This window comes from Streptomyces sp. CG4 (assembly GCF_041080655.1).
Lineage (GTDB): Bacteria > Actinomycetota > Actinomycetes > Streptomycetales > Streptomycetaceae > Streptomyces.
The window spans coordinates 56,505-169,852 of the sequence record NZ_CP163525.1 but is presented as its reverse complement, the minus strand read 5'-3'; the positions used below and the strand labels follow the sequence as shown (position 1 = coordinate 169,852).

Genomic DNA, 113,348 nt, shown 5'->3' with positions numbered 1-113,348 from the left:
GCGCTGCGCACCGAGATCACTGTGGACCAGTTCTCTGACGTCTGCCTTCATCACACGCGCGACCGCGACGACACCCCGCCTTCGCGTTGCGACCTGCCGCCGCCAGATGAAGAGCGTGTTCGCCGAAGGGCCGGGTGGACGCGGCCGTCAAGGAGGCGTCAAGGTCATCGCTTACGACCGGCTCGCCGAGGGCGATGTCGCGGCCTATGCCTTCTACGGCAACGAGAAGATCGGCCAGCTCCAGGGCAGGGATCCTCGACGCCCTCGGCTCCCAGGCGGCCGCCTCCGATGCCGTGATGCTGAACGGCGCAAGTCGGCGCGGCGACCGGGCCGGCTTGCCCTGAGACGGGAAGAGGCCGGCGAACTGCTCATTGGTGAACAGCGCGCCGAACTCCTCCCGGGGCCGGGTCGCCAGGCTGCCCTTGGGGAACGCGGCGTTCGCCACCCAAGCCGTCCCCGCCGGCATCTCGCCCGGCTCCTTCGGCCGCATCGACATTGACGCCCTTCTCATGCGACAACGGCGGTCCTCAAGACCACAACCGGGTCTTGGAGACCGCCGTCACGCAGGCCCCCGAATTGACCAACAGCATCCTCACCGGGGGCACCGGCCGGTTCAGTGCTTGGTGGGCGTGTTGGCTTCCGTGACGTTCACGGCGGCCCATGACTTGTCCACTGTCTTGTACTCGGTGCTGCTGGCGCCGTAGAGGTCCGCGGCGGCTTTCAGGGTCGCGGTCCGAGCGTCGTGGAAGTCCGTCGTGGGGACCATGTACCGGGTCAGCGCCTGGTAGTAGATCTTTGCGGCCTTGTCCCGTCCAATGCCGGTCACCTCGGAGCCGTCATACGTGGGCGAGTCATACTCGATGCCGCCGATCGTCTTCTTCCCGCTGCCCTCGGCGAGGAGGTAGAAGGCGTGTGAGGAGACACCGGAGCCGGCGTGCACCTCGGCGTCCTTCGCGTTCTCCGACCAGTAGTCGATGGTGTGCTCAAGCTTGTCGAGGGAGGGCTTGTCCAGCCGCCGCAGGAACCCCTGCTTGAGGCCGACCTTCTCGCCTATCAGGTAGTTCGGCGGGTTCTGCGGGTTGTTCGCCGCGAACTCCACCGAGCAGCCGAAGATGTCCGCGAGCGACTCGTTCAGGGCGCCGGGCTCGCCGAACTGATGACCCTCCTCGTCCACACGGGTGGGCTCGAGGCGGGCGGTCTCCGCCACGACGCCGTGGGTGAGTTCATGGCCGGTGACGTCCAGGACGACCAGCGGCTTGGTGAATTCCTTGCCGTCACCGTCGCCGTAGAGCATGCAACCGCAGTTGGAGGACCAGAAGGCGTTGCCGACGTTCTTGCCGAAGTGGACCAGGGCGTGCGCGCCCTCGGCGTCCTTCTTGATGCCGTTACGCCCGAACGCCTTCTTGTAGAAGTCGAGGGTGCTGGTGATGCCGTACTGGGCGTCCACCGCGGCGGTGCTGCGGTCGCTGGTCGTGCCATTGCCCCAGTGGTTGTTCTCGCTGGTGAAGGCCTTGCCGTCGGTGAACTTCTGCAGGTTCTCGCCGCCCGCGTCCCGCGTTTCGGTGTTGCCGCGGGTGGAGTCCTTGAGGGTGAAGGAGTTCGTCGCGGTCTGGGTCGTGGAGAGCGGGACGGTGCCGGAGAAGAGGGACTGACCGGTGCCGTCGGCCGGGCCCGCGGCGGCCGGTGCGTTGGCGGTCGGCCCGGTCGCGGGGCTGAGCCGCTCGCCCCGCTCGCGAAGCGTGTTCTGGACGGCGGGCGACAGGAACGCGTCGTTGGCCGGGATGTTGCTGAGGACGGTGCCGGTGGCGGCGTCGACGACGACCGTGTAGACGCCGCCGGTCTCGTCGGTGCGGCTGCCGGTCACCTGCACCTGGTAGGCCAGCGCGGTCCGGCCGGCGCGGGCGTCGATGACCAGCTGGGCCTCACCGGCTTCGCCCTGCACCGCGGCCGCGGCCCTCTCCTGGGCCTGCCCGGCCGACAGCTTCGCGCTGAGGGACCGCACCTCGACCGGCTTGCCGGCGGCCCGGGTGACGTCCTGGTAGGCCGACTCGGCGTCCAGGTGGATGACGAGGTCGCCGCCGAGGACCGGCAGGTCATGGTGGGTCCGTATGAAGCGGACGTGCTGTTTGCCATCCGGGTCGACCAGGACGTCGGTGGCCTTGAGGGTGTCGTCCTTGCCGACGCCGGTGGCGGAGGAGTGAGTGTACGCGGCGGCGCGGGCCGCGTCCACGATCGAGGCGTCTGCGGGGGAGGAGCCGGGAGCTGAGGCGGGAGTAGCCGTAGGTGCTGCGGTGGCGGTGCCTGCCACGCCTGAGGTGAGGGTCGCGGCCGTGGTCGCCGCGACGGCTATCGCCAGGTTGCGTATGTGGGGTCGACGCATTTCGGTTCCTTTGAGCACATGGGCGGCCGGTTCACCAACCGCCCGTACGCGCGGTGCTGTTGCCCACCGCGAGGATCGGGCGATCCCGGGCAAACCCTGCGTAGTCTGGCATGGGCATGTAAAGAGCTAGGTCGTGATTTGTGCTCTTTTGAATCGAAATATGACAATTGATCGGTCTGGGGTAGTCGGAGGGTGACCAACTGTGTTCGACGGGGGGTGTTGTGCTCGTGGTGCTTTTGAGAGAAGAGGGCTGGTCGGGGTGACTGGTTGCTCGGCCACCGCGAGATATGCGTTGAGATGCCACCGGGCTGTGCATTGCGCGGTGCATGGGGATGTCCGTCGAGACGCACGTCGCGCCGAAGTGCGTCGACGGGGGCTACCTGGCGTCGGAGGCGGCATGTAGCTCCCGACGCGCACGATGCCGCAACGCGCCCGGCGCGCCATGAAGGGCCTGCGCTCCGTCGGAGCGGCGCAGAGATTCCTCGCCGCGTTCTCCCGGATCTCCTCGCACTTGCGATCCCGACGGCGTCTGACCACAGCGAGTGACTACCGCTTCGACATGGCCGAACGATTCCGCGTCTGGAAGACCATCACCGGCGCGGCCGCGACTGCCTGACAGGGATGCCTCCCGCCAGCCTTGCCGCACACCCCAATTCGCCATGCCCACCGGCAACTTGGTAACACACTCGAAGTCACTGCTGCGCCTGGGTGCCGCCGGCCGCTGCCCACCGCGCCATGTCGACCGCCAGAGACTCGGCTGTGGGAGTAGGTCTCCACCGGTCACCGTTGAATCCGTCGTCGCGCTGCCAGGCCGAGTCCATGGTGACCAACGAGTTCCAGGTCGCGTCGATGGCTTGCAGCCAGGTCAGCCGATCCCACCCTGTCCCTGGTTGCGACGGGAATCGCAGGTACGTGAGCAACCGGATCCTCGACTCACGGGCCGCCCTACGCAACGCCATGGCGGCCCGTCCCTCCAGGGAGCACGTTAAGTCTTGGCAGGTCAGGCCGCATGTGCGTACTCGTGGAGATTGCCGCTGAGTCGGTCACGTCGGTGGATGCCCAGCCGGTCGAGTCGGTCGGGTTCGGTAATTGGTTCAGGGACGGGCCTCAGGGATGCTGCACTCCGCAGGGTGGACTGGGGACGATGCTGTTTGTAGAACGCTTCGAACTCGGCGAGTGCGTGGAGCAGGTGGGCCCGGTTCTAGATCAACATACGGTGCCATGATCTCTTCTTCGCCCACCACGTTTCCGGCGACATCGATGCACTCCGTGAGGCCGCCGCACGCCTGCACCGCAGCAATGACTCGATCGGCGGCGGGGTCGAAATGGAGCCCGATACGGCGGAGCTCCTGCGCAACCTCCTGCCCCGGCCGATCCACACACGCTGAAGGAACCCGTGCCAACCACCTGGCCAGTCACCATCACGCACTACGTGCGTTCGGTGAGCAACTCGCCCAGCCGGTCGGCGAACTCGTCCAGCTAGCGTCGCACGGCAATCGGTACGGCACTCGGCCGCCGGTCGCTCCAAGCCACGGCGGTGGGCCATTTGCCCCGTGGCGTGGCACAGCCGGTCCGGCACGCTCCTGTTCATCGCCACCGCCCTTGCCTCGGTCCTGGAACTGGCCCGTCAGCCTGCCGATAGCCTGTCGATCGCGTTGCCCAGGGAGGCCGGGCGCCAGGGTTTCATGGCGTGGCTGCGTCAGGGGATGATGCTCATGCCCCAGCGGTGCGGGGCAGTGCCCTGGCGCCAGCGGCCCGCGCTGTGCCGACGGCGCTGTGCAGGGCCTCGGCGATGGTGCGTGCCTGTGCGGTCATTGCCTGTACCTCGGCCACGGCGATTTCGTCCGCGGCGGTGTCGGCCAGCAGGGCGAGCACGTCGTCGTCGCCTGCCGTGAGTTGTCGGGTCTGCTCCCACTCCGTGTAGCACCTGTCCGCCTCGGCGGCCTTGTCTGCGTACTCCTCCAGTGCGGCGACCCGACGGTCGATTCCCTGCCGGATCGTGTCGAGCTGGGCTCGGCGCGTGCTGGCGGCTTTCTGGAGCACGGGAGTGTCGGCCTGCTGGGGGAGATCGGCCGTGAGGCGGGTGTACTCGGTGAGGTTGCGGGCGATCGCCCAGACCTGTGTGGGAAGGGCCAGGTCGTTGTGCTGGCGGTCGATCAGGTCCTTCTCGTGTACGGCGGTCCCCAAGACGGTGGCGGAGGCTTTCTGGGCGCGGGCCAGCAGCTCTGCAGCATCAGCGTCCACCTCGCACGGCAGGATGAAGTGGTCCTGAACTCGACGCAGTTGACGATGATCCGCAGTCTGTCCCTGTGTGTCGAGCATGCGCGGGAGCACGGTCATCAGTCCGGGGGGGGGGAGGGTGGGAAGCCCGGTGCCCAGCATGCCCATTGCAGTGCCATGTAGATCAGGTACCACGTGTACTGGGTGTTGTCCGATCCCGAGTCGGACGGCACCGACAGGAATGCACCGGCGCCCAGCAGTATGGCGGCAACGCCGACGATGCCAGCCGCTAGGAATCCCACTTCAGCTACGAAGAGCGGACGATCAGCGGGGCGCTCAACGACGGAATACCTGACACGGACTGGCCCGACATGGTGTTCGGGTTCGGTATGCCATGAAGTGCCTGATCATGCCGTGAGTTGGTAGTTGTGCTGGTCGGGGGTGGGGTAGAGACGTTCGTGCTCCCGAGCGAGGTGGTAGCGCCAGTACTCGCCGAAGTCGTCGTTGTCGTTCAGGGCGCGGAGTTTGAGGACGGCTTCGGCGCCGTCCAGGCCCCAGCGGGCGCCGGTGATGTCGAGGCGGTCGCCGATCAGGTGGCGGCAGCCGCCCTCGATCGCGCCGGTGGAGATTGGCCAGCCGGGCGCCCGGGCGGTGTCATAACAGAGCTGGTCGAGGTGCCGGTGAGGTAGCCGACGCAGGCGCCGAGGCCACGCGTTTGGCTCCACGCAGGCGGGCTCGTGCGGCCTGCGCGGTGATCTCTTGCGCGGCGCGGGCGGCCTGGCCGTGCAGGATGGTGATCAGGTGGCCGGCGACCCAGGCTTCGGCGGTGCCGGGCGGGTGGAAGGCGTGCGCCGCGGCCGCGCCTGCTGGAACGTCCCGTCGGCGCGGTGGTCCGGCTGGCGGTCAATCTTGTCTGCATCGGCTGGGCGGTGGCGGTCGCACGGGCGGCCGCCTGAGCGACTCGGGCGGCGTTCCAATGTTCAACGCATGTTGGAGCCGCTCGGTCCACCAAGCTCTCAGCACAGACTCGATCAACGCCCAGCGGGCATTGGACAGTGAACTGCGGCAGTACTTGAGCCTCTCATCGCGCAGGGCACAACCATGCTCCCGAAGCAAGCACCCAGCCGTTCGCGAAACTCGGCGACATCACTCTCCCGCGGAACGCGGCGATCTCACCGCTGAGCAACAGACGTTCTTGAAACTCGCCTGCAAAGCCAACTCCTTCATCGGCGAGCCGCCTGTGTCTCTTGTGCTTCGCCTGCAAAGGCGTGGGGGAATTCCCGGAGGTAGATGTCGTCGAGTTCTTCGTCTGGTAGGTCGAGATATCGGGTGAGGACCGTGTCCCGGGCCGCGATGACCGAGCAGACGCAGATCGCCGCGCCGAGGAGGAAGAGGGCCCACATTCCGCCGGAGGCGTGTGAGATCAGGCTGCTTGTGACTGATCCGAGCGGCATGACGACGCCGGACAGGAAGGGCGCGGCAGCGATCACCGATTCCGGTACGCCGCCGGTGTCGCGAGCAGCCGCACGGTGCCGGTGTTGGTCGTGACCATGCACAGCCCGACACCCGAGAGCATCAGCAGGAGCGAGCCCGCAGCGGTGAAGGCCACGGCGCTGGCGATGTGCAGAGCGCCGACGGCCAGTCCGGTTCCGGCGAAGCCGGCGCCGAGGACCGCGAAGCCCGCGAGGACCGTACGCCGTCTGCCGAGCAGTTTGTCGCTCAGCCCCACCAGATAGGCGCTGTCGACAATGAGCCCAACCGCGAATGACGACTCCACGACGCTCAGCACCCAGGTCTGGTCGGGATAGCGCTGCGCAACCAGGACGGGCACGATGACGTTGAAGACGGGATACAACGCGAAGTTGACCACCATCGTCAGCATCGCCAGGCGCCATTCGGGGCTGACACGCCGGATGGCCTGGAACCCTGCTTTCGTTCCTGACGCCCATGCGGCGAAGCCTCCGGCTTTCGCAGCCATGGACTGGGTTTCGGTGTCCGGGACACGCAGCATGGCGACCAGCAGGGCTGAGACGGCCACGACGCAAAAGGCGGTGGTAAGGACTGCGGAATACCCCAGTGGGCCGATCAGAACACCGGCAACGATCGGTCCGGCGAAGTAGGACAGCGACATCACCGTGCTGCGAATTCGGACAGCGCCCGCGACCGAGGTGGCCTCCAGCAGCCGTCGGATCATGGACATGAGGAGTGGTTCTCGTACCCCAAGGCTGATGCCGAGCAGCATGATCCCGATTACGACAGCCCACAGCTGATACGCGCCGACGAGGGCAAGCCAGGTGAGCATTCCGCTTACCAGAGCGGAGCCGGCGAAGCAGCACAGGATGACCCGGCGGGCGGGGAACCGGTCCCCGAGCCAGCCCAGTGCACCCCGGGAGAGGACGTCCGATGCGATACCGAGCGCGATGAGCGCGCCGAGCAGTGTGTCGTTTCCGGTCTCTGCCAGGACCCACCATGCCAGGGCGATCTCCACGCACCGGGTTGCGATGGTGCCGCAGAAGGCGGCGATCTGGAGGAGAGCGAAGTCGCGGACATGGGCCTGCGGTTGAGCGGGGGAGTCGAGGGGGGAACCTCTTCCCATGCCAGATCCTCGACCTTCGACCGCGCGTGGCGGTCGAAGATGCGCTGGGCGTTCTCGGGGTCGAGATACGCGCCGAGTGAGGTGAACGCCTCGGGCTCGGCGCTGCGCCGTACCAGGGCGACGGCCGTCAGGAGTGCTTTGAGCCTGAAGCTGTCGTCGTCGATGAGCGGCACGCCGCCGATCTCGGTGATGAATTCTTGATGGTCCACCTCTGTGCCCCTCTAATCCGGGTCGACCCAGGGGCGCTCGGCGAGGAAGAATTCGAGATCGTGGGTCTTCCGCCTGAAGCGGTCGAATTCCTTCATGTCGTCTCGGGCTGCCTGGTGTCCCAGCTTTTCGAGGTGCCGAGCCAGTGACGGCAGGGTGCGTTCCCCGTACCAGCGGTTCTTGAAGCAAGTGAGCTTCTTCAGCCTGGCCACCGATCGGGGGACGGCTGTGGGGGCGTAACGAGCAGGGCTCCCCGGCTGTTGGGCGAGATGTCTGACGTCTCAACCACCCGACCAGGGAGCCCTGTTGGTCACCTGTCCTTGCGCACTGGACCTCCCGCATGCCCTTGTCGAGTGAGTCACGATGCTGATCGTCACCCGCGAGGGTGACCGGCGGTGCAAGCTCCGCCCCTCCCAGTGGGCTCTGGTGGCCTTGGTGTACCTGCGCGAGCACACCACCCTCGCCAAGATCGCCGCGGGCTTCCGCATCAGCGAAGCCACCGCCCACGCATACGTACACAGCGTGACCTCACTGTTGGCGGACAAGGCCCCGTCGCTCACCCGCGCCTTGCGGTGGGCCAAGCCGGAGCACGTCCTGCTGGACGGCACCATCGCCGAGTGTGACCGGGTCGGCGACGGTGAACGTGACTATTCCGGCAAGGCCAGACGGCACGGAGTGAACATCCAGGCCGTCACCGGCCCGGCCGGCGAAATCATCTGGTACTCGCCCGCCTTGCCGGGCCGCACGGTGGACATCACCGCTGCACGCACCCACCACATCATTACCGTGTGTGAACGCCTGAAGATTCCCGTCCTGGCGGACAAAGCCTACGAAGGAGCCGGCGGATCCGTCTGCACACCGTTCAAACGGCACTGCGGCCGCGAGCTGACCATGTACCAGAAGAACGTCAACCGAGCACATTCCCGTCTCCGCAGCCCAGTCGAGCGGGCCTTCGCCCGACTCAAGTCCTGGCGGATCTTCCGCCGCGCCCGCTGCAGCCCCAACCGACTGACGTCAATGACCAAGGCCGTCCTCACCCTGGAGAGTCACCGCTGAAGAAGCTCAGTAAGGGTTTCCTCGATCCGGGGTTCGGGCAGTGCTCCCGAGTCTCGCAGATGCTGGAGAGAGGCCCGGATGTGGACCAGCGGTTCCGAGACCGCGCGGAACGGGGACTCGAGGCCGTGGATGAGAGCCACTTCGTCGTCCGAACCCACCCCGACATGCCGACGAGGCGTTCTCGGGACTCGACAACATTCTGGACCCGCTTGATCAACATCTGTTGCCCGAACTCGGTATCAACCGTTCCCGCCTTACACCGACGGAGCCAATGGGCTTGCCGAGCATGACGGTTCTGGTCGCCGAAGAAGCAGTTCCCGCCTCCGGCGACGGAAGCGAGGCGTGCGGATCACGATAAGGTCCGCGCATGTCAGACGCGATAGCGACCGCGATCACCGCGGCGGCGGGACTCGGCGGCGCTCTACTCGGCGCGGTGCTCCCGCAACGCTTCAACGCCCGGGAACGCGCCACCGAGGCCGAACTCGCCGACCGTAGACGGTCGTTCGAGGAACGCCGAGAGGCGTACACGGCCATGAACCGAGCCTCCGAGCAGTTCCACACGCTCCTCAAGGACGCCCTGCACCGCATTCGCGACGGCGTCTACATCGAGGAGGACCGCACCCGTCTCGAGGATTCCCGCAGGGAGTATCGCGACCGCTACGCGGCAGCCCAGATGATCGTCCCGCTGCGGATCATGGAGGCGTCGCGGGAACTCAACAAGGTCCTCGCGGGGATAGACGCAGCGGCCAAGCGCATCGACCGCGGCCTCGCGCGTGACGGGGAGAGCGTCGAGCGCCTGCTCGTCGAGGTCAAGCAGGCCGAGCCCCGGCTGGTCGCGATGCGGACATTGATGCGGGAGGACCTGGGGATCCGGGACTAGCCCCCTGAGGGACCGTCAGCGCAGCGAACGAGGCCAATGTCAGCGTGCATGGGGGAGTTGGGACAGAGCCTCCCCGCCAGACGAGCAGGCGGTCAGACCAATCCGCTGTATCAGGCACCCGTCGGTGACGCGGGCAACCGCAGCCAAGTGGTGCTGCAATGGTCGGAGTTCACTGTCTCGCCCAGATACGCCCCCTGGGCCTGGGCATCAACCTCCAGCCCCACGCGGTGCGGGAAGTGATCGAGCTGAGCCTGGGCGAGGAGCTGGACGAGGTCGGTGTCCCCACCGCTGAACTGGTCTACGTGGACCAGCGAGGGAGGCAGCTCTACCAGGAACCATGCGAATGGGCCGCGCGGCTACCGCTGGCCTCAGTTCTCGGTGCACCGGGGCCGCTCGCTGACGGGGCCGGTTGGAAGCGTCCCGGCCGACTGTCCGACCCCCTCCCGCACATCCAGGGCTGGCGGGTCCGCGGGCTGGAACTCGCCCGGCTGGTCGCCCGAAGTCCGCAGATCCCGGAGCACCCCATGGCGGACCGTGATCCGCTCGACCGGTGGGGGGACTCCCGGGTGACACTGCTGGGGGACGCGGCCCATCCGATGTACACGGTCGGAGCGAACGGCGCTTCGCAGACGGTGGTCGGCGGCCGCGTGCTGGCCTGCGAGTTGGCCACCGGCGACCTGGGCGAGGCCCTGCGCCGATACGAGACGGCACGAGGTGACGCCGCCCGGGGTGCAGTCCTCGCGGCCCGCGAGATGGATTGCGCGGAATGCGAGGACTGGCAGTCCGTCCTGACCCGCTCCGACCCCTGCGGCGACGACTTCCGCCAGATCTACGGTGATATCGCCTCGGCGTACTGCAGCCGGACCGGCAACGACGTGGCGGCTCTCAACGCCCGTCCCTCGCTGACCCCACCGCAGCGGCGCTGCCCCCGCTGAAGGCCGCTGCGGGGCGCGAATTCGAACCCTGCACCCGCCACGGTGATGAGACCGCTCCTGATGTGGGGCAACGCAGGGCCGGGGCGGTCTTCTGGGACGCGAGAACGGCGAACCGCTGGACGCTCTGGTGATACTGGAGGTCGCCCGTCGCATCGCCGCCGAAGCGATTCGCCGAGGTCACCGGCAGGTCGCCCCGACGCCACCCGCGTACGGCGCTGGATCGACGGCGAACGCCCACGCCCGCCGGTCCCGTCCCGGCCCTGCTCGCCACGGTGCTCTCCGACGCGGTCGGCCAGCGGCTCGCCCCGGTGATCTCGGCCTGACGGCTGTCGGCCCACGCTGGATAGCGTCCGGCTCCCGCTGCTGACCGAGGCAGCCGCCCAGACTCTGGCTGGACGGACCCAGATGGACCTCTTCCTCGACCACCGCGACGCCCTCAAGCTCGCCCGCGGTGCCCCTTTGATCCTGGCCGCCGAGCGGACGCTGGGCGATACCGCCCGTCGGCTGGGCCGTGACACCAAGGGCTTCGACGCCGGCACCACGGCCGCGCTGGAAGACGTCACGGCGTTCTACGCGAAGTCCGACGCCGCCAAGGGCGGTGGGCTCTACAGAAAGGCGATCGTCGCCCAGCTCGCCGAGGGCGCTGACCGCATCAGGGACGGTGTCCCGCCCTCACTCAAGGCCCGGGTCACGGGCGGCCTGGGCGACGTACCGGAGTGGGCGTCCTACTTCGACGCCGCCGAGCACGCCAGCGCCCGCGCGGTCTCCGCCCGCGACCTGCACGGCAGCGGCCGGTCCCGCCGTGCCAGCGTCCACTTCACCGACGCACCCGCCCTGCGCAAGCCCGGCTGGGTATCTGACGTAACGCAGGCCTGGCCGGAGGCGGCCGGCGCGGGGTGCGCGCATGGGAGACTTGATCTCCGGTCGGAAAACCGTTGCCGAGGGGAGTGGCAGTGTCGGGGGCTTCCACGTCGTGGCTTGTAGCGAAGAAGTGCGAACGTGCCTGGGCTGATGCGGTGGGCCTTCTGAGGGCGGGGAGAGCCGACGCCGCCATGCAGCGGTTCGAAGAGGCGTTGCGGCGCGATCCGTTCGCCGCCGACGCGTGGCTGGGGCTGCATGCCGCGGGGTACCGCCAGGACGAGGCTATCGACCGTATGGTGTGCAACGCCGGGACCTTTGGAGCGCTGCGGACGAAGCTTGGCATCCCACTGCAGTCGCGCTTCGACCTCGGTGTCTACGTCTCGTTCCGGCTGGAGACTCAGCGTGACCTCTGGCTGGCTGGCATGACCCGGCTCCTGTCGGAGGGGCGGATCGACCAAGCCTGGCAGTCCCTGGAGACGGCGTATCTGGACTGCGATGAGACGCGGTTCGTCTGCACGAGGTACGCCTTCCTCAAGCGGGACTGGCCGCTCGTGCTTACCTTCGCCCGGGATATCACCGACCCCTTCTTGCGAGACGAGTCCGAGCTTTATGCAGGCCGGGCTCTGGTGGAACAGGGAGTCCACTACGAAGCGCTGAACGTGCTGGCACCGCTGCCCGGGCGGTTGAGGAAGGGCAGCAAATTCGACGCCGAGGTCGCTTACGTCAGAGGGCTGGCGAGGGAAGGTCTGGGACAGGACGAGGAGGCGCTGCGGCAGTTCCAGTACGCCTTCCGCTGTTTCCCCGGCTTGGCCGACGTCGCCGTACGGGCGGGTGCCTTGACGCCTCGGGCCGCGGTCCCGGCGGCAGGTGCGGATTCACGGGAGCGGGTGGCCGGCCCGTGCCGGCGCCCGTCGCGGCAGCCGAGCCCGCCGCAGCGGGCGACGCCGCGGGCTCCGGCGGCCAGGGGACCGGCGGTCAGGAGAGGGAGGCGGTGCTGGCGGAGGCGGTCGAGTTGCTGAACGGCATGGTGGGCCTCGAACCGGTCAAACGCCAACTGCGCACACTGATGGCCCAGTTGCGCATGTCTCTGATCCGCAGGGAGCAGGGACTACCGTCCGCCGCGTCCCCCAGCACTTCGTGTTCGCTGGCCCGCCCGGTACTGGCAAGACCACCGTCGCCCGCATCCTCGGGAAGGTCTTCGCTGGACTCGGCCTTCTGGAGAACGGACAGGTCATCGAGGCCCAGCGGCCCGATCTGGTAGGCCAACACTTGGGGGAGACCGCCATCAAGACGAACAAGATGATCGACTCCGCCATCGACGGCGTCCTGTTCATCGACGAGGCGTACGCGCTGTGCAACAGTGGTTATTCCGGCGGTGATGCCTTCGGCAACGAGGCGCTGCAGGTATTGCTGAAACGGGCCGAGGACGACCGGGACAGGCTCGTGGTGGTCCTGGCCGGCTATCCGAACGAGATCAACGAACTGCTGGCCACCAAACCCCGGTCTGGCTTCCCGGTTTACCACGCGCGTGGACTTCCCCTCCTACTCGGCCTCCGAGCTGGCGCGCATCGGGCGCGGGATCGTGGAGGCGCAGGGGGACTCTCTGGACGAGGAGGCTGCCGTCGCACTGGACCTCTTCTTTCAGGAGGCGGTCGCCGGTGGGCTGATCGACCGGCTGGGCAACGGGCGCTTCGTGCGTGAGCTGTGCCGGAAGGCCGCGGCGTTGCGAGACCTGCGCCTGCACGAGGCCTACGGAGGCACCGACGCCCCGTCGCTGGAGGACATCACCACGCTGCGGCTGGATGATGTCAGGCTCGCCTACCGGGAAATGCGCGAAGGCGTCGCGGAGGCCTGACCCACAGCGTCCACCGCGGCTTGATCCCCCCGGCTTTTGGAGAACCGTCTTCGCTTCCTAATCCTGTTGTCAAGCTGCCGTAGTCACCGGCGGTGTCACTTCGTAGCACCGCCGGTCACGGATCAGAGCCCAGATGACGTTGACGCGTCGGCGGGCGAGGGCGAGCACGGCCTGGACGTGCTTCTTGCCCTCGGCGCGTTTGCGGTCATAAAACTTCCGTGAGTTCGGGTCGTAGCGGACACTGACCAGTGCGGAGGTGTAGAAGACGCGCTGGAGTCTTCGGTGGTAGGCGATTGGCCGGTGGAGGTTGCCGCTGACCTTGCCGGAGTCACGAGGAGCTGGAGCGACGCCGGCGAAGGCCGCCAAGGCATCTGGGGAATCGAAATCGTCCAGGCTGCCGCCGACAGCGGCGATGAACTCGGCACCGAGAACGGTGCCGATGCCCGGGACGCTCAGGACGATGTCGGCGAGCTCGTGTTCGCGAAACCGGCCCTCGATGAGCCTGTCCATCCCGGAGATCTGCTCGTTGAGGGCCATCACCTCCTCGGCCAGGGTGTGGACCAGCTTCGCGATGGTCTTCTCCCCGGGGACGGCGGTGTGCTGCCGCTCGGCGGCCTCGACTGCGGTTTCGGCCAGGGCTCTGGCGCATCGGACCTTGCGGTTGGTCAGCCACTTCGTCAGCCGCGCGACCCCGGCCCGGCGGATCGCGTCCGGTGTCTGGTATCCCGTCAGCAGCCTGAGCGGACCGGTGTTGGTCACGTCCAGGGCCTTTTCCAGGGCCGGGAACATGCTCAGCAGGGTGCCGCGCAGGCGGTTGACGACGCGGGTGCGGTCCTCGACGAGGTCGGCCCGGCGTCCGGTCAGCAGCTTCAACTCGATGGCGGCTTCGTCGCCGGGTTGGATGGGCCGCAGGTCGCGACGCATCCTGGCCTGGTCGGCGATGACGTAGGCGTCGCGGGCGTCGGTCTTGCCCTCGCCGCGGTAGCCGTCGGAGGCCCGGTTGACCAGGCGGCCAGGCATGTAGAGGACCTCCTGGCCGTGGTTGACCAGCAGGGCCAACAACAGTGCGGGTTCCCCGCCGGTCATGTCGATGGCCCAGGTGACCTGGCGGCCGTCGGCCAAGTCGAGGGCGTCGCCGATCAGCTTCAACAGCTCGGGCTCGTCGTTGGCCACCCGCCGCGACAGCAGCGTCTTGCCGTCTGCGTCCAGGGCGAGGGCGTGATGGTGGCCCTTGCCGCTGTCGATCCCCGCCCATATCCGGCTCATCGCGCTCCTGACGTGCGTGTTCATTCTGTATGTGCCACGGACGACCTCGCCGGCATTGCTCTACACAGCGACTTGTTCGCACTTCCTAATCGGCGGCCGAGTCGTCGTGGGGTGCCGGGCGGCGAAGCGATGCAAGCCACGAGGCGGCAGCCAACTGATAGCCACACCCAGCACCCCTGGGCGACCCAACCCTACGAATGGCTCGATCAACCCGATCAAGAAGGTAGAGCCGACTGAGTGTCGGCGGGGGCTGGCCTGTTCGGCTGTAGTTGCCGCCTCTGGGCGTCATAGTGCCGAGCACGGTGACCGCGGGTTGGCCAGTTTGGCTGGTCGTGGGTCCCGCACGGGCCCAACGGCCCCCTGCCGGCACCTGACTGTCCCGGGCCCATCAGGGGCCCGCCCGCGGTCGCGCATGAAGCCCCTGACGGGTGCTATCTGCTCGGTACCTGCAGGCCCTGCTGGGGAGTCGACTGGCGCACGTACACCACCGCGTGACGGTCGAGATGCCGCGGCTGGATCTTGCCGTCAACCCGGTTCCATGGAGCCGACGATGCCATCATCGCCTTCACCCCCGCCCCTGCCCGCTGCGGTCACCATCTGTGCCACCATCTCGGACAGCAACCGCAGCACCAGTTCCCGGTGCAGTCCCGGCACTGTCTCCCACAGGCCGTTCTGGGGAGTCAACGGCCGTCGTTGCACACCGAGCCCCACCGCCCTCGTCGACATCGGTCCGCCTCTGCAGCAGCCGACATACAACGGCAGCAGCGTCAAGCATGCCCTCCACCCCGATGACCGGGACATTCCCGGCCCCAGCGCCCTCTATGTGTGCAGTTCGGCTTGCTCCTTGAAGGCTGCTCCCACTGCCTCAAGGAATTCCTCAGTGGTCCTCAGTCGCTTGAGCGTCTCGGTTGTGTGGCTGCCGTCAGATGCGTTCACCCCCGCCCTGAAGGGCGGAGCACTGCGCAAGATCGAAGGTAGATCTGGGACTCCTGTGATCGGGGTGTGGTTTCGCAAGTCGCGGGCGAGGCGGCGGGAGCATCCGAGTGAGCCCGACCAACCCAGAATCAGATGTTCTCTCAGCGTCTTCTTAGCGCTGGCGGTTCGTACTGGCGCAGGAGCCGGATCGTGAGCGCGTAGCAGCCCGCTGCTATACCGAACAGTATGCCTGTGTCGGTCAGCCAATGGCTGAGCGTGTGATGCCATAGGGGGTCGGTAGCCGAAGGGGCCGACTTGTCCATCGGTCCGAGGAGTTGTCCGAGATCAAGGGTCACACCTTCCGATGCGATAGCCCAGCGCGACGGCGCCAGCCAGGCCACTTGTTCGACGCCAGGATTGTTGAAGAGGCGGAAGGTGATGCCTGAGAACAGGTACTGGAAGACAGAGAACAAAACCAACAATGGCATGGTGCTTTCGGCGGTCCTCGCCAGCGACGAGATGACTAGACCGCACATCATCGAGGTGAATCCGAGCGCTGTGATGACGAAGGTCATCTCGAGGACGGGGGTTCCCTTCACCACTATCCCATCGTTCGGTAGTGGGCGTGGTAAGAGGCCGAGCAGGCAGAGAATGATTCCTTGGAGGCTGGAGACCAGCCCCAAAACAGTGATTTTCGATATGAGGTAGGCCGATCTGGAGAGACCTGCGGCCCGTTCCCGCTCGTAGATCAGCCGTTCCTTGACCAGTTCACGGACGGAGTTTGCAGCCCCCATGAAGCAGGTGCTGATGGCGACGGATCCAAGGATCGTGCCGGCGTCGAGGTTCGGCATGCCACCAGGTGCCCTGCGAAGGCCGAAGTCTGCAGGTATGACGGCGCAAGCCAAGCCCAGGACAATGGGCAGGAATGCCAGCAGGCCGACGAACCTTCGGTCAGAGGCCATCACCGCCAGTTGGCGACGGACCAGCCCGGACAGCTGGGCCATCCAACGAGGCGGTTTTGGCATAGGGACGGCCTCAGGGAGCATGGGTGGCTCCTGCTTCGAGGCGTCTGCAGAAACCGCCTGCTGCTGATGCCCACGCCACCTGCGGGACCAGTCGCGGTCGCGGTGCTTCTCGAAGGCAGAGAAGACGTCGGCCCACGTAGTCTGCCCGAAATATTCGAGTGCCTCGGCCGGGGGGCCAAAGTAGGCCAGGGACCCCCCAGGTCCCAAGACCAATACCTGGTCGCACAGCTCCAATTCCCCGACTGAGTGTGTGACCACCAGCACGATCCGGCCGTCGTCTGCGAGCCCCCTCAGCAAGTGCATGACATCGCGGTCCATGCCCGGATCCAGGCCGGAGGTCGGTTCGTCCAGGAACATGAGCGAGGGCTTGGTCAAGAGTTCCAGAGCGACCGAGACGCGCTTGCGCTGCCCTCCGGAGAGTGCGGAGATACGTTGGTCGGTGTGAAGGCCGAGTCCCAGCTCAGCCAGTACCTCTTCAACCCGACGGTCGCGCTCCGTCGGCCCTGTGTCACGGGGGAAACGCAGTCTGGCGGCATGACGGAGCGCGGACCGCACCGTGAGCTGCGGGTGGAGAACGTCATGTTGAGGAACGAGGCCGATATGCTGACGCAGTTCGGCGAATCGCTCATGTAGATTCCGGTTTTCGTAGAGCACTTCGCCTTGGACGTCCCGCTGGAGGCCCGTCAGGGCGCGCAGTAGGGTTGATTTTCCGGAGCCAGACGGACCGACCACCGCGACCAGGGCTTTCGAAGGCACCGTGAAGCTCACCTTGTTCAGCAGGGTTCGGTTGCCCTTGCCGTGCTTGACCCGGACGGTGAGCTGACGGACGGTCAACGACGGCTGTTCCAGGCTCCAGTCCCACATGGTGCCGTCGGCCGCTTTGGCATCGGTAGCCTCGGGTAGCGGGACGGCGATGGCCGAGCCGTTCACTCCGGCCTCGACGAGGAGCGCGGGAGCGTGGCTTGAGCGGCGATGACGACCGTTCCCCGAGAACATGCGAGGACCTTTCGTGGCGCGGTTCATGATGGGGCGGTGACGCCACTGCCTATGACCTCTCGGGCACAACAGCGGCTTGACAACAGCATCAGGAGGTCTGGTAGCTGTGCAGACCGGGCACCCGCAGGGTGCCGCCGAACTGAGCCGCCTGGGTCACCTTCACCTTGGTGAAGTAGATCACCGGGATGTTCAGCGGAGGTGGGCTGCTCGGGCTGAATGTCACCGGGATCAGGCCGAACAGGTTGCCGGAGATACTCTCGGTGTAGAGGGTCGTGGCGCCGTTGCGGATCGTGGACGTCGAACCGGCGGCCGCCTGTACGTGGTAGGTCTTGCCGGACAGGTGGTCCTTCACGATCTGGTGCAGGTTGCCGATGTCGATACCACCGGATACGACGAACTTGAGCGCCTTCTTGGTCGTCCCGCTGGCCGTCTTCACGTCGACGATGCCCTGGTAGTCCGCACCCTTCAGCAGCAGCGAGCTCGCTTGCAGGTACCAAGGGTCCTGTGCCACGGGCACCTTGTTGTCAACGCCGCCTGTCGCGCTCGTGGCCGTGGGGCAGTTGGCTGCGGACGGGCTCGGCGAGGACGTCGCTGCGTCGGCGGCGCTCTTGACGGCCTTTCTTGCATCCTGGGCGGACTTGGACACTGTGTCCGTAACGGCTTTGGAGGTGTCTTTGACGGTCTCGGTCGTGTCCTTGGCCTCGCCTGACACGCCGGAGGTCGTGGCGGACGGCGTCGTCGCGGAGAACGAGCCGGAGCTCGAACTGCCGCCGCCGAGGATCCTTCTGATCGCACCGCTGATGGTGTCCAGCAGGCCGCCGCCGTGGCTCGCGGACCTCGACGGGGCGGACGTCGAGCCGCTCCCGGACGACGAAGACGACGAAGACGACGACGTGGCCGACGGCTCGGGCGTGGCCTTGTCCGCGGACCGGGCGGCGCGATCCGATGGGGACGGCGAGGCCGAGACACCGGCTCGCTTCAGGGCCTCCACACAGTTCTTGTATTCGTCGGCCGTGAGGCCCTTCGACGACGAAGACGACGAGTTGCTGTCGGCGGAGGCCAGCGAGGGCATGAAGCTCATCCCCATGATGACCGCCGTCGGCATCGCCACCAGGGCTGTCGTCTTGTCGGCGGACATCTGGAACCTGTTGAACAGAGGCTTCCTGCGGGCCGCATGGCGTGGCCTGGCCTTCACACGGGACTCGTCCCTGTCCATGGGTGCAGCTTCGAGGGCACCGTCCTCGCCCGGTCCGTCCTCGCCCGGTCCGGCCTTGGCCGACGGTCCCGGCTGCGGTGGCGCGCCCGGCGCCCAGGCCACGGCCATCGCTCCGCCGATGAGGGCGAGCAGGAAGCCCATGACGAAGCCGCCGAAGTTGGACACGGGGAGGGACACCAGCGCCAGCAGGATCGCGGCGACGCCCGCGAAGGTCCGTACGTGCTGCTGGAACCACAGGCTGATACCTAGAACGACGAGCAGCACGCCGATGATCAGGGAGCCGGCCCCCGCCGTAGTCGCCATCGTCAGCGTCAGATGCCCGACCTGGAGGTGGAAGTACGGGAAGTACATGATCGGAACACCGCTGAGCAGGACGTACAGACCGGCCCAGAACGGACGGGTGCCCCGCCAAGCGCGGAATTGCAGCCTCCGGCGGGTGAACTGGCTGGATGCGGAAGGAGTCTCGGCGCTCATGGAAAGCAGCTCCCTGGTGCGGCGTTGCTGTGGTGGTGAGGGGCTCGGCGCATGAAGACGCGGCCGGAGTGCGGACGGGCGGGGCGCCACCGGCTCCTCCGCGCATCAGTGAGTGCTCAGTAGCACTCGTGCGAACCTGCCGGCAGCGACGTCTTCAGGCCGCTCAGCTTGAAGGTTTCGGCAGCGGTCGCCCACACCGGGGTCTGGCAGCGGGCCGCACGAGGTGCTGTTGGCCGAGCTGGGGTCGCGGACCAGCTGAGCATGTGCCGGGCGGCGATCGGCGCGTCCCACGTCTTGGCGTCAAGGGTTGCCCACAACCAGTCGGAGCCCGGTCGGCCGACGCCGGACGGGCTTGTTCCAAGTGCCACATCCGCGCCAGGCGACGCCGGGTCAAGCCGAGGCTCCGGCATCGTCGACGGCCGCGGCGAAGCAGAAAACTTCGCCAGCCGGGGCCGAGGCCCGGCTGATGATCGCCACGTGGATCGCGGACTTCTACGCGGACCATCACCGAAGCTCGGGTCTCACTTGTCTCAGGAGTCACAAACTGCATGAAGAGGTCCTTCACGGCCCAGAGGATTGACAGTCCCCCGTTGGTGCCAGCGGCCCTGGACCGCCTCGATCTCCACTTCGACCATGACGGTGTCGCCGATCAGCGCACGTCCTCCGGCCAGAGGCACATCGCCTGTCACTCTGAGCTGGGAGCGGCTGATGCAGGAGAAGGCCCGAAATCCCGCCCGAGTCCGGCCTGTTACGTCCGTATCCACACCGGGGAGGAACAAGTCGAAGTCGACCGAGCACATCTGGCCCCGGAGGGTCGGGTGCCCCTCGATGATGTGCCGACCGACCTTCGTGCGGATTCGCGAGGACTGGAACGATGCAGGGGGGCGGGTGTCGCTGTCGAGGACAGTCAGCGGCACGGATGTGCTTGTCCCGCTCGGCGTTGCGGGTGTCGACCAATGTGCAGTCGATCTCTGCCCGCACGCTGGACCGTGCGGGCTCGTTCCCAACGGTGATGGTTCCGGAGAACCTTGTGAAGCCGCCTCGCATCCGGATCATGAGGTGACGTACGGTGAAGTCGACTTGGGAGTGAACGAGGCCGATCTGCCACACGCCGGTGAGCTGATCAAAGTCGACGGGGGCGGCCAGCATGATGATCTCCATCGGTATGTGGGTCGAGGTGCGGTGCAACAGTCGTCGTTATGTACGTCGTTGATGACCGCGAATGTTCAGATCTCCGCGAGGCATCTGTGCGGAAGCGAAGTCGGTGCTCGGCGATGACGCCGCGCCGGTCGAGCCGATCGAGCGGTACCTGACCTACCTCACCGGAATCGAGCGGTCACCGAACACGGTCGGTCAAGGCGTACGCGCACGATCTGAAGGACTGGTTCTCCTGCCTCGCCGCGATGGCCGACCTCGAAGTGAGCGTGGACCTGTCGCCGGAGGAGTTCCTCAGCCGGCGTGCGTCAGGGGGTCCAGCGCGCCCACACCAGTCCTCGCCGGCGCATGCCGGTGGGGGCGGGAGCGAAGGAACGGCGGCCTTCGAGCCGCACCTGGTCAAGATGGACAGCGCCGGTGAATGGGCAGGCGGACACATCGATGTCGGTCGGTTTCGCCCATGTTCACGCTGAAGTTGAGGGTGCGGGATGGATGGAGTGGTCGGCGCGTACGCCCTGCGGTGAACCGCCCCGGTGCGAATGGAGCACGGCATCCACGACCCAGGTCATGGATGCCGTGACGCCGTCAGCCGTGCCGGGATCCTGAAGCTGCGGCCCGGCCGCCGGGTGGCAGTTGCGCGGCGATCCGGCGCTCCAGCCATGGGGTGACGTAGTCCATGCCTGCCGCGGTGAAGTGGACGCCGTCACCCGTCGGATAGAGCTGCTTGCCGTCGGGCGTGTACTGGATGCATTCCCTGCCGTGCGGGCACAGGAAGCCGCCCAGGTCGAGCAGCCGGACCTGCGGGCCCGCCGAGCGGATGAAGGAGGTGACCAGACTGTCATAGCACCGGCCCCAGGCGGCGGTTCCGGCACCCGTCTGGGTTCGTTCACTCGTCAGCAGAACGGGAGTGCGCGGTGCGGCCCTGGCCCAGATGACTGCTGCGCTGTGCAGTCGATCGAGGTAGCGGGTGCGGTACTGGCCGTCGCAGGGCGACAGCCAGTGGCCGTCGATGCGTTGCAGGACCGCGTCCCAGCCCAGGTGGACCACGATGGCGTCCGGTGCGTTGTCGTTGATGAGCCGCTGCCAGGTGCGCGGCCACTGGCGGCACGCGTCCCAGTTCCCGACAATCTTGCCTATCCGGTCCTTGGTCTCGTCCGGGCTCATGATGCCGCAGCCCGCCAGACCTCCGTCGGCCACGCTGAAACGGCCGCCGTGCCGGGCAAGCGCCGTGGCGAGATCGTTGGCGAGCGAGTCGCCGAGGGTGAGCACCATTGGTTCACCGTCGCGATGCATGCGGTGCTCCACGGTGATCGGCAGATAGTGGGCCGACATCACGATCGCGGTGCAGGTCAGTGCGGACACGGGAACGGCGCGCCTGGCAGGCCAGTTGCGTCGCCGTAGCCTCTCGGTGAACCCGTAGTGCAGGAACAGCGAGCAGAGCCAGGTCGTGCAGCCTCCCACGATCAGCAAGGCGTAAGGCTCGATCTGCGGCTCGGCGTTCTGGAGCAGCCAGTAGACCGGGAGATGCAGCAGGTACATGCTGTACGACATGCGGCCTATCTCGGCCAGCGGCTTGGCGGACAGTGCCTTGACGAGCATGCCCCGGTCCCGGCAGAGCGTAGCCGTCAGCGTGGCGATGAGCGCGGCGACCACCGCGAACCCACCTTGGTACAGCACCGGTTGGTGGTAGCTGGTGACCAGGGCGCTCGCCGTCAGGACAGCCGTCAGGCAGGCCAGGCCCACCGCGGTGGGCAGTGTGCGCATCACGCGTTCCGGGAGCAGTGTGCGGCGGTGGGGCGGGCGGCGCTGGTGTGCCAGATGTACCAGGCAGGCGGCAGTGGCACCGGCGAGGAAGCCCACGGCCCGGGTGTGGGTGCCCAGATAGAGGGCATCGGAGTTGGTCCCGTTGAAGAGGAGGGGCGCGACGGCGGCGGAGCCGGCGAAGAGCGCCAGCACGCTCACCGCCACCGGCCCCCTGCGCCGCCGGAAGACCCACCACAGCAGGGCCAGGATCAACGGCCACACGAGGTAGAACTGTTCAGTGATGCTGAGCGACCACATCGCTCCGAGCGGCTGGATCTGCCCGAACTGGTCCCAGTACCCCTGATTGCGCGCGATCTGCGCCCAGTTGGCGACCTGGAACAGCGCGGCAGCGGCCTGCGCACGGATGTCGCGCGCCTGTTGCAGCGAGTCCAGCAGATAGCCGAAGGTGATGACGATGGCCAGAACGGCCATCAGGCCGGGCATCAGCCGCTTGTAGCGGCGCAGGTAGAACCGGCCGATACGGATACGACCGGTCTGCTGTGCCTCGCGCATCAGCAGCAGCGTGACGAGGAAGCCGGAGAGGACGAAGAAGGCGTCGACGCCGAAGAGTCCGCGTGCGAACCAGTCGGAGTGGTACAGGAGCACGGAGAGGATCGCGATACCGCGCAGCCCGTCGACCGCGGGGAAATGATGGTTGCGCAGACCGGCGCGGTGCGGTTCCGGGGTCGGGTTCCCGGGCCGGGTTCGGTCAGGCGGCGTGTCGGTGCTGACGGTTAACGTCGTCTTGGACACGGTGATGTCCTTGTGTGTGGGGGGAAGTGAGATGTCGTGCGCAGGCGTGCGGGGGAGGCGGCCGGTCAGGCCGGTTTTGCGATGACCACGAACGCGTTGTCCTGACCGCGCAGGAACCGCAGCAGCCCGCGGAAGCCGCCCATGCCCTCCCAGAGCGAGAAGACCGGGATCAGCAGCACCACGGCGATGGATTCCCAGAGTCTGCGTCGGCCGTCCGACGACGCCGTGGCGTTGATCCGCAGGCCCTCCCAGTACATCCACACCACGTAGGCCATGTTCAGCGCCCACAGCGGGAGGACCCAGACGCTCGCCGGGGAGGTGTTGAGGTCGTCCATTAGTGCCCCGCCGAGCAGGACGACGGCGACATGCTGCAACGGGCCGAGCACCCAGGTGCTGACGCAGTAGCCGAGCAGGAGCCGATTGCGCAGCGGGATCTCACGGTTGAGTGCCAGTTGGATCAATCCCCAGGCCCAGCGCTCGCGTTGCCTGACGAAGTCGCGGACGGTGGCGGGCGAGGCCCCGTAGCAGCGGCCGGAGAACCAGGCGCTGCGCCCGCGATATCGGGTGCAGAAGTTCAGCGCGAGTTGGGCGTCCTCGACGATGGCCTGCGGCCCGAAGTCCCAGCCGATGCTGGCTTCGACGCTGGCCCGGATCAGCAGCAGTTCACCGTGGAGCCCGACGCGCGGGGTGCCGCCGCCGGTGAGGACCGCGAAGCGGGTGACGTCGTCGGCCGGCCGGACAGCGTCGGCCAGCCAGGTCAGCTTGTTGACGGCGTGGTCTCGCGGATAGGTGAGGATGCCCTGGGCCAGGTGCTTTGCCTCCGGGCCTGCATCGCGCTGCTCATGGATGAAGTGCGCGAGCTGTTCCGCCGTGTCGGGACCGACGCCGGTGTCGTCGTCCATGTGGAGAACCCAGACGTCGTCGGTGGCTTCGGCTTCGCCGATGCGTATTTCGTGGGCGTAGTGGTTGGCGCGCGCCTTGAATCGCGTGCCCCGCGGTGTTTCATAGGCGCGGGGCACGGCCACCACGCGCAGCAGAGGATTGCCGGCGGCCAGTGCGTCGATGGAATCTTGTGCCTCGCATCCTTCCTCGGTGACGATGTCCACCCGTAGTCGGGGGAAATACCGTGGAAGGAACTCGCCGTAGGTGAGAACGGAACGCCTCAAGGCCGGAAAGGTGTCGGTCCGGCCGATCGTGGGGACGACCACCACGAGCTTTTCGGTGCGCACTGGTTGGGCCGGTTCACGATGGTGCTGTTTTCTCAGTCGGCGCCGTGTCAGTACGACGCCGGTGATTCCGACCGCGGAACTCGCCGTGGGAAGCGTCCATAATACGGTCACCGTCCAGCCGGTGAGGCCTGCGCCGGGCCGGAAGAGCCAGAGGGAGAAGGCCAGCACACTACCGTACACCAGAAGGATCGGCACAATTCCGGGAAGCCATGCGGAGTGCCGACTGGCATGGGCTGTGCCGCCTCGCGATAACGGGACGGATTCCTTCTGAGGGAGAGTCACAGTACTCCTGCTTGCAGATGGTTTATAGTGATGGATGCAACTGGCATGAACATGACTCCATCTATCTATCAGGTTGCCCACGGGCGCCGCGAGCACCCGATGTTGCTGACGCGTAAATCCTTTGTGAAGGCCCTTCCTGTTCGTTGAGAATTTGACGTCATCGGATGGAATTGCGAACCGGCAACGAGGAGGTGAGGCTCTGCCATGAGGCGTCGCACTGCGATCATCGGTGGAGGTACCGCGGTGATCGGCGGTTTCGCACTGGCGGCCGAGGCCCTCAAGTCGCCTGCTTCCCCGGGGGGTTCGCCAGTCCAGGAGGACCGCCTTGCCCTCCGCGATCCCCGGTCCTCTCCCGCCGCCCGCTCGGTGTACCGAATGCTGGTCGCCCTGGAGAACGCGGCTCGCGACGGGAGGCCGGGGCGGACGGTCATCGGTCAGCATGTCGAGTTGCACAACGAGCTCTACAACCCCGACTACGGCGACCGCCATGGCACCAAACCGCCCGGCTACTACTATCGGAAAGCCCGCGACATCAGCGGAAGGCTCCCCGGATTCCTGGAAGTTGACCTCGGACCCGGCTATGAACAGCCGGGCTGGGCAGTCGGCCGTCCTCGAAGCTACTCACTGGCCACCTGGCCCAGTGGACGTACCGCCTGGTCGTACACCGACGACGCCGTGGACCTTGCCACCGGGGTATGGTTCGGGCTGCCGCGCGCGTCCGTCGGCACATACAGCCCCGACGGACGGGACGGAAGGCACCACGGCAGCGGGAGTGTCCTGCCGGACAACGGCGGCGGACCGGCGGGCCTGGTCGGCATGTCCTTCCACCAGCCGTGGCCGGGCAGTCCCGTCAAGGGCTACCGGGAAACCCTCCACGAGAACTCACCGGCCGTCACCGACCCCGGCTGGATCGAACGTGTGCTGACCCCCGGCACCACAGAACACCAAGCGCTCATCCTCGACTGGTCCTTCCTCGCCGACCACCTGGGCTATCTCGCCGAGCACGACGTCCCGGTACTGCTGCGCCCGTACCACGAGATGAACCCGGCGGGCGGCAGACCCGGTTTCTGGTGGTCCGGGCTGCCGCCTGAGCGTTACCAGGCGCTGTGGCGGACCCTGTACGCGTATCTGGTCGGCTCGCGCGGTCTGCACAATCTGATCTTCGTCTGGTCCCCGGCCGTCTGGGACGGCGTCCACGGCAGCGAGCCGGGGGCGTACTACCCGGGGACCGATTATGTCGACGTGGTCGGCGTCGACGACTACAGCGGAGGTCCGGACCGGCCCTTCGGCGGCGGTCCGTGGACGAAGAAGTGGTACGACGGGCTCGCCGGCTACGGCAAGCCCCGGGTCATGGCCGAATCCTTCCACGTACCGCTCAACGCCTACCAGCGGCGGACGCTGGACGTCACCCCGTGGGTGCTCTGGACGGTCTGGGGACAGGCTCTGACCCAGCACAACGTCTCGGGCCCGCAAGGGATGAACACCCCGCAGGACGTGCGGACCACCTACGGCTCCCCGCAGATCCTCACCGGCGGACACGGGCCTACGGGACCCGACGGTTGGTCGTGGGCCTCGCTGCATCCGTGATGAGCCGGTCGGGGACGGCGAAGCCCCGTCGGGCCAGCAGCGGCCGGACCTCGTGCTCCGCCCGGGTGATGGTGGTGCGGCTGAGCCCGTACAGGGCGGCGAGTGCCGCGTGCGGCGGTTGGAGGCGCAGTAGAGCCAGAGTGACCAGAACGCGGTCGGTGAAGACCAACTGGCGGTTGGGGCCGGCGCCGACGGCGGGGCGCCGGGGTCCGCCGCGCCGCTCCTGGAGGGCGGACTCGCATCGGGCGCTTCACGGATGGGTCAGCTCCTCGATCAAATCGTCGAGATGTGCACACGATAGGCCGCAGAAGGCAGGATGGGACAGGGCCGCGCGGGTCGGGTGTCGCGTTACAACCTCCCCAACCCGTACGGCCGTTGTCACGTCACGGCTGATGCTCCGCTACCGCGCACAGAGGATGTCGGCGTGGCCCGAGCCTCAACGTCCGTTGAGTGAGCGTCACTTCTGCTCGTGGTAGCTGATGTGGTGTTTGGCTGCGATGGGGTTGATCTTCGCGGGATCCAACTGTCCGTCGGTGAACACCGCGGGCCCCGCCTCGATCAGGTCCTCGACGTAGTGCTCCCAGCCTCCGGGCGAGGAGATCTGCAGGACCCGAGGGGGCGGGTCGGAGGCGCGGCGCAGGGAGTGAGGGACGCCGCGGGGCAGTAGAGCGAAGGTCCCCTTCGTGGCCGAGTACTTCCGGTCGCCGAACTCGATCTCGAGGACGCCGTCCAGCACGTAGATGCACTCGTCCGCCTGGTGGTGGGTGTGCCAAGGGATGTCCTTCGCCACGGTTACCTCCAGCAGCGAGAACCGGCCTTCCGTGTCGTCGGTCATCGCCTTGACGGCGAACGCGGGTGGCAGCGGGATTCGCCCCGGCCGGGCGGCACCTGGCTCCAGCAGGATGAAACGGCCTTCAGGCATGGGTGTAGCCCTCCTCGCATGGCATAATCGGAACCGGAATCCGATTCCGGATCAATTTAGAGGGAGGAGCGCACACCTTGTCAACGCCATCGACACCCGCCGGCCGGAAGCCGCGCGCCGACGCAGAGCGCAACCGCGCCCGAGTGCTGGCTGCAGCGCGTGCCCTGTTCGAGGAACGCGGCGACGACGTCCAGATGCCCGAGGTGGCACGGGCCGCCGGGGTCGGTATGGGCACCGTGTACCGGCACTTCCCGACCCGGCAGTCCCTCGTGGAGGCCGCAGCAGAACTCCGGTTCGCCGAGATCCTCCGGTTCGCGCGCACCGACTGCCTGCGTGACCCGGAGTCAGGCCAGGGACTGGCCCGGTATCTCCGCAATGTCGGTCAGATACTGGCCGAGGACCAGGGACTGTCCGCCGCCGCGGCGGCGGCTGTGGGATCGTCGGCTCCCAGGGGGGAAATGCTTGCTCAGCTCGAACTCGCGGTCGGAACACTCATCGACCAGGGACGGTCAGCCGGAACCCTTCGGAGCGACCTCACCGTTGCGGACGTCTACACGCTCGTCGGCGCCCTGTCCGCAGTCATCCGCACCGGCAGCGGCGACTGGCGCCGCTTCATCGACCTCGCCCTCGACGGCCTGCGCCCGCGCAGGGACAACTGATTCGATGTGCCCCACTGTCCGGCAGCCACGCCTCCAGGCGGCCGGAGAACACACCCTGGGCTCGGTCACCGACTGTGGCGCCGTGGACGCACACCGGCAGACTCATCGAGAAGGAGCGGACTCACCACATCCCGGGCTCCGGGCTGCACCGGCGGCCGGACGATCGCTCGGCCCCACGGCCAGGCGCTGTCGTTGGGGAGGTCCTGGCCACCGGTGCCGACCCACCGCATCTGACCGCGATCTTCGACCTCTCTCCGAGACCACGGCAGTGAAGTACGCGACCCTCACCCGCCAGCTCCTCCACGACCCAGCCAAACTGTCGGGCGACATCGGGTAGCCCTCTGCAGCGACATGAGAAGGACTCAGGGCCGCACCGCACGCGGACCCCCCACGGGGCAACCCCTCACCGCGCCCCCGCGGCCTCCCACTCCTGGTGCGTGATGTGGACACGGTGCCACAGCTCCGCCCGTGCGGGGGCGTCGACGTCGGTTCAGGTTGAGCCGGAATACGCTGGCCAGTACGTCGTACCAGTCGTCGGCCGAGTCGATGGTCCGCTCGCCCGTGCCTCCGGCGTCGATCCGGAGCAGCACACAGCCGCGCAGCACGTCCACGCCCTTGGCGTCGCGGAGCTGGGTGGTGAGGACCGGGATGAAGCCGGGCTCGGGGAAGGTGGGGTGACAACGGGGCGTGCTCCGCGGCGAAGGAGGACAGCTCCACGGGGTCCGGCGCGAAGTCCATCGCCAGGAACGCGCCGCGGGGGGCATGGGTGAACCGCCAGCCGCCGTGCTCACCGCTGAACCGGTGCCTTCGCATTGGCCAGTTCGGGGAGGCTTCCGCCCACGCGTCGCGGATGAAGCGGCTGATCAGGGTGCGCAGGATGGGCTACTGGCTGATCAGAAGGTCCCGGTTGAGAAAGACCTCCAGGTCCCGGCGCTGTCCTTCGGCCAGGGCGGTGTTGTACAGGCTGATCCTGGACTTGAGGCCGGTCAGATCGTAGGAGTGGCGCCCGGGCCAGACGACGTGCAGCGGCAGGTCGATGGTGCCTTGGGCGGGGCCGCTCAGGTTCTCCAGGCGGGCCGGCAGCCGGTGGCTGTACCGGGCCCCGCAGCACCTGGGCGGCGTCGGGGACGGGCGCCGGGGGGACATGACGACGATAGAGCCAGTATCGTCTGCCGGGCCGCGTCAATCGCCCCTTACGCCCCGGCCGTGCCACCGGTGCCGTCCGGTATCAGGCCTCGCCACCCGGAACGGCGGAGCTCGTCCGTCAACGCGGCGTACTCCTTGCTGGTCATCGTCTGCCAGGTCATCGCGCCGTCAAGCCAGCGAGGAATGATGACGAGAGCCGGCTCAGGACGCTGAAGGGCAGCGCCGACGCTTCGACGAACTCCATGTCGAAAAGGTCGGGCAGCGGCGGACCGGGGGGAGGAAGAGCTGCGGCCAGCGCGCAGGGGCACAGGCTCGTCCCGGCCGGCAAACTGAGCGGTGAGCGTGCGCAGACCGTCCTCGAACCAGACACTGCGGACATCCTCTGCGCGGATCAATTCCCTCCACGTGCCGCCGAGCTTGTAGACGTGAGAGCCGGTGGGACACTGCCTCTTTCTCCGGCTACTCGCCCGTGACGCCGTCGGCGATCTCCCGGACGATGTCAAGGTGCCCGACATGCCTCGCGTACTCCTGGAGCAAATGGAACAGAACCCAGATCAGCGTTGGCCGCTCCTCCTCCGGCGGGACCCGGCCGCCGAGAGTGGCCATCCGGTCCTCCAGCCGCGCGCCGGAGACGATCGCGCGGGATCGCTCGCACTGGGCGCGGAAGAACGCCGTCACATCCTCGACGGTTTCACCCGCCTCGACGCGCCATCTGCCGCCCCGGGCTTCCATATCGCCCCACGGCTGTTCGACCTGTTGGCCGGCGAAACCCCACTGCAGCCAGCGCAGCTCCACATAGGCCAGATGCTTCAACAGCTCCAGCGGCGCCCAGCCGGATGGCAGCAGGCTGCCCCGCAACTCCTCGTCGGTCAGGCCGTCCAGCTTGCGCAGCACGGCGTCACGGTAGAAATCCAGATAGCCCGCCAACAACTCGGCTGGGCTGGTGAGCGTGACATCGGGCTCCGGCGGGGGCTCGGCTTTAGCAGTCATGACAGGTGATGTTAGGCAGGGCTCCACAGGCACGCTACCCGATCGCAGCATCCCCGGGTTCTCTCCGAGTTATGGCCGTTGATCGCACGGCATGCCGGCGGGCAGACTGGTGCGGCTTTTCCCGGGGGAGGGATCTTGTGCTGGGGGACTGCACCGCCGAGGCTCCGCGGCAGTGGCCCGGGGCGCGGGTGGCGGTCGGCCGCGGAAGGTCTTCGTCAGCTACTCCCGGCGCGACTTCCACGCTGCGGAGGCGGTGACCGCGGCCCTGTGGGCGCACGAGCCGCTGGATCCTTGGTTCGATCTCGAGCGGCTGCGTCCTGGGATGGACTGGGAGCTGCCTGGGAAGACGCGCTGGCAGCCCACCTCGCTGAACTCCCCACGGTGTACGCCGTCCACCAGCGTGCCGTGCTCGATCTCCTTGGAGGCTGACGTACCAGGCTCGTCCCAGTCTTCTCCCAGATCCGCTCCCAGCAAGTCCCCATCTCCGTCTCTGGGACCAATTCGAGGGCTGAACTTGTCCTTTAACCTCTGTCCGCTTGGGTCTGCGGGCGCCTCTCCAGTAGGGCGGTCACGCCAGATGTTGGCGGGCAGCCGGAGTAGGCCAGAAACAGGAAACAGGCGTGATCCGGGGGAGCGTGGCCGCTTCGCCGGACGCGGTATGACCGGCGTCGCTACGTTGAGCAGATGACGGACGAACGAGGCTCCAGGCATGAGGGTAATTGACAGACGAGCAGGCAGCCCTGCTGGTGAAGTCTTTCACCGAGACCATTAACGAGGCCAGGCATATCTCCTCCAACGGCACATCGAGGCGATCCATACCGAGAGCGATGCCGCCTTCACCCAGTGCCGGCCATTGGTCAAGCGCCTAGAAGTGACTGGCCGGTTCTCATGGCAACTCGTCTGAGGTGGACGCAGTTTTTCAGGGAGGAATTCATGAGTGTCAGTGTTCCGGTCCTCGTTTCGCGTTTCCCCTCTCGGCTACATCCGGAGTATCCCGAGGTGCGGCGGGCTTGTGAGGAGTACTACGAGCGTCGGCTTCAGTGGCTGGCCGAGAAGACCGACGACGTCACCCACGGATTTTACGTTGACTGTGGTGCGTACTACTGCGCATACGTCTATCCGACAGGGGAGCTGTCTTCGGTGAAAGTGATGGCGCGATTCTACTCTTTCTGGGTCATGTTGGACGATGTCGTCGACAATTCGACGGATCCCCGGAAGGTGGCGCTCTTTCTGGATCGGTTGGAGTCGGCGTTCCTTGGAGAAAAGGTGGAGGGGTATGACGTCGTTGCGGATCTTCTTGCTGTGGCGGAACGCCATGGTGTGGAGAGTCGGAAGATGGCGCTGGGAAGGTTCCTGGAGTGGATCGAGGTGACGCGGCGACTGCGGGAGATCGAGATCAAGCAGGAGGCGGTGACGCTGGAGGGGTACATGGCCTTGCGGCAGACGAATGCAGCGATGTGAACCGCCCCGGTGCGAATGGAGACTCGATTCAATGTAAGGATCAGAGTCATGGCACGTCCCTCCTCCTACCCGCCTGAGCTGCGCAAGCGCGCGGTGCGCATGGTCGCCGAGGTCCGCGGTGACTACCCGAACGAGTCCGCCGCGATCAACGCGGTCATGACGAAGCTGGGCATCGGCTCGCGCGAGACGCTGCGCAAATGGGTCCGGCAGGACCAGATCGACTCCGGACAGCGTCCGGGGACGACGACGGAGGAGTCCGCGCAGATCAAGGCGATGAAGAAGGAGATCGCCGAACTCAGGCGAGCCAACGAGATCCTGAAGGCCGCGGCGAGTTTCTTCGCGGCCGAGCTCGACCGGCCACACACGCTCGTAGCGTTCATCGACGAGCACCGGGACCGCTTCGGCGGTGTCGAGCCGATCTGCCGCGTGCTGACCCAGCACGGCTGCAAGATCGCCCTCTCCACCTACTACGCCTGCAAGAAACGCCTCACGTCGCCCTCGCCGCGATCGGTGCGGGACGAGGAACTCAAGACCCTGATCAAGGAGGTCCACGAGACCAACTACCGCGTATACGGGGCCCGGAAGATCTGGCGGGCACTGAACCGGAAGGGCCATGACGTGGCCCGCTGCACCGTCGAACGCCTGATGCGCGAGATCGGCATCGCCGGAGCAGTGCGCGGCAAGAAGGTGATCACCACCATCTCGGACCCGGCCGCCGCCAGGGCCCCGGACCGCCTGGATCGCGACTTCGTCGCCCCGGCCCCCAACCGCACCTGGGTAGCCGACTTCACTCACGTCGCCGCGGGGACGGGCGTCGTCTACGTCGCCTTCGTCGCGGACACCTTCTCCCGCCGCATCGTCGGCTGGTCCGCCGCGATGTCGAAGGAGACCCAACTCGTCCTCGACACACTGGACATGGGTCTGTGGCAGCGCGACCGTGAAGGCCGCCCACCCGTCCCCGGCGAGCTGGTTCACCACGCGGACCACGGCGCCCAGGGCGGATTCAACTGATCGTCGCAACGCTGGCTTGCGCTGATTGTAGATAGCCGTCGAGGGCTTCGGCGGGGGTCTTCCAATCGAGGGTCTTGCGGGGGCGGGAGTTGAGGACCGAGGCGATGGCTGCCAGCTCGTCGGCGCTCCATCTGGACAGGTCGGTGCCCTTGGGTGCCCTCGGAAAGTACTGGCGTAGCAGGCCGTTGGTGTTTTCGTTCGTGGCGCGCTGCCAGGGAGCGTGCGGGTCGGCGAAGTAGACCGGTAGTCCGGTCTCGATGGTGAGTTGGGCGTGAGCGGAGAGTTCCTTCCCGCGGTCCCAGGTCAGTGACCGGCGAAGCTGGTCGGGCAGCGTGGACATCGTGGTGGCCAGGGCGTCCTTCATGGCGACGGCGCCGTAGCCGGCCAGCGCGGGCCCGTTCTTGGTGCGCGGGATCGTGCCGTAGCCCTCGGCCCGTGGCAGGTGAACCAGCATCGTGTAGCGGGTGGTGCGTTCCACGAGCGTGCCGGTCGCCGACCGGTTCAGCCCGATGATGAGTCGGGTAGCGGGGACGCATTGCTGCGTCCCCGCCCCCTCAGAACCGTGCAAGCAGCTGTTCACCGCACACGGCTCAAGCAAGCCCCGAGGGCTTGCGGTCAGGAGAAGGTGCGAGGTTTGTCGGATCGGCGGCTCCATTCCGCCGTTGACAGTGGGTGTGGAGGAGACGGATTCGCTGATCGTCCGGCGAGCCCCCGCCCGGGAATGCGACGTACTGCTTGGAGATCGCCTTCCTGAGGACGGCCCGCCATGCTTCCCAGTCCTGTGGGCCTCGCGGCGGGTGGTCAGCGTGCAGCAAGAGTCCTCCACAGATCGGGCAGCGACCTTGTTGTGCCTGGAGCAGGCGCACGGTCATGCCGTCGACCGGCGGGGGTGGTCCTTTGCGACGCCGCTCGGCCCAGTACGACTCCAGCGCCGGGGCGTCCGGGGACGCCCTGCCCTTGACCAACTGGTGCCGGACGATCTTCGTCCAGGAGAACTTGAGGAGATAGGCGCCGCTGATGCGGTCGCCGAACACCCACCGGTCCTTCCTGGCCTTGTTGAACCGGCCGAAGTACTTGTCGGATATCCAGTGCTTCGGCTTGTTCGGGTGGCTGTGTTTGGCCCACTTGTAAGCGAGCTTCCACATGTGATTGTCCAGCGCGGTGAAGACCTCGCTGGACACCACCGTCCGGTAGTAGGCCGACCAGCCCCGCACGATCGGGTTGATCTTCTTGAGTACCGCACCCGCGTTGGCCCCTCGCAGGGCCAGCATCTCGGTGCTCAGCCGTTCCCGGATCCGTCGTTGGGCCGCTGTGCTCGGCTTGATCAGCAGCTTGCCGTGATAGCGGCGGACGTTGAACCCCAGGAAGTCGAACCCGCTTTCCGCGTGGACGATGCGTGTCTTGTCCTCGTGGAAGGCGAGCCCCCTGGGCGTCAGCCATGCGGCCAGCCGTTCCTTGACCTGTTCGGCCTGCTCACGGCTGGTGCACATCGCGACAAAATCATCTGCGTATCTCACCAGCACCGGGCTTCCGCTCTGCGCACTTCCAGCGTCTCGGCCGGTCGTGTAGTAGCGGACTCCTGCGGCTTCCTCCATCCCGTGCAGAGCCACGTTGAAGAGCAGCGGGCTGATCACTCCGCCCTGCGGAGTTCCCGCCTCGGTCGGGGCGAACCGGCCTCGGTCCACGGCCCCGGCCTTCAGCCACTGCCGGACCAGTCCCCGGGCGGGGAAAGTGCCGAGCGCAGCCATGAGCCGGTCGTGGTCGATACGGTCGAACGCCGCCGTCAGATCCGCGTCGAGTACCCACACACGTTGCGGGTTCTTCCCGTTGAGCGTGGAGTAGATGGCCCCGATCGCGTCGTGACAGCCGCGGCCGGGCCGGAAGCCGTACGACTTCGGCTCGAACCGCGCTTCCCACTCGGGTTCCAGCGCGCTCAGTGCCGAGGCTTGCAGGCACCGGTCGACGATCACGGGCATGGTGGCTTCATACTGCCCCTCCTGCTGTACTCGTTCGGGATTGGGGGGTGAATTTCGTGCATTTCAGGGCGCGTTGGCGGCAGGCCGCCTCGACGCCGGCGGTCCAGGGGATGCCGACCCGGCCGTTGGCGGTTCGATGGGCGGTGAGGTCGCCGCAGTAGATCCAGTGATAGATGGTGCCGGGCCGGATGCCGAGCCGCGCGGCGGCGTCCTGGACGCTGATCTCGCCGCGGGCGGCGACGTCGGCGGGCAGCGGGTGACTGCCGGGACCGGTAGGGCCGGGATGTTTGAGCCGGGTCAGCTGTGTGCGGAGATCGGCTTCGACTGTGGTGTTCCAGGGGATCGCGACGCGTCCGTTGCCGCGGTGCCTGGCCGCAAGTCGTCCGGCCTTGACCTGGTAGGCGATCGCAGCGGGGAGTACTCCCAGGCGGGCTGCCACCTGCTGGATGCTTAACTCGGCGTCGGCCGTGTCGCTGGCCGGCAGCGGACGGCTGCCGACCCCGCGGGCAGCGAACTGTTCCGGGTGTGCGAGCCAGATTCGGCAGCAGGTCTCGACGTGTGCGTCCCAGGGGATGCACCAGCGGCCGTCCGGACCCTTGCGCGCGGTGAGCCGGCCGATGCGGATCCAGTAGTAGAGGACATGGCAGTTCACGCCCAGGCGGTCGGCAGTCCGTTGGATGGTGAGTTCATCGGGTTGCATCCCGTGCGGGAGGCTCTCTCGTGGGACGAGGTGGCCGGAGGCATCGATCTGGCGGCGGCAGTCGGCCTCGACCTGCTGGTTCCATGGGATGCACCATCGTCCGGAGGCATCTTTGCGGCCCGTCAGGCGGTCATGGGTGAGCCAGTAGTAGACGGCATTCGCGGTGATCCCGAGGATTTTCGCGGCCTCGTCGACGCCGATCTCCCCGTCGCCGAACGGCGACGAGGAGGGGATCTTGTAGGTGTAGCGGATCCACTTGACGGCCGTGACGGTGTAGGGCTGGCCGGTGCCGGTGGTCAGCCCGGCCCGGGCGAGCTCGGCGGTGATCTCGGTGTTGCTGTGGCTGGGGCTGAGCCGGGCGATCAACTCCCGTGCCGCAGCTGGGGTCTTGCGGTTCTGGGCGGACGTGTGTGGGCGGCGGATGTCGAGGATGTCGGTGGCGCCGGTGTGCCAGCGCACCCCGATCCGGGCCCGGGTGCGGTCCGTCTCAGGCAGCAGCGTGATGTCCGAGATCATGGTCCGCAGCAGCCGCTTGCGGTCCCGGTCCTTGGTCGTGGCAGCCCACCACAGCCCGGGCAGATCAGCAGCGAGCGCCCGCAGCCCGTCGCGGTCCGGCAGTGCCGGCCGGGCCTCGCGGACCTGGGCAAGCGCGGCCTCTGCCTCGGTTAGAGCGGCCAGCCGGGCCTCCCAACGGGACTCCAGTGTGCGGGCGACCAGCCGGTTCTCCGGCTCGACCGCGTTGAAGGCGCGCTCGGCGCGCTGGGCATCGAACCGGGCCCGCTCCACCGCCAGTTCGGCTGCCCGATGAGAGCGGCCGTGGCGGACGGTGACCTCGTCGGCGGCGGCCAGGGCCCGCTCGATCTGCCCCGGGGACAGGGCACTCAGCAGCAGCCGGGCCACCGGCTCGTCGACCGCGTCGGCCCGGATCGAACGGCAGGTCGCGGTGGCCTCGTGGTCGGCGCGGGACGACGAACATCCATAAGCCGCCTGCTGATGCTCGTAATAGCGCGTGGTCATGGGCCGTCCGCACGAGCCGCAGAACATGATCCCCTGACACAAGGCCAGCCCCTCGCGCGGCGGGCGGGCCCCGTCGTGCGTGCAGTTCGCCTTGAGCTTCGCCTCGATGGCCAGGTAGTCGGCCCAGCCGATGTAGCCCTCGTGGTGATCGTGCAGCACGATCGGCCACTCCTCACGGGGCCGCAGCACGATCCCGGTGTTCACGCTGCCGTCCGGGCGGACGGTGCGCCGGGTGACGTACCGGCCATAAACATAGGTGCCCGCATAGCTCGGATTGCGCAGCACCCCCAGCACCCGAGAGTGCGTGAGCTTGCCCCAGCGCAGCTGACCGGCCCAGATGCCACCGTAGGCGCGCAACGGAAAACGCCGCCCGACGAACTCGCCGACCACCTTGAACGCCGAGCCCTGCTCCTGGAACACGGCGAACACGTCCGCGATCGCGGCCTGCACCTCCTGGTCCGGGTCGAGCACACACATGCCCTCGTCGTCGTAGACATAGCCGACCGGCAACGGGAACCGCAGCTCGCCCCGCTCGGCCGCGGCCCGCTTCGCTCCGTGCAGCCGGCCGGCGAGGATGTGCAGCTCCGCCTCTGACATGCTGCCCTTCAGCCCGAGCAGGAGGCGGTCGTTGATGTCCGCGAGATCGTAGACGCCGTCGGCGTCGACCAGCAGCGCGTTGGTGAGGCGGGCCAGCTCCAGCAGGCGGGCGAAGTCCGCCGAGGACCGGGCCAGCCGACTCACCTCCAGCCCGAAGACCGCCCCCACCTCGCCCAGGCAGACCTGCGCGACCAGGTCCCGAAACCCCAGGCGTTCCGTCCCGAACTTCGCCGAGCGGCCCAGGTCCGCGTCGATGACGAGCACGTCCTCACGGGCCCACCCCAGCTCCACGGCCCTCTCCACCAGGTCGTACTGACGCAGCGTGGACTCGGTGTTGTCGCGGACCTGCACATACGTCGACTGCCGAAGGTAGACCGCCGCCGTCCTCGACCGGTGCGACGCCGTGATCTTCGACAGCCCGTTCACGGCCGCCACCCAGCGCCGACTCGGCCATGTTGGCCAGCACCATCACCTGCTCGCACAACGCACCCACCTGCGGCATCAGCCCTCGCCCCTGGCCTCACCGAGGCCCGCGACCGGCCCATCCCCGCCGCCTTCACGATGCCCCGCCCACCACTCGCTCACCCCGGCGGAGGAGCGCATCCGCCAGCTCCCGTGCAGCACACAGCTGTTCAACCGAGAGCCGGTGGTCCAACGGCACCTCCCCACGATCCGTCCACGCCTGCGGCAGCGTCACGGTCCGGGCCACCCCGTACGCACACACGAACACCAGCGCACCACCCCGGCGCTTGGCGTAAAGAATCTCCAGACGCTCACCCGCCATCGCGTGGAACGGATGCGTCACCGTCACAAAACCCAAAGACGGCCTGGACGATCGGGCACTATGCCGTGACCGTCGGAATCCCGAGGCCGCGCTTCTTCGTGGTCCCCGGTTTGGGGATGAACACCCGCTTGACGGGCTTGGGGATCCACGGTCGGGCTCGGTGCTGGACCCAGTCGGCCAGCATGGCCTTGGACGGGGACATAAGCACCACCTTCCCGTCGGCTCCCGCCGTCGCGCGTCCCGCGTTGATCTCCGTGACCCGCCGCACGCTCAGGAGCGTGTTCGACCGGGACCGGAGCATCAGCTTCTGCAAGCTGCGGACCTTCTTCAGGTCCCCTGCCTGCGACGCCGTGAAGATCCTCTGCCGCAGACGCCGTACGTCCTCCTCGACCCGACGCCAGTCGACCGACGCCCAGTCCAGGTCTTCGTCCTCGGGTCCGTTCACCGTCACGGCGGACGGAACGGGCACAGCCGCTCCGTCCGTGTCCGTCATGGCGTCCAACTTGTCCCTCGGTTCCGTCGTCTTTGTCCAGTGAGTCCGCACAGGCTCACCTGGCCCACGTCAGCACCCTTTCGGGTCCGGGCAGACACCCGTATCCGGACGGTTATGCGGGGCGACCGGCGGAGAGGCTGGTCATGCTGCCCCGGGTTCCCGTTTCCTTTCGGCTTCCGGCATTGGCTTCTTGGGCCATCCTGTTCCCGCTGGGGAGTTGAGCCTTCCTCTCGGTCAGCCGACCGGGCCGCGAAGGACCGGACCCCAACGGGGTTTCCACGTTCCACACGAATGAGATGCGACCGGGGTGGGTGCTCCCTTAACCCCGAGGCGGCGGTGTCCACCTGGCCGGAGTGACCTATGCCGGCCAGCGCCTGCCGCTTCTCAGCGGCCAGCCATGCACCCCGCTGGAACCTTCCATCGGCGGGGCTTGGGATCACGAGGCATCATCGGGAGTTCACTTGCGTTCACCCGTCCGGTCTTCCCCTTGCCGGTAACTCCCGGATGGAACAGGAGTCCTTGGGCTTTCCCCTGAGCTTCGCACCACGCCGTTACCGGCATCGCACGTCAAGGGCGGGGACGGGTCATACGGACACGGACCCGTGACTGCACCTACAGCTTCATCAACTGCCTCTCCAATCGGTCAGTCCACTCGTATTCGTGCGGCTTCGTGTCGCACGGTCACCTTCCCAGTGTCCGGGCACCGCACGGTCGGCTGCTTCAGCAGGCCGCTGGCTGATCAATACCTCCGCGGTGACGTGACCGCCCGGCTTGTTGCGGGCCCTCGCCCGTGGGACACGCAAGGCGCGGCCGGTGCGAAGGCAGGCTACGCGCTCACGTTTGAGGCCGCCGCGGCTCTCGACATAAAGGGCCTGGTAGATCGCTTCGTGGCTGATCCGCATGGACTCGTCCTCGGGAAAATCGATCTTCAGTCGGGCAGAGATCTGCTCCGGGCTCCAGGCATTCGCCCACCGGCGATCATTACGATGCGGCTCGTTGCGCCCCTTCCACTCGGGCACCTGCGGACCGGGGTACGCCCCACCGTCCGGGCCTCGGATCACGCCCAGCAAGCGGTCCTGGACATACTTCCGCAGCCGCTCATTCGCGGCCAGCTTCGCCTCCTTGGGGCGCCGTGCCACGAGGTCGGCCTTCCACAGCGCGACCGAGGCCCGGTACTCCAGTCTGCCGCCGCGGGTGGCCGCGTTGCGCCGCAGTTCCCGGGAGATCGTCGATGGTGACCGGCCCAGCCGTCCGGCGATCTCCCGTACCCCGGCGCCCTGCACGCGCAGCAGAGCGATCTCCTCCCGTTCGGCGAACGAGAGATAACGGCCCGAGACGGTCAGGCTGATCTGCGGCATCCCGCCAGCGTGTCGGAACCACCGCGTTCCCACCGCTGGCGCGGCTCCGACAGCGACCGCCGCATCCTCACTTGTCAGGCCCTTGGCGATCTCGCCCCAGAACAGCCGCTCGATCTCGCGCCGAGTCGAGGGCCGCCCCGGAGACTTCATCGGTGACCGCCCCGTCAACTCCGCCATCCAACCCGCTGGTCGTCCCACAACTCACCCTCTGATCAGGAGTGTTGCTACGACTGGTTGAACTCGGTCAATACACGTCGTTCCGCCTGGCCGAACACCTCGATGCCGCCCGGATCGCGGCCTCCATCGGCTCGGTCGGCGATGCGTATGACAACGCCCTTATGGAGTCGACGATCGGCCTGTACAAGACCGAGGTCATCAAACCGCAGAGGCCGTGGAAGACGCTCTCACACGTCGAACTCGCCACCGCCGAGTGGGTCGACTGGTACAATCACCGTCGGCTCCACGGTGAGATAGGGCACATACCACCCGCCGAATACGAAGCCAACTACTACCGAGCAACCACGAAACCCCAGCTCACAGCCACCAACTGAGATCTCTACCGAACCCGGGGCGGTTCAATGCCGCTGATGCATGTGTTGTTGGTGTGTACGAGTCCGGAGCTTGCGGCCGACGTGGAGGAGCTGGCGGGACGGGAAGATTTTGAGCAGGCCATGTTCTTGTCGGGACGGTCCATGGGGATCGTGCTGGATTTGTATGACATGGCGGTCACGCATGCAGAGAAATGTGACTACGTGCATGCGGCCCGGATCGTGCAGCGTTCTCGTCCGGGGATGGGGTTGCAGGAGGCGGTCGACGTACGTTTGGCGTTGTTCTCCGAATACGAGGAGGAGATGGGGCGGTTGGTGGACCAGGTTGCGGTGACGCACCCGGAGGTGGCGCAAGCGATGCGGGAGGTTCAGGGGGCTCGGTGGCGTGGTTGGGGAAGATGAGGGGCCGGCGGTACCTGGAGAGGTGAGGAGGAGCTGGTGGCATCACGATCCGGGTGCAGGGTCGCCGACTGGTGACGGCCGCAAAAACAACGGATATCGCTGACGTGGGACGATGCCGCCCGGAGTGCGGTGTGATCCGAGTACCGGAAGTGCTCCGTCTCAGCTTCAGCCTTGGGACTGGTGAGCTCGCCTATTCAACTGTCGCCAGATCTCCCAAGGGCTCCCGGTGTACTCGCGGGAAAACAACGGACTAGCCCCTGGTCTGCGGGTACTCTCCGTTCTCCCTTAGCTTGTTCGTTATGCTCTGAGACTTCGTCGGGGTCAACAGCGCACACGAGCGGTATCGCCATCAATACGGACGATGCACTCCTTGAACAGAGCCATGGGTTCGCCGTCGTCTTCGGGGACCAGCGTCAGTCCGAGGTCCGTGATGGGCTTGATGACTTGCGCGGTCCGGCTTCCGTCGGCATCTGGGCCGTGCACGGCTGCCCAGCGTTCGAACCGCGTGCGGACTGCCTCCCATCCGGGGCCGGGGGTAAAGCGGCACAGGAACGTCGGCTGATCAGTTGCGTAGTGTCGTAGTTCGCCGATCTGGCTGTCGCCCTGCATGCGCCACCATCTGCCCCTCACCGCTGCCCCTTCAGTCGCGACCTCAGTTGGCCGCGCGAGCCCTGTCGAGTCGAATCGTCTCCCTAGGTGGGAATTCATCAGACACATGGGCGGCCTTCGTCCGATTCTGTGCTCCGGCCAAGGAACGCACCGAACCACCACGAAGGCCGTAGGGATGAGCCTGCAGCAACTTGACGCCCGGCGGGAAGCGTTCGCGGAAGCGTCACGCTCTCGGGACGACTTCTTCGACTGCATGCCCACGCGCGGGGACACACTGTTCGAGCTGACCGACGTGTTGCTGTGCGCGGACGGGCCGGTGGCCACACCGGTGGACCTCACTTTGACGGCCGAGTACTGGCGTGGGCACGGCGCGATGTACGACGCACTGAACAGCGGGAACGTCGATGTGCCGTCGTTGCGGCAGGTGCTGGCTGGGCTGCCGCAGCCCGAGGCCGCCGACGGGAGCCTGGCCCTGGCGGTGGACGTCAGCCACTGGCTCCGGCCGGACGCGCCGACCGGTGCGGACCGCCCGTTTTGCCATGTCTACGACCGCAGTGGACGCTCATCGGACCAGTTCGTACCCAGCTGGCCCAATTCGTCCGTCGCCGCGCTGGAGCCGGGCCGGACCTCGTGGTGCCAGATCCTGGACGCGCTGCGGCTGAGGTCGGCCGATGATGTCGCCGAGGTCACCGAGGCCCAGGTCCGCCGTGTGGTCGAGGACCTCATCGACATGGGGCGGTGGCAGCAGGCGCACGGGGCGGGGCCTGCTTGGTGTTCGGATCGGTGTCGATCGGATCGGTGTCGAGTGGACCGGCAACCGAGCGGCTCCGCCGGTTCCTCCCACCCTCGAGGGGGCCGGCGGGCACCGAGACGACGAAGAGACGACGATGACCACGACGACTTCCCCCAGAACCCCCGCGCTGCAACCCCTGACGGGTCCGGTGCCCGGGTATGCGCAGACGCTGCCGCTCTACACGTCGTCGGTGGCCGTGGCGCGGATGAGCGTGTGCACGACGCTGGCCTGTTGGGGCCTGGAGAGCATGACGGATGATGTCGTGCTCGTTGTCTCGGAGCTGGTGACGAACGCGGTGCAGCACGCGCGTCCGGTGTGCCCGCAGCCAGATGAGCCGGGCAGGTGCCGTCTGACGCTGGAGTGCCCCGAGCAAGGCACGGTGTGGGTGTCGGTCGCGGACCCGTCAGGGCGCCGTATCGCACGCCGGAAACCGGTCGAGGGCGCCGAGTCGGGCCGTGGGCTGGCGGTGGTGGATGCCCCGGCGTCCCGCTGGCTGGTGCAGCCGTCCCGCACCGGCGAAACGGTCTGGGCCGAGCTGCGAGCCGACGCATGAACGGCCGCCATCGCGCACCGGCGGCCGACGGCCGCACTGCCGGGACCTCGTTTCGCGGTGCCGTCGGAATCGGCCTGGCCCTGGTGGGGGCACAGGTGTCGACGGCCGCTCGCGTAGGCGCCGTTCCGGCCGGCGCCGAGCGGCCGGACTTGCCCGCGGCGGATTCCGCCACCGCGATGCCGGAGCCGCCCGCGCCGTACCTGGACCGTACGGAACCTGGCCGCATCTCGACGGGCCGCTGCGGCGGGGCGCGGCGTCGGGGCATGGCGGAACTCCATATGCACAAGGGGCGGGTTGTGGCGACGGGGACCGGCCGGGCGGTGGTCAGCTCCTGGGTAGCGGTTTGTGGGCGGAGAAGACGTAGCGGCCCGGGGGCGTGGTCGGCCTGGCGGGTGTGCGCCTCGTTGCCGAGGCAGGACGGTCGACGCCTGACCGTCCAACTCGTTCCGCAGTCAGGGCAACTGGCGTCATGCCGGCTTGCACCGCCTCGGCTCGCAGTGGGGGACAGGTGCGTGACGCCGAGGAGACGGCCCATCGGCTTGTAACGCTGCGTCACAGGGTCTCAACAAGTGGGTCAGAGCCGCTCTTTACGGCTGCCGTCATCGTGCAGGATGGGCCCATGGCTGGTCTGCTGACGCTGCCCGAGGAATTCGCTCTGCTCTCACTCGCCGAGACCGGAAAGGTGATCGACTCCGGCCAGGCCGAGGTTGGCTGCGCGGTGGCTGAACTCGGCGAGCTCGCGCTGCGCGGCAAGCTGGCGGTCCGCACGCGCAAGTTCACCGTGTTCGGGCTTGACGCGTATCGCCCGTACCGGGCCGAGATCGAGCTGGTCAACGCCGACTCCACCGGCCTGGCCTGGGTTGATGAACTGCTGGCTGAACTGGCGCACGCGGGCGAGGTGGTGGTGCCCTACAAGTGGGTGCGGCGGCGGCGTATCGCGTTCCTGCAGCATCGCGGCGCGCTGGTCGGGCGCGGTCTGATCCGGCGCGTGCCGGGCAGGGGGCTGGCGCGGCGGGAGCGGTACTACCCGGACCCGACGGTGCGGCAAGGGTTGATCAACGCGGTGCGCCTGGCCAAAGCCGGAGAGCATCGGCTGGACGAGCACATGATGTTTCTTTCCGACATGGTGACCGCAAGCCGGCTGAGCAGGGACCTCGGGGGTTCGTGGCCCAAGCGGCACATACTGGACCGAGCTCGCGGGACCGGGGCAGTGGAGTTCGTGCCCGAGTCGCTCCGGGACACCAGCGCCGTGCTCGCCGCGTTGGTGCCCAAGCGGTCGCGCAACCAGGGTGGCTAGTGCGTTGGCCGTGAAGGTGCGCCGGGCGGGTTGATCATGCTGCCGCGGGGTGGGGCGGCCCCAGCGGTACTGGGCAGTGACCGCCTGAGCCGCTGCGCCAGGCCAATGGGGGTGCACTGCCGCACCGGCAGGCGGCGACGCGCGACGGCGGCCCGCTCAGCGGGCGGGCCTGCGTCGATCGCCGGGACGACCGGCTACATGTTGCCGAAGCGGGACGGTGACGACGTGCATTCTGGTGCCGTGCTCGGCCGCAAGCACACGAAGCCGGGCGGCGACCGCCTCCTTGGCCTCGACGCCCTTCCGCGGGCCGGCCATGATGGAATTCCACCGCCGGCAGAAACGACCTGTCCGCCCCTCCACCCGCTTGCCGGGCCGCCCCGAACACCGACGGGCCTCCCGATTGCCAGGGAACCCCCAGGGAGCGCTGTGCATCGTGAAGTTGCTGGTCACGGGTCTGGTGTGCGCGGGGTTCGGGATGCTTGTGCTGGTTGCGGGCGGATGACTTCGCTGAAGATCGTCGGTCAGCGGGTGACTTCGCGGTTTGTCAGTACCAGCAGGGCCCTCACCAGGGCGGTCGCCCACTTCGGATCGGTGCGTGCTTTGCTGAGAACGCGCCAGTTCTTCAGGTGCGCGAAGCCGTACTCGACCGGGCCCGTACTGCTGCAAGGGCCTGGTTGGCCTGCTTCTGGCCGCGGATCAAGAGCCGGTTCCGGGCGGCCTTGTAGCCACTGAGCACTGCCGGTCGGCGTCGGGCCCGCTGTCGTCGAGTCCGATGAATCCCAGGTCGGCGATGGCTCCGAGGCCGGCCGCCCGCAGCTTCGCGGTGAGCCGGTCGTGTGTCGCTGGCGTCGGCCATGCCGCAAGGTCGTCGACGGTCGGGACGCGCGACGGCTGGTGGTGGCCCAGCGCGTGATGCGGGATCCCGTCACGGTTCGTCTCCTCAACTCGGCGCCAGAGCCAGGCTCGATACAGCATGTATTAAATACGTGCTGTATCGTCCCAGGCGTGGCCTCATCGAAGAACCGCACGTCAACGACGACCGGCACCGGTCCGGCGAAGCACACCGAACCGGCGGCGACGGGCGAACCCGGAACGCCGGAGCGCGCCGTCGCGCAGCGCGCCGCCCCCGAGCGCCCACCAAGGCGGCGGGCACACACCCGGGAGCGGCTGCTCGATGCCGCAGACCGGGTGCTGGTCGAGCGCGGATACGCACAGACCACCATCGAGGACGTGTGCGCCGCAGCCGGGTACACCAGGGGTGCCTTCTACTCCAGCTTCGGGAGCAAGCAGGACCTCGTGCTCGCGCTCTTCGACCGCCATTCCGCGCGCCGGCTCAACCGGTTGGAGAGCCTGCTGCGCGATGCGACACCTGGCTCGGCCCGCCGTATGGCCCGCAAACTCCTCACGATCGACCCCGCCGAGCGCGGCTGGATCCTGCTCTTCCTGGAGTTCCGGCTCGACGCGGCCCGCAGCCCGCAGCTCAGCGCAAATCTCCAGGTGCACGACCGGGCCGTCACCGACGCCCTCGCCCTGCTCCTCGAGCAGGCACGGCCCGGGACCCCTGGTCGTGACAGCGTCGCGGTGCGGAACCTCGCGAGCTTCCTGCTCGCGGCCTGCGAAGGCGTGCTCGCCCGTACCGCACCCGAGGGGCCCGAGAGCAAGGAGGCGCTGAACGCCGCCGTCGACATCCTCGCGACGATGCTGCCCACGCTGCTGCCCGGCCTGGAGCACGAGGACGCAACCCCGGCGCCCTGAGCGCACCGCACCAAACTTCACTGACTTCCCGTCACCCCCTTCGGCAAGGCCTGTTGTGCCGAAGGCTCTCCCGGCATGTTCTCCGACGAGCGGAACGAGTCTGCCTTCATGAGCATCACCGCACCTTCACCCCCGGGTCCGCGCACCACCAAGGGCCGGACGGCTGCTGTCCGGGACCGGGCAACTTCCCTCCCCCGCAGCTGGATTCCGGCCGCCGCCGGCAACGCGTGCCTGTTGATCGGGCTGCTCGACATAGCCTCCGCTGTCTTCCCGGCCCTGCGCCACAACCGCATACGGCTGCTCGCCGGGAATCTGCCCGGCGGTACCACCACGATGGCCGCCGCCGGCTCGCTGATGACCGGCGTCCTGCTCGTACTGCTCGCGCACGCGCTGCGGCGGCGCAAGCGGCGGGCCTGGCAGGCGGTGATGGTGCTGCTCCCAGCAGCCGGGCTGCTGCATCTCCTGCGCTGGCACACCCCCGCGGCCGGGGCGGTGTCGTTCGCGCTCTTCCTGGTGATACTGGTGCACCGCAGGGAGTTCTACGCGCTGCCCGACCCCCGCACCCGCTGGCGGGCTCTGCTCAACTTCTTGGGCATGGGCGGTGCTTCGCTGTCTCTCGGCCTGCTGATCACCAGTGTGCACCCGACGTACGAGGCCGGATCGCCGTCCCTCACGGACCGCCTGCTGCACACCCTGTATGGGCTCTTCGGACTGGAAGGGCCGGTGCGCTACAGCTCGGTGCGGGTGGCGGATCTGGTCGGCTACTCGCTCGGAGCGCTCGGCCTGGTCACCGCGCTGACCACCGCCTATCTCTTCTTGCGGCCCGAGAAGCCGCGGCCGGAGCTCTCCGCCGACGACGAGGCGCGGGTGCGGGAGTTGCTCGACCGGCATGGTGCACGGGACTCGCTCGGCTACTTCGCGCTGCGCCGCGACAAGAGCGTGCTGTTCTCGCCGACCGGGAAGGCCGCGATCGCCTACCGGGTGGAGTCCGGGGTCATGCTCGCCTCCGGCGACCCGATCGGGGACGTCGAGGCATGGCCCGGCGCGATCAAAGTGTTCATGGACGAGGCGCGAGCGCACGCCTGGGTGCCTGCGGTACTCGGCTGCAGCGAGACCGGCGGCGAAGTGTGGATCCGCGAAGCTGGCCTGGATGCACTGGAGTTGGGCGACGAGGGCGTGGTGCACACCGCGGACTTCTCGCTCGGTGGGCGGGCCATGCGCAACGTCCGGCAGATGGTCAAGCGCATCGAACGCAACGGTTACTCCTGCAAGGTGCGCAGGGTGGCGGAGCTCGACGACGCGGAGCGGGTACGGATCGGGGACGCTGCGGCGCGCTGGCGGGGTACCGACATCGAGCGCGGCTTCTCCACCGCCCTCGGCCGGTTCGGCGACTCGGACGACACCGGCTGTGTGGTGGTGACCGCGCACAAGGCTCCCGATCCCGATGCAGGTGAGTCACCGGACGCCGACGACCTCAAGGCCGTGCTGCACTTCGTGCCGTGGGGCCCGGAGGGCCTCTCCCTGGAGCTGATGCGCCGCGACCGTGCCGCCGACCCGGGCCTCAACGAGCTGCTGATCGTGGCGATCCTCCAGGCAGGGCCCGGGCTCGGGGTGCGCAGAGTCTCGCTCAACTTCGCGATGTTCCGCTCGGCGCTGGCGCGCGGGGAACGGCTCGGCGCGGGGCCCGTGCTCCGTGCCTGGCGGGGGCTGCTCGTGCGGCTCTCCCGCTGGTTCCAGATCGAGTCGCTGTACAAGTTCAACGCAAAGTTCCAGCCGGAGTGGGTGCCACGGTACCTGGTCTTCCCGCAGACCCGCGACCTGCCGCGGATCGGGCTGGCGGCGATGCAGGCGGAGGCGTTCATCACCCTGGGGTGGCCGAAGTCGGGCCGCAAGGCACCACGCCGGAGCCTTGCGACGGTCACCTCCGCCGAGAAATAGCAACGGTCCAGGGAGCTTGTGCTGGTTGCGGGCGGATGACTTCGCTGAAGATCGTCGGTCAGCGGGCGGACTTCGCGGTTCGTCAGTACCAGCAGGGCTCACCGCGCAGACGCCACTTATCCAATGCTCGATGGCACTTCGCGCAGGTCGGACAGGGTGCCCAGTGTCAGGCAAGCAGAACTTCGGAAACGCCGTAATCGAAGCGTTTCCTGGACTCCTGATCGGCTGTGGTCGGTGTCCGACTCGACCGTGACACCACCGCTGCCGACTGATGGCTACGTGGGGGCTGAGATGGAGGCCAGCAGCAACGAGGGGCGACGCGTGGACGGTGCCGTCCGTTGCTGTCTGCGGTGCCGAGCAACCCCTTGTACGGATCCGTACAAGGTCCCCCGACTTCTTGTGGCCCTCATGTCAGGTGTCATTTCCTCGTGGGGCGTCGAGTCGGCAACCAGGTGCCGATGACGGCTACCAGCTTGTCGCGGTCGGTGAAGACGTGTCCGTTCATGCCGGTCGCCTGCGCGGCGCGTACGTTCTCCTCGCGGTCGTCGACGAAGAGGAAGTCGGTCGGGGCGGCCCGCATGGCGACGACGCAGTGATGGAAGGCTGCCGGGGCCGGCTTCGCCGCTTTGATCTTCCCGGAGAGGGCAACGTGGTCCAGATCGTGCAGCCAGGGCTGCGCGGTGAGGAAGGCGTCCGCGTGGTCTGAGGGGATGTTGGACAGCACGGCGACCTCGGCGACGTCGCGCAGGGACTGGACGTAGGCGACCATCCGGTCGTCGACGCGTGACCAGCTGTTGATGTCGGTGAGGCGCAGTTCCTCGATCATGTCGGCGTCGACGGACAGGGACAGTCGGCGCAGTACGGCGGTCCAGTACTCGGGCGCGGACTGCCGGCCGGCGTCGTAGGGCGGGCGGCAGGCCCAGTAGGCCGTGGTGAAAGCGTCGGTGTGTGCCTGGCAGCGGGCGGCCATCTCTTCCAGGGCACCCGGGCGTTGGTGGCGGGCGATGACCCCGAAGAGGTCGAAAAGCACGATGTTCCGGTCGGTGGACATGCTGGTGGGTTCCTCCGGATCCCGAGGGGCATTCAGTGGCTGCTTGCTGCCATCTCGTGCGTGCGGCCGGCTCCGGTGCGCAGGATCCCGGCGGCCGCTGCGGTGATCGCACACAGCAGGGTCAGCAGTACGAAGGCGTGGTTCAGGGCGACGAGGTGGGTCAGCCAGCCGATGACGGCGGGGCCGGCGAGCATGCCGACGTAGCCGAGCCCGGCGACGCGGGAGACGTTGGCCCCGGCAGCGCAGGGGTCGGCGTGCCCGGCTGCACTGAACAACTGCGGCACACAGCCGGACAGCCCGAGACCGAACAGCGCCCAGCCCGCGAACGCCGCCCATATCCACGGGGAGACGCCCACGATGGTGATGCCGACAGCGGCCGTGGCCGCGCCGTAGCGCAGGATTGCCATGGGCCCGAACCGGGCAACGAGGCGGTCGGCGAGCAGCCGGCCGATCGTCATGGCCGCCGCGAAGGTGCCATACGCGAAGGCGGCAGTGCTCGCCGGTGCACCGAGGATGTCCTTCAGGTACAACGCGCTCCAGTCGCCCGCGGCTCCTTCGCACAGCATGACCATCAGAGCCAGGGCGGCGAGGAGCCAGATGTGCCCGCTGGTTCTGCGGCGCTCGGCGGCCCGCGCTTGCTCGGCTCGCTCCTCCGGGTCCGTGTTGGCGGCGGTGGGTGCGGCTTGCAGCAGGGCGCCTGCCGACACCAGGGCGATCACGATGCCCAGGGCTCCCATGGCTGCCATGCCTGCGGCCGGGCTCAGGCCGGCGCTCGCCGTGGCCGCTCCGGCGAGCGAGGCGAGGACACCGCCGACCGAGAACGTGGCGTGGAAGGCCGACATGACGGGACGGCCATACGCCTCCTCTACGTGTACGGCGTGGGCGTTCATGCTCACGTCCAGGCAGCCGTTGCAGAATCCGAAGGCCAGCAGGGCACCTGCCAGCGTCCACGGGTCCCGGGGAAGACCCGGCAGTGCCAGGGCCGCGCTGCACAGCACGCCGGTGGCGGGGACGACGATGCGCGCTCCGAGCCGGTCGGTCAGGCGCCCGGCCGCCTGCATGCCGACGAAGGCTCCCACGCCCAGCAGCACCAGGAGTCCCCCGAGCGTCGCGTGACTGATGCCGACGCGCTCCTCGATGGCGGGGATGTGCACCACCCAGGTGCCCATCGTAGTGCCGCAAAGGATGAAGTAGACAAAGGTCGCTACTCGGGCGACTCGAAGCGAATGATTCATGATCGCCACCGTAACGAACATTGACCGTGATTGAATACTGTCACTTCGCACACATTGAATGTTCGTTTCAGGGGGTGTTCAATCGCGGTATGAGCAACGCAGACCGACACGGGATGATCGCGCAGACTGTCAGAGAGTCGGGAAGGATCACAGTCCAGGAACTCGCCGAACTGACCGGCGCCTCCGAGATGACCATCCGGCGCGACCTCGACGCGCTGGCCGCGCTGGGCGTCCTTGAACGAGTTCGTGGCGGGGCGCGCACCCTGCTGCTCCGGGGCGAGGAGCCGCCCTTCGCGCTGCGAGCTCACGAAGCCGTCGATGCCAAGCGCCGCATCGCGACCCAAGTGTCCTCGCTCATCGCCGACGGCGAGACCGTCCTCCTCGACAGTGGCACCACCTGCCTGGAAATCGCCCATCTGCTGCGCCGACGTCCCGTCACTGTGATGCCCCTGTCCTTGCAGGCCATCCATGTACTCGGCGAGGGTCCGGGCCCGGCAACGCTGATGGTGCCCGGCGGGCAGCCTCGGGCCGCCGAGGGAGCCCTCACCGGCCCGCTCGCCCTCGCCTCCCTGGCGGCACTGCGTTTCGACACTGCCGTCATGGGCTGCTGTGGTCTGAGCGCAGCCGAGGGCCTGACTGCCTACGACCTCGATGACGCAGCCGTGAAGAAGGCCGGCATCGCCTCCACGCGCCGCGTCATCGTCGCAGCCGACGGCAGCAAGCTCGGCCACACTGCCTACGCGTACGTCGGCGCCTCCACACTCCTGCACACCCTCGTCACCGACGCCACAGCACCCGCCGACGAGCTAGCCACGCTGGAAGGCGCCGGCATCGTCGTCAAGGCTGTCTGAGCAAGGCCCTTCCGCTCTACGGATGGCGTCGATGCTGGTGACGACGGCGCCGTCGTCGCATAGGCAGCGAAAAGAAGTCGGAGGTCGGGTCCACCTCAGATAACGTCAGAGGACTGGCTGTGTCGGTTTTTGAGGGAGTCGGTTCGGCGTGACTTCGGGAGTCGTTTTGCGGTGAACTTCAAGATCAATGTGGCTTTTGATGTTCACTCTGGTGCTGCGAGGCCGCCCTCTTGGTCCCCATCAAGCCGGAACGTCCGTGCGCCAAGGGCGCCTTCGGTGTCCACTTCGGTCTGGCGCGCTGGCGCAGTGCCTTGAGCGAAATGCGTACTGTCGATGCCATGGCAGACCAGACGGGCCGCAACCTGCCAGAGACCGGAAGCCACATAGATGGACACGACGAGCACTGCTCAGGACCTGTGGATCGGCTCGGAGAGGATGTACCTTCCCGGGTGATTGATCGATAGGTCACCGAGCAAGACCGGTGTTCGCAGCACTGGCCAGGAAGGCATGTCCGTGCTCAGCGTAGTGAACGGCGACGGCACCACCGCCAACGGCTCCTCCCTGATCGACGAGATCGTCCGGGAGGGGCAAGAAGGATGCTGGCCGCGGCGCTGGGCTGAAGTCAACTCACATAAAGCCGAGTTGGCCGACCAGCGGGACGAGCCTGGCTGACGGCTCGTGGTGCGCAACGGCTACCACCCGCCCCGGAAGGTCACCATCGCGGCCGGTGTAGTGAAGGTGAAGGTGCCACGGGTGAACGACAAACGCGACGACGACGAGAGCGGGGAGCGCAAGCGGTTCTCCTCCGCGATCCTGCCGCGCCCTGGTGTCGCAAGAGTCCAAAGATCAGCGAGGTGCTGCCGCTGCTCTACCTGCGTGGTCTATCCTCCGGCGACTTCGTGCCCGCGCTGGAGCAGTTCCTGGGCATCTCAGCCGGACTGTCTCCTGCCACGGTCACCCGGCTGACCCAGCAGTGGCAGGCCGATCACGCCGCATTCATGAACCGTGGCTTCGCCGAGGTCGACTACGTGTATGTGTGGGCCAACGGCATTCACCTCAACGTCCGCCTGGAGGAGGCCAAAGCCTGCGTGCTCGTCCTCGTCGGCGTGCGCGCGGACGGCACCAAGGAACTGGTCGCGCTCAAGGACGGCTACCGCGAGCCGGGCGAGTCCCGGGCAGACCTGCTGCGCGACTGCGCCTGCCGGGGGATGCGTGCCCCGGTCCTGGCGGTAGGCGACGGGGCTCTGGGCTTCTGGAAGGCTCTGGCCGAGGTCTTCCCGCCTCCCGGCATCAAAGGTGCCGGGTTCTCAAAACTGCCAACGTGCCCAACGCTTTGCCGAAGTCGGCCCAGTCCGGCGCGCGGCAAGTCGCTTCAGGACATCTACAACGCTAAGTCCGCCGCCAAGAGTTGGGCGAGGATCCGGGCATCGACCTTGTCGGTCTTGACCTTGGCTTCCACGATCGCCCTCGACCTGTGCGGGTTCGACACCACGACCCGCGCCACCTTGGGACGCAGCAACAGGGCAATCGCCTCGGAGTTGCCGGTGGCCTCCAGGGCCACCTCGTCGTCCTCGCGCAGCGCCGCGGCCCAAGCCCGAAGTTCCGCGTCCCTCGACCACCGCTATCTGGGCGAAGTCGCGACGAACATCCATTCCGTTCTGGCGGCCCATGGCCGCCTCCCTCTGGCTCGGACGGTCGCACCGTACGGCGAGGAAAGCTACCTGTCACCACCGGTACCAGAACGGGCTCAACCGATGTTCATACCGGGTACCAACCCTATCGAGTCCACGTTCCCAACTGTCCGCCTGCGCACGAAGGTCACTCGCGGGGCCGGCTCCCACGCCGCCGCACTGGCCATGGTGCTCGCGGCCGGTTTCGGCATCGCCGTTGGCACCGCCCACGCCTACACCACGGCCGTCATCGATCTGCTCGCCGACCGCGCGCCCGGGCTGCTGTGTGTGCTGCGCGAGGCCGACCCCGACTGTGTCCTGCTGGATGACGAGGCCGTGCTCGGCTGGACCGGGCCCATACCCGTGGACGATCGCGGTACGGCCCTGATACAGGGCAGGAGTACGGTCCACCCGCCAGCGAACGCCCGCAGATGTCCGTGGACCGACGCGGTCTCTCCGTTCAGTAAGAGCCAATCCTGGGACAGCCATGATTCGACATGGTCGGCCTCGTACTCGGCGACCGCAGCCGTTTGCCAAGTGGCGGCCTCGCGAGCCGAGGCACTGCCTCTCCCTCTGTGGCCGCACCTGCGCACGGGTACGGCCCGCGCTGCACCGCTGCCCGGTGACCTGCGAAGACATTCGGCACTACGGCCACCCGGCTCTGCGGCCGCCACCGGACTCCTCTGTTGATGGCGGCCCCGGTCTCATATGCGCATAAACAATGAGCCTTTTCCAACTTCACTCCGAGCTGGCCAGATGCCAGGTGAGGACGGCTTGGACGTGACTCTTGATGCGCGTGGTCGAGCAGCGGATCTTACGCAGGGGCCGCCAGGACTTGAGGGTGGCGACGGCCCCTTCGACAAGGGCCCGGATATTGGCGTGGGACCGGGTGACGGCCTGCTGACCCGGGTAATGCGTCTGCCACTGGCCACGGTCGGGGTCCCGTACGAACCCTGCTGCGAGCTGGGCGTACGGGTGACCGTTGCGGAGCTGGGCGAGGGCGAGCAAAGCCTGATGCCCGAGCGGGTGGCGCCGAGCGCGTGTGGAGCGGCGAGGAGGCTTGGTCGCCACCGAGCCGCGCACCCAGCGAGCGGAACGGCGAAGGGGGCTCCTTGGAATGCGGCGACGGAGAATGCGTGACTATGCTGGATTTAGCTTCATCGGGGGCTTGAGCCAGGGTGTCGACTCCACTGGCCGCCCGACAGCCCGAGCGCGCCGCGACGCTCTTCAGCGTCCTGCGCTTGTCACCATGCGCTTCTCGCACTTCCCAGGGAGTATTCCCATGGCTGCTCAGACCGCCTCAATCGTTCTTGAGTCCGAGGCACAGGAGCTCGCCGACGCGACCTCGCACCATCCGTTCCTGTACGAGCTGGATCCGACCGCAGCCCGCAAGGTCCTCGACGACCTCCAGGCCGCACCGGTCGACAAGCTGCCGGTCGACGAGGAGTGGGTCACCGTACCGGCCACCGTGGGCGAAGTACGGGTACGCATCGTCAAACCGCAGGGCGCCACCGGAACGCTGCCCGTCGTGTTGTACATGCACGGCGGTGGCTGGGTACTGGGCAACGCCGGCACCCACGACCGCCTGGTGCGCGAGTTGGCGGTTGGCGCATGTGCGGCGGTGGCCTTCGTCGAGTACACGCCGTCACCTGAGGCCCACTACCCCGTGGCCATCGAGCAGGGCTACGCCACCGCGCAGTGGATCATCCGCGAGGGAGCGTCCAAGGGACTGGACGCAGAGCGCATGGCAGTGGCCGGGGAATCGGTCGGCGGGAACATGACCGCTGCACTCGCCCTCATGGCCAAGGAACGCGGCGACGTCAAGTTCGTACAGCAGTCCATGTACTACCCGGTCACGGACGCAGCCATGAACACTGGTTCCTACGACCAGTTCGCCACCGGCTACTACCTGAGCCGCAAGCTGATGGAGTGGTTCTGGGACGCCTACACGACCGACCCGAACCAGCGCGCGGAGATCACCGCGTCTCCCAACCACGCCACCACCGAGCAGCTCACCGGCCTGCCGCCCGCCCTGCTGATCGTCGACGAGGCCGACGTGCTGCGCGACGAGGGTGAGGCCTACGCCGCCAAGCTCCGAGCAGCCGGCGTGCCGGTGACCACCGTGCGCTACGACGGCACGGTCCACGACTTCATGTTGCTCAACTCCCTCAGCCAGTCCAAAGCCGCCCGCGGAGCCATCGACCAGTCCACTCTGTTCCTACGCAACGCCCTCGGAACCGGCCAAGCCTAAGTGGACGTTAAGTCGTACCGCCGTACCAGTCCGGTCTTCCTCGGTTCGTGATCGCTCGATCGTGGTACTGATCGTCGCGCAGGCCGTCTGCTGGGCATGTCCATGTTGAGATGCGGGACATGAAGCGAGAGCCGTACCCGAGCGACTTGGCGGACGAGCAGTGGACGTTGATCGAGCCGATGATCACGGCCTGGAAGCAGGAGAGGGTGGCGCGGTCAGCGACCGGAGATCCCGGGTCGTGCGATCTGCGGGAGGTAGTGAACGCGATCTTCTATCAGAACCGGACGGGCTGCCAGTGGCGCTATCTGTCCCATGACTTCCCGGCCTGGTCGGCGGTGTTCTACTACTTCGGCCTGCGGCGCGAGGACGGGCTCGACCAGCGGATCCAGGAACTCCTGCGCTGCCAGGTACGGGAGAGAGCCCGGCGATTAGAGGACCCGTCCCTGGTGATCATCGACACCCAGTCCGTCCGCGCGGCCGCGGGTGTCCCGAAGACCACGACGGGACTGGACGCCAACAAAAAGGTGTCGGGGCGCAAGCGGGGACTGGCCGTCGACGTTCTGGGGCTGATCATCGGCGTCGTGGTGCTGGCCGCCTCAGCCCATGACAACGCCGCCGGCACCGCCCTGCTCGACCAGGCGGCAGACCGGTGCGGGATGCGTCTGGAGAAGGCCCTGGTGGACCAGGGCTTCAAGGACGAGGTTCTCATCCACGGCGCCCTGCTGGACATCGACGTCGAGGTCGTCCGCCGCAACCCCGCAGACCAGGGCAAAGGCTTCGTCCCGCAACCGAAGAGGTGGATCGTGGAGCAGGTCAACGGCACGTGGATGCTGCACCGCCGCCTGGCCCGCGAGTACGACCACCGCCCCGACACCTCCGCCTCGCGCGTCTACTGGGCTTCCATCGCGAATATGGCCCGCCGCCTCACCACACTCGCACCCACCTGGCGCGACACTCTCGGGCTGGCCGCGTGAACATCAGCGAGCTCCTGGCAGACCTCCAGGAGCAGCACGACAAAGCCACGGCCCGGGCCGGCGAACTACGCGACCAGATCGACCACTTGACCGCCCCCCTGGCCGAGACTGAAGCGCGACTCGCAGACCTGGCCACCACCCGGAAGATCATCGCCGAACGCGTCCCGCCCGGGACCAAGCCCGATCCGCCCGAGACGAACACTGCCTACCAAGCCATCGTGAACGCCTTCAACCAGCACCCCGGCCGGGCATTCCGAGCCCGCGAGCTGCACGAACTCCTCGGCATGCCCACCGACGACGCGACCGTCAACGTCACCCGCAGCCGCCTCGGACGCCTCGTCCGACAAGGCTTCCTCGCCCAACCCGCACGAGGCCGCTACCAGAAACGGACTTAACGTCCACTAGCTAAGGTCTGCGACCACGGAAGCTTTACTCCTGAACTGCATGGTGGAATACGGCCGCGGCGACCGTGCCCGCCAGATGCAAGCGCCGCTCCGTCCAGTCCAGGCACGTGCGTACCTGTGGTGCCGTTTCCTGGGTGATACCCGTGTCCGTGAGTCATGCGGCGCCCGAGGGAGTAAGGGCCGGGCCGAACTTCCGCTCCGAAAAGCCCTGTTCGGTCATCGCATGGGTGATCGCCACAGACTAGGAGCCGCCGAGGTGGTCGTAGCAGATGCGGGCGAAGGCCACGGCACGGTGCTGGCGGCCCCTCGGCATCCAACCGAACGGCAGGCAGAGCCGCGGCCGAAAGAGGTTGGACAGCTTGGAGCGATGTTCCGAACTCGATCGCCCGGACGAGTAGTCGCCGGACGTGAACACAGCCTTCGGCCGGGCGCGAGCCCGATTCCGCGACCACGCAGGTCACCGACTGCTACGGCACCGCCCGTGCCGGCTTGTAGGCGTATGAGACGGTCCGTCACGGGATCGCCGAAGGCTGTTGGGTCGCCGGTGGGGAGTCTGTTCCGGCAGGCCCTGAGTGAGCCTATTCCAACCTCAGGTTCCGCTGACTGAGGGCTATGACGGGCTACCTCCGAGCGGTCGTGAGGTAGCACCGGCGCCCAGCCCCCATATAGGACAGAAACTGACCTAGATCCCGCCTAACGTCGCGGCTGGCAATCAACATTGGCGGAAGGGCCGTGATGTCTGAGCAGACCAACTCCGCGCCGGCGGGCTACACCACCGTTGCCCCCTGGGTCGTCACCGACGACACGGGGGCTTTCCTCGACTTCGTCTCCCGGGCGTTCGGGGGTGAAGAGCTGGCGCGAGTGCCCACCGAGGATGGTTTGACCGGTCACGGCGAGATTCGAGTCGGCGATACCGTCGTGCTGGCCTTCGACCGGCACACGAACTGGCCCGCTATGCCAAGCCTGCTGCGCGTGTTCGTCACCGACGCTGACCAAGCCTTTTCACAAGCCGTCGAAGCTGGCAGCCATGTCGTCACGCCTTTGGCCTACGACGCCTTCGGACAGCGCGGAGGCCGTACCAAGGACCCGTTCGGCAACATCTGGTGGGTGGTCAGCCGCGTCGAGGACGTCTCTGAAGAGGAGATGTGGAAGCGGCTGCAGGACCCCGTGTACGCCGAAGTCATGCGTGTGGCTCAGGAGACACTCGACACCGAGCTCAGCGGTCAAGACCGCGGACGCAGCAGTGCTCCTGTCAGGACAACCAACTGATCAGTGCCCAACTTGGCCGGAATGATGGCCAGTTGGCATGGAGGGCGTTCGGGAAGAGGTGAAGGTCCTGGTAGATGGGTTGTCGACCAAATCAACCCGTCTGCCCGGAGCTTCACGTGCTCGTTTACCCATCGGGGATCGATCTGTCCAGTTCGACCCTGTGCTACCTCTCCCGCTTGCTGGCCACCCGACGCCTGGAGCGGGGCACGCGGTGGCGTCGGCTCCCCGCAGCTCGGCAGGCCCTGCTGGTCCTGGCCCACCTGCGGTGCGGACACACATACGCCCAGCTCGCAGCCGGGTTCGGGGTCGGGATCGCCACCGTCTACCGCTACATCACCGAAGCGGTCGAGGTCCTGGCCGCCGTCACACCGGACCTCGCCACAGCCGTACACACCGCCACACACAAGGCGTTCGTGATTCTCGACGGCACCCTGCTGCCCATCGACCGGATTGCCGCCGACCGGCCCTACTACTCCGGGAAGCACAAGAAGCACGGCATGAATGTACAAGTCCTCGCCGATCCATTCGGGCGGCTGCTCTGAGCCTCCGCCGCTCTGCCCGGCTCGGTCCACGACATCAAAGCCGCCCGCACCGACAGCGTCATCGCCGCGCTGGCCGAAGCCGGCGTGCGCTGCTGGGCCGATAAGGGGTACCAGGGCGCCGGCGGCACCGTGCGCGCCCCCTACTGCGGCCGCTGGGAGAAGCTCTCCGCAGGCCAGAAGGCCGTCAACGTCTCCCACGCGAAGATCCGAGCAGTCGGCGAGCAGGCAATGGCCACCCTGAAGTCGTGGCGGCTGCTGCGCAAGCTCCGCTGCAGCACCACCCGCATCACCGGCCTGGTCAAGGCCGTCCTCGCCCTCTATCTGGCAACCTCAAGCTGAAGTTGGAAAAGCCTCAATCTGTGCGAATCGATAAAAGATATACAGATTGAATTCGCTGACGGCTGTTGATTTTTCGAGTGGGAACACGTGGCTCACCAGGGCGCCGGTGCGAACGACGTCGGTCACGGATCCAGGCGGTAGCCGTGTCCTCTGAGTGTGGTGATGCGAGGCAGGTGGCTGGGGCAGGGGCTTGTTTCGGTGGCGTCGGTGAGGCGGTGGCGGAGGGCGGCCATGGTGACGTCGAGGGTCTTGGTGGAGCCGAACCAGTTCTCGTCCCAGATCTCGGCCATGAGGGTCTCGCGGGAGACGGCCTCGCCCGCGTGCCGGGCGAGGAGGGCGAGCAGCTCGAACTCCTTGGGACGCAGGGGGATTTCCGTGTCATGGAGGTGGCAGCGGCGTGCCGTGGTGTCGATGACGAGGTCGCCGAGGTGGATCGGCCGCTGGGTGGGTGTGGTGACGGTCTGGCGGCGCAGGTGGGCGCGCAGGCGGGCCAGCAGGACGGTGAGGCTGAACGGTTTGACGAGGTAGTCGTCGGCGCCGGCGTCCAGTCCGGCGATGACGTCGATGTCGTCGGTGCGGGCCGTGAGGATGACGATCAGCAGGTTCCGGCAGCGGCCGCGCAGGGTGCGGGCGACGTCCAGGCCGTCCATGTCGGGCAGGCCGAGGTCCAGGAGCAGGGCGTCGTACGAAACCCGGGTCGCCTCGGTGAGAGCGGCGGAGCCGGTGCGGCTCCAGGTGGTGGTGTAGCCGTTGCCTTGCAGGCCGGTCTGGAGGTGGTGGCCGATGACGTCGTCGTCCTCGACCACGAGGACCCGGAAGCGGCCGTTGTCGGGTGTGGCGGGCGTGCCCATGGCCGACAGGGTAGACACGTCGGTCGGCGCGTGCTGGCTCACAGGTCGCGTAGTTCCTCGATGGCGGGGCGTCGGGTGCGGCGGATGCCGTTCAGGGCTGCGGTCAGTACGGCGGCCAGGGCGGCCAGTGCGGTCAGGGCGAGGTAGCCGCTGGGCACCGCCAGGGTGGCGGGCGGTGGGTCGAAGACGCCGGTGAGGACCTTGACCAGCATCTCGGAGAGGGCCCAGCCGATGAGGGCGCCTCCGGCGAGGCCGGCGACGGCCAGGAGCAGGGCTTCGGTGAGGACCATGCCGCGCAGCTGGCGGGTGCGGGCGCCGAGGACGGTGGCGATGGCGAAGGTGCGGCGGCGTTCGGCGAGCCCGAGGGCGAGGACGAGCCCGCCGGCGCCGGCGGCCAGCAGGACGGCGAAGGCGAGCTCGATGCGGGTGAGGCCGGCAAGGTCGACGGAGGTCAGGCTGGTGCCGACGGTGCCGCGCGTCTGGGTGAGGTCGGTGACGGTGGCTGTGGTGCCGAGCTTCGCCCGCAGCTGCGCGGCGATCTGCTGCTGGTGGGTGCCGCCGGTGTCGAGGAGGAAGGCGCCCACCGCGTCGCTGCCGGTCGCCTGCGTGATGTAGGTGGCGTTGGCGACGAAGAAGCTGTCCTTGGGGGCGGTGGGGAACTCCTTGACGATGCCCGCGTAGTGGAAGGGGACCGTGCGCAGGGCCTTGGTGCGGGCGTCCTGGACGCGCAGGTTGACGGTGTCGCCGGGGGAGAGCTGGAAGTCGTTGACCGTCTCGGCGCTGACCAGCAGGTTGTCGGGCCGCTCGGCGAGGCGCCGCATGAGCTGCTGGGCGGTGCCGCCCGCGAAGTAGGCGTCCTGGAGGGAGGTTGCCCGGTCGATGGTGCCGGGGCGGACGCCGTAGAGGTCCTGCAGGTCGGAGCCGACGTAGGCGAAGCGGTGCTGGAGCGGTTCGACGTGCCGTACGCCGGAGACCTTCAGCGTGTCCGCCTTGCTGGGCGGGATGCGGGCGCCGGGTGGTTCGGTGACGGTGACGTCGGCACCGTTGGTCAGGCGGGCGTCGACCTCGGCCTGTTGCCGGTAGGTGGCGTTGAAGACCGCCGTCGAGACCGCGAAGGACACGGCGAGGGCGAGCAGCACCACCGAGCGGGCGAGCGGGCGGCGGCGCCGGGAGAGGGTGGCGGCGGTGGTGCCGGCGAGGTTCGCGGTCAGCGGGCGAGCCAGCCGGGCCAGGGTGGGGCGGCCGTGGGCGAGGGCCAGCAGGGTCAGACGCCACAGGAGCAGGGCGGCTCCGATCCACAGCAGTGCGGGGCCGAGGAACGCCCAGTACGACACGGAGATGCTGGGCACGCCCTCGGGGGCGAGGACGAGGGCGTACTGGTTGCCGGAGGAGGCGCGGAAGACCAGCCAGGAGCCGATCAGCAGCGCGAAGTCCAGGCCGTAGCGCGCCCACCAGGGGGTGCGGGTGCCGCGTGCGCCGGATTCCTTGCGGGTCTCGGCGACGGTCACCGTGCGCAGGTCGCGCAGTGCGGGGACGAGGACGGCACCCGCGGCCACGACGGCGCCGAGGAGGAAGGCGAAGGCGTACCAGGCTGCCCAGGTGCCGGCGCCGGTCCCGAAGGACGCGGTGCCGAAGGCGAGGCGCCCGGTCAGCGCGGCGATGCCCAGCCCGGCCAGCCCGCCCAGCAGACCGATGAGCGCCGCTTCCAGGCCGGCGAGGGCAGTGATCTGGCCGGGGCGCAGGCCGCGCAGCCGCAGCAGTCCTTGTTCCTGACGGCGCCGCTCGCCCCCGGCGGAGGCGACCGCGACGGTCAGCGCGGCGGCCAGGACCGCGCCGGGGACACCGAGGAAGAGGAAGAGGATCTGGGCGTACAGGGCGTCCTGGCGGGCGGAGTCGAGTGCGGCGCCGACGTTGTTGCCGACGAGAGCGGTGCCGGCCGACCGGGCCTCCAGGTTGTGGGCGGCGCGGGTGACGGTGGTGTAGGCGGCGGCAGGGTCGGCGGGCAGGCGCGTGGTGTCGCGGGCGACGTGGATCTGGCTGGTCGTACCGGTGGAGCCCTGAGTGAGTGCGGCGAACCGGGTGGACGGCAGGAGGACGACGTTGTCCGGGGGCGCGGTCGGCTGGGACTGGCTGGGGGCGCCGACCGTCTGGAAGAGGGAGTCGGCCTGCGGCAGGTCGACCACACCGTCCACCTTCACCTGACGGTTTCCGGCGCCCGGCAGCTGGAAGCTGACCATGTCGCCGGGGGCGGCGTGCAGGTTCGAGGCGGTCTGCTGGGCCAGCAGGACACCGGTGGAGGAGCCGGACAGGGTGCGGATCGCGTCGGGGAACAGGGTGCGGTAGCCGTCGGGCAGGCCGAGTGCCATGCCAGGGCCGGTGGTCTGGGTGCTGCCCTGCACGTGGGCGGTGAAACCGGCGGTGCGGGCGTAGCCGACCGGGAGGGCGGATTGGGTGCCGGGTGTCTTGCGCACCAGGGACAGTACGGTGTTCGGGTCGGCGCCGGGCTGGACCTGGACCTGCCAGTCGACGGAGACGGAGCGCAGGGCGCGCTGGGTCATCGTCGCTTTCGACGCGGTGAGGAAGGAGCCGAGCGCGGCGACGAGGGCGACCGCGAGCGCGATCCCGGTCAGGGCAGCCAGCAGCCGTCCCGTGCGGTGGCGGGCCAGGCCGCGGGCCCAGGCGGTGATCACGCAACCTCCTCGGGTGCGAGCAGCCGCCCGTCGCGCATGGTGCGCCGGACGGTCAGACGTGTGGCGATGGCGGGGTCGTGGGTGGTGACAACGAGGGCCGCGCTCGTGTGGTCGGCGGCTGTGAGCAAGGCGTCCAGTACCCGGGCGCCGGTGGCGTGATCGAGGCGGCCGGTCGGCTCGTCGGCGAGGATCAGGCGCGGAGCCTGGGCCAGGACGCGGGCGGCGGCCACGCGCTGGGCCTGGCCGCCGGAGATCTCCTCGGGCAGCCGGTCGGCGAGGTCGGCCACGTCCACCAGGGCGAGCGCGGAGAGGGCGGCTTCACGGGCCTCGGATTCAGGGCGGTCGGCGAGGATCAGGGGCAGGGCGGCGTTCTCGGCGACGCTGAGGGCGGGGATCAGGCTGTCGCCCTGGAAGACAAGCCCGATCCCATGCGGCCCGAGGGACTCGGCCCGGGTGACGGTGCCGCTGGTGGGCTGTTCCAGCCCCGCCAGCAGGTGCAGCAGCGAACTCTTCCCCGATCCGGACGGGCCGACGACGGCCAGCCGCTCGCCGGGCCGGATCTCCAGGTTGGCGCCGTGCACAGCCACGACCGCCTGTGAGCCCTGGCCGAACGTGAGCGCCGCCTCCCGGCAGATGACGAGCGGCTCATCCGGTGACATCGGGCGCCTCCCGCCGCTCCGGCTCCGCTGAAGCGCCGACTGTCCTTCCGTCCTCCAGGCCGATGACCCGGTCGGCGACGCGAACAGCGGCCGCGCTGTGCGTGACGATCAGCACGGCGCAGCCCCGGGCGGCCCGGTCGTGCAGCAGCGCCAGGACGACCTGTTCCGTCTCGCCGTCCAGTTCGCCGGTCGGTTCGTCGGCCAGCAGGATGTCGGGGGAGTTGGCGAGTGCGACGGCCAGGCCCGCGCGAGCCAGTTCACCACCGGACAGCTGCCGGGGCAGGGCATGGCCCCTCCCGGCGAGATCCACCTGGCCGAGCAGCTTCTTCGCGGAGACCGAGGGCCTGCCCGCGGCGGCCTGCTGGGCCAGCCGGATGTTGTCGCGGAGGCTCATGTGGGGCAGCAAGTTGCGGGTCTGCAGCAGCACCCCGATGTGGCGGGCCCGCAGCCGGGCCCGTTCGGTCTCCGGCCGGTGGCTGATCCGTACGCCGTCCACGCGCACCTCACCGCCGGAGGGTTCGTCGAGCCCGGCCAGACAGGCCAGCAGGGTCGACTTGCCCGACCCGGACGGCCCGACCACCGCGACCGTCTCGCCGCGCCGCACCCGCAGGGACACCCCGCGCAGGGCGAGCGTCTCCTCCTCGCCGGCCCGGTAGAAGCGGTACAGCTCACGGGCGGTGAGGACCGCCTCGTCCGCCATGGCGGTCACCGCCACGCGAAGGAGTCACTGATGATGCGCCAGGGGTCGACGTTGTCGGCGTTGACCGGCCCGGACAGGGTCAGGTCCACCTCATGGCCGGACCGGTAGAAGGCGTACCGTTCGAAGGCGTCCCGCACGACCTTGCCGGTGACCGGATCCTTCGCCGAGTCCCCCTGGTAGGTCAGCAGGACGACGCGGCCGGCGTGCCGGGTCACCTCGGACACCTTGGGCGCGGCGAACTTCGGGACTTGTCCACGCAGTTGTGGGACGACGGTGTTCGTCACCTCGCCGACCGTGGGCGCGGTGGAGGCGGAGAGCGCAGTGATCCGCACGGTGTTCAGCTTGTCCGTGAACACGGTGGCGCCGCGGTCCCGCTGAGTCTGGGCCCAGCCCTCGGGGACCTTCAAGGTGAAGCCGGGCTCGTCCAAGGGCACGTACACCTGGTTGTCGGGGATGTCACCGGGCGGGTTGGACTCGGTGGGCGCCGCGTTGTTCTGCGCGCTGCCCGCCGATGAGGACGGCGCCGTGGTCGCGGGGGGAGGGCTCTTGGACGTCGTCGAGCCGGAACCGGATCCGGAACAGCCGGCGGTCACTGCCGCGACGAGCGCCAGTCCCACGGCCGCGGACGTCCGTACATGTGCTGCCATGGCCACTGCCCTCCAAGGAGTCGCCGGACCGGGAGGTCATGGCACTCACGCTAGGAGGACGCCGGTTAACGCCTCGCTCACCGACGGTTAGACGACGGCAAAAGCGCACCCCCGGAACGCCGTAAGGGTCAGGACTCCTGGGCCGGCAGCAGGACGACCAGTCGCGCGCCGGGGTGGTTGTCCTCGACCAGGGTACGGCCGTGGTGGGCCTTGACGACGTCGCGGACGATGGCCAGGCCTAGGCCGCTGCCCCCGGTGTCCCGGGAGCGCGCATCGTCCAGGCGGGTGAAGCGTTCGAAGACGCGTTCGCGGTCGGCATCCGGGATGCCGGGGCCGTCGTCGGCGACGACCAGGCGGGCGAAGCCGTCCTGGGTGTGCAGACTGACCGTGACCCTGCTGCGGGCGTAACGCACGGCGTTGTCGAGGAGGTTGCGGACGACACGGGCGAGGGCGTCCGTGTCGCCTTGTACACGGGCTGCGCCCACGGCGTGCTGGTCGATGGGGAGCGGTGTGCGGCGGCGGGCCTCCCTGACCTCGGTGAAGATGATCTCGTCAAGGTCGACGGGGCGCGTCCGGATGCGTGGCTGGTCGTCGAGGCGCGCCAGCTGGAGGAGGTCGTCGACGAGGCGGGTGAGGCGTTCGCTGTCCCGCAGCAGGGATGCGGCGAGAGCCTGTGCCTCGGGCGAGCGGGCGTGCCGGGTGGCCACGTCGAGGCGGGTGTGCAGGGCGCTGAGGGGGCTGCGCAGCTCGTGGGCGGCGTCGGCGATGAAGCGTCGCTGCCGCCGGGTCGCGGTGTCCAGGCGTGCCAGCAGGTCGTTGAGCGTCCGGGCGAGCCGGGCGAGGGCGTCCGCGGTGGGCGGCACGTCGAGTCGGCGGCCGAGGTCGGAGGTGGTGATCTCGGCGGTCTGTGCGCGCATGGCCTCCACGGGGCGCAGCGCGCGGCCGGTGAGCTGCCACACCACGGCCGTAAGCAGGGCGACGACCGCCGGCGTGCCGGCGGCCAGGCCGGCGGTGAGCCGGGCCAGTCCCTGGTCGACGCTCTCGGTGGGTACGGCCACGTACACCGTCAAGGGGTTGCGGGCCGGGCCGGCGGGGACGCCGACGGCCCGCCACGTGCCGTTCTCGCCGACGGGGACGTCGTGAACGGTGTGCGCCCTGGGGGTGTCGGCCCGGCTTGCCGGGAAGGAGAACGCCCGCGGGCGGCCGCGCAGGTTCCCTGAGCTCGCGATCACGGTGCCGTTGCGGTCGACGATCTGTACGGCGGCCTCCCCGTGGCCGGTGGCCGGTATCTCGGCGCTGGCCTGGGGGGAGTCGGCGTCCGCCGCGACGACCTCGGCGCGCTGGAGGGCGGTGGTGTCCAGGCCGTGGATCAGGCTGGCGTGCAGCCAGACGACAAGGAGGACGGCGGCCGAGACCAAGCCGGCGGCGATGACCAGGGCCGCGGCGGCGGTCAGCCGCAGTCGCAGCGACCTGCGGGCCCACCAGAATGGGGCGCCAGAGGCCACTATTCACCCCGTACCGCTGCGCAGCCGGTATCCGGCACCACGGACGGTCTCGATGGTGCTGCGGCCGAACGGAGCGTCGATCTTGCGTCTGAGATAGCCGACGTACACCTCGACGATGTTGGTGTCGCCGTCGAAGTGCTCGTCCCAGACGTGGGTGAGGAGGTCCGTCTTGCTGACCACCTCGTCGGTGTGCCTGGCCAGGTACTCCAGGAGCGCGAACTCGCGGGCGGTGAGTTCGATCTCCCGCTCTCCGCGGCGGCAGCGGTGGCAGGCGGGATCCACGCTGAGGTCGCTGGCCTGGAGCACCGCGGGCCGGGCGGGAGCCCCGCGGCGCAGCAGCGCCCTCAGATGGGCGACGAGGACGACGTACGAGAAAGGCTTGCTCAGGTAGTCGTCGGCGCCGAGGTCGAGGGCGTCCGCCTCGTCGTACTCTCCGTCCTTCGCGGTGAGCATCAGCACCGGCGTCCAGACCCTGGCGCGCCGCAGCCGCTTCAGCACCTCGTAACCGGACAGGCCCGGAAGCATGATGTCGAGCACGATGACGTCGTACGACTCGGTCAGCGCCCGCCACAGACCGTCCGTCCCGTCGTGGGCGACATCGGCAACGAAGCCCTCCGCGGCGAGTCCCTCGGCGATCGCCTCGGCGAGTCCGCGCTCGTCCTCGATGATCAGCGTCCGCATGGCAGCCTCTGGTCCTCTTGTCCACCTTAGCCGTCGCTGGTGACTGTCGTCGGCTGAGAGGAAGCTGAGAAACGGGGTGCCTCTCCGCCTGCTTTCGGTACCCGGATCGCAGGCTGGAGCCCTCAAGCACGTAAGGGAAGGGGAAGCGACGATGAGCGACCTCGGGCGGGAGCGCCGGAGCCGGGGCGAGGACGCCTCGCGGCGCGTGCGGCAGGAGGAGCGCCACGGCCGGTGTGAGACCGGCGAGCGGCGCGACGACCGGCGGGACGACCGGGGGACCGGCCGGCGCCGGGAGACGGACGACGACGAGCGGGAGCGTCTGGTGCGCACCGCATTCGTCTCCGAAAGGCCGTTCGGGTAAATGGCCGGTTGGGAAAGGGAGGTACGGAGAAACGGAGCGCTGTGCGGCTGACGGCAGCGGTGGAAGGCGCCGTCAGGCGTGCCGCGTTTCGGCGGAGTGCAGCAGCCGGAGGGTGGTGTGCCCGGCGGCGTGCCGGATCCGGTCCTGGGGCCAGGCTAAGGCGCGGGCACGGCGCCGTTCCGCGCCATCCAGTAAGGACAGGCCGGGCTGCCGGGCCTTCGATGCGAGGCGCACGATCCACGGACGGGGCTCCGCGTCTGCCATGGGTTCACTCCCGCCACATTGATTCCACCAGGTCGCGGGCCAGGTCCAGGGTGTGCTGCACGGGCAGGCCGTGATCCGCGTACCAGTCGTCCGTGGCCTCCGGGTGGGGTCCCGTGACGGCCACCCGCCCCGCGCCGAAGCCCGCCACGAGGGCGGCGGGGGCGCCGTTGTCGTAGCGGGCGAGGATCCGGGCGTCGGCGCCGGCCTCGAGGAGGAAGACGGGGCCGTCCTGGAAGTACACGTGGCGTGGGGACCCCCGCCAGGTCACCCGTACCACGGTGGAGCCCTCGTCGTGGACGGTTGCCCCCACCGTGGCGATGTACTGATCGGTGTCGCCGGGCAGGAGTCCGAAGCCTGGTGTGGTGCCCGCGAGATAACCGCCCAGACAGAACCCCAGGTAGTGCCCGCCGCCGCGGACGAACGCGCGGATCGCCCGGCGCATCGGTCGCAGGAAACGGTAGGCGGAGTCGAGGGTGCCGCCGCCGGGCTGGGCGTACAGCACGGCCTGGGACAGCGACGCGGCCGAGAGCGGGAGCGCCTCGCGGGGCCCGGTGTAGCGGACGTCGAGGTTCCAGGGACCGGAGGTGAGGAGGTCCGCGACCGCCTCGGGGCAGCCGAGCAGGGCAGCCGGTCCGCGGTAGACGAGAGCCAGCCGGCGGCGTCCTCCGGATGTGCGCGTCACGGGCGGTGTTTCCCGGTCGGTTCCGTCACGGGAGGCAGCGCCGGCCCGGCGCACCCTTCGACCGGCAGGCCCTGCCAGTCCGTGCCGACGGGCAGGTGTTCGCCCTTCATGACCAGGGACAGTGCGCCGAGCCTGACCCCGGCGCCGACCACGCCGTCGTACAGCACCACCGTGCGCGTGCCGACGCTCGCGCCGGGGCCCACGGTCACGGTCGACATCTTCATCACCCGGTCCTCGAAGAGGTGCGTCTGAAGGGAGACATATGGGCCGATCGCGGCATCGTCGCCCACCTCCACCAGGTCGAACTCCGTCAGGTACGTGGTGCCGATCCAGGTACGCCGGCCGACGCGGGCACCGAACAGGCGCAGTACGGGCGGCAGGAACGGGGTCCCCACCAGAGCGCCGACGCCCGCGGGCACCGCGGCGGCCTCGAACAGGCCGGTGACGAACTCCGTCCGGCGGACGAACAGGCTCCACAGGGGCTCGACGCGCGGCCGGTACCGTCCGGCGGCCGCCCACTTGGCGAGCGCACAACACCCGACCACGGCCGACATCGCCCCCATGGCGAGCAACGGGGACACCAGTACGGTCACGGCCGGTCCGGTGCGGCGGGCGAGGCTGCTCAGGGCCAGCAGGTACCCGAGGCCACCGGCGGCGAGCAGTGTCGCGGGCAGGGTGGCGCGGAAGAACTCGATGGCCAGGCGGCCGGCTACGGCCCGGCGGGTCGGCCGGAACGTGAGCCTCTCGGGGTAGCGCCCGCTGTCCTGGCGCACCGGCAGCCGCAGCGCGGGCGAGCCCAGCCAGGTGCTGCCGGGCGGCACCCGACCGTCGGGCGGGACACTGCCGACGCCGACCAGGCAGCCCGGGCCGAGCCGGGTACCGGCGGGCAGGAGTGCCGCGTTGCCGACGAACGCGCGTCCGCCCACCTCGGTGGGTGCGAACGCCATGCGGCCGGCGGCGAAGGCGGCAACACCCACACCGGCCATGTCCGCGACGAAACTGCCGTCGCGGAGGGTGAGCAGGTCCGGGTCGATGTGCGCCACGGTGGACACCTCGGCGTTGCGGCCGACCCGCGCACCGAGCAGCCGCAGCCACGGCACCGTGTAGAGGGTGGCGTACAGCGAGTTGGTCAGGGTCAGGCTCTCCTCCAGGAGCTTGTCCGCGACCCATTTGCGCACGCCGAGCGCCGACCGCACGGGGTGGACACCCACCGGCGTCCTGCGCAGCACTGCCCGCCTGCCCACGCCGACGGCCAGGCACACCGTGGCCACGAAGACGGGCCCGAACAGCGCGGCCACAGCCGGCTCGTCGCGCAGCCACGCCCACCAGCCCAGAGCGACGCCCGGCATGGCCGCGGCGATGGGCACCGCTTCCAGCAGAGCCAGACCGAGCAGGGTGCCGGCCAGGTGCCGTGCCCGCCGGTGGTCCGTCGCGCGCGGGGCGCTCAGCAGCGACTCGACCGTCGGCGAGAGTGCCTCGACGGGGCGGGCGGGTGATCCGGCACGGCGGCTTCCTGCGGGGATCGATTCGCCCGGGCCTGCCAGGGACTGCTCGGCGAGCGCCGCGTCGGGTTCCAGTTCCGCGCCCGGTTCGCAGACCGCGTTGGCACCGACGTACGCCCGTGCGCCGATGGTGATCGGAGCGATGGTCACCCATCCGTCGGAGACCTGCCAGGGGCGCAGGGTGGCTCCGTAGCCGATCGCCGCGTCACCGCCGATGCGCAGCAGCTTGGGCAGTCCGATCAAGCTCGTGGCGATGGTGGTGCGCGCGCCGACCCGCGCGCCGAGGAGCCGCAGGTAGGGGCCCATCAGAGGGGATCCGCTGAGGACTCGTAGCGGGCTCAGGCCGAGCAGCAGCACGTCCAGGGTCCACAGGCGCAGGTAGGTGGCCCCCCACAAGGGGTAGCGGCCGGGCCGGATGCCGGCGGCCAGCGGCCGGGCGAGCACCGCGGGGGCGAGCCAGCGTACGGTCAGGTAGCCGGCCAGCACCGCGAGCGCCGGTCCGGTGGCGCCCGTGGCCGGAAGCCTGCCGCCATGCGCCACGCACAACAGGGCCAGTGGCCCCGTGAACAGCAGCAGGAGGGAGCAGAGCGCCGCTGCCTGGACCAGACCCGCCCGTGCGATCCGCGCACGGCCGTGCCTCAGCGGCACCACGCGACGGCGCTGTCCAGGCCCGCTTTCCGGGCCGTCCCGCAGCGAGCACAGGCGGGTCGTGAAGGCCCGGACGGTGGGATTCTCGTACAGGTCACGCAGCGTCGGGCCGGTGCCGCCGTCCTGTTCCCGCAGCAGGGACACGGCGTGGGCGGCGAGCAGGGAGTGCCCGCCGAGGTCGGTGAAGAAGTCGGCCTCGGCCGACACCTCCCCGGGAGGGATGCCGAGCGCGCGGGCCCACGCGTCGCGCACACGCGCCTCCCGCGCGTCGCGCACCGGAGCCACGTGCCCTGATGCCGTGAGGCGTCGGCCGGACGGCCGGGGGAGCCGCGTGCGGTCGGTCTTGCCGCTCGGCGAGACCGGCAGCCGGTCCAGGAAGTCCAGCGTCGCCGGGACCATGTAGGCGGGCAGCGCCTGCCGGAGGCGGTCGCGCAGCCGGGCAGCGAGAGCCGGGGCGTTGGCACCGCCTTCCGCCGCTCGCACGACGTATCCGGCCAGGACCTGCTGTTCGGCACCATCGCGCGGCATGAGAGCAGCGGCTGCCTGTGCGACGCCCGGGTCCTCCATCAGCACGCTCTCGATCTCTTCGAGTGACACCCGGTATCCGCGGATCTTCACCTCCGCGTCGGCGCGCCCGAGATACTCGATCTCCCCCTGTGCGGTCATCCTGCCGAGGTCACCGGTGCGGTACAGGCACCCGCCCCCGGGCGCGAGGCCATGGTGGACGAAGCGGTCGGCGGTCAGGTCCGGGCGGCCGACGTAGCCCCGGGCAAGCCCCGGCCCGCCCAGGCAGATCTCCCCGACGGCCCCCGGCGGGACGGGCTCGCGCCGCTCGTCCAGGAGGACCACCGTGTACGTCGGCAGGGGGCGGCCGATGGTCACCGGACGCCCCGGGCGCAGTTCCTGAACGGTGGCCGTGACGGTCGCCTCGGTCGGACCGTAGGTGTTGACCATGCGCCGCCCCGGCCTGCTCCAGCGTTCGACCAGCGCGGCGGGGCACGCCTCGCCGCCCACGAAGATGCTGCGCAGGCGCGGGAGGTCCCGGGGGATGGTCGCCAGCAAGGTGGGCACGCAGTACAGGACGGTCACCCTGTGCCGGTCCAGGAAGTCGGCGAGTTCCGCGCCCAGCCGTCCCGTGCCCGTGGGACCCGCGACCAGCGTGGCGCCGGCCGCCCAGGTGGGCCAGATCTCCTCGATCGAGAAGTCGAAGGAGATGGCCATGCCCTGGTACACACGGTCCGAGGGCCGGATGTCGTAGACCGGGGACACGACGCGCACGAAGTTGCGGATGCTCGACCTGGCGACCTCGACCCCCTTGGGCCTGCCGCTGGACCCCGAGGTGTACATCACGTAGGCCAGCGGGTCCGCCCCGCCTGCCGCTTCGCACGGCCGCGTGCTGGGCAGCACCGATGGATCCCCCGAGCCGCAGTCCATCTCGAGGACCGCGCACGCCCCGCACGGCAGCGCGTGCCTCGCGTCGGCCGCACGGGCGGAGGTGGTCAGCACCGCCTCGGCACCTGCGTCCCGGAGGATGTAGGCCAACCGGTCGGCGGGGGCTTCCGGATCGACCGGCACGAACACCGCACCCGCCTTGCACACGCCGAGCAGGCTCACGTACATTTCTACGGACCTCGGCAGGAGCAGCGCGGCGCGGCTGTCCGGGCCGATGCCGAGACGGCGCAACCGGTGTGCGACCCGGTTGGCCCGGGCGTCCAGTTCGGCGTAGGTCAGACGCCGGGCTCCGCATTCGAGAGCCAGGGCGTGCGGGGTGCGGTCGCAGGCGTCCTCGAAGAACCGGTTGAGGCCCCCGACCGCGGTGGTCATACGGTCCCGGCCCGGCGTGACAGGCGGCGCGGCAGTGCGGGAAGTCATGTCCTTTCCCCTGGAGTGTGGTCCGGGAATGATGCGATCGAGCCCAGGCGCGCCCCCAGGCACTTCTTCAGCCTGGACGGCACGAGCTGAGAGGACGCTGAGAGGGCGAGGGCGGCAGGACGGATGCCGCTGCGCGAGCCGGGCGGGGCGCATCATGAGGGCATGAGACAGCGCGTGGTGCGAGTCGCCGTCGTCGCCGCCCTGGTCGCCGTGGTCCTCCTCGCCGTCCCCCTGGCCCTGGCCATCCGCTCCGCCCTGTACGCCGACCAGCGCGACACTCTGGAGCGAGCCGCCCTGGCCGGGGCCGTGCGGGTGAGCCCGGACTACGCGAGCGGCGACCCCGTGGAACTGCCCGCGCCTCCGGCCGGCGGGCACCTCGGCCTGTACGACCCGCAAGGGCGGCTGCGCTCGGGCAGCGGCCCCGCGGCCGCCGACACCCCGGTCCACAGGGCGCTCGGAGGCGAGGCCGTCCGGGCATGGTCGGGCAGCGACCTCGCCGTCGCCGTGCCCGTCTCGCATGCCGAGCAGGTGATCGGAGTCGTACGAGCCTCCTCCCCGGCCACCGTCGTACGCGACCGGGTCTTCCTGACGTGGGCGGCCCTGCTGGGCGTGGCCGTGATCGCACTGGCCGTCGCTGTCCTCGTCGCCCGCCGTCAGGCCCGGGCGCTTGCCACGCCGCTGGAGGACCTCTCCCGGCACTGCCGGGCCGTCACTGAAGGAGACCTCGGCGCCCGGGCGGCCCCCAGCAGAATCGCCGAGATCGACCAGGTCGCCCGCACACACAACGAGATGCTGCACAGCCTGTCCGAACTCCTGCGGCACGAACGGGACTTCGCAGCCAACGCCTCCCACCAGCTGCGCACGCCCCTGGCCGGTCTTCAGCTGACGCTGGAGTCCGGACTGGAACAGCACGACGACGCCCGGCTGCGCCCCGCCCTGGCAGAGGCTCTCGCCACCACCCGCCGGCTGCACGACACAGTGGAGGAGGTCCTGCGCCTGTCCACGTCCCGGGCGGCGCTCGGGCCCAGGCCGGCCGACCGGCTCCTGGGCCAGGTACTGAGGGCCGTGGAGGAACGCTGGCATGGCCCGTTCGCCCAGGTCGGGCGGCGCTTCGCGTGCCTCGCCCGGGATGCGCCGGACGACCTCTCCGTGCCCGGCGCGCCGGTCACAGAGATCCTCGACATCCTGCTGGACAACGCCCGCGTCCACGGCCGCGGCACGGTCCGTCTGGTCGTACGCGACCTCGACGACGCCCTCGCCTTCGACGTCACCGACGAAGGCGAGGTGCCGGGTACGGCGGCCCGGTTGTTCGACCGCGGTCACAGCGGCGGCGGGCCGGGTACGGGCATCGGCCTCGACCTGGCCCGGGACCTGGCGTTCTCCCTCGGCGGCCGGCTCTCCCTGACCGGCAGCGCCCCGACCACCTTCACCCTGCTCGTCCCGGTCGGCCGTGACGAGACGGTGGACGGTACGCCCTGAACACCGCCGCCCCGCGACCTCACATGCAGCCCGTCGACGAAGCGGCCGCCGGTTCCGGCTGCGCTCGACTGCCGGTTCATCGCACAGGGCCCGCCCCTTCCGGCGGGTGCCCTCTCGTACGACCGGGTTACGGCGTCGGCAAGAGTTTGGCCGTGGGGCCGCCGGCGGTGATCCGGCCGGTGTCCATCAGGTGTGTGGTGTCGGTGTAACGGGCGATCAGGTCGTGTTGGTGAGAGACCACGACGAGGGTGGTGCCCCGCTCTTCGCGCAGCCGGGTGAGGAGGTCCATGACGGCCGTGGCGGTGGTGGTGTCGAGGGCGGAGGTGACCTCGTCGCACAGGAGGACGTCGGGGCCGGCGGCGAGGGCTCGGGCGATGGAGACCCGCTGGCGCTGGCCGCCGGACAGCTCGCCCGGGTAGCGGTCGGCGAAGTCGGCGGGGAGTTCCACCTGTTCGAGGAGTTGGGCGATCCGCTCGGGTGTTTCCTTCGCCGTGAGGCCGGTGTGGAGGCGTAGGGGCCGGGCCAGTTGGCGTCCGATGGTGCGCCGGGGGTTGAGTGCGGCGAGTGGGTTCTGCGGGACGAGCTGGATGCGGCGCTGCTGTTCGCGAGTACGGCGGCGGGCCGTGGCCGCCAGCTTCTCGCCGTCGAGGGTGAGGTGGCCCTTGGTGGGCGGGTGCAGGCCGGCGAGGACGCGCAGGAGGGTGGTCTTGCCGGATCCGGAGGGGCCGATCACGGCGGTGGCCGATCCGGCGGATGCGGTGAAGTCGACTCCGCTCAGGGCGGGTTGGTTCCGGAACCAGACCTCGACACCCTGGGCGGAGAGTGCCGGACGGGCCGATACGGACGTTGCCGTGGGCATAACTGCCCTACGAGACACGGAAGTTGGCGGACGCACGCCGGGCGCGGTGAGCCGGACGGTGTGGTCGGCGCACGCCTCGACCAGGGCGGGGTCGTGGGTGGCGAGGACGACGGCCAGGTTCCGGCTGGTGGCGAGGTCGCGCAGCAGGTGGGCGATCTCGTCGCGCAGGGCGGTGTCGAGGCCGGCGGTGGGCTCGTCCAGGAGGAGGATCTGCGGGGTGCGGGCCAGAGCGCGGGCGAGGGCGACGCGGCGCTGCTGCCCGCCGGACAGGGCGGTGGGCCGTCGGCCGAGGAGGTCGGCGGGGAGCCGGCACTCGGTCAGCAGGGCGCGGATCGCGTCGGCGGAGGGGTCCGTGGCCAGTTCGGCGAGCAGGCGGTGGACGGTCATGCGGGGGTTGAGGGCCGAGCCGGGGTCCTGGCCGACGTAGGCGGCGCGGGTGCGGCGCAGGCGCCGTAGCGCGTCGGGGGCGAGGGTGTGCGGTTGCGTGCCGAGGACGTCGAGGGTGCCGGCGGTGATCGTGGCCGGGGCGGGGAGGTGGCCGATGAGGGCGCGCAGCAGGGTGGTCTTGCCCGATCCGGAGGCGCCGGTCAGCGCGGTGACCTGGCCGGGCCGGATGACGGCGGAGGTGGCGGGCAGCAGTACCGTACCGTCGGACAGGGCGATTTCCAGGCCGGTTACGGTCGCCACCGGCTGTGCTGTGCCGGCTGCGTCCGCCGTGTGGGTACCCGTGGCGACTGCCCCCGCCTGTGCCGCGTCGTGCGGGGTGTCCGTTCCGGTGTGGGCGTGGTCCTGGTGGGTGAGGTCGCTCACGAGCGGGTGACCGCCTTCTTGGTGGTGTCGGGGGCCAGGGCCTGGGTGGCGAGGTTGACGGTGATGGCGACGGCCGCGACCGCCAGGCTCGGGGCGACGACGGCCCACGGGTTGAGCAGGATGCCGGAAGCGTTCTCGCGGACCATCAACGACCAGTCGGAGGCCGGGGGCTGAGGGCCGATCTGGAGGAAGCCCGCCATGGAGATGACGTAGACGGCGTCGACGAACCGCAGTCCGAAGAGGGTCAGGACGGTGGAGCGCAGATTGGGCAGCAGCTCGCGCAGGGCGATGTAGGCGGTGGACTCGCCGCGCGTGACGGCCGCCTCGACGTAACCGGCGGAGGCGAGCGGGGCGGCGGCAGCGGCGACGACCCGTACGGCGTAGGGGATTCCGAGGACGACCGCCGCGGCGATGACGGCCCAGCGTCCGCCGCCGGGCCAGGCGAGGGCGATCAGCATGATGCCCAGCAGCGGCGGCAGCAGGATCGCGACGTCTGCGCAGCGCTCGACGGCTCGGCCGAGCGCGGGGCGCAGGACGGCGAAGCAGCCGATGAGGGTGGCGGCCGCGGTGACCACGACGGCCACGAGCAGCGCACCGGCCACGAGGAGGATGCCGCCGTCGAGGAGGCGGCTGAGGACGTCGCGGCCCAACTGGTCCCCGCCGAGCGGGGCGTCGGCGCTCGGGGCGGCGAACGGGGCGGTGACCGGCGTGGAGAGGGAGTGCGGGGCCAGCAGGGGACCGGCGACAGTGAGGACGAGGGGCAGGACGGCGACGGCGGTCAGCATCAGGGTCCGGGCGCGTGAGGTGCGCCGGCGCCTGATGGCCGGGGCGAGGGTGGTGGTCATGCGCGCTCTCCCAGGGTGGCCTCGCGGATCAGGTCCGCGGTGAGCAGGACGAGGCTGATGACGGCACCGGCGCAGGCGACGACTCCGGCGATCAGCGGGGTGTCGCGTGAGGCGACGGCACCGGCCAGCAGGTTGCCGATCCCTGGGTAGTTGAAGAGGGTCTCCACGACCACGGCCCCGCCGAGCAGCATGCCGGTGGAGGTGGCGAAGCCCGTGGCGATGGCGGGCACGGCGCCGGGCAGCTGATGGCGCAGCAGCACCCGGTGGACCGGCAGCCCGTCCAGGTGGGCGGCTTCCACATGGGGTGTGGCTGCCTGGTCGGCGAGGGCGCCGCGCACGATGCGGACGTTCCAGCCGGTCTGGGGTATCACCAGGGCGATGACCGGCATGATGAGCATGGTCCAGTCGGCGGGCTTGCCGTCGCTGCCGGTGACGGTGACCGCGGGGAGCCAGCCGGTCCACAGCGACAGCACGAGCAGCAGGACCACGGAGATCACGAACTCGGGCACGGCGAACGCGGCCGTCGCGGCGTGGCCGATCAGGCGGTCGGTGAGCCGGCCCGGTCGGGCGGCGGCCCAGCAGCCCAGCAGCAGGGCGAGCACCGTCGTGAGGACGAACGCGCTCAGGCCCAGGACCAGGGTGTTGGGCAGCGGGTCCGCGAGCAGGCTGGTCACCTTCTGGCCCTGGGCGGAGGTGCCCAGATCACCCGTCGGCAGGGCGGTCATCCAGTCCCAAAAGCGTTCCCACACCGGCCGGTCCAGGCCCAGCTGGTGCCGACGGGCGGCGATGTCGGCGGCGGTGGCGCCGCGCTCGGAGGTGGCACTGGCCGCGTCCCCGGGCAGCAACTCGACGGCCGCGAACACCACGGCCAGCAGGACGACCAGCATCAGTGCCCGGCGACCGACCGCCCCGGCCACCCGCAGCGCCGGATGGCGCGGGCGACGTGGCGTGGTGGCCGTGCCCGCCGGGGGAGCGGCTACCGCACCGGCCTTGGCGAGAGGGCTCAACTCAGCCACACGCCTTCGAGCTGGACGCGTCCGTAGCCGGCGAGCCTGGGCAGGTTGTGCACCTTGGCGGCGGCCAGGTCGATGCCGTCGGCCATGCCCCACAGCAGATAGCCGGAGCTGTCGTACTCGATCTGCTGCAACTGCTTGAGGTGGACGGCACGCTGCTTCTCGTCCTTGGTGCCGATGACCTCGCGGTAGGCGGCGTCGAACTCCTTGTCCGCCCAGCCGGATTCGTTCTGCCCGGAGTCGCTGACCATGGTCTTGGAGGCGAAGAAGACGACCGAGTCGTTGGTGCCCCAGTACGTGGTGTAGAAGTCGCCGGCCTTCCAGGTCTTCTGCCAGAACGCGCCGGACTCCTGCTTGACGACGTTCACCCTGATGCCCGCCTCGCGGGCCTGGCCCGCGAAGAGGGTCGCGGAGTCGGCGAGGCCCGCGATGTCGTCGGTGGTGATGAGGTCGTAGGTCTTGGACAGGTCGAAGCCCGCGTCCCTCAGCAGGGACTTGGCCTTGGCGAGGTCCCGGGTGCGCTGGGGGATGTCCTTGGCGTAGGCGGGATCGCCGGTGCCGAGGATGTCGTTGGCTACGGTGCCGTAACCGGACAGGACCTGCTTGACCATCGCCTCCCGGTCGACGACCAGACGCATCGCCTCGCGCACCCGCTCGTCCGCGAACGGGCTGCCTTTCGCGGTGCGCATGACGATGGGCATCGCCATGTCGTTGGGGCGGCGCAGGATCTGGATGTCCTTGCGGGTCTGGGCGGTGCGGGCGGCGACCGCGCCCGCGTTGGAGGCGAGGTCGATCTGCCCGGCCAGCAGCGCGTTGGCCATGGCCTGCGGGGTTTCGAACAGGGTGACCTCGATGGCGTCGAGGTGCACGGCCGGGCCGTACCACTTGTCGTTCTTCACCAGTCGGGCGTTGCCGCCGCGGTACCAGTCCAGCTTGAACGGGCCGGTGCCCGGCGCCTTGGCGATCTCGGAGTCCTTGGTGCCCCTCTTCAGGATGAAGGTGGTGAAGCGGGTCAGGACCGGGAATTCGGCGTTGGCGTAGTCGGAGACGATGACGACGGTGTCGGTGGCCTCGGCGGTGATGTTCTCCGCCTTGATCCCGGGCAGCCGGGCCGCGCCGGCGGGGGTGTTGCGCAGCCGCTTGAGCGACCAGACGACGTCCTCGGCGGTCACCGGGGTGCCGTCGTGGAACACCGCCCCCTTGGCGATCTTGAACTTCCAGGTCTTCAGGTCCGTCGACGACTCCCATGAACTGGCCAGGCGGGCAACGGTGTTGGACTTGGCGCCGGGGGCGGTCAGCGTGTCGTAGACGAGGGCGATGATCAGGTAGTCGCTCTCGTTGGCCTGGGTGCCGTGCGGGTCACGGGTGATGGCGCTCGCCCGGCCCAGCGCGCCCACCCGCAGGATGCCGCCGTTCTTGGGCGTGCCGCCGCCCGCCGCCGGGTCGGAGGAGGTGCCGCCGTCGCTGGAGGAGCAGGCGGCGAGCAGGGCCGTCGCGCCCAATGCCCCGCCGGCCCAGAGCACTTGGCGCCTGTTGATGTTCACGTACGTCGTCCTCGATCCAAGGAAGGGCACAGGTTGCTTAGGTTTGCCTATCCTAATAACGACCGCCTTCGCAAGGGGAAGCCTGTTGCGGGGGGTGCGCTCTCCGGATCAAGTGACTCATGAGTTAGGTTTGCCTAACCTAAATTAGATGCTAGCGTCATGGCGCACCGAGGTTCCGCAGTGCGCGTTTCGCCCCAACAGCGCTTCTTTCGCGGCCTGTTGCATGCCTTCAGGTCGGGGCTGCATGGCCGCGCCCGGAATCCGATACCCCCATTACCTTCCGACGGAAACGGACTTCTTCGTCATGAGCACGGCAGCCGCACCTGTCCGACAGCTCGATGCCCACACCGTGGGCGAACTCCGTGAGGCAGCCGGAAAACTGCTCGCCGAGTTCGGTACGTCCGCCACCAGCCCCCAACTCCTGGCCCGGGTAAGGGAAGTCGCAGGAGGCTTCAGCGAAACGTTGCGGCACCACTGCCGCCCGGTCGACACCGCGGACGGGCTGTTCGTCCTGCGCGGCCTCGACGTCGACGACACCGAGATCGGCCCCACCCCCGCCGGCTGGGCCGCCGCCGGCGACAGCGGCGCCCTCTACGACATAGCCCTGCTGCTGCTCGCCACCGTGATGGGCAACCCGATCGCCTGGGAGGGCCAGCAGGACGGCCGCTTCGTGCACAACATCGTCCCCTCCCCAGGTCACGAGACCGAGCAGACCGGCGCCTCGTCCACCGTGCTGCTCAGCCCGCACACCGAGGATGCCTTCCACCCCGGCCGGGCCCACCTGCTGATGCTCGGCTGCATGCGCAACCACGACCACATCGCCACCACCGCCGCCAGCGTCCGCAAGACCCGCCTCGCGGACACCGACGTCGCCCAGCTCACCCGCGCGGTCGTGCCGATCCTCCCCGACGACGCCTACGAGGCCGCCCAGCACTTCACCGGCGACGCCCCGCCCGCCGTGCCCGCGTTGTTCGCCACCGACGAGGGCATGACCCTGCGCTACGACCCCGCCTACACCCCCCTCGACGACGACGCCGACGACGCGTACCGGGCGGCGTACGGGCGCCTCTCGGACGAACTCGCCCGCGTCTCCGTCGCCGTCAGCCTCAGCCCCGGCGAGGTGCTCGTCGTCGACAACGACCTCGTCGTGCACGGCCGGGTCCCCTTCCGGGCCCGCTACGACGGCACCGACCGCTGGCTCAAGCGGGCCTCCGTCCGCGTCCCCGGCCGGCGCACCCGCCCGCCGGCCGAAGCGTCCGAGCACGGATACGGCCAGGCCGCCCTCGAAGCGTACGCGAGCTGAACACTCGCCCCCCACGGGAGGAATAACCCATGACCGACACCTCGGCCGCCCCCGCCGGCACCCCAGTATCCGGAGTATCCGGCGACGACAAGTACCTGCGGATCCTGTCCACCAGCGACCTCGCCGGGATCGAGATATCCCTGGCCGACGTGGTGGAGACGGTGGAAAGCGCCTACCGCACCCTGCACACCGGCCTGTCCGACAACCCCCGCAAACTCACCGTCAAGCCCGAGGACGGACACTCCGTCTCCTACGCGATGCTCGGCCGCGACGGCTCCCGCAACGTCGTCGCCATCAAGACGTCGTACAAGCACGGCCTGGACAAGGGCCGCGAGGAACAGCACTACTACACCGCCCTGACGCTCTACGACGACAACACCGGGCTGCCGGTGGCGATGATGGACTGCTCCCGCATCGGCTCCCTGCGCACCCCGGCCGTCTCCGCCCTCCTCGCCCGCGAGTGCGCCGCCCCCGGCGCCCGCTCCGCCCTGGTCATCGGCACCGGCACCCAAGGGCGCCTGGCCCTGCCGTTCCTGCTCACCACGATCCCCTCCCTGGACCGGCTGATGGTGTACGGCACCCACCCCGAAGGCATCACCGCCGTCCGCGAGCAACTGCGCGCCCACTTCCCCGACCGGGACGTCGAGATCGTCACCGATGTGCGGGACGCCGCCGCGGACGCCCACATCGTCGTCGCCACGGCCGGTGCCCATACCCCGGCCGCCGTCGAGGCGGGCTGGCTCAAGCCGGGCGCGCTCTCCGTCCTCGTCGGACACGGGCTGGCCCCCTCCACGTTGCACCGGGCCGACCGCGTCATCGCCACCAGCGAAGCCCAGATGCACGTCACCGGGACCGACATGGCCGACGCCGACGGCAAATTCCCAGCCGTCGACGCCGAGTTCCCCGCCGTGATCGCCGGTATCACCGCCGGGCGGTTCAGCGGGACCGAGCGGATCTTCGCCTACAACAGCGGTCTCGTCGTCACCGACATCGCGCTCGGCCACCGCTTCGCCCAACTGGCCCTCGCCCAGGGGCTGGGCACCGAGGTGCCGCTGTGGCAGTGACCACCACCGACGCCCGCCCCACCCTTCCCGCACTGCCCGACCCGGCCACCGACGCGGTCGTGGCCAGTGGCCTGCTGCCCGAACTCGCCTACGCTTTCGGCGGCCCCTTCCACTTCCTGCTGCCCGACGCCTTCGACGCCAACGTGCACGGCATGCGGGAAGTCCTGGCCGCGGCCGGGGTGGACGGCTTCGTGTACTTCGCGAAGAAGGCCAACAAGGCGGCCGTCTTCGCCGAACGCGCCGCTGCCCTGGGCGCCGGAGTGGACGTCGCGTCCGCCGGGGAACTGCGCGAGGCACTCGGCCACGGCGTACGGGGCGAGCACCTCGTGGTGACCGGGCCCGCGAAGGATCCTCGCCTGCTGTGCCTGGCCGTTCAGCACGGCGCGCTCGTCGCCGTCGACGCGCTCGACGAGCTGGACGCGGTCATCACCATCGCGCTGAGCGGGCGGGTGCGCCCCGCCCGGGTCCTGCTGCGCGTCCTGCCTCCCGCCCAGCCGCACTCCCGGTTCGGCATGACCGAGCAGGAGCTGACCACCGCCGTGGCCCGCTGTGTGCGGGCGGGCGACGCGCTGCGGATGGAGGGCTTCAGCTTCCACCTGTCCGGCTACGCCCTCCAGCCCCGCGCCGACCGCGCCGCCCACCTCGCCGCTCTGTGCCTCGCCGCCCGCGTCAAGGGGCTGGAGGCCGGGAGGATCAGTATTGGCGGCGGTCTGCCCATCAGCTACACCGACGCCGACAGCTGGCACACCTTCCTCGCCACGCAGCGCCCGGCCGACTACCACGCCGGAAAGACGTTCCGGACCGAGGACTTCTACCCGTATCACTCTCCACTCGCGGGGGCGCAGGCACTGGCCGCGCTTCTGGCGACGCGGCCCGAGAACACCGGCAGCACCCTGGCCGACGTCCTGCGCGACGCCGGGGTGGAACTGCTCCTCGAACCCGGCCGGGCCCTCCTCGACCGGGCCGGAGCCACGGTCTTCACCGTTCAAGGCGTCAAGGACCGCGACGGCTACCAGCTCGTGACCGTCGACGGCACCAGTCTGAGCCTGTCCGAGCAGTGGTTCAACAGCGAGTACCTGCCGGACCCCCTGCTGATTCCACAGGACGCGGACGCGCCCGCCGGAACGTTCCCGGCGAGCGTCGGCGCCGCCACCTGCCTGGAATCGGACATGCTCACCTGGCGCAAGATCCCTTTCCCCCGCCGCCCCCGCCCCGGCGACCTGCTGCTGTACCCGAACACAGCCGGCTACCAGATGGACTCCAACGAGTCCCCCTTCCACGACCTCCCCCTGCCCCCGAAGGTCGTCATCGACCGGACCGACCGCCCACGGCCCCGCTGGCGCCTGGACCGCCACTTCACCTGACCCCTGTACCCGCTCGCCGCCCCCACAGGAGCATTCGATGCCCGGAGCCCTTCAGCGCCCCGCCGTGGTCTCCCGCATATCCGACCTCATCGGTTACACACCTCTTCTCGAACTCGCCACCACCGAGACCGGCAGCCGCCTGCTGCTGAAGCTGGAGATGTTCAATCCCACCGGCACTGCGAAGATCCGCATGGCCCGCGCCATGGTCGACGCCGCCGAAGCCGCCGGCGACCTGCGCGCCGACGGCAGGATCATCGAGTCCACGTCCGGCAACACCGGCCTCGGGCTGTCGGTGATCGCCGCCGAACGCGGCTACACCTTCACCGCCGTCGTCGACCACCACGCCGCCGCCGACAAACTCCGCGCCATGAAGGCCCTGGGCGCCGAACTCGTCTACGTCGTCGACGACAGCACCGAGGAACTCGCCACCGCCGCCCGCGAGGAACTCGCCGCGGACATGGCGCGCGGCCAGGACAACACCATCTTCACCGAACAGCACAACAACCCCGCCAACGGCGTCGGCTACTTCCCCGTGGCCCACGAACTCCACCGAGCTCTCGACGGCCGGATCGACGTACTGATCGGCGCGGTCGGCACCGGCGGCGGACTGTGCGGCACCGCACGGGAGTTGGGCAAGCTCATGTCCGGCGTCACCGTCATCGGCGTGGAACCCAAGGGCTCGATCGCCTTCGGCGGCCCTGCCCACGACTACTACCAGTCCGGCACCGGCACCCCCGAGGGTGCCGAGATCGGCGCCCTGGTCGACTTCGACCTGATCGACGAAGGCGTCAAGGTCGGCGACGTCGAGGCGTTCGCGACCTGCCGGGCCGTCGCCCGCACCGGTCTGCTGATCGGTGGCTCGGCCGGCGGCGTCGTCCACGAGGCCCTGACCCGCCTGCCCGGACTGCCACCGGGGACGACTATGGTCGCCCTCGTCAACGACGGTGGGGAGAAGTACATGGACACCGTCTTCAACGACGACTGGATGAGCGAACGAGACCTCCTGAGCCCCGACACCGAGCGGGAAGTCGACGAACTCCTCATCAAACTCCGCAAGAACCGGTAGACCACATGCTGACCACCCTCCTCCGCGACAGCCGTGCCCTGAGCGTGCTCGCGGTCCCGCTCATCCTCACCCAGCTCGCCCAGGTCGCCCTCACGACCACCGACACGGTGATGATGGGACTGCTCGGCACCACCGAACTCGCCGCCGGCGGCCTCGCCATCGTGATCTTCAACCAGATCCGCACCATGGGCGTCGGCCTCGTCACCTCCGTCGGCAACCAGGTCGCCGCAGCCGCCGCCCGCGCCGAACAAGCGGCGGCCCAGAGCACGGACGACGCGCAGGAGCCGGCACACCCGGCACCCGACGAGGTGCGGGCCGTGGTCCGGGCGAGCCTGTCCGTCGCCACCCTCGCCGGGACCGTCGGCGCCGTAGTGATGATCCTCATCGGGCAGTTGCTGACGTGGCTCGGCCAGAACCCGGACGTCGTCGGCCTCACCCAGCACATGCTGTACGCGCTCGCCCCCGGCCTGCTGCCCTGTCTCTGGTTCCAGGCCATCCGCCAGTTCACCGTCGGCATGCGCCGCCCCCAGGCCCTGCTCCAGATCACCCTCGCGTCCATCGCCGTCAACGCGGGCCTGAACTGGATTCTCATCCACGGTACCTTCGGCCTGCCACGCCTCGGGTTGACCGGCGTCGGCATCGCCACCTCGACCGTCTACCTGCTGACCTTCCTCGCCCTGTACGCCGCCGCGCGGCAGGACAGCACACTCGCCCCGCTCCTCAGCCTCGACATCACCCGCACCGACCTGGCCGTGCTCAAGCGCCTCCTCGGCCTTGGCGTCCCGATCGCCCTCACCTACGGCTCCGAGGCCGGCTTCTTCTCCGTCACCGCCCTGATGGCCGGCTCCTTCGGCCCCGACGCACTGGCCGCCCACACCGCCGTCAACCAGCTCGTCTACATCGTCTTCCAGGTCGCCGTCGGCCTGTCCCACGCGGCGTCGATCAACGTCAGCCGCGAACTCGAACTCGGCCACCACGACGCCGCCCGCCGCATCAAGAACACCGCACTCGCCTGCGCCGCCGCGGTCATGACCTGCGTCGGCATCCTCTACCTCACCCTGCCCCGGCTCGCGCTGGCCCCCTTCCTCGAATCCGGCTCCGATCGCGCCCTTACCATCGCCGCCCACCTCCTGGTCGTCACCACATTCCTGCAGTTCTTCGACTGCGCCCAGAACATCGGCGTCGGACTCCTGCGCGGACTCCACGACACCAAGAGCGGCTTCCGCATCACCGTCATCGGCTACTGGATCGTCGGACTCCCTGCCGCCTGGCTCCTCGCCTACGCCTTGGGCCTGGAAACCGTCGGCATCTGGCTCGGCCTCCTCACCGGCCTCGCAGCCACAGCGATCCTCCTGCTGCGCCGCTACACCGCCGCCCTCACCGCCGCCGCACAGCCCCTGGCCGCGGCAACCGCCTGAATCCGCACCGGCTTTGCCCGCCTCATCCAGCTTGCAGATTTTCCGGCCACGGGGCGGGACCGACAGGGGCTCGGGATGACTACCGTCGAGCCCACCGAAGACATGACCGCCGACACCGCCGACGTGGAGGCCGGCGCGGCAGCCGACGACGCGGGGGAGCCCATGGAAGGGCTGCGCGCGATCAAGCGACGCGAGCGCCATGCCGCGGTGCATACCCTCTACGACAAGGGCGTGCAGATCGACGTCATTGCCAAGACCCTCGGTTTCGACCTCAAGACCGTGCGCCGCTACGCACACGCCGCCACTCCTGACGATGGCTCCCGCGGAACCGGCTCCCGCCGCTACGGCCAGATCCACGCCTACTCGCCCTATCTGTGCCGATGTTGGAACGAGGGATGCGCGGACGCGGCACGGCTTCATGCGGAGATCGTCGAGCTCGGCTACCGCGGCAGCAAGCGGACTGTCCGCCGTCACTTGGAACAGATCAGGGCCAGCGGCAAACCCGCACTCGACAAGCCCAAGGAGCTGACCGTCCGGAAAGCCATCTGGCTGATCACCGCGCACACCTCGACAAGACCGACGAGGGCAACGCGCTCAAGCTCAAGCAACTCCTGGCCCGTTGCCCGGAATTGGAATTCGTCGCCGACTGTGTGCGCGACTTCGCGTAGATGATGACCGAGCGCCGCGGCAGCGAGCTTGAGAGCTGGCTCACCCGCGCTGAGAACACCGGGCTGAAGCCGCTACAGTGCCTGGCCCGCGGCCTACGGCAGGACTTCGACGCTGTAACCGCCGGACTCACCTTGGAGTGGAACTCGGGCAAGGTCGAGGGCAGCGTCAATAGGGTGAAACGGATCAAAAGGGATGGCTGTGGTCGGGTCGGATTCGACCTGCTTCGCCGCCAAATCCTCTTCGCAGATTGAGCGATCGCATGCTCCGCCCAGTCTCGGGCACCGGCTTTGGTCAGCCGGCTCGTTCGGCGAGCGCGATGGCCTGTTGCAGTGTCTGTCGCGCCCGGGCCAGCTCGTCCGCGCGCTGATCAAGACGGGCGAGCTGGCTGCGCAGGGTGTCCACCACTCCCGGGCATGGCCGCAGTGAACCGTCGGCGAGCGCGCAGGGCAGCACCTGCCGGATCACATGGGTCGGTAGTCCCGCAGCCAACAAGGCGTCGCGGACTTGCGCGACCGTCTGCTCGGCATCGTCGTCGTAGTCGCGGTACCCGTTGACCTGCCGCCTCGGGGTCAGCAGCCCGACGCGTTCGTAGTAGCGAAGCCGGCGCTCGCTCGTCCCGGTCCGCCTCGCCAACTGTCCGATCAGCATCCGTGCCCCTGTCTCTCCGGTGAACTTGACCTTCCCACGGTGTCAATGTTCAACACTGGGCGCGCGGTCGCACTTCCCCCGAATCCCTGCCTTGACCAGGAGAAGTCAGTGATCATCGATGCGCACAGCCATGTCCACGACCCCCTGCACACCCACATCGACCTGCTGGATGAAGCAGGAGTGGATCGCGCTGTCCTGTTCGCCACCCGGCCACATCCGGAACGGGCCGACGACCTGGCCTCGTTGCGACGCGAGATGAACGCACTGGGTGGTGCGACCGGCGGCCGCGCCAACGGCCGCGACGGGTACCAGACTGCATGGCAGGAACTCGACGCCGCTGTCGCAGCACATCCTGACCGATTCATCGGCTTCCGTTCCCTCAGGCTCGACCTGCCCGCCGAGGAGATCACCGCGGATGTCGAACGAGACGTGGTCGGCCGGGGCTTCCGCGGCATCGGTGAGCTGACTCCGCCCCCCGGCCAGGCCAGCCGGATCGAGCCGGTCCTGCGCGCAGCCGCCGATAACGGTCAGCTCCCGGTGGTCGTGCACGGAGCCGCACCGACCACCGAGGGCGACCTGACCACCCTGGCCGGCCTCGCGCGCCGCTATCCGACCGTTCCCCTGGTGATCAGCCAACTCGGCGGCGCACACTGGCTGACCGCAATCGAGGTGGTACGGGACACCCCGAATATGTTCCTAGAGCTGTCGACGGCCGACATCATCTTCGCAGTCCGACTGGCGATTAACGAAGTACCCGACCGCACGCTCTTCGGCTCGGACGCCCCCTACGGCGACCCGGTTCTCTCCCGCATGACCGTCGAACGCGTCACCCGCCCAGGAACACTGCGCGACCGCGTCCTCGGCGACACTCTCGCCGAGCTGCTTGGACTCTGAACAGCACGCACTGCTCACTGATCGAGCCCACCGTGACGCTCTGCGACCGGACCACACCAAGTGGATCAGAGCCGAACGAAATGGCCGTTGACAGACCAGACCCGGCTCAGCCGACAGCAGGTGAGTTCTACGCCTCCTCGACTCCCCCAAGCGGTGCTGATGCGCCTCGTTGATGAGTTCTGGTCGCAACGAAGTGGCCCCATGCTTGCACGTGGAATCGACGGTAGTGGTGTGCCGCGGGAGTTGCCAGGAGCCAGAAGTACGACTCCAGCGTTCCGCGCCGCCGCACGTCGCCTTCCTTGCACGTACTCGTCTTGCTGAACCTGCGGCGCACGCGGTTCGTCGGCATCGAGGGCGGACACCAATACCTGGACGCTCACGCAAATGCATTGATATCGGAGGGACGCAGGCGTGCCCAACACTGTGAGTTATGCGAGGGACATCCGCCCGTTGTTCACCGCCATGGACATCGATCACATGCGGCCGATGGGCGTTCTGCTGGACGACTTCACGTATATGTCCGACCCGGGGCATGCACAGGATGTGCTCGACCAGGTGTCCAGCGGCTCCATGCCCCCACCCGACAGTGGCGAGCCGCCGTGGGACCAACAACGGGTTCAGATGTTCCAGGACTGGATCAACGGCGGCTTCCAGCCTTGAGTGGCATCACCGGCGGCGACGGCGTGGGATCTCAGCCGCCGCAGGGCCGATACCGGGGATGGTGTCCAGATTCTCGACGTCCTTGTTGTGCTCCAGACGGGTCAGCAGCGTGGTGATCCGCTGGTCCAACTGGTCGGCCATGGCGGTGAGGCGGTCGATCTCGTTGAGGTAGTGCCGGCACATGAACGCGTGATGCTCGGTGAACGTACCGTCCAGTGCCTCAACCAGGGCCGGGATCTTACTGCGGGCCCGCCGGATGGCCAGGTCGGCCAGCGCCTGGGGGGCACGCTCGCCGCCGATCAGCGCGTTGATGCTGGCACGTCCGCTGGCTCCGGTGATGTCGCTACGCACCGAGGACAGCTTCATCCCGGTGTCCTCGAGTTCCTTCTCCAGCCGCTGGGCCTCCTGCCCGCGTGCCGTGTTCAGCTGCGAGCGGCGGCGGGTCAGGTCCCGCAGTTCGCGGATCTCCCGCTTGGGCACGAAGGAGCCCACACCATGCCCGAGGCGCCCGCGCGGCCAGGAACGCGGCGTCGCTGGGGTCGCTCTTGCGCCCCCGAATGACCTTGAGATGGGCCGGGTTGACCAGCATCAGGTTGAGGTGCGGCTGCAAGGTGTAGTAGAGGTGGCGCCAATAGTCCGAGGCGGCCTCGAGCACCACCACCTCGACCCGGCGCTCGAGCAGCCAGGCCAGCAGCCGCCGGATCTCGGCCGGGGTGGTGGCGAACCGCTCGGTCTCCAGCGTCCAGGTCCCGGGCCGCTTCGAGCACGGCGTGCGTACGCACGCCAGCAGGAATCGCTTGCCCAGATCCAGCCCCGCCGCCCGCAGATAGAGGACCTCGTCCTTCACATCCTGTCTGGCCATCGCATGTCCCTCCCGCACGCGTGCCGATCGAACAGGCGCCCGGATGGATCCGGGAAGTCGCTGAGTCTGACACACGCGCTGCCGGTCACCATGGTGGCCGTAGCCCAAACCGAAGTCCGCTGGCGGATCCCCATCGCCATCCTGTTGGGTGAGCTGACCGGCATCACAGAGTCTTCGGCTTACCGGGCGCCTTCCCCGATTTTCCTCTCACCGAGGAGGCAAGCGCAGCCGGCCTGGCGCACCTGGTGGGGAATCAGTAGCCGGGGCTCCGTCCCAGCGACCTCACGGCCGGTACGGAGCCCCTATGCATGATCCGGCATCATTGCTTCTGCCGAACGACGTTCTCCGCCTGCGGTCCCTTCGGTCCCTGCGTCACCGTGTACTCGACCCTGTCGCCCTCGTACAGCTCCTTGAACCCGGTGGACTGGATGGCCCGGAAGTGGACGAACACGTCCGGTCCGCCGTCATCCTGCTGGATGAATCCGAATCCCTTATCGACGTTGAACCACTTCACTACGCCTGTTGCCATCGGTTTGCGCCTCTCCTTCAACGCCGCTGCACGAGCGACACCCAAGGCCGAGGCAGGTCGCTGCTACCTGCCTTCGCCCTTGAATACCGCTCATGGAGTGAAACTCCAAGCATCGGCAGACAGCAATTCGCCAAGGGCGGACAACGGTCCACATCCCGACACCGCCGAACTCTTCCGGACAGCAGTAGCAGAACCACCCCGGAAAGCCCCACGGTTCCGTCGCCGTTAGAACCTCAACACGGACTTTCGCAACAGGCTCTCATCTAATGGGAGGGGAGGACCTTGGTGGCGCCGACCCTTCGGCCGAAGAGGAACGCGAGACCGTAGAGGGTCGCCGTGACGATAAGGAGTGCACGGTAACCGGTGATGAGCGCGGTGTACTCGAGTGCCCCGCCGATCATTGCGCCCAGCAGGTTCGCGCCGAACGCGGAGGTCGAATCCTGGACGCTTTTGAAGCGGGCGGCGAAGACGAGGTTGGCAATGAAGATCGGCGCGAACGCGATGGAGGCGGCCGCGAGGAAACGCGGTACCGGGGAGAGGGCGAGCAAGGCGTCTGCGGGTACCAGCCAGGCGACCGCCAGGGCTGCCATCAGGGCGCCGTAGAGTGCAGGCGTAGGTCGCAGGCGCAGCCGGCGAGCAGTTTCGATTGCGGCCGCTACGCTGAGAAGGACTCCGGCGAAGACGAGGGAGTTGACGAACCAGGTCGTCCCGAACAGTAGCGCGAATTGGACGACGTTCTTGGTTTCCAACAGCAGGAACGCGCCGCCCATGAACATGAGGTCGAGGTAGCGGGTCATGCGCCGGAGGGCCCCGCCGGCCGCGCGCACGAGGAAGAGCGAGGCGGCCAGGATGAGTGCCAGCGTCCACAGATAGAACGGCGGGATTGTGTTGGTAGGCAGGTAGGGGAACGGATGATCGTCGGTGGCAGGTGCGCTTGCCTGGCCATGCCAGACCGTTGAGCAGGACGGGATGGGTCCCGAAATGGTGCTGGTGAGAACGGCCCGATTTCGGCCACCCAGGGCGCCTGTGATCTCGGCGCAGGGAAAATGGCCATACACGGCGGTGAGGGTGCCCGCGAACCGGTCGAGCAGGAATGGCTCGTAGTAGTTGTACATCGCGAATGTGCCGGTGGGACGCAGGTGGGCCTTGGCTTCACGGATCGACTGCTCCGTTAGCAGGTAATTCTCCAGGCGTAGGTTCGACTGGCCAGGCAGGAGCGTGAGCGAGTCGGGCAGTGCGAACAAGATCAGATCGTAGCGTTGGTGGGTTTGTTGCAGGTATGCGCGCCCGTCTGTGATGTGCACGCTGACCCGGGGGTTCTGGTAAGGGCGGTCGGGGTGATGGGCAGCTCCGAGCTGCTGCAGGACAGGGTCAATCTCCACCGCATCGACGTGCTTGGCCCCCTCGGACAGGGCGACGGCCACGTCGTTGCCGGTACCCGCGCCCACGACCAGCACATTGTTCAACGAGGCCGGGCCCACATGACGGTAGGGAAAGAAATAGAAACCGTGCTCTGACGTGACCGAGTACGCCGTCTGATGCGGGATGTTGTTGGCCCATACCTTCAAGACACCGGGCGATGGCTGAGTGGTCGTCACCTTGTAGTACGGCGACCAGTAGGTGTTGGGGACGACTGACTCCACGGCAAGCAGCGTCACCATCAATACCAGCGAGACCCCCGTGGCTAGCGCCTGCCACCAGCGCCGCCGTCCGAGCAGGACGGCGAATCCGGCCGCAGTGATCAGCCCCCACGCGACCGGAGGAAGGTCCAGGAACGCGATACCGGAGAAGACGGTGATACCCGCAATGCTGCCGAGGATGTCAAGCCGGTAGGCGGCAAGGGGACGGAAGCGGGCGAAGGTGCGGGCCACTCCTTCGCCGATGCCTGCCATCACGAGCACCGTGAGCAAAAAGATCACCGGCAGGCTGATCCACTTGGGGAGCGGCGCCTCACCGTTCCTGCCCTGAAGCGTGAAGAGCTGGGTCAGCTTGACGGGGTACGCGAGCACGAATGCGACCAGAGTGGCAAGGGCGGGTGCTGCCCACACGGACAGGTCATGTCGGGACTTAGCCCGTAGAAAGCCCACCCCGATGCCAAGGAAGCTGGCGAGCAGAACAAAATTAGTGACGTAGGCCAAATGGACGTTGTTGGCAGCGGTCCAGCGAATCAGCGCCAGTTCTGTGAATAGCATCAGAAAACTGAGACAGACCAGTCGCACTCTGACGGCAAGGGTTGGTTGCTCCAATTCCGGATGTGGATGGGGGGTTTGCGCGAGCCCTGTCAGAGTCTGCGGTCCACCGTCTTCGCCGCTCAATGGGGCGGCGTCGTCTTGGCTCATGGACAGCACAATGAGGCAACCAGGGAGATCCTGCGACTTTTACGACGCTGCACGAGCGGTCATTATCATGTTGCTGTTACCTACATGAACGTCCTGGAGGGATGGGTGACAGGGGTCCGGCCCTGGATCCTGGCACCTTCGCCGGACAGCTCGGCATACCTCCCCCGTCACCCACAGAAGAGCAGGGAACTTCCTGAGCACAGTGGGGATGAGAGAGAAGGCGTGGCACAGTCGGCTCGGCAACGTAGCCATGGTTTGAACTCTCCGGGCTGTCCCCGTTTCGATTATGAATCGCCCGTTGAGAGGCCGCTACTGGAGTGACGGACCAGCGTCGATCGGGCGGATCCGACCGGCTTCGTGCCTACGGCCAGAAGATGCGAGCCACACAAACGGGTCCACGATGGAAGGAGCGGGGGTGCGTTGTCACCACGGAGGGCCGTGGGCGTGGGATGAAGCTGCGTGGGTGGGTGGAGACAGCGGGCGCCTTTCTCAGCGGCCTTGCATTCGTCCTGGTGCTGGTATGGGCCCACTGGATCGAGGCGCTCTTCGGAGTCCAATCCCGACGCCGACAGTGGCGCCCTTGAAGCAGCCATGGCCGTCCTGGCACGGTGTGCCACCGTAACGTTTTCCCTCTTGGCTCGGTGGGAATGGCGCAAGGCACGGTCCAGCCACATCCAGTGACGGCACGTCAGCAGGATTCCGCCGCTTTCGCCTCTCGACTGGCTCCTCGACCACAGGCTCCACCGCGACGCGATGCCGATCGCCGTACATACCGGGGACTGTGCCACATGGCAGGAAGCGGTCGAAGGGCGTGGACTCGGATACGGTGCACCGCGCGTTGGCCCTCCGGCGTCTCCGACTATAGGGAGTGACCGAGGGGCCGGTTGTTGGGCCTACCGGGCAGGCTCTACTACCATTGGTGGTCCGGGAAGTAGGAGTGATGACATCCCGGTCTCACACACGGAGCCTTGGCCGTGGGACATCGACCTCGTCCTGATCCCCTTCTTCCTGACCTGACCAGGCAGCAGAGGACACGGGAACAGACCCTCGCTCCATTTCTCGTATCGGCTGCGAGAAGCTCGCGTTGGATGCGAAGCGATTCGGGGCCAATCCGAGGGTTCACTGGTCAGCGATTGGTCCTCTCCGACGGGCTACCGCACATTTCGATCGCCAGTTTTTGGGCTCCCTGGGCGGGCCCCAGGCAGGCCCTGCGGCGTTCTCCCCGGAGCCTGTCTGGGTGGAGGCGAGGGGCTGGGCGAGTCGTGCGACACGGAGGTTGATCATGACGTGGCGGATTGCTGACGGCAACCGAAGAAGGATGGGCTTTGCGATGCATCGGCGACACGTGATCTTCCTGGTGCCCTAGGGTTGGCGCCTGTCCCGGTGCCGTTCTGGTGCCGGGTCTCGTGCTTACTGGGCGGAGTTGGATCATGCGCATGCCGTGGTGGCCGGTTCGGAGCAGCTCTTCTCCGGTGCCGCGCATACCACTGCGGACCAGGCTCAGGGAGGCGGGCGCGCCGCTCGCCGTCCGTGCGTTCCGGCTGCACTTCACGGCCCGGATGCTGTCCTGGACCGGCTCAGCCGTGGCTCCGATCGGCATGGCGTTCGCCGTACTGCACCTCGGCGGGAGTGCTTCCGGGCTCGGTCTGGTGCTCGCGGCCAACATGGTGCCGCAGATCCTGCTCCTTCTGATCGGTGGGGTGGTGGCCGACCGCTGGTCGCGGGCCACCGTAATGGTGTGGGCGAACATCCTCAGCGCCGGTGCCGAAGCCGTCGCGGCTGTTCTGCTGTGGTCCGGGGCGGCGCAGGTGTGGCATCTGGTGGCGGTGTCCGCGCTGTGCGGCGCGGCGAGCAGCTTCTTTACCCCGGCCGCCGGCGGGGTCGTGGTGGAGGTGGTGCCGGCCGAGCTGCGGTACGCGGCGAACGCGCTGCTCAAGATCGGTCAGAACACGGTCAAGGTTGCGGGTCCGGCGGTGGGCGGCGTGCTGGTCGCTGTCATCGGGTCGAGCTGGGTGATCGGCTGGGACGCCGTGACGTTCGCGGCGGCGGCCGTTCTGTGTGCCCGTCTCGACCTGGCGCCCGCGAAGGCGAAGGTGCGCACCGGGTTCGTGGCTCATCTTCGTGAGGGGTGGGACGACTTCTGGTCGCGGCGCTGGCTGTGGGTGATGGTGGTTCAGGGCTCGGTCGTCGTGCCGGTGTGGCTGGTCGGCTACCAGATGCTCGGCCCTGTCTACGGCAAGGACTTCCTGGGCGGTGCCGCGGGGTGGGGTCTGGTGGTCAGCGCCTTCACCGGCGGCCTGGTGCTGGGTGCCGCCGCGGCCCTGATGTGGAAGGTGCGGCGCGTCGGCGTGGTGGTGTGCGTGGGGACGGGCGCGATGGCGCTGCCGCTGGCGGCGATGGCCGCCCATCTGCCGCTCGTGCTCGTGGCGTTCGCCGCGTGCGCGGCCGGGACCGGTCTGTCCCTGAGCACGACCGTCTGGGCGAGCCTGGTCCAGGAGCGCATCCCGAAGGAGAAGCTGAGCCGAGTCATGTCGTACTCCACGCTCGGGCAGGTGCTGCCGGTCCCGCTGGGGTATCTGGCCGCCGGACCGGCGAGCGCGTACTTCGGGGTGCGGGCGACGCTCGCCGCCGGGGCCGCCGCCATCGTGGCGGCCATGATCGTGCCGTTGCTGTTGCGTCAGGTCCGGGCGCTGGCTCTCGCCCCGGTGGAAGTGGCGGAGGAGACGCTGGTGAGCGCGTCGAGGTAGAAAGCCCGGTCGATTTCGACGGCAGCGGTGAAGCTGCGCAGGCCGCGGTCGCGGGCGGCAGCGTCACGCTCATCGGCACCGGCGTCCGCGGTCAGGCCCCAATGACTGAGCAAGTGGGCGGCGATCCGGTCGGCGGCGAGATGCGCGGTGGTGTGCCCCGGATTCTCGGCCAGCGCGGAGGCGTTCACCCGCAGAGCGTGCAGCACGTGGTCTTCCGTCGGCAGCTCGGCGTTGAACAGCGGACCTGATTCGGCGCGCGAGACCGGGTAGACGGGCCAGGCGTCGTCCAGGCGCGCCGAGCGCACCATGAGGAGGATCAGCTGCTCGCCCGAGTCGACATGGACCTGTTCATACGCGGTGAGCCAGTAGGAGAGCTGCTGGGCTGTGAGGTCGGCCAGTGCCAGGCCGCGACGAGCCGCGAAGTCTTCAACGGCACCCTTGTGGACTGGGCGTTGGCCGCCGGGGGCGAGGAGGCGGGACAGGACGTGGGTGCGCCAGCGCCGGGAGAACGCGGGGTCGTAGAGCTGCTGGTGCTGGAGCAGCGGCAGAAACGGAAGGCCACTGTCGGCTGCGGGGGCGAAGGCGGCGCTCCAGTAGCGGACGAAGCTGGTCTGCCACGGCTCCTCCACCCATCCCGGTGTCGGCGCCTCCGCGGCCGTGGAGTGGTCTTTGGCCAGGACGCGCAGGGCGGTCTCGGCATCCTCCCGCTTGAGGTCGTACGGGGTGCCGCATCCCCAGATGTCGGCTGTCGTGTAGACGTCGCCGACTCCGTCTTCGGCCATAAGACGGCCCAGCGCGGTGCGAGTGCGCTGCGTGGAGGGCAGCCGACGCGCGGTCTCAGTCAGGGCCTGTGCCTCGGACCCGGTGATGCGGTTGGCAACTGCGGCGCGTTCGAACGCGGCCCGGAGGTTCACGAGGGCCTGCGTCAGCGGCCGGCCGTCCGGCTCCTGGAGGACCGCGACGTCGTCGTCGTCCATCAGCCCGCTGCGTAAGGCCCGGTAGATCCGCCCGAGGCCGATCATTCCGTACGGGGCCAGCTCGGCGGCGCGCAGCGCACCCATGCTGGATGCCCCGTAGACGGCGACTCCCCGGGCCAGGAGCATCAGGATCTCTTTGTGCCGCACGGGTGCGCTCTGGTGCCACAGCCTGTCGATGATCAGGACACGGTCGCCGGCCTTCAGGGGAAGGCGGAGGAGGTCCCCGTGCTGGACGGGCGGGTGCACGACCGCGCCCGGCAGGATGCTCGTGATGCGGGCCGAGGTGATGGTCGGGCCGACGAAGACATGCGTGCTCATCAGGCGGCCTTCCGAGGGCGGGGCACGGTGTGCCGAACGGTGTAGCGCAGGGTGGGGGCGCACACCTTGACCACGGCGAACTCCTCGCGCTCGTAGGACCCCCACGTCAGATCCACCACCAGAGGTGCGCGTCCGGCCGCGGTGGTCACGGCGGTCGCCAGATCGTGCGCGAGCTCGGTGTCGGTGTCGGCGTGGGCGCCGTAGCGGCCCGCGATCGCCGGCCACGGCATCGGGTTCCCGACGGAAGGATCGGGGGCACAGTGCGGGCCGGGGCGGTAGGCAAGCGGCTGGTTGTCCTCACGGCTCCCGCTGATCAGCGTGAGCCGCGTCTGGGCGGCCTCGGTGATCGCCCGCGACAGGGCGACGCCCGGGTCGGGGTGGGCGCCGGAACCGGCGACGACGGCCGCTGACTGGTCCTCGCGCCACAGGTGGCAGCACATCACCGGGACCCCGTACCGGTGGGCACATGCCGAAGCTCCCACCAGCAGCCTCGCTCGGCGAGCCGCTCCAGCAGGTCGGCGCAGTACGGCGCGTTCACCGTCGATGCGTCCACCAGCTCGGCCTGGTCCGCGTCCGTGAGACCGGACAGGACGTCGCGCTCGATCGCCTCGCACAGGCCGTGCACCATCGCCTCGGCCCGGGTATTCCCGGACGCCAGGCCGTTCGTGGAGGCGCCGGACAGATGCTGGCGCCAGTCGTCGTGGGCCGTACGGCCCAGCCGCACCGCGGCCAGGGGCACGAGGGTCTCGGCGTCGTCGAGAGCGGAGCGCGCGGTGATCCAGTCCAGACGCACACGGTCGGTCATGAGGCTGCCGGGATGCTGCTCCAAGTCCGCGAGCGCGTACGGCAACCGGAGGTCTGCCGCCGCGGCCTGAGTGAGGGAGACGGGCGGGAGGGCACGCTCGGCGTGCCACACCTCGATGGCTTCCATGGCGCCGGAGACGCGGGCCGCGTCCAGGGTGACGCCCTTGCCCTGGGCGACCGACAGCGTCCGCGCGAGCGGTCGTACGGCCATCGTGACCGGGATGCCGAGATCGTCGAGGCCGGTGACGTCAGCGACACGGGTGATGCCGAAGCCGGCCAGCAGCGGCTTGACGCCCTGCCAGGTCTGCCCCGGCGGGCGGGTGCGGTGAGTGCCGTCGAAGCAGTGCGTATGCGTGCGTCCCCCTCCTTTCCGGATGCGGAGTCTGCTGTGCATGCAGGGCCGCCGCCCCGCGCCCCGGGCAGAGGCACAGCGGCGGCGGTCCGTCGTACGGGGAGGCGGGCCGGATCAGACCGCCGGGAGCTCGTAGGCGTGGGCGTCGGGGAAGGCGCCGTCCGGCACGGCCGGGTCGCCGCCCGCGTTCTGCGGAAGCTGGCCCTCCGCGTGGAGGTCGGTGATGAAGTCCGCCGGGTCGAACGCCTTGGTGGTCGACGACTTCGTGATCTGAGGGGCCATGGGCGTGTTCCTCCTACTCGAAGGGACTGCTACACCGTGAGGTCGGTGAAGCAGATGGTGAGCAGCACCTCGCGCGAGCTGGTGTCGAGCGGGGTGCGCCAGTGAGGGGTCCGACTTCCGTCGAACCCGGCCAGGGTGCGGTAGCCGATCGGGAACGGTTCGCCCCCGTCGGGGCAGGGAGTGCCCGCGAGCTGTTCGATGACCTGGTCGGTACTGAGGAAGCGCAGATTCGGCAGCCAGCCCATCGGGCCCAGGTCCGGCGTCAGCCCGCTCGAGAACGTGATCTCGCACTTGCCGTCGTCGCGGTGCATATGCATGTAGTCGCCGGGGCTGTAGTACTTCAGCCCCATCCGGATCGCCGTCATCGTGGAGTTACCGGTCGCCTCGGCCGCCACGTCGGCGAGCCCCTTGGAACGCGCCAGGGCGTTGACCGCCGGCCCGCCGGGGTGGACCCGGCACCGCTGGGGGGGGAGGTGATCGAGCCGTCCCGCATCGCCAGCAGACCCGGCCGCTGGTTGTGGCGCACCACCGCGTACTGCTCGCACCTGTCGGCCTCCGCGGCGACCTCCTCCCACAGGCTCTCGTCGATCGCCTCCGGCGGCACGTCTGCCCGCCCCGTCGCCAGCCACTGCTGCCGCAGCATGACGCCCCCGCTCACAGGTCGAAGAATTCCATCGTGACCAGCAGTCCCTCGCTGGTCATCGGACGGCGCCAGTGCGGGACGCTGTACCCAGCGAACGCCCGCACTGCCCCCTCCTCGCCGTACGGGTGCTGGAGCGTGGTGAACTCGCCGCCCTCGGGGAACATCCCGTGATCGGCGACCACCTTGCCCAGCACGTCGCCGCTCGCGTTGTACAGGTGCGGCGCCCACCCCATCGCCGGCAGGTCCTCAGTGAGCGCGAACGCCACGGTGACCGTCGACTTGATGGAGTCCAGGTGCAGGCACTGGAAGTCCCCCTCCCGGTAGCCGACGACGGCGCCGCCCCGGGGCACCAGCCGCGGGATCCCGGTGTGCTCGCGCACGGCCGACAGCAGCTCCTTGTCGTACGCCAGAGTCTCCAGGGCCGGTCCGGGCTCGATGAACGCGCAGTGCACCGGCGTCGCGAAGGACCCGTCGCGGTGCGCGGCCGTGTGGTCGTGCACGTGTGGCGTCGCTTTGTCCAGGCGCTCGGCGGCCTCCGACTTGATCGCGGTAAACCTGTCCGCCGACAGGACGTCGGGGATGACGATGGTGCCGATCCGGTTCCATGCCGCACGCCGCGGACTCTGCTGGGCCGGGGCTTCGGTGTTCTGCATCACGAGGAGACCTCTTCCCGTCGAGGAGTCGCCAGGGGCCGACTGGGCAGCCCTCATGACGCTTAGTCAACTCCCCTGCGTGGTAAGTCCCCAGTGCCACAAGCGGTGTCAATTTCCTGGCACCCCGGGGCCGGTCGAAGGCCCACCCGCGCGCGTCGACGACGTTTGGGAGCAGGCGGATGATGGCACCGGACGGGATAGGGAACCTGCTGCGCAGCAGCCGTGATCAGGCGAATCTGACTCGCGAAGAGGTGGTTCTGCGCATCGCCGAGGTACTCGGCGAAGACTTCGACCCGGACAACCTCAAGCGATGGGAACTCGAAATCCGGCTCCCAACCAAGCGATACCACAGCAGTATTGAAGAGGTGCTCGGCATCCCCGTCTCGGAGATCGTCCGCACCAGGGCCATCTCGAAGGCGTACCGGCTGCAACAGAAGATGGCGACGAGGCAAGACGGCCAGGAGGTACCGCCCGTGAAACGACGCGTATTCATCGCCGGGATGCTCGCCGTGGCCGGCACAGAAGCACTGGCAGGACTCGCTGAGGCACACGAGGGCATCGACGCTGCTCTCTCGGGGTCCAGCAACGCCGCCGACATCGCCTACCTGGAGTCGGTCTTCGAGCGGAACACCGGCGGTTACCGTGGACGCGACCCGCAACGGGACCTTGGGCAGATGCAAGACGACCTCAAGCTGCTCGGCCAGGTCCTGGACCGCCCGCACACCGCCCGGGACCGAGCCACGTTAGTGCGGACCGCTGCCGGGATCACCGGCCGCACGCCGCGCCGCACGTGCCCAACGCGTAGCCGGCACCACGCCCAGCGCGGCAGCCGCACTGGCCTCCGCCGTGAACGCAAGGGCCCTTGCTGGCCTCGGCAACCGAAACGGCGCACGCAAAGCCGTCGAACAGACCCAGGACATGATCGAGCAGCTGGACAACATCGCTCTGGCGGACAACTGGTTCGGATACCCGGCTCAGAAGCACAGCGTCCACCTCTCCCAGGCGTACACGCTGCTCGGCGACACCACGTCGGCCCGCGCCGAGCAGGAAGCCGCCCCTGCCCTCACCGACTCGCCCTCCGTCATGACCCGCGCCCTCCTGGTCCTCGACCACGCGCAATGCCTTCGCATCGACAAGGACCCCCAGACCGCCGCCGACATGGCAACCGCCACGTGGAACAAGCTCCCGGCGGGCTACCGGACCGGGCTGGTGCAGACCCGGGCCGAGGCGCTGCGTGACGCCCTCACCGGCCGGCCCCGCGCACGACTCGCCGAAGCTCTCAGCGCCTGAACACGAGGCAAGCGGTATTTCTGGCAACCCGCAACCGACACCGTCTGGAGGCATCAGCGACTACGTTCCCGATCGATGCGAGCCTTCAACTTCAAGCAGGGTAAGGCGTCTTGGGACACCGGGGCCCTGCTCCACTGGGACGTCGAGGTGACTGGGACGCCCCGCGCCACGATGCCCTCGCGCAGCTGGTCACGGACTCGAACCAGACCCTCCTGGACGCCGGGCTCCCCGTCACTCCGGTCGAACATCGCTGGCTACACATCACGCCGGGCGTTGACGAAGGGCGGGAAGGATCGCACGACGTGGGTCCACCTGGCACTTCGTCTTCCTCGACCGGCTGGGCCAGGACGCCTTGGTGGAGCAGAGCGACGAACTCATCTGCCTGGACCGCTTCCTGCACGAGCACCCGTGGATGTGCTGCGTCGACGCAGCCGGCGAAGTGAGTTCCGGCGAGCCCGGTGACAGCCTGCTGGAGACCGCGGTCCCGCCCAGGGACCGGCTCGGGACGTTCGCCGCGCTGGACGCGGCCATGCGCCGGGCCGGGGCGGTGCGGGACACCTTCCCCGGCTGCGAGGACCCCGAGGACGAGGCCGAGGAGTTGGCGAAGCGGTTGTTCGCGGCGGTGGGCGAGCATCTCGGGCTGTCGCTGCCGCGTCGGGAGATCGAGCTGGGGCTGCTGCCCGCCGTGCACCTGCCCTCGCCGGCGTGAACCGGAACCGGTAGCAGCGGGGACGCCGCGCCCTTTCGGCGCGGCGCCCCCTGTGAGCGGGGTGCTGCTCCTACTGGTTGTTCGCGGTCATGGTGCACTTCACGGTCGTACTGTCGGCGGAGCACGCCGCGCGCATGTTCGTGTTCAGCCAGTACGGGTCACGGTCCAGCAGTCGCTGGTTCGCGTTGAAGGCTGCGAACCCGGCCATCGAACCGCAGTACAGCGGCTTGCTGTCGGCCTTGCTGCCGGGGTGGTTGGCCAGCTTGTGCTGGATCAGCCAGGCGTGCGACGAAGCCTGCGGGTACTTCGCCGCGTTGTCCCCGGTGATATGGGTCGAAAGCCTCGTTTCCTACGTCCGCGCCCACAGGGGTCAGCGAGGCTGGAGCGGCCATCACTGCCTGCCGGTCCGCAGCCCCGATGATTGACCGGCACCCGCAGAGTCCTCGGGTCAGATGACCGGGCCGAGGGTGCAGCGCACCGGCACGGGATGGGCCGGGTCGAGTGCGTTGAGGATCATGGCGGCCACGTCCCCGTCGTAGGCGAGGCCGATGTGCCCGACCGGGTCGAAGGGGCAGAGGCTCTGGACGCTCTCGTTGCTGACACCGGGTTCGTTGACGTACTCGGTGCCGTAGGGGGTGACCAGCTCGTCGCTGGTGGAGGCGATGACGGTGTAGCCGATGCCGGGCTGGGCGATCGGCCCGGTGTTGAGCTTGGCGACCAGGGGCCCGCCACTGGTGATCTCGGTGCAGGCGACGCAGCCGACGCTGGCCAGGATGGTGTCCACCTGGGACCTGATGCCCAGGTCGTCCGCGATGGTGATGAGGCCGGCGAAGGTGGTGCCGTGGGTCGGCGGGGCCATGGCCACCACCTTGTCGACCTTCGCTGCATAGCCGGGCAGGAACTTGGGGATGTAGAGCGACTGGAACGCACCCTCAGAGTGCCCGACCAGGTCGAGCTTTGCCGCGCTGGTGGAGGCGAGGATCCGGTCGATGGTGCGGGCTATGTCGTGCGCGGACGTGTCGATGGCGATCAGGCCGCCGACCGGGATGCCTGATATCGCCTCGCCGTATGTGGGGGCGTAGACGCAGTAGTCCGCCGCGGCCAGGGCCGGGCCCAGGGTGAGCATGTTGCCGGGCCCGTTGCCGCCCAGGCCGTGCAACAGCAGCACGGGTTCGGGGTGCGCGGCGGAGGGACGGCAGTTCCAGTCGTTGAAGCCGGCGCTCGGCGCGCTCGCGGCATGGCCGGGCGCGGCCCAGGTGGCGACCGTGAGCAGGGCCGTGGACAGGGCGAGCAGTGCTAGTTGGAACCGTCGACACATCGGAGTCCTCCGATGGTTAGGGGTGAGTGCGGCCAGTAGAGCACGGTGGCCGACTAGTAACAAGACATCTTGTTGGAAACAGTTTCAGTGCTCCAGGGGCGGTAGGGTGGGGGAGTGTCAGCGATCAGCGCATCAGGGGACCCCGCAGGGCGGCGTATCCGCGGCCTGGACGCCGAGCAGCGCCGCGACCAGAGACGCCGCCAGCTCCTTGACGCGGCGCTGGAGCTGTTCGCCGCGCAGGGCTACGCCAACACCTCGATCGAGCAGCTGTGCCAGCACGCCTATGTCGGCACCAAGGGCTTCTACGAGATCTTCGACAGTCGCGAGGCCTGCTACGTGGCACTTCTCCAGGACGTGACAGCGCGTCTGGAGACGGTCGTGACCGGACGTCTGCGGGAGGCGCCCACTGAGGCACGGCAGGGGGAACGGCTGCTCGTGGCCGCGTTCGCTCATGCCCTGGTGGACGACCCCCGGCTAGCACTGGTGACCTTCGGTCAGGCCGGTGCGGTCTCCCCGGCGGTCGAGCGCCAGCGCCGCACCAATCGGCGCTGGGCGGCCGGCTTCATCGAGCAGGTCTGGCAGCACTACCGGGCCCTGGGCAGCGGCCACCCCATCCGTACCGACCTGGACCCGCACCGCGTGGCGATCGGCCTGGTCGGCGGCATGTTCGACCTGGTCGCCGACTGGCTGCTCGACGCCGACCCGACTGACCAGAACCAGGTCGTCACCCTGGTCCACGACCTGCAGGACTTCTACGAGGTGGTCCGCACGGGCGTCAGTACGCCGTCGGCCTACTGACGCCGGGGTGCGCACCGGCCGCGTGGGGCTCTCGCCCGCGGCCGGCTTGGACGCCGCGGTGCAGAAGGCGTTCACCCGCCCAGCACCCAAGAGCGCGAGCGCGCAGATGCGATACCTGGTCAAGCAGCTCAAGCGAACCAAGCCGGTCGCCCAGATGCTGCGGATCTCCCAGCGCACCGTCGAACGGTATGTGAAGGACCAGATCAAGAAGCCCCGCCCGGACCTCGCCGCCCGGCTGGAGCGCGAGGTGAAGAAGCGGTGGTAGCCGCAGATCCGGGCCAAGGCCTGGCACAAGGCGGCCACCACCGGCGGCATCGTCGTCGACACCCGCGCCCGTATCGGCTACACCGCACCGGTCGGCTCGACTGACGAGGACCGGCTCCGGCACCTGACCGTGGCGCTGCCGCTTCGCTACGCCGCCCGTCTCTTCGAGGCCCAAGAGCAGGGTGTCGCCGAGCAGCATTTGCGGGAGAACGTGGCCGAAGGGCTCAAGGAGATGTACTTCCAGGACAACGGCCGCCGCGCCGGCCAGCTGGAGGAAGTCCGCTTCACCGACATCGAGTACCCCGAGTTCGACCTGTAGCAGGCGCTGTGACTGAGCGCTTTCATAGGCCGACTTGAGCCGAAGCACGATAGGTGTCACCAAGGCAGCGTGTTGTCACAACGACCGTCGGACGGTGTACGCCGGTCTGACCGTCGGGGCCGCTGTGCAGCCAGGCGGCCGGTACAGCGCCGGAGCCGGTGACACCCACCGTGCTTCGCGTGCTGCCGGTGACAGGTAGCGCGTCGACCTGGTGACAAGCAGTGTGCTTTGCGCGATCGAGACAACAGGGTGCTTTTTGGGGGGTGTGGTGGGGGGTGTGGTGTTCAGGTTGAGGTGGGCTGCGTGGTTGTGTGGTGGTGTTGCGTGGCGGCTTCGTAGACGCGTTGGCCGCGGTCGGGTGCGAAGTCGAGTTGGACGAGTACTCCGGGTGCGGCGAGGGCTGCCATGAGGTGTTTTTGGAGGACTGTCATGCGTTCGGTCATGTCGGCGTGTCCGGTCATGATTTTGGAGAGGATCTGGACGCCGGTGAAGGCGGCGACGAACATGTTCGCGGCTGCCGTGACGTCGGTGTGGGGGAGTAGTTCCCCGTTCTGTTTGGCGCGTTGCAGGATCTGTGCGTTGTGGTCGATCCAGTTCTGCATGGATGCGGCTCGGTCCAGGATGTCTTGTGATGTTCCCTGGTCGACGGTGAGCCGTACGCTGCCGCGCACCATGGGATCGCCCTTGCCCAGCATGTAGGCGAGCAGGAGTGATTCGTCCAAGCCTTCTTGCAGGACCAGTTCCTGCGGGGGCACCCGGGGGACCGAGGAGAGTTGGTCGGTGAGGACGGCCTGGGCGAGTTCGTCCTTGGAGGAGAAGTGGAAGTAGAGGGCTCCCTTGGTCACCTCGGAGCGCTTGAGGATCTCGGCGATGGTGGCTGCGTCGTATCCGACTTCGGCGAAGACCTCAGCTGCTGCGACGAGGATCTTCTCCCGCGTCCTGATAGCCCGTTCCTGCTTCGCCACACCACACCTCCGCACCCCCGCCGAAAGGAAACCGTAGGGTTCGTATGCTACACACCGTTAACGCTCTTGAAGAGGGGTTACGGAGTGCGGGGGTTCCGCGTCCGGTGAGGGGATCGGGCAGGCGGCGATTGCCCGGCCGGGCTGAGGGCAAGGGGCTGAGGGCAAGGGGTGGGGCCGTAAAACCAGGGGAGCGGTTTTTCGTGTTTCTTTCGGTCCTGGTCCCGTAGGGGTGGACGTTGTGGCCGTACGAGCGGCAGCGGCAGGCCGCTGTCGCGGTCGCCGTAGGGCGGTCCGCCAGTACCGAGACCTTCGACGTAGGTGTTCAGGGCCACGAGCAGGATGTCGCGGAGCCGCTCTTCGACCGTGCCCTTCGTTAGGCGATGCAGTCGCTCCAACTGGTTGCGGGCTCCGCGAAGGAAGCGGAGCGCTTCCTTGTACGCCAGGTCGTCTTCTCGTGCGTGCTCGGGCCGCCACGCTCCCTTGCCGAGGATCTTGAGCGACGGACTGATTTCGTAGCCGCCGTAAGCGAACTCCTCGGTGATCTCTGCCAGGGCCTTCACCCAGTACGGGGAGGGCTCGTCGGGGCGGCAGCGGCGGAGCATCGCCTCGAACACGCCCAGTGCCCGCTGCACCTCTTCCTCGGCGCCCAAGGAGACACCGTCGGCGTAGGAGTCGAACAGGGCCTTGCGTGCACCGCCGGACCGGCCTTCGGGGACCGGAACTCGGGTGAACCCGCCTGCGGCCCAGCAGGCGTCGAGATCGACCAGTTTGATGGCTGAGCTGAGTTCCCGCATTCGGTTGCGCGTGCGGGCGCTGACTTTGTCGCCGGCTGCATCTATCTGATCAGCGTATGGGCCGCCATCCTCGCTTGGGGTGTGCTTCGTCTACTTGGCCGACGCTCTGCTGGCTGGCCTTGGCGTGGTGGCCACCTTGCTCAAAGCGGTGTCGCCGCTGCCTGGGGCGAACCTCCGAGTGGTGCAGACGGTGGTGCACAGCATCGCCTGCGTTACACGTGCAGAACGACGTCGAGGGGTTCGGGCGCTGCAGGGACGCCGAACAGGTGCTGGCATTCGTCGAAGCCTTTGACCAGGGTGGGCTGTTGGGGCTGCCCGTGCCACCGTTCGACGGTGAGGATGGCTTCGTGGGCGCCTCTACGAGGTGCTGGTCGACGGCGAGGCGTCGCACACCGTTGGGTTCGTATCCGAACTTCTCGGAGACGTGGCGGGAGGCGGCGTTGTCCGCGGAGGCGGTGGAGGTGACCCGCTCGGTGCCGAGGCAGGCGAGAAGGCGAGGTGGAGGGCGGCGGCGCGCATTTGGGTGCCGAAGGCGCGGCCCTGGAAGCGGCGGCCGAGCCAGAAGCCGGTGCGGGCTTCGCGCGTGATGCGGACGTCGCGGGTGGAGGGGTTCTGCTGCCCGATGACCTGGCCGTCGCGGAAGACAGCGAGGAGGAGGCGCCAGCTGTCCTCGCGCCAGTCGCCGCGGGTCCACCAGTGGTTCTGGACGATGTTGCGGGCGGTCTGCTCGGGGGTGCCGGAGGCCCAGGGCTGCGGGAAGTACACGGCGACGGGCGGGACAACGCCGTCGGCCGCCACCTGCGCCCGCGCGAACGACTCGAACATCCCCGCCGCGAAGTCCTCCAGATCACACCGGACCGCGGCCAACTCCCCACCCAGGACAGCCGGTCAACGACACACCCGATCACACGGACACGCCACCCGCGAGTGAACCTGACCAAGCCCTACTGGGCCTGTGTGGTGTCGTGATCAATCTTGCCGACCCGGGTCTCTCTGGGGGGATCCGGTAGGAAGACGATCGCGAGGCGCAGGCAACTCACCGACGAGTAGCTGAAGTTGATCACCGAGGCCGCCCGCCAGGGACGGACGGACTTGTCCCTGGCAGGCGTGGACTCCACCATGGCCCGAGCCCACCACGACGCAGCCGGGATGCGCATCGGCAAGGAATGGAGCAGGACGGGTGGGGGATGGCCGGCAATGCTGTAGGTGATGTGCTGGCGGTGGGTGTCGATGACGGCTTTGACCGCGGTGGTGGCTGAGGCTCCTTCCACCGGGCAGGCGTACAGGTCCAAGACCTCCATCGCTCTGGCGGGCTTGTGCAGGGCGCGGACGGCGGCTGACAGGGCGCTGCGCAGCATGCCCATGGCGGCGGCCGCCTCCAGACCGTGGCCGACCACGTCGCCCACCGCGAGGGAAAGGCAGTCATCGGGCACGTCGACCACGTCGTCCCAGTCGCCGCACACGTTGAGCCCTTTGGACGCAGGCAGGTAGCGCACCGCGATGTTCGGGTGCCCGGCCAGGACCGGCGACTGCATCATCGCCTCCTGGAGGGTGACGGCGACCTTCCGTTCCCAGGCGTGGGCCTGTCGCAGCCACGATCAGGGGTGCCGCCGTGGGTGAGGAAGCCGGGTAGGGGCCGTGCCAGCCCTTGCTGACCTGGCCACGGGGGCAGGTGACCTGCCGACGGTCGAAGTCGATGTGGTAGTTGTTCCTGTCGAATCCTGGGCTCCGGCGGTGCTGGCGGGTGGGGTTGCCCGGCAACGGCCGGCTGACGGTGACCTGGTGTTCGTGCTCGGCTCGTCCCAGGTCACCAGGGAGGTGTAGTCGCCGTCGGCCAGGTGCTCGGCGGGCAGCAGCCCGCGACGTGGCAGGCGGGTGTGGATACCGGGCAGGGCCTGGGTGTCGTTCGTGGTGGCCGAGGTGGTGGCACACGTCCGTGATCACGTTGGCGCTGTCAGAGGCACACGTCTGGGTGACATGCGCGGCGTACCCCTTCCAGCTGATGATGTGCCCATGGCGGACGTAGCGCGCCGTAGTGCCGTAGGGAGACACGAATCGTTGTGGAGAAGGGCGGAAGGCCGCCGTTGTCGGTGGTGCGCCAGCGTAGGCGGCCTGCTGCGTCGCGGTAGTAGTTCTGCACGACGACCTGTCGCAGCGCCTCAGCCTGCGAGCCGGCGCGAACCACCGCTGCACCGTAGTGCAGTGTCCGTTGATCCCGGAGACGCTTTTGGTGCTCCTGCCACAAGTGCCCAGCCTTCCGGCCGGACGTCAAGCACCGACCAACTGGACAGGTCCTATGGCCCTGTGGAGAGGCTGAACGTCAGCAACGCGGTGGCCGTGAAGTCGTCGGCGGCTTCGACGGTCTGCCAGGCGCCGACGTGGTCCCGGTAGCCGCCCTCGTGGCCATTGAAGGCGGAGAAGGGATCGCTCGCTCGGGTCGGGCACGGGCGCATGGTCGGGAAAGAGTTGAGTTCCATGAGCTTGGCTGCCTTGTTGGGGCCGTTTACCACGCCGCCTGTGAGGATGTCGCCCGTGCCCGTGAGACTGCCTGCGAGGTTGGCGGCCTGGTGCTCCGGGCAGTGCGGGAAGGCGGATCCTTCTCCGATGACGAAGGACGATCCCCAGGCGTTGGCGCCCAATGCCCAGTTGCGCTGCTGGGTGGCGAAGCTGTCGTAACGGGAGTCGCCGGTGACCCGGTGGTACAGCAGCGCGGTGGTGGCCAGGCCGAAGGTGTGGGGCACGGAGTCGAAGTCCGTGTAGTCGGCACCCGCTCGGAAGGGATCCCGGGCCGCGTGAGCCTTGCCGTCGTCGAGTTGCCGCTTGAGGTCGGCGACCAGCTGCGCGCGGCTGACCTCGCTGCTCGGCCGGCCATCGTCGATCAGCTTCGTGAGATCGGCGTGTGCCAGGGCGCTGACGTCGCCCAGTCCGAGGGTGCCGAGGTTGTCCGAGTTCAGGTACTGCTTGGCCCAGTGGCCGGCCTGGCGCGACCATTCCTGTGTCCGGTCGTCGCCCAGAGCCTTGCCGGCCAGGGCCAGTTCCGCGGCTCCGAACTCCATGTCGTCCTCCCAGGACGACTCGGGGTAGAAACCGTGGGGAAACGCGGTGACCAGCTGCCCCTTCGGCGAGGTGTCGGCGAGTGCATAGATCTGGGCGGCCTTCGCCAGTTCCGTGCGAGCCCGCTCCGGGGCGTCTACGGCGTCCAGCTGCGCGGCCAGCGCGAAGGTCGCGGCGACCCGCCCCGCGAGATTGGGGCTGATGGGCTCGCCGGGAGGCGCCGCGCGGAAGACCGGCCGGTGTTTGATCGTGTAGTCGGGGTCGCCGGGCCGGACCCGCATCGCGTCGTCGGCCTCGGGCAGCCGCCACACGTCGTGATCGGAACGCACCTTGCCACTGCCGTCTTCGGTGTCGCCCACTCCGATGCCGACCTGGACGTAAAGGGTGGCGGAGGAGGCGTCCCACATCCTGTCCAGCCAGTCCAGCCCGTGGCGGGCCTCCTCGGCCAGCTTCGCACCGCCGGCCGGGGTCATGCGCTGAGCCAGGAGAAGGCTCGCGGTGGAGTACGAGGCGGTGTGCGTGAACTTCAGGAAGTCGCCGGCGTCGAACCAGCCGCCGGAGACGTCGACCGGGCCGCCCACGGGCTGAAGAGGTGCGCGCAGTCGCTCGGCGTCTTCACCGTAGACGGGGGTGTCATAGACCGTGGCCTGCCGGTCGGCCAGATGCGAGGGCTTGCGCCGCAGCACGCTGGGGTCCACTTCGGCTCCGTCGCGCTGGGCTGTGAAGAAGCGGACGTTGTCCTGGACGACCTTGTCGAACAGCTCGTCGGCGGGCGCCACACGGAACTTCGGCGAGGCTGCGTGGAGCTCGCCGGTGACCTCCACCTGGTAGTCGCCCGGAGTCGTGAGGCGGGACAGGTCTAGGGTGCGGACGGATTCGTAGGTGCTGTTCCATCGCCCCGTGGCGAGCCCGGCTGTGCCGGACAGCACCTCCCTTCCGGAGGCATCGAGCACCCGGAAGGGCGCCCGGGCGGCGGGGCGGGACGTCATCAAGTAGGCGTGCTTGGTCTCGCCGGGCGCGTAGCCGACCTGGTCGACGCGGACAACGGCGGCGGGCGGACCGGCGGTCGGGTCAGCTCCGGGACGGGACGGCGGCAAGCAGGAAACAGCGAGGACGGTGGTGGCGACACTGGCTGTGGACAGGATGACCACGCGATTGCGTTGCTTGGACATGCCAGAAGGCTGCCGACGGCATCATGAGGAAAACGTGAGGCGGCCCGCGCAGCTCGCACAGCGCCCACGGCTCCGCATCGCCCCTGCGCCATCGCGGCGTCACACGGGGGGACCGGCTGGTTCCCGCGGGATGACCAGTTCGGATACGGCCCCGCCTCCGGGGGCGTCGCTGATGCGCGCGGTGCCGGAGTGCAGATCGGCCACCCACCGCACAATCGCCAAGCCGATCCCCGTACCCCCTCCAGGTCCTGGCGCCCGCCGGTCGAAGACCCGCTCCCGCGCGGCCGGGGCCACCCCTGGGCCGTGATCGCGCACGGTGACCCTGCCCTCCGCGACCACGACATCGACCCGGGCCCGCTCTCCAGGGGCAGCCCCGTGCCTGAGGGCGTTGTCGACCAGATTCCGCACCGCCTGGGCCAGCAGCTCCGGATCACCGCGCACGACCGTGGGCTCGGCCCGCACCGTCACCTCGGCGCCCGACGCCGGCAGTTCGTCGACGACCTGCTCCACGACCTGGTCGAGCCGGAGCGCCGTCCGCTCCACTTCCTGCGTGCCGACCTGTATCCGCGCACGGGCCAGCAGGCCGGCTACCAGCCGCCCCATCTGATCCACCAGCCGCGTCGCGTCGCTCAGCGCCTTGGCGGACTCCCCCGGTGACCGCGCACCGGCCTCCGTGACCAGCCTGAGCGTGGCCAGTGGGGTGCGCAGCTCGTGTGCGGCCTCGGACAGGAACTGCTCCTGCTGGTCCAGGGCTCGCAGCGCGGGACGCATGCTCCGTCCCGACAGCAGATGGCCGGCGCCGGCCGCCGCGGTCACAAGCGCCAGACCGCCGAGGACGAGCCACCGCACGAGACGGTCATGGTCGCGTTGCCCCGTCGCAGGGTCACCGACTGCGACAACCACCGCACCGATCCGATCGTCGTCCCACACGGGTGCTGCCGCCAGCCGGACAGTCCGTCCGTCGGTGGCGGTACCCCGCTCCACGACAGTCTCCTGGTCGTGTCTGACCCGCTCACCGGTCTCGCTCAGCCCGGCCAGCCGTGGCAGGAGCGCGGCGCGGCGGGCAAAGCGCTGCCGCGCGTGGTCCGCCGCGTCCCACTCCACCACCGCCACCGCGGCCGGACCCTGGACCAGGTCGTCCTCGCGCAGTGGTCCCAAGTGCAGTACGCCCTGGTCGTAGTAGACCGCACGGGCCAAGGCCGTAGCCCGCCGGTTGAGATCGCCGTCCAGGGCATTGGTGCGCGATCGGGCGTCGATCGCCAGCGCGACCGCGGCCAGAGCGACCAGGCACACGGTGGTGGTCAACGTGAACAGGCCGGTCAGCATCCACCGCAGCCGCCTCAGTCGCGACACCGCCGGGCTGCTGGCGATCACCGGTTCACCGGTCCGTCGGCCTCCGGCCCCTCCTCGGAGTCGATCACGAACCCGGTCCCGCGCACGGTTCCGATCACCGCCGGGGTGCCGAGCTTGCGACGCAGCTGCGCGATCACTGCGTCCACCACGTTCGATGCCGGCTCCGCCATCTCGTCCCAGCAGCACTCGATCAGGTCGGTGCGCGACACCACCTGCCCGACCCGGGCCACGAGAAGTTCCAGAACCGCGAACTCCTTGGCGGTGAGCGTCAGCAGGACGCCTGAACGCCGCACCCGGCGTCGAGCCAGGTCCACCTCGAGGTCACCGACCACCGCCACGGGCGGGCGCGGCTGCTCGGCGCGCCGGCAGAGCGCGCCGACGCGCGCGGCCAGCTCCGCGAACGCGAAGGGCTTGACCACGTAGTCGTCAGCGCCGTCATCGAACCCGGCCACCCGCTCCGCCACGGCATCCATCGCGGTGAGCATCAGCACGGGAACCCGCGCACCCGCCCGGCGTAGACCCCGGACCAGAGCCAGCCCATCCCCGTCGGGCAGCCCCCGGTCCACCACAAGGCAGTCATAGGCACTGACCGCCAGTTTGAGATCCGCCTCCGCCAGCCGATCCGCGAGATCCACCGCAAACCCGGCCGACCGCAGACCCGACAGCACGACCCGGCCAAGCTCCCGGTCATCCTCCACCACCAGCACGCGCATGGCTCCGAGCGTAGACGGCCACGGGCAACCGCCATCACCCGCGATCGCACCGCGATCAGATCGGGGTGTGCGACCGAGGGAACTGCGCTGGGACCCGCGTACCCGGGCGTATTACGAGAGACGGGTTACGGAAGGGAAGACTCGGCGTGAGATCATCCGCTGCCTGAAGCGGTATGTGGCCCGGGAGGTCTACCGCCTCGTCCAGGGGCGGCGTCAGGGCTCGGGTAGCTCGTGAACAGCCCGAGGCTAGGGGGTGACGAAGTGATAGCCGGCGTCGAGCAGGCGGGGAAGTACGAGGCGTAGGGCGGCCACTGTCTGGGAGCGGTCGCCTCCGCCGTCGTGTTCGAGGATGATCGAGCCGGGATGGGCGTGGGCCATGATCCGCTCGACGATGCGCGAGACGCCCGGTCGTGACCAGTCGTGGGGGTCGACGGACCAGTCCAGGAGCCGCATGCCCAGCTCGCGGCAGGTGGCCAGGGTTGGCTCCGACCAGGCTCCGTAGGGGGCGCGGAAGATCGTGGGGCGCCGGCCGGTGACCTTCTCGATCGTGTCGCTGGTGCGTTCCAGCTGGGAGCGGACGGTCGTGGCGGATGCCCGGGCCAGGTCGGCGTGGGTCCAGGTGTGGTTGGCGATCAGGTGGCCTTCGGCGGCGACCGCCCGCACCAGGCTGGGGTACGCGCTGACACGGGCGCCGACCTGGCAGAACGTGGCGGTTACGGCGTAGCGGCGCAGGATGTCCAGCACCTGCGGAGTCCATTCGGGGTTCGGACCGTCGTCGATGGTCAGCGCGATCGCTCGTGGGCCCTGGTGAACGTAGAACTCCGGCCTGCCCGGCAGCTCGACGTGGGCGGGCTCGCTGGCGTGGGAGTCGCCCGGATGAGTGGGCTTCACGGTGTCAGGTGCCGATGTTCCTGCGTGTTCGGGCATACCGGCAGGGGCTGTGCAGGCGCTGAGAAACATCAATCCGCCGACTGACAGCAGGGCCCGGCGGGTGACATGCGTACTGCCTGTGTTCTCCATACCATGGGTAACTGCGTCGCCCCGTAGGGTGGTTGCGCTGTTCTGTGGCAGAACACTGGGGGCCTGACCCACTCGATGGAACCGGCTCCTGGCCCACATCAGAAGGTGCTTGCGTTCACGGTCGTGTGGCCGTCGCATGCCGTCGGCCGCAGTCCGGGTCAACCTCGGACGGTTCGACCGTGTGCCGGACGTTCGCGAAGCCGGAGGTCCTTGCGATGGTATCCGCTCAGTCCTCGACCGGGCCGGAGTCGACGGGCCGGCTCAGGCCGCATTCGGTGCAGAGGAGGTAGTTGCCATGGTCGGGGCCGGGGCCGGGGCGGTAGCGGAAGAGGCGTTCGCCGCCTGTGTCGCGGACCCTGTCGGCCCGGCCGACGGCCGCCGCCGGCGCGGCAAGTCGGACCCGGTCGATGCCCGGAACGCGGCCCGGGCGGTGCCGAGCGGCGGGCACGAGCCCGAGCCAAGCCGAGGGGCCGGTGCAGGTCGCCCGGATATGCAAACTCGTCAAGGGCTCGGCGGTCAAAGCCCCTACCCAGGCGGACGGTTCTGGTCGGGCGTCTGCTCCTGCATGGCACCCGCCCTCGGGTCGTCCGGCGCCGTGGCCGCCGGGGCCCGGTCGGTGGAGTGCCGGTCCATCATGGCGATGGGCAGGCCGCCTCCGACGAGTGCGACAGCGCTCGCGACCGAGGCCCGGCGCTTGTTCATCCTCCAGCGGGCCGGCCGGCGACGGCGCGCCGCACGCCCTGGCCGCGCGGGCGGCAGGTCGTCGACGTCGGCGGCGACGCGCGGGACCACGTCCATGGCAGCGCTGGACTCCGCCTCGCCGTCCGGGAGGCTGCCGAGTCACGTGGCAGAGGCCGCGGGGTCCCGGCGGTCCGCTGTGGCCGGTCCGGCGCTCGTCATCGCCGGGGCCGGCCGCTGTGGCCCTCGGCGGTGCGCGGGGCGATGTCCGGGGCGTAGGTGCCGCACCCAGGACACCAGGGCGCCATTGAGGTGCCGACGGCATCTGGAGCAGTAAGCCATCTGCGGTTTCCGGTCTTCCTGGTTCGACATGCCATCGGCCCACCTGGGCCACGGACTTGGTCATGTGTATCAGGACGGACACGTGGACGTACCCGCGCCGAGGCCCACCCCCTACGGCAGCGACCCGAGCCACTCCGGCTGACCAGCCGCAGCGGCTCGGGTGCTGCCGTCCCAACGACGAGCTTGCTGACCCGCATCCCGTCCGGTCAGCAATTCCGCTGCCTGGTGCTGCGTGTGTTCCGCGGCGAGTTGAGCTTCCACGACGACGTCACCGCGTTCGCGAATCAGGTCCTCATAGATCGGCAAGCGATCGTTTCCAGTTGAGCTGTGTGTCATGGTCGGCTCACTTTCATGGCGATCAATAAAGAGGAGGCCGGTCTCACTGTCAGGCTCGGTTGAGCCGGGCAGCGATCCCGTGGCCGATCAGCAAATAGATGACGGCAGGGAGACCGTAATTGAGGACAACGCGTAGCCCCTCTGTGTCCATCGTGAAAACGTCCTGTGCCCACCAGGACAGCCAGCTCGCTGCGCCCCGCACGAATTCGACGAACACATTCACACGGTTCGCGTCGAGCAGGAACATCAGGATCCACAGGCCCAGCAGGCCAGCCGCAATGTCGGCGATCGTGCAGACGGTGATGGCCGTACGCCGTGTGGTGGCTTGGCGGTGCAGAGAGCGGTCCGGGCTCGGCGGCTCGTTGTGTGCCTGGTATCCGGGAACCGGGTCGAAGTTTCTCATGGGGATATCCGATCTGACGTAGTGCCGTGCCTGCGTGTTCACGCCAGGGCACCCAGATTCAGTCGGTCGGTGCCCCGCTTCTCCCTACTCCTGCGTTCCGCATGCACTGCAGCGTTACACCGGCGTCTGCGATGTCCCAAATATGGCTGCCTATGAAGGCACTTACCTGCATGTTTACACGCCAGGGCAATTTTCCGGATGAAATGGAGGATTGTGATTCTGGTACCGCCGCAGTCACCGGTCGCCGGTGTTCGCGTATTCGTGCCCATATTACGTAGGAGTCCAGGGCGTTCCTTCACAGAGTTGTCGGTCTCGCAACGATTCCCATCCCCCCGTGACACTCCTGACCTGCGGCGCGCTGTTGGAAGTGACCCCGGGCGGGGTCATGGCGCCCATCCTCCGGGGGAGGCTTTGCAGGCGCTGACGTGCTGGGGCAGGTTCGGTTCTCCCCGTGCCGGGCTTGCCCCTGCTCTCCCAGCTCGGAGAGCCGTGTGGCGTTGGGTGCCCCAGAGGTGTGACGGCCCGGCACTCCAGTGCGCTGTAGGAGTGAGCCCAGGGACCCGGGGGCCCCGTGACACCTGCTCGCCCCCTATTTCGCGCGAGCGGTCGCGAAATGAGGGGCAGGCAGATGAATCCCCCGTCGTCTGCCTGCCCCACGCGCACCCCGGCGCCCGGGCCGAGAGAGAGCGTGCGTCGGCCCGGGTAACCGGCACCCCATGACCGCAAACCGAACCACCGGGCCCGGGGGAACGACGAGCAACGGGAGCACGAGCCCCGCGGGGTCTGTGCAACCGCGAGGAACAGCACACAGGCGAGGAACCGCGCCGTAGGCGGGCTGGGGAAGCGCGGTGCCGGAGCGGGTGGTCATCTCCCAAGGCCCACAGCGCTGACCCCTGATGCCGATTCAGCCCCGCCCGAACGCCGGCGGGGCGCTTTCGTGCCGGAACCCGTGCACATCCCCACCGCACAACACGTGCCGGGGGTAGGTGCGGTCTGAGGCGTCCCCCGGGGTGTGGACACGGATGTCGGGATGGCGTGGCCGGTGCCAGGGGCCGGTGGCGACGATCACGACGCGGGCGGCGTATGTGCCCGAGGTGGTCTGCAGGTTCCAGCGGTGCGCTCCCGGCTGCCAGCGGCTGCTCAGCACCTCGGTGTCGTAGCGGATCGCCTTGTCCACGCCGTATGTTGCCGCGGTGGTGTCGAGGTAGTCGAGGATCTCGGACCGGTCGGCGAAGCCCCGGCTCCACGACTGGGGTGCGAAGGAGTATTCGTAGAGGACCGACGGTACGTCGCAGCCGCATCCGGGATAGGTGTTGTCGCGCCAGGTCCC

General features: G+C 68.7%; 95 protein-coding genes and 20 pseudogenes (1 of these 115 only partly in view). 45 read left to right on the top strand and 70 right to left on the bottom strand.

Annotation, left to right across the window (positions count from 1 at the left end; genetic code table 11):
* Nucleotides 1–16: 16 nt before the first annotated feature.
* Both AB5L52_RS00865 and AB5L52_RS00860 read right to left on the bottom strand, forming a co-directional pair.
* Nucleotides 17–496: a hypothetical protein gene (locus AB5L52_RS00865; protein ID WP_369362254.1), complete on the bottom strand. Its 480-nt coding sequence runs from the start codon at nt 494–496 to the stop codon at nt 17–19.
* Between the two features lie 117 nt (nt 497–613).
* Entirely contained in the window at nt 614–2,380 is a 1,767-nt protein-coding gene (locus tag AB5L52_RS00860) for a M4 family metallopeptidase (protein WP_369362253.1), read from the bottom strand.
* 436 nt (nt 2,381–2,816) lie between these two features.
* Between AB5L52_RS00860 and AB5L52_RS00855 the strand changes: the two are divergent.
* Nucleotides 2,817–2,996: pseudogene (locus AB5L52_RS00855) on the top strand (IS6 family transposase); the annotation flags it as partial.
* A 1,097-nt stretch (nt 2,997–4,093) separates the two neighbouring features.
* Here the strand turns inward: AB5L52_RS00855 and AB5L52_RS00850 are convergent.
* The 5 genes and pseudogenes from AB5L52_RS00850 to AB5L52_RS00830 form a co-directional block, all read right to left on the bottom strand.
* Nucleotides 4,094–4,768, bottom strand: a complete 675-nt coding sequence (locus AB5L52_RS00850) for a hypothetical protein (protein WP_369362252.1) — start codon at nt 4,766–4,768, stop codon at nt 4,094–4,096.
* 239 nt (nt 4,769–5,007) lie between these two features.
* A pseudogene (locus tag AB5L52_RS00845) lies at nt 5,008–5,238 on the bottom strand (ISKra4 family transposase); the annotation flags it as partial.
* A gap of 585 nt (nt 5,239–5,823) precedes the next feature.
* Nucleotides 5,824–6,090, bottom strand: a complete 267-nt coding sequence (locus AB5L52_RS00840) for a hypothetical protein (RefSeq protein ID WP_351579105.1) — start codon at nt 6,088–6,090, stop codon at nt 5,824–5,826.
* Nucleotides 6,087–7,196, bottom strand: coding sequence for an MFS transporter (locus AB5L52_RS00835; RefSeq protein ID WP_369362250.1), 1,110 nt, complete (start codon nt 7,194–7,196; stop codon nt 6,087–6,089). Before AB5L52_RS00835 ends, AB5L52_RS00840 begins: the two co-directional genes overlap by 4 nt.
* A 221-nt stretch (nt 7,197–7,417) precedes the next feature.
* Nucleotides 7,418–7,615, bottom strand: coding sequence for a hypothetical protein (locus tag AB5L52_RS00830; RefSeq protein ID WP_351579110.1), 198 nt, complete (start codon nt 7,613–7,615; stop codon nt 7,418–7,420).
* A gap of 151 nt (nt 7,616–7,766) precedes the next feature.
* Between AB5L52_RS00830 and AB5L52_RS00825 the strand changes: the two genes are divergently transcribed.
* Nucleotides 7,767–8,459 (top strand): transposase family protein, encoded by a 693-nt coding sequence (locus AB5L52_RS00825; RefSeq protein ID WP_369362249.1) that lies wholly within the window; start codon nt 7,767–7,769, stop codon nt 8,457–8,459.
* Here AB5L52_RS00825 and AB5L52_RS00820 read toward each other — a convergent pair.
* Nucleotides 8,450–8,617 (bottom strand): TfuA-like protein, encoded by a 168-nt coding sequence (locus tag AB5L52_RS00820; protein WP_351579116.1) that lies wholly within the window; start codon nt 8,615–8,617, stop codon nt 8,450–8,452. The two genes, AB5L52_RS00825 and AB5L52_RS00820, sit on opposite strands and share 10 nt — an antisense overlap.
* Before the next feature lie 209 nt (nt 8,618–8,826).
* Here AB5L52_RS00820 and AB5L52_RS00815 point away from each other — a divergent pair, with 209 nt between their 5' ends.
* From AB5L52_RS00815 to AB5L52_RS00790, 6 genes and pseudogenes are all read left to right on the top strand, one after another.
* Nucleotides 8,827–9,339: a hypothetical protein gene (locus AB5L52_RS00815; RefSeq protein WP_351029569.1), complete on the top strand. Its 513-nt coding sequence runs from the start codon at nt 8,827–8,829 to the stop codon at nt 9,337–9,339.
* 158 nt (nt 9,340–9,497) lie between these two features.
* Complete coding sequence (locus AB5L52_RS00810; protein WP_369362248.1) at nt 9,498–10,274, top strand: hypothetical protein; 777 nt, start codon at nt 9,498–9,500, stop codon at nt 10,272–10,274.
* Between the two features lie 405 nt (nt 10,275–10,679).
* Nucleotides 10,680–11,258, top strand: a complete 579-nt coding sequence (locus tag AB5L52_RS00805; protein WP_369362247.1) for a hypothetical protein — start codon at nt 10,680–10,682, stop codon at nt 11,256–11,258.
* Nucleotides 11,228–12,154 (top strand): hypothetical protein, encoded by a 927-nt coding sequence (locus tag AB5L52_RS00800; protein WP_369362246.1) that lies wholly within the window; start codon nt 11,228–11,230, stop codon nt 12,152–12,154. Before AB5L52_RS00805 ends, AB5L52_RS00800 begins: the two co-directional genes overlap by 31 nt.
* Nucleotides 12,155–12,272: 118 nt before the next feature.
* Nucleotides 12,273–12,563: pseudogene (locus tag AB5L52_RS00795) on the top strand (AAA family ATPase); the annotation flags it as partial.
* Between the two features lie 100 nt (nt 12,564–12,663).
* Nucleotides 12,664–12,990 carry a hypothetical protein gene (locus tag AB5L52_RS00790; protein ID WP_369362244.1) on the top strand — a complete coding sequence of 109 codons (327 nt, stop codon included), beginning with the start codon at nt 12,664–12,666 and terminating at the stop codon, nt 12,988–12,990.
* A 69-nt stretch (nt 12,991–13,059) separates the two neighbouring features.
* Here the strand turns inward: AB5L52_RS00790 and AB5L52_RS00785 are convergent, their stop codons facing one another.
* From AB5L52_RS00785 to AB5L52_RS00750, 8 genes and pseudogenes are all read right to left on the bottom strand, one after another.
* Entirely contained in the window at nt 13,060–14,256 is a 1,197-nt protein-coding gene (locus AB5L52_RS00785) for an IS110 family transposase (protein WP_369362243.1), read from the bottom strand.
* Nucleotides 14,257–14,781: 525 nt separating this feature from the next.
* Nucleotides 14,782–15,027 (bottom strand): hypothetical protein, encoded by a 246-nt coding sequence (locus tag AB5L52_RS00780; RefSeq protein WP_369362242.1) that lies wholly within the window; start codon nt 15,025–15,027, stop codon nt 14,782–14,784.
* A gap of 305 nt (nt 15,028–15,332) precedes the next feature.
* The gene (locus AB5L52_RS00775; RefSeq protein WP_369362241.1) at nt 15,333–17,219 is read right to left on the bottom strand and encodes an ATP-binding cassette domain-containing protein; all 1,887 of its coding nucleotides are present in this window, start codon (nt 17,217–17,219) and stop codon (nt 15,333–15,335) included.
* A 1,264-nt stretch (nt 17,220–18,483) separates the two neighbouring features.
* A pseudogene (locus tag AB5L52_RS00770) lies at nt 18,484–18,882 on the bottom strand (DUF6114 domain-containing protein); the annotation flags it as partial.
* Nucleotides 18,883–19,412: 530 nt separating this feature from the next.
* Nucleotides 19,413–19,799, bottom strand: a complete 387-nt coding sequence (locus AB5L52_RS00765; RefSeq protein ID WP_369362240.1) for a YceI family protein — start codon at nt 19,797–19,799, stop codon at nt 19,413–19,415.
* A gap of 1 nt (nt 19,800) precedes the next feature.
* A pseudogene (locus AB5L52_RS00760) lies at nt 19,801–20,031 on the bottom strand (YceI family protein); the annotation flags it as partial.
* A gap of 591 nt (nt 20,032–20,622) precedes the next feature.
* On the bottom strand, nt 20,623–22,593 hold the full coding sequence (locus AB5L52_RS00755) for an acyltransferase family protein (protein ID WP_369362239.1): 1,971 nt from the start codon (nt 22,591–22,593) through the stop codon (nt 20,623–20,625).
* Nucleotides 22,594–22,658: 65 nt separating this feature from the next.
* Nucleotides 22,659–23,990 (bottom strand): glycosyltransferase family 2 protein, encoded by a 1,332-nt coding sequence (locus AB5L52_RS00750; RefSeq protein WP_369362237.1) that lies wholly within the window; start codon nt 23,988–23,990, stop codon nt 22,659–22,661.
* Nucleotides 23,991–24,308: 318 nt separating this feature from the next.
* Between AB5L52_RS00750 and AB5L52_RS00745 the strand changes: the two genes are divergently transcribed.
* Nucleotides 24,309–25,691, top strand: a complete 1,383-nt coding sequence (locus tag AB5L52_RS00745; protein ID WP_369362235.1) for a glycosyl hydrolase — start codon at nt 24,309–24,311, stop codon at nt 25,689–25,691.
* Here AB5L52_RS00745 and AB5L52_RS00740 read toward each other — a convergent pair.
* Nucleotides 25,648–25,860, bottom strand: coding sequence for a transposase family protein (locus AB5L52_RS00740; protein WP_351579143.1), 213 nt, complete (start codon nt 25,858–25,860; stop codon nt 25,648–25,650). The two genes, AB5L52_RS00745 and AB5L52_RS00740, sit on opposite strands and share 44 nt — an antisense overlap.
* Nucleotides 25,861–26,148: 288 nt before the next feature.
* On the bottom strand, nt 26,149–26,613 hold the full coding sequence (locus AB5L52_RS00735) for a cupin domain-containing protein (protein ID WP_369362234.1): 465 nt from the start codon (nt 26,611–26,613) through the stop codon (nt 26,149–26,151).
* Between the two features lie 77 nt (nt 26,614–26,690).
* On the opposite strand from AB5L52_RS00735, the gene AB5L52_RS00730 reads away from it, so the two are divergent.
* Nucleotides 26,691–27,272, top strand: coding sequence for a TetR/AcrR family transcriptional regulator (locus AB5L52_RS00730; RefSeq protein ID WP_369362232.1), 582 nt, complete (start codon nt 26,691–26,693; stop codon nt 27,270–27,272).
* An 882-nt stretch (nt 27,273–28,154) separates the two neighbouring features.
* Here AB5L52_RS00730 and AB5L52_RS00725 read toward each other — a convergent pair.
* Both AB5L52_RS00725 and AB5L52_RS00720 read right to left on the bottom strand, forming a co-directional pair.
* Entirely contained in the window at nt 28,155–28,418 is a 264-nt protein-coding gene (locus tag AB5L52_RS00725; RefSeq protein WP_369362231.1) for a hypothetical protein, read from the bottom strand.
* Between the two features lie 459 nt (nt 28,419–28,877).
* Nucleotides 28,878–29,408 (bottom strand): DinB family protein, encoded by a 531-nt coding sequence (locus AB5L52_RS00720; RefSeq protein WP_351029535.1) that lies wholly within the window; start codon nt 29,406–29,408, stop codon nt 28,878–28,880.
* Between the two features lie 933 nt (nt 29,409–30,341).
* Between AB5L52_RS00720 and AB5L52_RS00715 the strand changes: the two genes are divergently transcribed.
* Nucleotides 30,342–30,869: a hypothetical protein gene (locus AB5L52_RS00715; RefSeq protein WP_351579155.1), complete on the top strand. Its 528-nt coding sequence runs from the start codon at nt 30,342–30,344 to the stop codon at nt 30,867–30,869.
* 48 nt (nt 30,870–30,917) lie between these two features.
* Complete coding sequence (locus AB5L52_RS00710) at nt 30,918–31,880, top strand: IS3 family transposase (RefSeq protein WP_351579158.1); 963 nt, start codon at nt 30,918–30,920, stop codon at nt 31,878–31,880.
* On the opposite strand, the pseudogene AB5L52_RS00705 reads toward AB5L52_RS00710, so the two are convergent.
* The 6 genes and pseudogenes from AB5L52_RS00705 to AB5L52_RS00680 form a co-directional block, all read right to left on the bottom strand.
* A pseudogene (locus AB5L52_RS00705) lies at nt 31,873–32,397 on the bottom strand (IS30 family transposase); the annotation flags it as partial. The gene AB5L52_RS00710 and the pseudogene AB5L52_RS00705 overlap by 8 nt on opposite strands.
* A 73-nt stretch (nt 32,398–32,470) precedes the next feature.
* Nucleotides 32,471–33,856 carry a reverse transcriptase domain-containing protein gene (locus AB5L52_RS00700; protein ID WP_369362230.1) on the bottom strand — a complete coding sequence of 462 codons (1,386 nt, stop codon included), beginning with the start codon at nt 33,854–33,856 and terminating at the stop codon, nt 32,471–32,473.
* Between the two features lie 7 nt (nt 33,857–33,863).
* A complete protein-coding gene (locus AB5L52_RS00695) occupies nt 33,864–36,596 on the bottom strand; it encodes a recombinase family protein (protein WP_369362229.1) in 2,733 nt (910 codons plus the stop codon).
* Nucleotides 36,597–36,726: 130 nt separating this feature from the next.
* Complete coding sequence (locus tag AB5L52_RS00690) at nt 36,727–36,975, bottom strand: DUF5372 family protein (protein ID WP_369362228.1); 249 nt, start codon at nt 36,973–36,975, stop codon at nt 36,727–36,729.
* A gap of 37 nt (nt 36,976–37,012) precedes the next feature.
* On the bottom strand, nt 37,013–37,447 hold the full coding sequence (locus AB5L52_RS00685; RefSeq protein ID WP_351579170.1) for a reverse transcriptase N-terminal domain-containing protein: 435 nt from the start codon (nt 37,445–37,447) through the stop codon (nt 37,013–37,015).
* 680 nt (nt 37,448–38,127) lie between these two features.
* A pseudogene (locus AB5L52_RS00680) lies at nt 38,128–38,982 on the bottom strand (transposase); the annotation flags it as partial.
* A gap of 122 nt (nt 38,983–39,104) precedes the next feature.
* Here AB5L52_RS00680 and AB5L52_RS00675 point away from each other — a divergent pair.
* Both AB5L52_RS00675 and AB5L52_RS00670 read left to right on the top strand, forming a co-directional pair.
* Nucleotides 39,105–39,356, top strand: a pseudogene (locus AB5L52_RS00675) (integrase core domain-containing protein); the annotation flags it as partial.
* 27 nt (nt 39,357–39,383) lie between these two features.
* Entirely contained in the window at nt 39,384–39,755 is a 372-nt protein-coding gene (locus AB5L52_RS00670; RefSeq protein ID WP_369362227.1) for a hypothetical protein, read from the top strand.
* A gap of 321 nt (nt 39,756–40,076) precedes the next feature.
* Here AB5L52_RS00670 and AB5L52_RS00665 read toward each other — a convergent pair whose 3' ends face one another.
* Nucleotides 40,077–40,364 (bottom strand): hypothetical protein, encoded by a 288-nt coding sequence (locus AB5L52_RS00665; RefSeq protein ID WP_351577434.1) that lies wholly within the window; start codon nt 40,362–40,364, stop codon nt 40,077–40,079.
* Nucleotides 40,365–40,539: 175 nt separating this feature from the next.
* Between AB5L52_RS00665 and AB5L52_RS00660 the strand changes: the two are divergent.
* From AB5L52_RS00660 to AB5L52_RS00650, 3 genes and pseudogenes are all read left to right on the top strand, one after another.
* A pseudogene (locus AB5L52_RS00660) lies at nt 40,540–41,193 on the top strand (transposase); the annotation flags it as partial.
* A 58-nt stretch (nt 41,194–41,251) separates the two neighbouring features.
* Complete coding sequence (locus tag AB5L52_RS00655) at nt 41,252–41,710, top strand: ATP-binding protein (protein ID WP_369362226.1); 459 nt, start codon at nt 41,252–41,254, stop codon at nt 41,708–41,710.
* Nucleotides 41,711–42,329: 619 nt separating this feature from the next.
* The gene (locus AB5L52_RS00650; protein ID WP_351577428.1) at nt 42,330–43,007 is read left to right on the top strand and encodes a GPP34 family phosphoprotein; all 678 of its coding nucleotides are present in this window, start codon (nt 42,330–42,332) and stop codon (nt 43,005–43,007) included.
* Nucleotides 43,008–43,528: 521 nt separating this feature from the next.
* Here AB5L52_RS00650 and AB5L52_RS00645 read toward each other — a convergent pair.
* Nucleotides 43,529–43,844: pseudogene (locus AB5L52_RS00645) on the bottom strand (transposase family protein); the annotation flags it as partial.
* Nucleotides 43,845–44,012: 168 nt separating this feature from the next.
* Here AB5L52_RS00645 and AB5L52_RS00640 point away from each other — a divergent pair.
* Together AB5L52_RS00640 and AB5L52_RS00635 are read left to right on the top strand one after the other, a co-directional pair.
* Entirely contained in the window at nt 44,013–44,762 is a 750-nt protein-coding gene (locus AB5L52_RS00640) for a TetR/AcrR family transcriptional regulator (protein WP_369362225.1), read from the top strand.
* 108 nt (nt 44,763–44,870) lie between these two features.
* Nucleotides 44,871–46,700: a phosphatidylglycerol lysyltransferase domain-containing protein gene (locus AB5L52_RS00635; RefSeq protein ID WP_369362224.1), complete on the top strand. Its 1,830-nt coding sequence runs from the start codon at nt 44,871–44,873 to the stop codon at nt 46,698–46,700.
* A gap of 418 nt (nt 46,701–47,118) precedes the next feature.
* Here the strand turns inward: AB5L52_RS00635 and AB5L52_RS00630 are convergent, their stop codons facing one another.
* Nucleotides 47,119–47,751, bottom strand: a complete 633-nt coding sequence (locus AB5L52_RS00630) for an HAD-IA family hydrolase (RefSeq protein WP_351029517.1) — start codon at nt 47,749–47,751, stop codon at nt 47,119–47,121.
* A gap of 32 nt (nt 47,752–47,783) precedes the next feature.
* Nucleotides 47,784–49,007 carry an MFS transporter gene (locus AB5L52_RS00625; protein ID WP_351029515.1) on the bottom strand — a complete coding sequence of 408 codons (1,224 nt, stop codon included), beginning with the start codon at nt 49,005–49,007 and terminating at the stop codon, nt 47,784–47,786.
* Nucleotides 49,008–49,075: 68 nt separating this feature from the next.
* On the opposite strand from AB5L52_RS00625, the gene AB5L52_RS00620 reads away from it, so the two are divergent.
* Together AB5L52_RS00620 and AB5L52_RS00615 are read left to right on the top strand one after the other, a co-directional pair.
* Nucleotides 49,076–49,837 (top strand): DeoR/GlpR family DNA-binding transcription regulator, encoded by a 762-nt coding sequence (locus AB5L52_RS00620; RefSeq protein WP_369362222.1) that lies wholly within the window; start codon nt 49,076–49,078, stop codon nt 49,835–49,837.
* Nucleotides 49,838–50,350: 513 nt separating this feature from the next.
* A pseudogene (locus tag AB5L52_RS00615) lies at nt 50,351–51,231 on the top strand (transposase); the annotation flags it as partial.
* 2 nt (nt 51,232–51,233) lie between these two features.
* Here AB5L52_RS00615 and AB5L52_RS00610 read toward each other — a convergent pair.
* Nucleotides 51,234–51,489, bottom strand: a pseudogene (locus tag AB5L52_RS00610) (IS110 family transposase); the annotation flags it as partial.
* A gap of 198 nt (nt 51,490–51,687) precedes the next feature.
* On the opposite strand from AB5L52_RS00610, the pseudogene AB5L52_RS00605 reads away from it, so the two are divergent.
* Nucleotides 51,688–51,834, top strand: a pseudogene (locus tag AB5L52_RS00605) (transposase family protein); the annotation flags it as partial.
* Between the two features lie 411 nt (nt 51,835–52,245).
* Here AB5L52_RS00605 and AB5L52_RS00600 read toward each other — a convergent pair.
* Nucleotides 52,246–52,479, bottom strand: a pseudogene (locus AB5L52_RS00600) (IS5/IS1182 family transposase); the annotation flags it as partial.
* Nucleotides 52,480–52,789: 310 nt separating this feature from the next.
* Between AB5L52_RS00600 and AB5L52_RS00595 the strand changes: the two are divergent.
* The 5 genes and pseudogenes from AB5L52_RS00595 to AB5L52_RS00575 all read left to right on the top strand — a co-directional run bounded on the left by AB5L52_RS00595 (nt 52,790) and on the right by AB5L52_RS00575 (nt 57,286).
* The gene (locus tag AB5L52_RS00595; protein ID WP_369362221.1) at nt 52,790–53,758 is read left to right on the top strand and encodes an alpha/beta hydrolase; all 969 of its coding nucleotides are present in this window, start codon (nt 52,790–52,792) and stop codon (nt 53,756–53,758) included.
* 119 nt (nt 53,759–53,877) lie between these two features.
* Nucleotides 53,878–54,732 (top strand): IS5 family transposase, encoded by an 855-nt coding sequence (locus tag AB5L52_RS00590; RefSeq protein WP_351577408.1) that lies wholly within the window; start codon nt 53,878–53,880, stop codon nt 54,730–54,732.
* Complete coding sequence (locus AB5L52_RS00585; RefSeq protein WP_369362220.1) at nt 54,729–55,127, top strand: hypothetical protein; 399 nt, start codon at nt 54,729–54,731, stop codon at nt 55,125–55,127. The genes AB5L52_RS00590 and AB5L52_RS00585 overlap by 4 nt, the downstream gene beginning before the upstream one ends.
* A gap of 744 nt (nt 55,128–55,871) precedes the next feature.
* Nucleotides 55,872–56,405, top strand: coding sequence for a VOC family protein (locus AB5L52_RS00580; RefSeq protein WP_369362219.1), 534 nt, complete (start codon nt 55,872–55,874; stop codon nt 56,403–56,405).
* Between the two features lie 116 nt (nt 56,406–56,521).
* Nucleotides 56,522–57,286, top strand: a pseudogene (locus tag AB5L52_RS00575) (transposase family protein).
* Nucleotides 57,287–57,408: 122 nt separating this feature from the next.
* Here AB5L52_RS00575 and AB5L52_RS00570 read toward each other — a convergent pair.
* From AB5L52_RS00570 to AB5L52_RS00540, 7 genes are all read right to left on the bottom strand, one after another.
* Entirely contained in the window at nt 57,409–58,137 is a 729-nt protein-coding gene (locus tag AB5L52_RS00570) for a response regulator transcription factor (RefSeq protein ID WP_351577399.1), read from the bottom strand.
* Nucleotides 58,138–58,175: 38 nt separating this feature from the next.
* Nucleotides 58,176–60,827 carry an FtsX-like permease family protein gene (locus AB5L52_RS00565; protein WP_351577396.1) on the bottom strand — a complete coding sequence of 884 codons (2,652 nt, stop codon included), beginning with the start codon at nt 60,825–60,827 and terminating at the stop codon, nt 58,176–58,178.
* Nucleotides 60,824–61,486 carry an ABC transporter ATP-binding protein gene (locus AB5L52_RS00560; RefSeq protein ID WP_369362218.1) on the bottom strand — a complete coding sequence of 221 codons (663 nt, stop codon included), beginning with the start codon at nt 61,484–61,486 and terminating at the stop codon, nt 60,824–60,826. Before AB5L52_RS00560 ends, AB5L52_RS00565 begins: the two co-directional genes overlap by 4 nt.
* Nucleotides 61,473–62,186, bottom strand: a complete 714-nt coding sequence (locus AB5L52_RS00555) for an ABC transporter ATP-binding protein (RefSeq protein ID WP_351577440.1) — start codon at nt 62,184–62,186, stop codon at nt 61,473–61,475. Before AB5L52_RS00555 ends, AB5L52_RS00560 begins: the two co-directional genes overlap by 14 nt.
* A 5-nt stretch (nt 62,187–62,191) precedes the next feature.
* The gene (locus tag AB5L52_RS00550) at nt 62,192–62,833 is read right to left on the bottom strand and encodes a hypothetical protein (RefSeq protein ID WP_351577390.1); all 642 of its coding nucleotides are present in this window, start codon (nt 62,831–62,833) and stop codon (nt 62,192–62,194) included.
* 128 nt (nt 62,834–62,961) lie between these two features.
* A complete protein-coding gene (locus AB5L52_RS00545; RefSeq protein ID WP_369362217.1) occupies nt 62,962–64,338 on the bottom strand; it encodes an ATP-binding protein in 1,377 nt (458 codons plus the stop codon).
* A gap of 3 nt (nt 64,339–64,341) precedes the next feature.
* On the bottom strand, nt 64,342–65,019 hold the full coding sequence (locus tag AB5L52_RS00540) for a response regulator transcription factor (protein WP_351029491.1): 678 nt from the start codon (nt 65,017–65,019) through the stop codon (nt 64,342–64,344).
* A 151-nt stretch (nt 65,020–65,170) separates the two neighbouring features.
* On the opposite strand from AB5L52_RS00540, the gene AB5L52_RS00535 reads away from it, so the two are divergent.
* Nucleotides 65,171–65,380: a hypothetical protein gene (locus tag AB5L52_RS00535; protein ID WP_369362216.1), complete on the top strand. Its 210-nt coding sequence runs from the start codon at nt 65,171–65,173 to the stop codon at nt 65,378–65,380.
* Nucleotides 65,381–65,452: 72 nt separating this feature from the next.
* On the opposite strand, the gene AB5L52_RS00530 is transcribed toward AB5L52_RS00535, so the two are convergent.
* From AB5L52_RS00530 to AB5L52_RS00520, 3 genes are read right to left on the bottom strand one after another with little or no spacing between them, the layout of a single operon-like run.
* The gene (locus AB5L52_RS00530; protein ID WP_369362215.1) at nt 65,453–65,644 is read right to left on the bottom strand and encodes a hypothetical protein; all 192 of its coding nucleotides are present in this window, start codon (nt 65,642–65,644) and stop codon (nt 65,453–65,455) included.
* A gap of 4 nt (nt 65,645–65,648) precedes the next feature.
* Complete coding sequence (locus AB5L52_RS00525; RefSeq protein WP_369362214.1) at nt 65,649–66,326, bottom strand: BPL-N domain-containing protein; 678 nt, start codon at nt 66,324–66,326, stop codon at nt 65,649–65,651.
* Nucleotides 66,323–70,348, bottom strand: a complete 4,026-nt coding sequence (locus tag AB5L52_RS00520) for a Pls/PosA family non-ribosomal peptide synthetase (protein ID WP_369362212.1) — start codon at nt 70,346–70,348, stop codon at nt 66,323–66,325. Before AB5L52_RS00520 ends, AB5L52_RS00525 begins: the two co-directional genes overlap by 4 nt.
* 162 nt (nt 70,349–70,510) lie before the next feature.
* Between AB5L52_RS00520 and AB5L52_RS00515 the strand changes: the two genes are divergently transcribed.
* Entirely contained in the window at nt 70,511–71,827 is a 1,317-nt protein-coding gene (locus AB5L52_RS00515) for a histidine kinase dimerization/phospho-acceptor domain-containing protein (protein WP_369362211.1), read from the top strand.
* 127 nt (nt 71,828–71,954) lie between these two features.
* Here AB5L52_RS00515 and AB5L52_RS00510 read toward each other — a convergent pair whose 3' ends face one another.
* The 4 genes from AB5L52_RS00510 to AB5L52_RS00495 are packed head-to-tail and all read right to left on the bottom strand — an operon-like array spanning nt 71,955 to nt 76,898.
* Nucleotides 71,955–73,496, bottom strand: coding sequence for an ABC transporter ATP-binding protein (locus AB5L52_RS00510; protein ID WP_369362209.1), 1,542 nt, complete (start codon nt 73,494–73,496; stop codon nt 71,955–71,957).
* The gene (locus tag AB5L52_RS00505; RefSeq protein WP_351577370.1) at nt 73,493–74,341 is read right to left on the bottom strand and encodes an ABC transporter permease subunit; all 849 of its coding nucleotides are present in this window, start codon (nt 74,339–74,341) and stop codon (nt 73,493–73,495) included. The genes AB5L52_RS00510 and AB5L52_RS00505 overlap by 4 nt, the downstream gene beginning before the upstream one ends.
* On the bottom strand, nt 74,338–75,348 hold the full coding sequence (locus AB5L52_RS00500) for an ABC transporter permease (protein WP_351029481.1): 1,011 nt from the start codon (nt 75,346–75,348) through the stop codon (nt 74,338–74,340). Before AB5L52_RS00500 ends, AB5L52_RS00505 begins: the two co-directional genes overlap by 4 nt.
* On the bottom strand, nt 75,345–76,898 hold the full coding sequence (locus AB5L52_RS00495; RefSeq protein ID WP_351577367.1) for an ABC transporter substrate-binding protein: 1,554 nt from the start codon (nt 76,896–76,898) through the stop codon (nt 75,345–75,347). Before AB5L52_RS00495 ends, AB5L52_RS00500 begins: the two co-directional genes overlap by 4 nt.
* Nucleotides 76,899–77,202: 304 nt before the next feature.
* On the opposite strand from AB5L52_RS00495, the gene AB5L52_RS00490 reads away from it, so the two are divergent.
* The 7 genes from AB5L52_RS00490 to AB5L52_RS00460 all read left to right on the top strand — a co-directional run bounded on the left by AB5L52_RS00490 (nt 77,203) and on the right by AB5L52_RS00460 (nt 84,033).
* Entirely contained in the window at nt 77,203–78,201 is a 999-nt protein-coding gene (locus tag AB5L52_RS00490) for a TauD/TfdA family dioxygenase (RefSeq protein WP_369362208.1), read from the top strand.
* A 29-nt stretch (nt 78,202–78,230) separates the two neighbouring features.
* Nucleotides 78,231–79,265 carry an ornithine cyclodeaminase family protein gene (locus tag AB5L52_RS00485; RefSeq protein ID WP_369362206.1) on the top strand — a complete coding sequence of 345 codons (1,035 nt, stop codon included), beginning with the start codon at nt 78,231–78,233 and terminating at the stop codon, nt 79,263–79,265.
* Nucleotides 79,256–80,629, top strand: a complete 1,374-nt coding sequence (locus tag AB5L52_RS00480; RefSeq protein WP_369362204.1) for a Y4yA family PLP-dependent enzyme — start codon at nt 79,256–79,258, stop codon at nt 80,627–80,629. Before AB5L52_RS00485 ends, AB5L52_RS00480 begins: the two co-directional genes overlap by 10 nt.
* A 37-nt stretch (nt 80,630–80,666) precedes the next feature.
* Nucleotides 80,667–81,695: a cysteine synthase family protein gene (locus AB5L52_RS00475; protein ID WP_351029473.1), complete on the top strand. Its 1,029-nt coding sequence runs from the start codon at nt 80,667–80,669 to the stop codon at nt 81,693–81,695.
* A gap of 5 nt (nt 81,696–81,700) precedes the next feature.
* Nucleotides 81,701–83,113: an MATE family efflux transporter gene (locus AB5L52_RS00470; protein ID WP_369362203.1), complete on the top strand. Its 1,413-nt coding sequence runs from the start codon at nt 81,701–81,703 to the stop codon at nt 83,111–83,113.
* Nucleotides 83,114–83,188: 75 nt separating this feature from the next.
* Complete coding sequence (locus AB5L52_RS00465) at nt 83,189–83,785, top strand: hypothetical protein (RefSeq protein WP_369362202.1); 597 nt, start codon at nt 83,189–83,191, stop codon at nt 83,783–83,785.
* Nucleotides 83,782–84,033 carry a transposase gene (locus tag AB5L52_RS00460; RefSeq protein WP_369362201.1) on the top strand — a complete coding sequence of 84 codons (252 nt, stop codon included), beginning with the start codon at nt 83,782–83,784 and terminating at the stop codon, nt 84,031–84,033. Before AB5L52_RS00465 ends, AB5L52_RS00460 begins: the two co-directional genes overlap by 4 nt.
* A 40-nt stretch (nt 84,034–84,073) precedes the next feature.
* Here AB5L52_RS00460 and AB5L52_RS00455 read toward each other — a convergent pair whose 3' ends face one another.
* On the bottom strand, nt 84,074–84,430 hold the full coding sequence (locus AB5L52_RS00455; RefSeq protein WP_369362200.1) for a MerR family transcriptional regulator: 357 nt from the start codon (nt 84,428–84,430) through the stop codon (nt 84,074–84,076).
* 108 nt (nt 84,431–84,538) lie between these two features.
* Between AB5L52_RS00455 and AB5L52_RS00450 the strand changes: the two genes are divergently transcribed.
* Together AB5L52_RS00450 and AB5L52_RS00445 are read left to right on the top strand one after the other, a co-directional pair.
* Nucleotides 84,539–85,324, top strand: coding sequence for an amidohydrolase family protein (locus AB5L52_RS00450; protein ID WP_369362199.1), 786 nt, complete (start codon nt 84,539–84,541; stop codon nt 85,322–85,324).
* A 411-nt stretch (nt 85,325–85,735) separates the two neighbouring features.
* Nucleotides 85,736–85,984, top strand: a complete 249-nt coding sequence (locus tag AB5L52_RS00445; protein ID WP_351577338.1) for a hypothetical protein — start codon at nt 85,736–85,738, stop codon at nt 85,982–85,984.
* A gap of 6 nt (nt 85,985–85,990) precedes the next feature.
* Here AB5L52_RS00445 and AB5L52_RS00440 read toward each other — a convergent pair whose 3' ends face one another.
* From AB5L52_RS00440 to AB5L52_RS00425, 4 genes and pseudogenes are all read right to left on the bottom strand, one after another.
* Nucleotides 85,991–86,464 (bottom strand): hypothetical protein, encoded by a 474-nt coding sequence (locus tag AB5L52_RS00440; protein ID WP_369369083.1) that lies wholly within the window; start codon nt 86,462–86,464, stop codon nt 85,991–85,993.
* Nucleotides 86,465–86,507: 43 nt separating this feature from the next.
* A pseudogene (locus AB5L52_RS00435) lies at nt 86,508–86,846 on the bottom strand (transposase); the annotation flags it as partial.
* A gap of 319 nt (nt 86,847–87,165) precedes the next feature.
* Nucleotides 87,166–87,375, bottom strand: a complete 210-nt coding sequence (locus tag AB5L52_RS00430; RefSeq protein ID WP_351029461.1) for a cold-shock protein — start codon at nt 87,373–87,375, stop codon at nt 87,166–87,168.
* Between the two features lie 263 nt (nt 87,376–87,638).
* Nucleotides 87,639–89,714, bottom strand: coding sequence for a spermidine synthase (locus tag AB5L52_RS00425; RefSeq protein WP_351029460.1), 2,076 nt, complete (start codon nt 89,712–89,714; stop codon nt 87,639–87,641).
* A gap of 1,472 nt (nt 89,715–91,186) precedes the next feature.
* On the opposite strand from AB5L52_RS00425, the gene AB5L52_RS00420 reads away from it, so the two are divergent.
* Complete coding sequence (locus AB5L52_RS00420; protein WP_369362198.1) at nt 91,187–92,461, top strand: MFS transporter; 1,275 nt, start codon at nt 91,187–91,189, stop codon at nt 92,459–92,461.
* Here AB5L52_RS00420 and AB5L52_RS00415 read toward each other — a convergent pair.
* The 5 genes and pseudogenes from AB5L52_RS00415 to AB5L52_RS00395 all read right to left on the bottom strand — a co-directional run bounded on the left by AB5L52_RS00415 (nt 92,392) and on the right by AB5L52_RS00395 (nt 96,490).
* On the bottom strand, nt 92,392–93,756 hold the full coding sequence (locus AB5L52_RS00415) for a TfuA-like protein (RefSeq protein ID WP_369362197.1): 1,365 nt from the start codon (nt 93,754–93,756) through the stop codon (nt 92,392–92,394). The genes AB5L52_RS00420 and AB5L52_RS00415 overlap by 70 nt on opposite strands.
* Nucleotides 93,756–94,954: pseudogene (locus tag AB5L52_RS00410) on the bottom strand (YcaO-like family protein). Before AB5L52_RS00410 ends, AB5L52_RS00415 begins: the two are co-directional and overlap by 1 nt.
* Before the next feature lie 72 nt (nt 94,955–95,026).
* Nucleotides 95,027–95,194: a hypothetical protein gene (locus tag AB5L52_RS00405; RefSeq protein WP_351577319.1), complete on the bottom strand. Its 168-nt coding sequence runs from the start codon at nt 95,192–95,194 to the stop codon at nt 95,027–95,029.
* A 29-nt stretch (nt 95,195–95,223) separates the two neighbouring features.
* Nucleotides 95,224–95,589, bottom strand: a complete 366-nt coding sequence (locus AB5L52_RS00400) for a hypothetical protein (RefSeq protein WP_369362196.1) — start codon at nt 95,587–95,589, stop codon at nt 95,224–95,226.
* Nucleotides 95,590–95,848: 259 nt separating this feature from the next.
* Entirely contained in the window at nt 95,849–96,490 is a 642-nt protein-coding gene (locus AB5L52_RS00395; protein ID WP_369362195.1) for a hypothetical protein, read from the bottom strand.
* A gap of 918 nt (nt 96,491–97,408) precedes the next feature.
* Here AB5L52_RS00395 and AB5L52_RS00390 point away from each other — a divergent pair.
* Nucleotides 97,409–97,780, top strand: coding sequence for a hypothetical protein (locus AB5L52_RS00390; protein WP_351577311.1), 372 nt, complete (start codon nt 97,409–97,411; stop codon nt 97,778–97,780).
* A gap of 355 nt (nt 97,781–98,135) precedes the next feature.
* Nucleotides 98,136–98,489 (top strand): hypothetical protein, encoded by a 354-nt coding sequence (locus AB5L52_RS00385; protein WP_369362194.1) that lies wholly within the window; start codon nt 98,136–98,138, stop codon nt 98,487–98,489.
* A gap of 70 nt (nt 98,490–98,559) precedes the next feature.
* Here the strand turns inward: AB5L52_RS00385 and AB5L52_RS00380 are convergent, their stop codons facing one another.
* Nucleotides 98,560–98,697: a hypothetical protein gene (locus AB5L52_RS00380; protein WP_369362193.1), complete on the bottom strand. Its 138-nt coding sequence runs from the start codon at nt 98,695–98,697 to the stop codon at nt 98,560–98,562.
* Nucleotides 98,698–98,937: 240 nt separating this feature from the next.
* Complete coding sequence (locus AB5L52_RS00375) at nt 98,938–99,807, bottom strand: alpha/beta fold hydrolase (protein WP_351580720.1); 870 nt, start codon at nt 99,805–99,807, stop codon at nt 98,938–98,940.
* A 114-nt stretch (nt 99,808–99,921) separates the two neighbouring features.
* Here AB5L52_RS00375 and AB5L52_RS00370 point away from each other — a divergent pair, with 114 nt between their 5' ends.
* On the top strand, nt 99,922–100,605 hold the full coding sequence (locus AB5L52_RS00370) for a TetR/AcrR family transcriptional regulator (RefSeq protein ID WP_351580722.1): 684 nt from the start codon (nt 99,922–99,924) through the stop codon (nt 100,603–100,605).
* A 106-nt stretch (nt 100,606–100,711) separates the two neighbouring features.
* Nucleotides 100,712–101,188 (top strand): annotated as a pseudogene (locus AB5L52_RS00365) (XRE family transcriptional regulator).
* Between the two features lie 284 nt (nt 101,189–101,472).
* Here the strand turns inward: AB5L52_RS00365 and AB5L52_RS00360 are convergent.
* The 7 genes and pseudogenes from AB5L52_RS00360 to AB5L52_RS00330 all read right to left on the bottom strand — a co-directional run bounded on the left by AB5L52_RS00360 (nt 101,473) and on the right by AB5L52_RS00330 (nt 109,239).
* Nucleotides 101,473–102,153 carry a ScbR family autoregulator-binding transcription factor gene (locus tag AB5L52_RS00360; RefSeq protein WP_351029453.1) on the bottom strand — a complete coding sequence of 227 codons (681 nt, stop codon included), beginning with the start codon at nt 102,151–102,153 and terminating at the stop codon, nt 101,473–101,475.
* 77 nt (nt 102,154–102,230) lie between these two features.
* The gene (locus AB5L52_RS00355; protein ID WP_369362191.1) at nt 102,231–102,947 is read right to left on the bottom strand and encodes a hypothetical protein; all 717 of its coding nucleotides are present in this window, start codon (nt 102,945–102,947) and stop codon (nt 102,231–102,233) included.
* 357 nt (nt 102,948–103,304) lie between these two features.
* Nucleotides 103,305–103,814 (bottom strand): GNAT family N-acetyltransferase, encoded by a 510-nt coding sequence (locus AB5L52_RS00350; protein WP_369362190.1) that lies wholly within the window; start codon nt 103,812–103,814, stop codon nt 103,305–103,307.
* Between the two features lie 299 nt (nt 103,815–104,113).
* Nucleotides 104,114–104,539: pseudogene (locus AB5L52_RS00345) on the bottom strand (PP2C family protein-serine/threonine phosphatase); the annotation flags it as partial.
* Nucleotides 104,540–105,241: 702 nt separating this feature from the next.
* Nucleotides 105,242–107,173, bottom strand: coding sequence for a glycoside hydrolase family 9 protein (locus tag AB5L52_RS00340; protein ID WP_369362189.1), 1,932 nt, complete (start codon nt 107,171–107,173; stop codon nt 105,242–105,244).
* Between the two features lie 99 nt (nt 107,174–107,272).
* Nucleotides 107,273–108,526, bottom strand: a complete 1,254-nt coding sequence (locus AB5L52_RS00335) for a sensor histidine kinase (protein ID WP_369362188.1) — start codon at nt 108,524–108,526, stop codon at nt 107,273–107,275.
* A gap of 17 nt (nt 108,527–108,543) precedes the next feature.
* A complete protein-coding gene (locus tag AB5L52_RS00330; RefSeq protein WP_351029444.1) occupies nt 108,544–109,239 on the bottom strand; it encodes a response regulator transcription factor in 696 nt (231 codons plus the stop codon).
* 91 nt (nt 109,240–109,330) lie between these two features.
* On the opposite strand from AB5L52_RS00330, the pseudogene AB5L52_RS00325 reads away from it, so the two are divergent.
* Nucleotides 109,331–109,474, top strand: a pseudogene (locus AB5L52_RS00325) (IS110 family transposase); the annotation flags it as partial.
* A gap of 11 nt (nt 109,475–109,485) precedes the next feature.
* On the opposite strand, the gene AB5L52_RS00320 reads toward AB5L52_RS00325, so the two are convergent.
* From AB5L52_RS00320 to AB5L52_RS00310, 3 genes are all read right to left on the bottom strand, one after another.
* Nucleotides 109,486–110,130 carry a polysaccharide deacetylase family protein gene (locus AB5L52_RS00320; RefSeq protein WP_369362187.1) on the bottom strand — a complete coding sequence of 215 codons (645 nt, stop codon included), beginning with the start codon at nt 110,128–110,130 and terminating at the stop codon, nt 109,486–109,488.
* A gap of 355 nt (nt 110,131–110,485) precedes the next feature.
* Nucleotides 110,486–110,707, bottom strand: a complete 222-nt coding sequence (locus tag AB5L52_RS00315) for a hypothetical protein (RefSeq protein ID WP_369362186.1) — start codon at nt 110,705–110,707, stop codon at nt 110,486–110,488.
* Between the two features lie 77 nt (nt 110,708–110,784).
* Nucleotides 110,785–111,057, bottom strand: a complete 273-nt coding sequence (locus AB5L52_RS00310; RefSeq protein WP_369362185.1) for a hypothetical protein — start codon at nt 111,055–111,057, stop codon at nt 110,785–110,787.
* Between the two features lie 405 nt (nt 111,058–111,462).
* Here AB5L52_RS00310 and AB5L52_RS00305 point away from each other — a divergent pair, with 405 nt between their 5' ends.
* Nucleotides 111,463–111,603, top strand: a complete 141-nt coding sequence (locus AB5L52_RS00305; protein WP_351580885.1) for a hypothetical protein — start codon at nt 111,463–111,465, stop codon at nt 111,601–111,603.
* A 61-nt stretch (nt 111,604–111,664) separates the two neighbouring features.
* Here the strand turns inward: AB5L52_RS00305 and AB5L52_RS00300 are convergent, their stop codons facing one another.
* A complete protein-coding gene (locus tag AB5L52_RS00300) occupies nt 111,665–112,018 on the bottom strand; it encodes a hypothetical protein (protein WP_369362184.1) in 354 nt (117 codons plus the stop codon).
* Nucleotides 112,019–112,922: 904 nt separating this feature from the next.
* Nucleotides 112,923–113,348, bottom strand: partial view of a flavin-containing monooxygenase gene (locus AB5L52_RS00295; RefSeq protein WP_369362182.1) — the 3' portion only. It continues 147 nt past the right edge of the window; only the last 426 of its 573 coding nucleotides appear in the window; the start codon falls outside the window, past its right edge; its stop codon occupies nt 112,923–112,925.

Excerpts from the sequence above, each read along its gene's own strand:
- AB5L52_RS00865 (WP_369362254.1), bottom strand. The coding sequence starts at position 496 with ATGTCGATGCGGCCGAAGGAGCCGGGCGAGATGCCGGCGGGGACGGCT.
- AB5L52_RS00860 (WP_369362253.1), bottom strand. The coding sequence starts at position 2,380 with ATGCGTCGACCCCACATACGCAACCTGGCGATAGCCGTCGCGGCGACC.
- AB5L52_RS00850 (WP_369362252.1), bottom strand. The coding sequence starts at position 4,768 with ATGGGCATGCTGGGCACCGGGCTTCCCACCCTCCCCCCCCCCGGACTG.
- AB5L52_RS00835 (WP_369362250.1), bottom strand. The coding sequence starts at position 7,196 with ATGGGAAGAGGTTCCCCCCTCGACTCCCCCGCTCAACCGCAGGCCCAT.
- AB5L52_RS00825 (WP_369362249.1), top strand. The coding sequence starts at position 7,767 with ATGCTGATCGTCACCCGCGAGGGTGACCGGCGGTGCAAGCTCCGCCCC.
- AB5L52_RS00815 (WP_351029569.1), top strand. The coding sequence starts at position 8,827 with ATGTCAGACGCGATAGCGACCGCGATCACCGCGGCGGCGGGACTCGGC.
- AB5L52_RS00810 (WP_369362248.1), top strand. The coding sequence starts at position 9,498 with ATGGTCGGAGTTCACTGTCTCGCCCAGATACGCCCCCTGGGCCTGGGC.
- AB5L52_RS00805 (WP_369362247.1), top strand. The coding sequence starts at position 10,680 with ATGGACCTCTTCCTCGACCACCGCGACGCCCTCAAGCTCGCCCGCGGT.
- AB5L52_RS00785 (WP_369362243.1), bottom strand. The coding sequence starts at position 14,256 with ATGAGCCGGATATGGGCGGGGATCGACAGCGGCAAGGGCCACCATCAC.
- AB5L52_RS00775 (WP_369362241.1), bottom strand. The coding sequence starts at position 17,219 with ATGAACCGCGCCACGAAAGGTCCTCGCATGTTCTCGGGGAACGGTCGT.
- AB5L52_RS00745 (WP_369362235.1), top strand. The coding sequence starts at position 24,309 with ATGAGGCGTCGCACTGCGATCATCGGTGGAGGTACCGCGGTGATCGGC.
- AB5L52_RS00735 (WP_369362234.1), bottom strand. The coding sequence starts at position 26,613 with ATGCCTGAAGGCCGTTTCATCCTGCTGGAGCCAGGTGCCGCCCGGCCG.
- AB5L52_RS00725 (WP_369362231.1), bottom strand. The coding sequence starts at position 28,418 with ATGTCCCCCCGGCGCCCGTCCCCGACGCCGCCCAGGTGCTGCGGGGCC.
- AB5L52_RS00720 (WP_351029535.1), bottom strand. The coding sequence starts at position 29,408 with ATGACTGCTAAAGCCGAGCCCCCGCCGGAGCCCGATGTCACGCTCACC.
- AB5L52_RS00715 (WP_351579155.1), top strand. The coding sequence starts at position 30,342 with ATGAGTGTCAGTGTTCCGGTCCTCGTTTCGCGTTTCCCCTCTCGGCTA.
- AB5L52_RS00710 (WP_351579158.1), top strand. The coding sequence starts at position 30,918 with ATGGCACGTCCCTCCTCCTACCCGCCTGAGCTGCGCAAGCGCGCGGTG.
- AB5L52_RS00700 (WP_369362230.1), bottom strand. The coding sequence starts at position 33,856 with ATGCCCGTGATCGTCGACCGGTGCCTGCAAGCCTCGGCACTGAGCGCG.
- AB5L52_RS00685 (WP_351579170.1), bottom strand. The coding sequence starts at position 37,447 with ATGACGGACACGGACGGAGCGGCTGTGCCCGTTCCGTCCGCCGTGACG.
- AB5L52_RS00670 (WP_369362227.1), top strand. The coding sequence starts at position 39,384 with ATGCCGCTGATGCATGTGTTGTTGGTGTGTACGAGTCCGGAGCTTGCG.
- AB5L52_RS00665 (WP_351577434.1), bottom strand. The coding sequence starts at position 40,364 with ATGCAGGGCGACAGCCAGATCGGCGAACTACGACACTACGCAACTGAT.
- AB5L52_RS00655 (WP_369362226.1), top strand. The coding sequence starts at position 41,252 with ATGACCACGACGACTTCCCCCAGAACCCCCGCGCTGCAACCCCTGACG.
- AB5L52_RS00650 (WP_351577428.1), top strand. The coding sequence starts at position 42,330 with ATGGCTGGTCTGCTGACGCTGCCCGAGGAATTCGCTCTGCTCTCACTC.
- AB5L52_RS00635 (WP_369362224.1), top strand. The coding sequence starts at position 44,871 with ATGAGCATCACCGCACCTTCACCCCCGGGTCCGCGCACCACCAAGGGC.
- AB5L52_RS00630 (WP_351029517.1), bottom strand. The coding sequence starts at position 47,751 with ATGTCCACCGACCGGAACATCGTGCTTTTCGACCTCTTCGGGGTCATC.
- AB5L52_RS00625 (WP_351029515.1), bottom strand. The coding sequence starts at position 49,007 with ATGTTCGTTACGGTGGCGATCATGAATCATTCGCTTCGAGTCGCCCGA.
- AB5L52_RS00620 (WP_369362222.1), top strand. The coding sequence starts at position 49,076 with ATGAGCAACGCAGACCGACACGGGATGATCGCGCAGACTGTCAGAGAG.
- AB5L52_RS00595 (WP_369362221.1), top strand. The coding sequence starts at position 52,790 with ATGGCTGCTCAGACCGCCTCAATCGTTCTTGAGTCCGAGGCACAGGAG.
- AB5L52_RS00590 (WP_351577408.1), top strand. The coding sequence starts at position 53,878 with ATGAAGCGAGAGCCGTACCCGAGCGACTTGGCGGACGAGCAGTGGACG.
- AB5L52_RS00580 (WP_369362219.1), top strand. The coding sequence starts at position 55,872 with ATGTCTGAGCAGACCAACTCCGCGCCGGCGGGCTACACCACCGTTGCC.
- AB5L52_RS00570 (WP_351577399.1), bottom strand. The coding sequence starts at position 58,137 with ATGGGCACGCCCGCCACACCCGACAACGGCCGCTTCCGGGTCCTCGTG.
- AB5L52_RS00560 (WP_369362218.1), bottom strand. The coding sequence starts at position 61,486 with ATGTCACCGGATGAGCCGCTCGTCATCTGCCGGGAGGCGGCGCTCACG.
- AB5L52_RS00555 (WP_351577440.1), bottom strand. The coding sequence starts at position 62,186 with ATGGCGGACGAGGCGGTCCTCACCGCCCGTGAGCTGTACCGCTTCTAC.
- AB5L52_RS00550 (WP_351577390.1), bottom strand. The coding sequence starts at position 62,833 with ATGGCAGCACATGTACGGACGTCCGCGGCCGTGGGACTGGCGCTCGTC.
- AB5L52_RS00540 (WP_351029491.1), bottom strand. The coding sequence starts at position 65,019 with ATGCGGACGCTGATCATCGAGGACGAGCGCGGACTCGCCGAGGCGATC.
- AB5L52_RS00535 (WP_369362216.1), top strand. The coding sequence starts at position 65,171 with ATGAGCGACCTCGGGCGGGAGCGCCGGAGCCGGGGCGAGGACGCCTCG.
- AB5L52_RS00530 (WP_369362215.1), bottom strand. The coding sequence starts at position 65,644 with ATGGCAGACGCGGAGCCCCGTCCGTGGATCGTGCGCCTCGCATCGAAG.
- AB5L52_RS00520 (WP_369362212.1), bottom strand. The coding sequence starts at position 70,348 with ATGACTTCCCGCACTGCCGCGCCGCCTGTCACGCCGGGCCGGGACCGT.
- AB5L52_RS00515 (WP_369362211.1), top strand. The coding sequence starts at position 70,511 with ATGAGACAGCGCGTGGTGCGAGTCGCCGTCGTCGCCGCCCTGGTCGCC.
- AB5L52_RS00505 (WP_351577370.1), bottom strand. The coding sequence starts at position 74,341 with ATGACCACCACCCTCGCCCCGGCCATCAGGCGCCGGCGCACCTCACGC.
- AB5L52_RS00490 (WP_369362208.1), top strand. The coding sequence starts at position 77,203 with ATGAGCACGGCAGCCGCACCTGTCCGACAGCTCGATGCCCACACCGTG.
- AB5L52_RS00485 (WP_369362206.1), top strand. The coding sequence starts at position 78,231 with ATGACCGACACCTCGGCCGCCCCCGCCGGCACCCCAGTATCCGGAGTA.
- AB5L52_RS00475 (WP_351029473.1), top strand. The coding sequence starts at position 80,667 with ATGCCCGGAGCCCTTCAGCGCCCCGCCGTGGTCTCCCGCATATCCGAC.
- AB5L52_RS00470 (WP_369362203.1), top strand. The coding sequence starts at position 81,701 with ATGCTGACCACCCTCCTCCGCGACAGCCGTGCCCTGAGCGTGCTCGCG.
- AB5L52_RS00465 (WP_369362202.1), top strand. The coding sequence starts at position 83,189 with ATGACTACCGTCGAGCCCACCGAAGACATGACCGCCGACACCGCCGAC.
- AB5L52_RS00460 (WP_369362201.1), top strand. The coding sequence starts at position 83,782 with ATGATGACCGAGCGCCGCGGCAGCGAGCTTGAGAGCTGGCTCACCCGC.
- AB5L52_RS00455 (WP_369362200.1), bottom strand. The coding sequence starts at position 84,430 with ATGCTGATCGGACAGTTGGCGAGGCGGACCGGGACGAGCGAGCGCCGG.
- AB5L52_RS00430 (WP_351029461.1), bottom strand. The coding sequence starts at position 87,375 with ATGGCAACAGGCGTAGTGAAGTGGTTCAACGTCGATAAGGGATTCGGA.
- AB5L52_RS00425 (WP_351029460.1), bottom strand. The coding sequence starts at position 89,714 with ATGAGCCAAGACGACGCCGCCCCATTGAGCGGCGAAGACGGTGGACCG.
- AB5L52_RS00415 (WP_369362197.1), bottom strand. The coding sequence starts at position 93,756 with ATGAGCACGCATGTCTTCGTCGGCCCGACCATCACCTCGGCCCGCATC.
- AB5L52_RS00405 (WP_351577319.1), bottom strand. The coding sequence starts at position 95,194 with ATGGCCCCTCAGATCACGAAGTCGTCGACCACCAAGGCGTTCGACCCG.
- AB5L52_RS00395 (WP_369362195.1), bottom strand. The coding sequence starts at position 96,490 with ATGCAGAACACCGAAGCCCCGGCCCAGCAGAGTCCGCGGCGTGCGGCA.
- AB5L52_RS00390 (WP_351577311.1), top strand. The coding sequence starts at position 97,409 with ATGATCGAGCAGCTGGACAACATCGCTCTGGCGGACAACTGGTTCGGA.
- AB5L52_RS00380 (WP_369362193.1), bottom strand. The coding sequence starts at position 98,697 with ATGGCCGGGTTCGCAGCCTTCAACGCGAACCAGCGACTGCTGGACCGT.
- AB5L52_RS00375 (WP_351580720.1), bottom strand. The coding sequence starts at position 99,807 with ATGTGTCGACGGTTCCAACTAGCACTGCTCGCCCTGTCCACGGCCCTG.
- AB5L52_RS00355 (WP_369362191.1), bottom strand. The coding sequence starts at position 102,947 with ATGCGGGAACTCAGCTCAGCCATCAAACTGGTCGATCTCGACGCCTGC.
- AB5L52_RS00340 (WP_369362189.1), bottom strand. The coding sequence starts at position 107,173 with ATGTCCAAGCAACGCAATCGCGTGGTCATCCTGTCCACAGCCAGTGTC.
- AB5L52_RS00330 (WP_351029444.1), bottom strand. The coding sequence starts at position 109,239 with ATGCGCGTGCTGGTGGTGGAGGATGACCGGGAGCTTGGCCGGGTCGTG.
- AB5L52_RS00310 (WP_369362185.1), bottom strand. The coding sequence starts at position 111,057 with ATGGACGTGGTCCCGCGCGTCGCCGCCGACGTCGACGACCTGCCGCCC.
- AB5L52_RS00300 (WP_369362184.1), bottom strand. The coding sequence starts at position 112,018 with ATGAGAAACTTCGACCCGGTTCCCGGATACCAGGCACACAACGAGCCG.